Source organism: Rhizobium sp. 3T7 (assembly GCF_020166565.1).
GTDB lineage: Bacteria > Pseudomonadota > Alphaproteobacteria > Rhizobiales > Rhizobiaceae > Rhizobium.
Genome location: NZ_JAIQXS010000010.1, coordinates 115,343 through 213,847 on the forward strand (window position 1 = coordinate 115,343; position 98,505 = coordinate 213,847).

Below are 98,505 nucleotides of genomic sequence, written 5' to 3' on the forward strand. Positions count from 1 at the left end.
CCAGTTGGGCGGCGAAGGCCCCCACGGCGCCGCTGCATCCATTGATGAAAATGTGCGATCCAGCGCGCGCCTGTGCCCTGTCGAGGATGGCCACCCATGCCGTCATCGCCGCAATGGGGAGAGACGCCGCCTCACTGAATGAAAGCTGCGGTGATTTCTTCACCAGGTGATGGGCATCCACGATCACCACTTCGGCGAAGGCGCCTGACTTCTTGAAGTCCACCGTGCCGAAGACCTCATCGCCGACCTGAACGCTCGTTACCTTGCCGCCGATCGCTTCGACGATCCCGGCAAAATCGGTGCCCATCCCTTTTGGAAACCGCCTGCCGGTCACCAGCTTCATCGCTCCTTGGCGGAGCTTCCAATCAAAGGGATTGATTGCGGCGGCCTTGACCGAGACGCGCACCTCGTTATCGCCGACCCACGGCAAATCGTATTCGCCAAAGTACATTTTCTCCGGACCGCCGTAGCGGTCATATTGCACCCGTTTCATGTCATTCCTCAAAAATCGTTGCGTCGGCAAACACATGTATTACACTTAGTGTAATTTTACAATAGGTGCAATTTAGGAGCAAATGCTCCGCCTTCCATCAGGCGGGAATGGATCAGAAGCAAAGCAGGGGACGACGCTTCCGTGCGTTGCCGCCTCAGCGCTCGAACTATTCGCAAGTACGTTCGAGGAGTTATGCAAATCTGACCGGAAGCCAACCGGCGGAGGCGCTATGCTTGGTGGCTATAGCGGCCGCCGGCTTCGACCGCCTCGCCATCGACTGGCGAAAGACCAAAGGTTGAAGCCGTCGTAGCTCGTCCGTTATCGCTCCGTGTGGAATCAAAGAGCCTCGGTGATCCGATCGAAGAGATACTCGGTTGCGGTAGCGTAACCGCCGATTTGGCAATGTTGCTGTGCAGTCGAGGCTTCGTCGAACAGGAGATATTCCTTCGGGCAATCCAGCGCATCATAGAACTGCTTTGCACCGTTGAAGACCTCCCCGGTTCCGTCGAGCACCAGCATCCGGCAGGTGATCCGGTCAAGGATGTCGCTGTTGTCGTAGTTTTTCAGCACCCTGATCACGTCCGAAACGGTATTGGGCACGCCGTGCTTCCAAGCGTAGTCTTTGACGAGATTGGCGACCTCTTCGGGCAAATCCTCGACGCGTGTGTCCTTGGCGCGCTTCAACTGTTCGATGATCGCGCTTCCCCAACTGATGTTGCCCGGATCAACGATGCAAAGCTTGATTCGCTTGTCGAAGGCTGCGGCGCGGGGTGATAGAAAACCGCCGAAGCTCATGCCCATCAGCGCAATTCGCGAGGCGTCGATCTCGGAAAATTTATGCAGCGCGAAATCGATCAGGGGGGAGACGACGTTTTCCCAGTCAGGCCGGAACGTCAGGTCATTCAGCCGCAACGCAAAGCCTTGCCCAGGCCCATCATAGGTGATGCAGTGAATGCCGCGGCGAAGCGCACCCTCGCAGACCCAGCGTGTATCCTCAGCCCAAGTATCGCGGCCGGGCGTCAGGATCAGCACCGGCGCCTTGGCTCCCGCGGCAGGTGATCGATAGAAATGCCCTGGAAGAAAGCTACCGTCATAAGGGACTTCGATGTACTCACCGGGATAATCAGAGAGCGCCAGATATCGCTGGTAGCATAGCGAACTGAGCCGAGCGTAGTCCTTGATGCGAGGATCTTCAGACTTGCTGAAATAGAGCAACGAACACCGCCAATAGGTCGAGGCCCGCAAATGGGCAGTAGCGGCGGTAACGGGGTTCCCTTTGTGCTCAGCCGCCTCAGCTCGATCCTGAATGCGTCTTGCCATGGCACTCCAAGCGTTGATCCAGACTTCCTCATCGCTGTCCTTTAATTGGCAGACGACCTCCAGAACTTCTCCCAGATCGGTCATGCCATAGGGCATCAGGTTCAGTATGTGCTTAGTCAGCGCATCGATCAGCACATTGGGGCTGAAAAAATTGCGGTCGGCCCAGTGCTTGCCTGCGAAATTCAGATCGTTCATGTTTCGATGCCTTCTCGCTTGTTGGCCATTGCGACCATGGTTTTGTTGGCTTCCGAACCGGCTCCGAAGAGAAGCTCTACACCGTGATCACGTTGCAGTGTCCATGTCGCCAAAGCTCATGCGGCTATCATATAATTTAGCACTTAGTGTAATTATACCATTGATGACTTTTTACATCTAGTGAAATTTTTTAACTGCTTTGATCGTAGGCGAGAGCACGATCCACCGCGTCGATTGACAGATGTTCAGCTCACATACTCAATCCCCTCTGCTTTCCCAACTGCCACGATATCGAACCTCCCTGCACGACACCCGCAACTTCTCGGCCGAGCTGGCGGTCGATGACCGGCCGCCACGGGACAAGGGTGAACTCGTGGCTCTGCTCGACCATGGCGAACTTGCCGCTCGATAGCTGGACGGTTCCGGTGAACTTGCCAATGACGGTCTCGCCGTCGGCTGCGGCGCGGAACGGCAGGCCCTTCGTCGCGGCCAGCTCGCCGCCGACGCTGGCAACCTCGCGCTCGCGCAGCGTGGCGAGAAGATTGCGACGATAGGCGATACCGCCGTTCGGCTGAAGGGCTGCGTCGCCCCGGTCGATATGACGCTCGCGACGGCGGTCCATCGCGTCACTCACCTCCCGTCCGAAGCCGGCGGGCGCGAGATCCGATGCTTCAGCCGAGACCAGCCGCCGGTCGAGCCAGGTCGCGCCTGTCGCGCCGATCTGCTTTTCGAGATCGAAGGTCGAGAGGACACGGATATTGGCCTGCCGGTTGCGGCCCGCGTCATAGGCGGCGGCGCGGGTCTCGAAGTCTTGCGGGATGCGCCATTGGTCGGCGTCGATCCGCTCGGCGATCCCGGCGCGGCGCAGCACCTCCAGCCGGCGCACATGCGCATCGACATAGCCGTCATAGTCGCCGCCGGGCACGCGGCCCTCGAACTTCGCCTGTTCGAGATGCTGGGTCGGCCGATAGATGCCGCCCTCGGCGATCGTCGCGATGGTGCGGTCGGACGGGCGGCTCGCGGTGTCGGGCGGGCCGATCTCGACAACGCTGCCGATCCGGGCATCGGCGACACGGACGGTGTCGATGCCGGCGACATGGTGCGTGCGACCGTCGATGCCATCGACCACGACGGTCAGGTTCTCGCCCAGCTCGTCGGTCAGATATTTGTCGACGACGCGGCCGACGATCGGGACTTCCGGCGCAGCGTCGTGAATCTGGAAGGTCATGGGATCGCGCTCCAGCCCATCGGCCTTCAGCGCCTTGTGCATGTTGCGGATGATGTCGCCGCGCTCGCCCAGCTCGCGCAACGTCGGTTCCATCTTCTCGCCGAGTTCCCAGACGCCCGCCGCGTGCTCGGTGGCGAGGCCCATCTTCTCCAGCTTGGCGAGACGGCGCAGGCGCAGCGTCCGGTTGAACTGGCGCTTGGGATCAGCGGGCTCGTGACGCAGGTCGAGGAAGCGGTCCTCAGCTTCCTCGGTCATGGCGCGGTCGATGCGGGTGAAGCGATCCTGATCGATTTCGGCCGAGAGCTTGCGGGTCTGCTCAATCTCGGTGACAGGGCCAAGCTCCAGCGTGGTCAGCTCGCTCGCCCGTTCGCGGATGCCGTTGGCGAGATAGTCGCCGTTGATGATGAGGTTCTCGCCCAGCTCGTCCTTACCGCGCACAATGACATGCACATGGGGATGGCCGGTGTTGTGGTGATTGACCGCGACCCAATCGAGCTTCGTGCCGACATCGGTCTCGACCTGGCGCATGAGGTCGCGGGTATAGGCCGTGAGGTCGGACAAGTCCGCGCCGTCCTCGGGCGAGACGATGAAGCGAAACTGGTGGCGGTCGTTCGCACCGCGCTCGACGAAGGCCGCGCCGTCGGCGCGCTCCTTGGTCGCGGAATAGAGCTGGCCGCACTCGCCGTCGCGCGAGGTGCCGTCGCGCTGGATATAGCGCAGATGGGCGGCGGATTTTCCGTTCTTGCCGGCGCCCTGAACGTAGCGGGTTTTGACGACGACACGGCGCTGGCCGGGCGTACTGTGCTTCCAGCCGCCCGACAAGGTTCGGGCGCGCACGAAGGCAGCGCCGCTTCCACGCTTGAGGCCAGGCGCGCTCGTCCGCGAAGCCTTGCTGCCCTTAGCCGGCGACGACGATCGGGAGCGCGATGACGGTGATGCCGAGGACCGCGACGGGCTGTTGCTCTGCTGGCGCGCGATCTTCTTCGCTTGGGTGAGAAAGCTCTTGGCCTTGCCGAGCTTCTGCGTGTCGGCGCGGATGCGGCCGGGCTTCGGCCGGAAGCGAAATTCGTCATCGCCGGTCATGGGCGCGCCACCGGGCAAAAAACGGAAAACCGCCCTGTTCCGGGCTATGGTGCCGGTCGAAACCCAGCAAAGCCAAGGCTTTGCGCCGAGGCGCGGCACGCGGGGGTGAAAAGCAAGGTGCCGGAAACGGCGCTCCAAAACAGTGTGCAGACAAGGGCTTGCCCAGAAACCGCCGCCCCGTGGTGCCGGTTTCCTTTATCTTGCCCTCCGCCTTTTCTAACCTTTCCGCCCTTCCAACCGGGAATGCAGCCAGGCGCAACCTTGCCTCACTGCACACCGGAACAAGCGCAAGCGGACGGGAAAACGCCATCCTCATTGTGCTCTCCCATCGTCCGCGCGCGCCACGAACATGCTGCCGTCACGCGGCTCCGCATCGCGGCGCTTACGCACCGGAACGGTTGAACGAGCGTCGCCTGATGTGCCGATAGTCTGCACCGGATCAGCGCTCCGCCTGTTGCCTAGACGCATGACGAAGAGCGGTGCATCCCGCCAATCGGGCGGCGGTGCGGACTGCTTCTCCGGCGTTCCGGCCGCGACCGCGCCACCGAGTCCCGGCGCGAGCGCGGCGACATAGGCGCGGGTTTCGGGGGGCAGCGGACGGCCCGTCGCGCGATGCTCGTCATAGCGGCCGGGACCGGCATTGTAGGCGGCGAGCATCGCCATGACATTGCGGTAGCGATCCCACATCTCGCGCAGATAGGCCGTGCCGGCGAGGATGTTGTCACGCGGATCGTAGGGATCGCGGCCTAGACGATAGCGGACACGCAGGCCCGCCCAGGTATCTGGCATGACCTGCATGAGCCCGATCGCGCCGGCCGACGAGATCGCGCGCACGTCGCCCGCGCTCTCGGCGCGCAGCACGGCGCGAATCCAGTACTCGGGAATGCCGAACCGCTGCGACGCCTCGGCAATGTGGCCGCCATGCGGATCGGCGGCGACCGTGCGCGCGACCGGCGTTGATTGCGCCAAGGTCGCCGCCGGTCCCGCGCCGAGCACAAGCCCGCAAGCGAGCAGGATAACGGCATAGCGCCGTGACGACCTTTCTCCGCCGAACCGCCAGCCTGCCAGCGTGCTCGCTGCGGTCAAGGGTGCGCGCGAAGCGCCGGCCGATGGCCGCCCTTGACCTACGCTGCGCGCGCCGGCCGACTTGTGGTCGAGCGGGACGAAGGAATGAGACGGCTTTCCCGCGAACAAAGGAATAGAGGCTCTGAGCGCGATAATGACACAGGACCGCATGGCTTCAGTCCCGCTCTTCGCGCGGCTTCGGGCGCGTCCAGTGCAGCGACCATGACGAGCCTGCATCGTCGTCGCGGAAGAGGTTTGCGCGGATTGGCTGAGGCAGGGCCGGATCGTCAAGCAGGACGGAGAGATATTCGCCGGCCTTCTCGCCGGTGCGTTTCCACGCCGCGCCGATCTCCGGGCCGTCGTCGGCTCCGTGATGGACACGGTAGTCCGGCACATTCTCCGAGTCCGAAGGATCGGCGGGAACCATGGTGAGTTCGCGATAGAGCGTGAGGGTGTGAACGCGGCCGCTGAAGCCGGAACCTTCGCGCGTGAATTGACCGATTTGCGGCATGACTGTCTCCATGCGGTGGAGTTGGAAAAGCCATCGGCAGACACCGCTTCCGCCGATGGGGAAGCGGTCAGTGGGTCGGCGCGTGCCAGACGAAGCGGCCGTCGCCGTCCTCATCGGTCCAGAGCGGCAGCGCGCGTCCGATGACGGAGCTTGTGGGGATCGGCCCGAAGTAGCGGCCGTCGAGGCTGTCAGGGACGTCCCAATTCATGAGGAAAAGCTGGCCGTCGGCTATGACGCGGCAGCCCTGCCAGATGGGCAGAGCGAGGCCGATCCGGTCGCGGTCGAGCGCATCGCCCAACTCCACGCCGTCAACCGTGATGGCGCGGCCGGTGCGGCAAGCCCGTTGGCCGGGAAGACCGACGACGCGCTTCAGGAGCGGCATGTCGCGCCCGATATAGCCGCGACCGACCATGAATCCGGCGAGCGGTTCGGGCGGCATGACGGCGACCAGCTCCGGCACTTCGATCCGGTCGGCCGGCTCGATGATGTAAAACCCGACCGGCGCGCTCGCCGTGGCGTTCCACACGAGTTTTGTCGGCATATCGGCCGCGCTGGTGGCGGCGATGCCGATGATGGCGAGCAACGTCGCCCCGAGGATGTGGCAGCGGCTCATGGGTCGATCCTCCGGCGACCGATCCACGCGGCATGACGCACGGGCGTGTAGGCGCTCGGCTCCAGACCGGCGGAAAGCCGGTTATGGACGTGTCGCCAGTGGTCGGGTGAGGCTTCGGTCGGATCGAGGCCGAGCGCTTCCACCGCGTCGATCGCTGCAAGCGCACGCTGGACCTTGGGCCAGCCGTCGAGCCGCAAGAGGATGTCGCCACCAGGCCGAACGAAGGGCAGCGTCTGGAACGGCTCGCCGCGGCGGATGGCGCGCACGATGTTGATGCGCGAGATGATCGTGCCATGCTCACCCGCCGCCCAGCGGACGAAGGCGAAGATGCTGTCGGGCGCGAAGCCGACGACGCTGCGGCGACGGTCGAGGATCTGTTCGTAGCTCTTGCGCCCGAACCTGATCCAATGCTCGACCTTGCGCTTCTCGAAGGTCAGCTCGACCAGGGTGGTGAACGGTGCTGGCCCGTCCGTCAGCGGACGGCCATGCGCGCGATGGGAAGCCTTGTCGCTCATGACCGGCCTCCATGGCGGTCATCGGCGGCGAGCATGTCGCGCAGCACGTCGGCAATGGAGCGGGCGGCACCGGCACCACGCCTCGCATGCGCGTGCGCGTGCGACAAAGAAGAAGAGTTAGATTCTCTGTTAGACTCTAAGTTAGCGGTCGGATTCCGCGTTTCCGGCCATAGGCTTAACTGGGGTCCACGCGCCTGATGTGCCGATATGGCTGCGCCCGATGTGCCGATACTGCGTACGCCTGATGTGCCGATGGTATCCACACCCTTTTCAACAGGCACTGTGGACAGGATTTCGGGGCGGATGCGCAGCAGTTCGCGGCCATGCTCCCGCTCGATCTCAAGGCGATAGCCGGGGAGAGGCTGGCGAGCCGCGATACGGCGCAGGTCGAGCGCGAAGTCGGAGACGCGGGCGAGACTGCCGGACTTCACATGGAGATGCGCGACCTCGAACAGCCAACCGTGGCGCTGGTGGCCGGCGTGCTTGCGGGCGACACGATAGAGCCACCGTTCGATGCCGCCGGTCAGCCGGAAATAGGCCGGGTCGATGGTAAGGACGAGCGAGCGATCGACGACGCTGTTATAGAACCATTCGGGCAGGACGAATTCCATGCCCTCGACGCGGCCGGTGTGCGTCGTCATCTCTTCCCATTCGTTGATCCAGGAGAATTGCCGACGCCGCCAATGCGGGCCGTTGCGAATCGTGGTGGCGATGACAGTCGATTGCAGGCGCGCGAGCGCGGCCTTCAGCAGCACGTATTGGCGGTTGCCGGTCGGCCGCCCGATGGCACGCAGCAGGTGATAGGGCGTGAAGCGGAAGAAGCGCGAGGTGCGCAGGCCGTCATTCTCGGCCGCCACGATCTGCGAGGCGGCCCATATTAGCACGTCGGCGTCCCAGATGGTCGCCATGCCGTGTTCGGGCATGGCGAGCACCTGCACCTCGACATCGGCCGCCTTGTAGAGAATGGGCTTGGTCCGCGGCGTCTTCGCCAGCGAGAAGAAGGGCCGTTCCATGAGATCGCGCTGATCGCGCGGGCTGGCGTCGCCCGTCGCGACCACGAAGGGGGCCAGGTGATTGCGCTCGCTCGTGTCGGCCGGCTGCGCGGGGCTGTGATCGTCGTGCAGCATTCAGAACTTGCCCCGCTCTTCGGACGTCAGCGGACGCGCGGGAAAGACCGTGCCGGCGGTGATGTCGCGGGTAGATTTGCGGGAGCCGATTTCGGTCCAGGCTTCGAGATCGTGGACCGTGTAAAGGACGCGGCCGCCGATTTTTCGATAGGTCGGGCCGGTGCCGTAGGTCCGGTGCTTCTCAAGGGTACGGATGGAAATGCCGAGGAAGCGGGCGGCTTCCTGCGTGCGCAGGAGTCGTGGCGGCAGGCCCGCCAATGGATTGGCCATGGAGTCACCTCTGGTTAGTCGTGATGCGCGCTGCCTTCGTGGCAGCGGGCTACGGCGAACCATGGCGAGGGATCGGCGGCGGGTAGCGTGCCGCATTTGCGCTCATGCGCTGGCGGCACCCCTCCGGCTATTGTGGTTGGGATGGTGGTTTACGGCTGCGCGGCAGGCCAAGCGGCAGCATTCGGCTCAGGAAAAGGCCGGCTACTTCGGCGCGCCGACCTTCTTCAGTAATTCGCCGGGCTCGATCTCAAGGGCATCGGCAATCTGGCCAAGGACGGTGACGCTGGCGGATACGTCGCCACGCTCGATCGCACCGATATAGCGCATACTCAGGCCCGCCCGATCGGCGAGTTCTTCTTGCGTCAGCTTCTTATCATGACGTGCCCGACGCAGATTCCTCGCCATGACCTCCTTGAGATCCATGACAAGAGGGGAACCAGCATAGGAACGATCATTCTAGGAACGATCATTCCTATTCGTATCAAGCCATGCTATTCGTCGGTTGTCCTGAACTTACTTCATTATGTCCGCGTTCCCGATGCAAAAGGGCAGAATTCATGCGTGAACGGCCTCAGCTTGATCCAGCTGTTGAAGATGAGGCTCCCAGCGGGCCAGATATCACGACCTATGACGAACAGCACTACGTCACCTATCTGCGGCTATTGGATGCCAACCGAGATGGCGCGGACTGGCAGGAGGTCGCGCGCATCGTCCTGCACCGCGACCCCATCGCTGAGAAAGCGCGCAGCCGCCGTTGCTGGGAAAGCCATATTGCCCGCGCGCAATGGCTCTCAGGCTCAGGCTATCGGCGCATTTTGGAACAAGCGGTCGCACTAGCTGCGCGCGGTGGCAGGCAGGCGTAGGCTTATTTGCTCAAAGCCTTGATGGGATAATGCAGGAGCAGCCGATAGCCGCCGCGCATCATCTTGATCCCGTGAGCGACGAGGCGACGGGCCTTGTTCTTGCGCGGGTCGCCCTCGAAATCCTCTTTAGTGCCGCTGAAACCAAGCAAGACTTCGGCGACGGTGCGGTAGCTTTCGCCGCGCAAGCGCGCGTCGAGCGCGCGCAGGGATAGAATGTGCCATTGCCGAAGCTGCTCCGGCAGCGCGCGAAAATCAGGACCGGGCGGTCGGCCTTTGAGGGAGCGCCAAAGCCTCCGGGCGGCGTGAGCGCGCAGATCGTAGAGGTCGTCCATCGGCAGGACTGTTCCATAGAAAGTCGCGGCGTCAGGAACGGCGTGGGGCAACCAGAATTGATGCGTTATGCCGTCGACCAGCCAGATGCCATGCCAGCCATCTGCGGCCTGGCGCAGATCGAGGCCGTCGAGATGCGCCAGCGTTATGATCGGCTCCGTTTCGCTGTCGTGATGCTGCAGGGGAGAGAGCCATATGGCTTGCGGCTGAAGGCTTGGGCTCCAGAACAAGGATTGCCGATCCGATGGGGTTTCAGGATCGGTCGGAAAATCGCAGCCCCCAGCGTTGCATGAAGGCTTCCAACCGCCCCGGGTCTGGCTCGTGCGACGCAGTTATGGTTTGAAACTCGCGACGATACTCGTCATCGCGGCGAAGATATTCCCAGGCGAAACCGGCGGCGGGGATGCTCTTGGCAAATCTGTATGCCGCCGGAGAACGCCAGTCGATGCTCAGCATGGCGCTACCTCTCTACACCGGACACACGCAAGGAAACGCCCGGATAGAGACCTTCAAGTATCGGTTGAAAAAACTGTAGCTGCGCTATCGAGATAACTAGATCGGCTAACGCGATCAATCTCTTGGTTATTTTCTTCTTAACAGTGCTTACGTGTTTCTGCGAGCCGGGCGTAGCCCGGCGAGCGCGGACATGTTCTCGGGTATGGCCGCGCCGCCGATCCGCAACGCCGGATCGGCGCGATTTTTTCCGCTCTTGTGATCGCCGGGAGAGGCAGGGCCGCCGGGGCGGCAGCCCTGTCGCGCTCGGGGTCAAAGACCCTTCAAGCGCTGCATACCCTCCGCCAGCGTCCAGAGCGCGCGATTGAGGCCGACATTCTGGTCGATGCCGTTAATGGCGCGGGTCTGGGTACGACGAATGCGGCCGTCTGACGTCTGGCGGCGTCCCCGCAATCCGCCCCGGATGAGATTTTCCTGAATGACGTTGAACGTGCTCCAGACGCTTTGCCCCGCATCCTCGTGCCGGCGGGGCATGATGATCTGGTCCGGCTGAACCGGGCTTTCCTCTTCACCATAGCGGGCGACAAGGCTGGCCTCGGCCAAAACCCGCTGCTCGTCTCGCGAAAGCCGCGTTTCCTTCATGGTCTCCGTCGCATCAATGAGGCGCGGGAAATCCTCCGCTACGGTGTAAACGCCCTCGATGATCTGATCCTGAATGCCGCCCTTGTGGGGAACGCGGATTTCCTCGAAGCGCTCGCCTGCAATCATGCTGTTGGTGCAGACGAAACGCAGCATCCCGGCGAACATCTGATACGCTGACGTGCCATCGTGACTATTCACGATGATAACTTCCGCCGCCTCCGGCTTGCCGATCCCGCCATCCCGGCGCAGACGCAGCATATGTTTGGCGTGGCCGTGGCGGCTCCCGTCGCGCGGCACGGACTGCACGGCGAAGAACGGAAACCATCCTTCCCGGCGCAACCCCTCCACGATGTCGATGGTGGGGACATAGACGTAACGCTCGGAACGGCTGTCATGTGCCTCGCGCGCGAATATGGACGGGACGTGCCGATACAGGGCTTCATTGTCGAGCGGTTCGCGTCCGCTGATCTGGTGGGCATTGCGGCCGAACCGAGTGGCGAGCTGGTGATACATGGTCTTTCCTTCCGTAGGTCTGGGTTGGAGCGCAGCGCTGCGCTGCAACCCTGGCCGTCGCCGAGACCGGGGTAGAAAGGTGCAAGGGCGGCCGGGCCGGAGGGGGATCGCCCGGCCTGCACGGAACGGAGGAACGACGTGGAGGAAGGTCGGGGACGCCGGCCGGGCCGAGCGTCAGCGGTCCCTTGCGCCGCGCGAGGGCAGCGCCCTTAGCCAAACTGCCGGCTGAAGCGTAGGCGCAAGCCGGAGAGAATATCCGATCGGGATGCCGAAAATCTGAAAACAGAAAATTCGTGAATCCCGATCTCCGTATTCCTTGACGGCGGCGGACATGAGCATAGAGAAGCCCCGCTCGCGGCGGGGCTTCTGGAAGGCTGGCCTCAGTCGCCGTTGCGGCGGGACCAGATGAGGTTGTGGCCGCTGCCGTCTTCGGCTTCGACCAGGCTGGCGTAGATCGGGGCCGGGAAGCTCGGATCGTCCAGCTTGACGGAGAGGTATTCGCGGCTGCTGTCGCGGGCGGTCTTCTTCCAGGCTGCGCCGAACTCAGTCGAGCCAGCGAATATGCGGAAGTCGGGGCCGCGCTCGCTGTCGCCTTCGGAGGGGACGAACTTGGCCTTGACGTTGAGGGTCAGGGTCTTGACCGCGCCGGTGAAGCCCGCGCCGTTTTCGTTCTTGGTGAAGGTGCCGATGGTCGCCATTGTCGTATTCCTTTTCTTGTCGGGCCGCACCATTGCGACCTCGATGGGGGTCGTGAGACCGGGGACGATCGACCCTGCACCCGAAGGTGCTGGAACAAAGTGGAAGGCGGCCGGCGACGGCTTTTTTGCTTCGCGATGCAAGCCGAAGGCGGCGGAAAAAAGTTGGCGACGGACGTTGCGGGAGACGAGCGAGGCGAAGCCGGTCCTCGGTCAGACCCATGCCAATCGAGATCGCGGATGGGACGCCCGTTTCAGGAAATCGAGGGAATACGACAATGGCGACCTTCCCTGCGCCCTCAACGCTCGAGACCGAAAACGGGCGGGGTTCGCTGGCCTACGCTCCACCGTCTGACCTTTATCCTCATGGCCCGATAATCGGCTCCGGTGAGCGTGACCGACGCTCAGCCTTGCTTTCGCTCCCCAGCGGCTTTGATCGAGCTCAGCGTCGTAGAGGGAGCCTGCCCGCGAGATGCAAAGCGAACACCTTGGCTGGCCATGCCGACCCGAGTTTTCGGCTCTGCTGCGTTCCCTGCCGTGTGATCGACCAGGCGAAGCCGCCTCATCTCGCTGGTTTCGATGCGATGGTGATTGGGGCCAGCCTTTCGGGGGCTCGCCGATACGGCGCGCTCGCGAAATGACCGCCGCCGCGCCCTTGCGTTATGGGATTGAAGCCGAATGGCGGAAAGGTGCCATGGCGCGGTTCCGGCGTAGCCGAAAGCCCGGCCCGAAGGGCAACGCCCTATCCCCTTGGTCAAGATTCCCCGATCAAGATTGGCTCTGCTTCCCGGCTATCGGGCCGGTTGCCCCGTGCCGCCTGCCAATCGCAACAGAGCCGAGACCCCGACCAGCGCACCGCCAATGATGCAGAAGATTTGCCGCCAGATTTCGGACGGCACCGATTCCTTGATGACGCCGTGAACAAGCGCATATCCGGCAACAGCGGCGGGCGCGGCGAAGACCAGCGCAACGATCAAACGCAGAATCAGCGGGCGCAGCGTGTAGAACGGCAGCGCCAGAATGCCGAAAGCTGCAGCACCTGCGAGCAGCCAGACAAGGCCCGCGCCGATGAGGCCGGAGCCGGTCTGATAGGCGAGCTGCGCGGCGGCAATACCAAGCATGAACGGGAGCGCATAGACAGCGAGCGTATAGGCCAGGACACAAAGCATCGCGATCAGAGCAACGCTCATGAACATGACGGCGACCATGGTTCTTCTCCTTCACATCTGGCGCGGCTTGCCGCTCAATCGCTCCCTGCTTCGAGGATGATGCAATATTGGTGATCCGTGACTGTCTGTCGATACTGAACGGGATAAGTTGTTGCTGTCGTCGCCGTGATCCGGCCGCGCGGGAGAACCGCGCGGCCGCGATTTTTACAGCAAGAAGCCGGCACCGCTCCTGCGGTCCCGGCTCCCCGATCATTCCGCCGCAACGGCGAAATGGTCGTCGTTCTGCACTTCCGGCGCGATCTCGGCGCTGCCGCTGGCGAAAGCGTCATGCTGTTCGTCTGCGAACCATGCGGGTCGCTCGGTGTGCAGCATGGGCGGAAGCCAGCCGGTCCCGGCCAGAAGCTGCTCGGCGGCTTCGGCCATCTCCACCTTCTTCTTGTCCGCGATCCGCTCCGCCGCTTCGTCGCCAAGAGCCTCGCGCACGGCGGCAAGGATATGGGCCTTGGTGACGCGCCCGAGATAGGTCCGCACGGTGGGCGTCCAGTGTGCCGTCATGTCGAGCGTCACCGCCGTCGCCAGCTTCTCGGCCGTTTCATGAGTGCGGCGCTTATTGCTTTCCCACGGCAGCTTCACCGCATTGACGGTGAGCGAGGCGCAATGCGCGAGCAAGGCCATCAGGCTCGCATGGTCCAGACCGGCGACGAAGCCCCAGAGGTCAGCAACATCGCGCGGCATGTCCGCCGCCCATCCGGCATGGCGCTCATTCAGCATCTTCGCCGCTGCCGTGTCCTCGATGCCGTCCGCGTGGGCCGCAAGATAGTTGCTGGTCGGGCGGATTTCGAGGCAATGGGCCTCGCTGCCGCCGCGATAGAAGGTCTGCGCCGCCAGCGTGTGGATGACGGCGACAAGCGCCATATCCGGCTGCTCGCCAAGGGCAAGACGCAGCCCAAGGGTGCGATGTGCGGTCAGGTCGCGGATAAGCGAATCCGACAGCGGCTTTCCGTCTTCCCCGGCATCTTCTTCCGGCTCCGGCACGCTCGCGGAACCGTCATCGCCTTCGCCGTCCTGTTCGTCGCCGTCGATGATCTCGCCATCGTCATTGACGCGCACCCCGTCGATGACGGTTTCGCCATCCTCGGCAGCTTCCAGCTTCGGGGCCTCGTCCTCGGCCCGGATGAAACCACGTTCGATACGGGCTTCGCCGTTATGGGCCACCACCACGAACACGCCGCCGCGCGCGATCTCTTCGGGGTCGTAGGCATGGCGCAGCGCGTCGATGCGCTCGATCTCGGCTTCAAGCTCCGCGAACCGCGCATCCACTTCGGGCGGGAGGTCAATATCGGCGTTCTCCCATTCCGCTGTCAGGCGCTCAAGCTCGTCCTGCGCGGCGGCGTATGCAGCGGCGTCCGCTTCCGAAAGCTCCACCGAATGCGGATAGACGCGGCGCATCCCATGGGCATGGGGAAAATCGAGATAGGCGGCAGTCCACTTCCAGCCCTCGGCCTCCTGCACCTCGGCGGCGATCCGTTCCAGCTTCTCGACGGCAAGCCGGCCCAGCAGCGCCGGGTCTTCGAAGAAGCCGCCGCGATCCTCGGTAAACAGATCGCGAAGGATGTTGCCGCCTGCCTCGGTATAGGCTTGCGCACCGACGAAGACCGCGCAGCGATCCGTCGCCACTACATTCATCTTGGTCAAGTCGCGCCGGATGATCGACGGATCGCGGTTATAGGACAGGTTCTCATAGACGTATTCCTGCCGCGTGTGATCGTCGGTGATGGCGAAGGCCATCAACTGATCCAAGGTCAAACCGCCATCGCGATAGACCTGCAGCAGCTTGGGGCTGACAGCGCCGAGACGCATCCGCTGCTTCACGACATGCGCGGTCACGCCGAAGCGGGCGGCAATTTCTTCTGCGCCCCATCCGCGATTTTCCGAAAGCTCGCGGAAGCGCTCGAACTGGTCGGCAGGATGCAGGTCTTCGCGGGTCACGTTCTCGTCAAGGCTGATTTCCGCCGCGTCGTTCGCCGTGTCGATGACGCAGCGGATGGGCTCGGTCTTCTTGATCTCCTTGCGCTTCACACGCAGCATCTGCGCGAGCCTGCGGCCTTCACCGATGCTGACGAGATAGAAGCCGGTCGGTTCGCCGCCCGCATCAAGCTCCGGCTCCACCACCAGATTTTGCAGGATGCCCTTGGCGGCGATGCTCGCCGCCTTCGCCTCGATAGACGCCTCGCTGTGCGGGGTCTTGCGAGCATTCTTCGGGTGCTTCCTGAGCTTGTTGAGCGGGATGAAAACCGTCGCGCCGTTTTCGACGGTCGGCGCGGTGTTAGCATTCGTGGTCATGGTCTTTCTCCTAATGGGCTTGGGTTGGAGCGCAGCGCTGCGCTGCAACCTTGCCCGTCGGCGAGACCGGGGGGTGCAAGGTGCAAGGGCGCCCGGGGCGGAGGGGGATCACCCGGCCTGCACAAGCGGATCGAAGCCATGGGCGAGAGTGAGAAACACGCATCCGCGCGGAAGGCTGGGGAGACCGTCCCGGTCGAGCGCCAGCGATCCCTTGCGCCGCGCCAGGGGGCAGCGCCCCCAAGCAACTCGCCCGGCGTGAGCGCCAGCGGGAGCCGGGCACGAGGACCGGATCACGAAGTGCAAAGCAGCCGAACTTGAAAATCGTGCACCCTGGTCGCCGTTGTTTCTGGAACGTCCTCTCTAGGCAGATGTGTATCCATTGGGTACACTTCCGGCATGACCAAAAAAGATGTCGGGTTGCGCATCAGGTTGGACCGGGATCTGCGGGACGAATTCGTCGCGGCGTGCCAGGCCCATGATCGTCCCGCGGCACAAGTGCTTCGGGAGTTCATGCGCGAGTACGTCCGCGAAAGCGTTGCGTCCTCCGCCATCAGAGCTCCCCAACGAGAATCGAGAGGAAACGAAGAATGACATCGGCGAGCCCGTGCAGAGACAAGGCTGATGACGGCCCGACCGATGTGAGGGAGTTGGCATGAGCAATGTCAACGTCAGGCGGCTGGTCGAGAACATCCGATCCGGGACCAACGTCTATACGCCGCTGGTGGAGCTAGTGGTAAACGCCATTCAGGCCATCGACCAAAAGGGCGTCAAGAATGGCCTGATCCAGATCGAAATCCTGCGAAGCGGACAGGCGGACATCATTGACCGCCTTGAGGATATTGATGGATTCATCGTTAAGGACAACGGGGTCGGCTTCACGAAAAGCAACCGCGATTCGTTCGATACCCTCTATACCGAACAGAAAATCTCCGATGGCGGTAAAGGGTTCGGCCGGTTCACCTGCCTCAAGTATTTCAACCATGTGAAGGTCGCGAGCACCTTCGCCGTCGGCGATGCGTTCCACGATCGATCCTTCAGGATGGGCCTAGACAAAGACATCATCGTTGACGAGAAAACGTCCGCTTCGGAAAAGCGGGAGACGGGTACGGCAGTCGAGATTTCCGGCATCAAGTCGGTCAAGTTCCCGGACAAGCGCCTCGATACCGTCAGCCGCGTTATCGTCGAACGGCTGCTACCATATTTCGTAGACAAGGATCGGGCGTGTCCGCGTATTGTGATCCGGGAAGCGAAGGAGCCTTCCGGTGGCGTCTCTCTCAACGATTATCTGGGCAAGGAGAACAGCCAGATTGTCGAGATGCGGGTTGAACAGGGAAAGTTCACACTCACAGCCAACGAAGAGGCCAAGGACTTTCAGGTCCGCATCTTCAAATTCTATGCGCCGAGGTCGGCCAAGAGCAAAGTCAGTCTCGTCGCGCATCGGCGCGAAGTGACCGACAACCCGCTTCAGGCCTATATACCTGAATTCGCCGAGGAGTTTTATGAGGCCGGCCCCGACCAGGATCTGTCCAAGGGGCGCAATTTCGTCGTCAAATCTTATGTTTTCGGCGACTACCTTAATGACAACGTGTCGCTCGAAAGAGGCGAATTCCGCTTCCAGACCGACAACGACCTGCTGAGCGGCATCTCCCAAAGCGAGATCGAGCAGAAGGCCGCCGAAATCGCGCAGTCGACGGTGGGCTCGGAAATTACCGAGCGAAAGAGGCGCAAGCAGGCGCGCATCGCCGACTATGTGTCGGCCGATGCGCCTTGGCACCGAACGCTCGCAAATGAGGTAGATTTCGACGCCTTGCCCATGCGGCCGTCCAACCAGGATATCGAGCTTCATCTTCAAAAGAAGAAGTACGAAAAGGAAATTCAGACACGATCACAGGTAGCCGCGCTGCTGAAATCAGAAAACCCTGATGAGTTGGGTGAGAAAATCACTCAGCTTATGGACAGCATTTCCGACACCAGCAAGAATGATCTCATCCACTACGTTTCCATGCGAAAGTGTGTTCTCGACCTATTTTCGAAATCTCTAGAAATCGATTCCGACGGAAAGCATAAATCGGAAGGCGATGTGCATGATATCATCATGCGACGTAAGAAAGATTCAGAAGGCCTTGATTACGAATCGCACAACCTCTGGATACTGGACGAGCGGCTGAATTTTTCCTCCTACGTCTCATCCGATAAGCCGCTGAACAAGCCAAACGGAGACCGGACGGATATTACGATCTTCAACCGGCGTGTTGCCTTTCGCGGTGAGAACGAGGCGAGCAATCCCATCACCATCTTCGAGTTCAAGAAGCCACAACGAGACAATTTCACCGATCCTTCATCGAAGGAAGACCCGGTTCAGCAGATCGTCCGCTACGTCAATCAGATCAGAGAAGGCAAGTTCAAAACGCCCACTGGCCGCGACATTATCGTCAACGGCACGACGCCATTCTACGGGTACGTGGTTTGCGATTTGACTGCGAAAGTAAGAAAGTGGCTTGAATTCGAGAAGGAATTCACACCCATGCCGGATGGGCTTGGGTGGTTCCGATGGTTTGGCAACAACAGTCTCTACATGGAAATTTTGAGTTGGACCAAACTGCTTCGGGACGCCGAAATGCGCAACAAGATATTTTTCAATAAACTTGGAATAGATTGACATCCGTGGCTAGGGGGATGCCGCCGAATAAGCAGACTTGGATACGCTATATTTAGGGCGCGTAGGCTGGCCACGCCCTCGCCATAGATATTTAGACAGGTGGAAACTCCATGCATCCACCAATGAAAAAAGCCGATAGCTATTGGGGGGCTGGCCAGAATGCACATATCGCGTGTTCAGTTGGTGAACTATCGCAACTTCGCCAACGCGACCTTTCAGTTCAATGCCGGCATCAACACCGTCATCGGGGAAAATGGTTCGGGGAAGACGAACTTCTTCCGCGCCATTCGTTTGATGCTCGACGACGACATGCTGCGATGGGCACATAAGCTTGACGATGGCGATTTTCATCGTGGACTTGGAAACTGGCGCGGTCACTGGATTATCATCAGCCTCGAATTTGCGGAGGTCTCCCAGGATGAAGCGATTCAGGCCCTTTTTCTGCATGGCACCGGTGTGGTCGAGGATGAACGGATTGGCACTGCTACCTACAATCTGATATTCCGACCCAATGCCGCGATACGCGCCAAACTTAGTGAACTGGTCGCCGGCGATCAGGCAGGTCTCGACGCTCTCCTGAAAACCATCACGATTGACGACTACGAGTCCCTCTTTACCGGCAAGAGCACCGCCGATTTTTCTGATCCGGCGGTTTACCGATCCTTGGTCGGCAATTTCGAGACCGTCGAATTTCCCCAAGAGCTAAGTCCGCCTGAAATTGGTGGGCGTATGCCGGCAGTTCTCTCGGTCAGCAAAGAGGTTTGCTTCACGTTCGTTCAAGCGTTGCGTGATGTTGTGAGTGAATTTCAGGGCCAGCGAACCAATCCGCTCCTCACCTTGCTGCGAGGCAAGAGTGGCGAGTTGGATTCCGATAAGTTGGACCCGATCACGCAACGAGTAAATGACCTGAACGATGCCATCGAGGAGCTGTCAGACGTTACCGAAATCCGGACACATATTCGGCAGACCATTCGCGACGCGGCCGGCGAGGCATATTCCCCGGCCAGGCTGTCGATCCGCTCAGGCGTGCCGACCGAAGCCGACAAGCTATTTCAATCGCTCAAGCTCTTTGTGGGCGAAACCGACGAGGAATATGAAGGCGCCATTCATGAGCTAAGCCTCGGCGGCGCGAACCTTATTTTCCTGACGCTCAAGCTGCTGGAGTTCAAATATCAGCAATCCAAGCGGGCCTGCGCCAACTTTCTTCTCATCGAGGAACCCGAAGCGCACATCCATACGCACATTCAGAAGACGCTGTTTGACAAGCTGACCTACCCCGACACGCAGGTCATTTACTCGACCCACTCGACGCAGATTTCGGAAGTCAGCAATGTGGAGAACGTCAACATTCTGGGCCGTCAAGGTGTCCGCTGCGAAGCGTATCAACCTGCCGCCGGCCTAACGCCATCCGTCATTCGCAGCATTCAGCGTTATCTCGACGCTGTCCGCAGCAATCTCCTGTTTGCGAAGAGCGTCATTCTTGTAGAAGGTGATGCCGAGGAGATCTTGGTTCCAGCGCTCATTAAGGAGGTCTATGGGGTCAGCCTCGACGAGCTTGGCATCAGCCTCGTTAATATACGCAGTACCGGGTTCGAGAACGTCGCGGTACTGTTCCATGACCAGCGCGTTCGGAAACGCTGTGCAATCATCACCGATCTAGACACCGCATATTTCGATATCACTCCCGATCCGCTCGATAGCGACAGCGAAACTAAGGCCAAGGAGAAGGCTGCCGGGTCACAAAGTGCCGGACGGGCAAGACGTGCTCGCCTGACCGCCTTGATAGACGGTAACAACTGGCTGTCGCTCCACCTTGCCCCCCACACGTTCGAGGTGGATTTTATCGCCGCCGGCAACGCTGAGATCGCAGTGGCGGCGCTGCCTTCGCTTTATGTCGATCCGCCAACTATCGCCACGGCGACTACGGAGCTGCGCTCAACCGATCCTGCGTCCTATGGAACGCGCATCATCACGATGGCTACGGGTGCCGGAAAAGGCTGGTTCGCCATTCAGCTCGCCAAGCTAGTCACCCATAATGCCCGAATCCCGAGCTATATTACGGATGCTGTGTTCGCGGCACACGGCCGAATCTCGCACGCGGTAGCGGCCAATATGGTCGAATACCGTATGGGCAAGAGTGCTCTGCCTGATCTCCTCGGCGAAGATTATTTCGATGAGCTGCGGGAGGTAGTGCGTCAGTTTCGCACTGGTCAGGCTGACGTGCAGGCATTGATCGATGGTGTCGCTGCCACGTTGCCGGGTGACGCGATCCTTGACGTGCTGGGTTATGTCTAGTGGTCTTCGTGTGGGGCAAAGATGACCTGAATGAAGAGCAGGTTGATGCCATCGAGCATCTAGGCAGCGTTTTCCTGAGCGCGTGCCCCGGCAGCGGCAAAACACGGGCGCTCACCTACAAGATTGCCCTCGAACTATCCCGGTTGGAGTCCGAGAAGGAATGGGTCGTCGCGATCACCTACACCCATCGAGCAGCGGAAGAAATCGAAGAGCGCATTGAGCGGCTGGGCGTCGACACCAGCCGACTTTGGATCGGGACCATCCATTCCTTCTGCCTCGATTGGATTCTACGGCCCTACGGCATCCTTCACGAGCAGTTGAGGCACGGATTCCGCGTCGTAGATCAACACGAGAGCGAGCGCCGCTTGGACGAACTTGGGTCGCAGATGATCCCGAGGATCGGGTCACAAATCTGTGGCTACTACTTCACTACCACCGACGTGGTGCTGGCAGCTCCACCTAATCGACGGGCTTCCGTGCGCTCCATGCTGGAGACATTTTGGGCGCAACTACGCGAAGAGCGCCGCGTCGATTTCGAGATGATCCTTCGCTACGCATGGGAATTGGTGAGGGACAATCCCCCAATCTCTACCCTCCTCAGCGGCATATTCAAATTCATCCTCATGGATGAAGTTCAGGACACTAAGGAAATCCAGTACGCTGTCGTCGCATCAATTCTGAAGGCCGGTTCTGGCCGGACGCAGGCCTTCCTGGTCGGTGATCCGAACCAATCCATTTTCACCTCGCTAGGTGGTTATGCGATGCCGCGAAACGATTTCGAGCAGCTATCCGGGCTCGCGATGGAGCCGAAAAGCCTTTCCATCAATTACCGGTCCTCCGAGCGTATCGTTCAGTATTACGCCAATTACCATGTTATCCCTGCCGTGGTGACTGCGGAGGGTGAGTTCAAGGACTATCCGAGCAAGATCAGCTTCGATCAGGAGGTCGCGCACCAGGGTTTTGAGAACGAAATCGTCCGTCTTATCCGGTATAATATCGAGCACCTGCAAATTCCGCCGAACGAGATATGCATCGTCGGCCCTTGGTGGATCTCGCTCGCGGCATTGACCCGACGCCTCATGGGAGCAATGCCGGATCAATCGTTCGACGGGCCAGGGATGGCGCCGTTTGCCCGCGATCAGGACAATTTCTGGTACAAGGTGGCACGCTTGGCGCTTACAGAGCCATCGCCACGATTGTTCGTCCGGCGCCTGAGATGGGCGGGCGAAGTGCTTGCCGACCTGCACCATGCCGGGGTGGTACTACCGGACATCTCCCGGCGCGACGTGCTTCGGATTTGCAACTCCATCGAGATCGAATCTCAGGATGGGCTGGAATTCCTGCGCCTATTTTTCGATGAATTCAGCACGGCGATGGGTCTTGATCCAGCAGAGTACGTCCTTCTTGCCGAACACCACGAAGCCTTCTTCGCTCGGTCCAAGCGACAGATCGAGCGGCTGCAAGCAAACGGCGTTCAAGGAGTTAACGACATTGGCATGTTCCGTCGCACGTTTGCCAGTCGGAGCGGCATCACGATCTCTACGATCCATGGTGTCAAGGGATTGGAATTCGACACCGTCATAGCCTTCGCGCTCTTGGAGGGAATGGTTCCCCATTTTGCCGACGAGAACAAGGAAGAGAGCGCGAAAAAACTTCTTTACGTAATCTGTTCGCGCTCACGAAAGAATTTACACCTGATCTCGGAGGTAGGGCGCCTTGATGGTCGCGGCGATCCGTATGTCTGCACTACAGTGCTTGCGGATTGTCAGTTTTCATACAACAATATTCCCGTTAGTGAGCAGCAATAGCTCTCACCGAATATGTTTATTGAGTATGAGGGCCGGCGACTTTACGCTAGCTTGTTGGACGACGGCATTGAAGCGAACGGCGCCGGATTGCCCCTTAGGAAACCTTACGCCTGGGGCAAATCATACTTGCCGCCAAGAGCAGGCGCGGCCGGAAAGTCCACTCCTGAGAGGTAGAGCTGAACTGCATCGCCTTCGACGAAAATGCAGTCGCCATCGTTGGTGATGAAACCGGTCAAAGGGTTACGGCTTCCCCGAAAGCGGCCATGAGCGGTGTTGAAGGTCACGGCTTCGCAGATAGAGTAGCCGTACCGGACGTAATCCGAGCCATACAGGCCGTCGGCACCCTTTGGGTAATTCTTGAATAACTGGACGTTGTATTCAGGCTTGAGCAGGCTGACGAAGGCTTTCTCGGCATCGGCAACGATGGGCTTTTGTTCATAGGCGCCCGAAAAATCATCGTTCTCGAAATCATGGGTGGGCTCGAACGTCGTCATAATTACAGGCTGAACGTGGAAAAGGAACAGGAAGATTTCATCACTGACGCGGGCGCCGGGATATCGCTGTGGCTCGTTGCTGAGGATTTCCATACGGGCCTTGTGACCACGGCTGATGAGCCGGTCGAAGCTGTCGCCGACCTTGGCGATCCCAACGTAAAGCAGGTCATAGGTGGCCGCATCACGATATCGGTCGAGGCCATGGATGCCGCTGCGCCCGCGTGAGCGGTCCCAGATGAGCTTCTCAGTGGTGAACCACTCAAGGACATTCGATCCCTTCCCATTCACGGGACCGTCCCAGATGCGAATGCCCTTGTCGCCGGCTTCGATCCAGAAGCTGTCCGCCCCGGAGTCTGCAATCTCTGGAAGTTCGCGAATGTGTATAGCAACCGGATCGCGGAAATCGTCGGCAATCGCGAAATTGAACGTGACGATATCCGTTTCAGAGTCAAATGCGAGATCGAGATACTTGGCCTCGGCGCGGCCACCGATCATGTAGAAGTCGCTGCGCCGGAGCAACGCCTCGACTTCAGGATCGCTCTGGAACCAGACAGCCTCCTGATTGGAGATAGGCGGATAGACGGTTTCCAGAAAAGTGACTTTCGATTTCGTGCTTGTGCTTCCAATAGGCATCGATCACCTGAGTAATGAAAAGCGTCCGTTTGTCGCCGGAAGGCCAGCGTTCAACAGGAAGTGGTTTATCTCAGCGAACATTACATGCAATTCAGGCCTAAACAACAACCGTCCCATTTGCACGCCACAGTATCCGAATTGCCGCACACAGTGGCTGAAGCTCTGTTCTTTCTTCACAAAGCGGGTCTTCGCTGATCCATACCTCTTTAGGATATTGGATTGTGGGAGACGATGGCGGTAAAACGGGACAGGATCGGCATCGAGGTTATACCCGCCTCGGCCCAGACGGGGGCGGACCAGACCGATCCTTCGCGCGCTAATGCCGCTATCCTCTCGCTCGCCCGCCTAATCGGCCGCCAGATCGCCCGCGAGCAGTTCGAGCGGAAGATCGCGCAGGGGCGCAAGGCGCAAAGGTAGCAATCGGAGCAGCCTTCTCGGGCGCTTTGATTTCGGGCAATTTGGACGTCCAGAGAAGAAGCTAGGCAATTTCACCCCATGCGAGCTTCTGTGTTGGGCTTGTACATTTTTCCCTTGAGACCATTTTGGTCTCATGCTATAGGTGTCTCATGAGAATTATTGCCCGCCGCACTTTGCGAGTATTTGTCGAAAACCTCGCGGGGCAAAAGGAGCAGCCGGCCGTTAAGGCAGCTCTCGATGCTTGGTTCGACGAAGTGAGCAAGGCGGAATGGGCAAGCACCGCTGATGTGAAGCGGCTTTATGCGACGGCGAGTATCGTCAGCGCCGAGCGGATCGTCTTCAACATCAAAGGCAATGACTACCGCCTTGTCGTGTCGACGGACTTCGAGAAAGGCATCGTCTGGATCAAGTGGCTCGGAACACACAACGCTTACGATAGGATCAACGTGAAGGAGATCGAGCATGGCAACTGACCTGAAGCCGATCCGCACGGAAGCGGATTATGAAGACGCGCTGACCGAGGTTGAACGGCTGTGGGGCGCCAAGAGCGGCACGCCGGAAGGTGACCGGCTCGATGTCCTGGCGACGCTGATCGACGTCTACGAGACGAAGCACTATCCGATGGACCCACCCGATCCGGTGGAGGCGATCCGCTTCCGCATGGAACAGCAGGGGCTCACCCGCAAGGATCTGGAGCCGATGATCGGCCCACGGAATCGGGTGGCAGATGTGCTGAACCGCAAGCGCAGCCTGTCGATCGATATGATCCGGCAATTGCACAACCGCCTCGGCATTTCGGCCGAAGTGCTGATCCGACCGAGCCGGGTGAACAAGGTTGCGTAGGAAAGATTGCCGATGACCCGCGTTGCGCTGTACGCCCGCTATTCTTCCGACAATCAGCGCGAGGCGTCGATCGACGACCAGTTCCGTATCTGCCGCGAGCAGGCGAAGCGCGAGAAGTGGAAGATCGTCGGAACCTATAAGGACGCGGGCATCTCCGGCGCAAGTATGGTCCTCCGGCCCGGCATTCAGGCGCTTCTGCAGGATGCGCAGGCGGGACAGTTCGATATCGTTCTGGCTGAAGCGTTGGACCGGATCAGCCGCGACCAGGCCGATGTCGCCACCTTCTACAAGCATCTGAAGTTCGCCGGAGTGCGGATCATGACGCTGGCCGAAGGCGAGATCAGCGAGCTTCATGTCGGCCTCAAGGGCACGATGAACGCGCTGTTCTTGAAAGACCTCGCCGCCAAGACGCATCGCGGCATCCGTGGACGTGTCGAAGACGGCAAGTCTGGCGGCGGGCTTTGTTACGGCTACAAGGTAGTGAAGCAACTCGATTCCCATGGCGAACCGATCCGCGGCGACCGCGAGATCAACGATGCCGAAGCGATTGTCGTGCGGCGTGTGTTTCGTGATTTCGCCGCCGGCATCGCGCCGCGCACCATTGCCCGCACCCTGAACGAGGAAGGCGTGCCAGGGCCCGGAGGCAAACCATGGGGCGACACGACGATCCGTGGTCATGTGAAGCGCGGAACCGGTCTTGTGAACAACGAGCTTTATGTTGGCCGTCTGATCTGGAACCGGCTGCGCTACATCAAGGATCCTTCGTCCGGGAAGCGCGTGTCGCGCCTGAACCCGGAATCGGAATGGATCACCAAAGACGTCCCCAACCTGCGCATTGTCGACGATGAACTCTGGCAGGCTGTACGCGAGCGGCAAGGCGAGATCACTGCGAAGTTCGTCAACGTGACCGAAGGCGTGCACAAACACCACAAGAAGAACCGTCTCAACGGCGCGCGCCGGCCGCGCACCCTTCTGTCCGGCCTGATCTTCTGCGGTTGCTGCGAAGGCCCCTACTCCCTTCGCGGCCCGCAGCGTTACGCCTGCTCGAACCACATCAGCAAGGGCATCTGCGACAACAGCCGAACTATCCGTCAGGATGAGTTGGAGAGCCGTGTACTTACCGGCCTGAAGGACAGACTGATGGCCCCAGCGATCGTTGAAGAGGCGATGCGCGCCTATGCTGAAGAGACGAACCGGCTGAACCGGGAGCGTCGCTCAAACGGCGATGCTTGGAAGACCGAGTTCGGGAAGGTGGAGAAGCAGATTGAGCAGATCGTCGAGGCAATTGCCGACGGTATGTACCATCCATCAATGAAGGAGAAGATGGCGGGATTGGAGAGGCGCAAGGGAGAACTGACCGTCCTCCTCGCGGCCACGTCGGCGGATACGCCGGACATTCTGCCAAGCGCCGCGGCGATCTACGCGAAGAAGGTCACCGCGCTGGCGAACGCCCTCAACCGCGCCGATGAGCGACAGGAAGCGGCCGAGACCCTGCGCGCCCTGATCGAGAAGATTGTACTCTTGCCCGGTCCGGAACGAGGGGACATTTTCGCGACGCTGCACGGCGAACTGAGCACAATCCTCAACTGGGTGGAGCACCAAGCTATTGGAAAGACTACAAAAACAACAAAACCCGTCGATGGCTCGACGGGTTTGTTAGTATCGGTGGTTGCGGGGGCAGGATTTGAACCTGCGGCTCACGCCGCCTCCCCTTCGGGCTGCAGATGGTGCAGGTAGCTGACAGCGCGCTGGGCGTGGCTGGCGGCGGCAAAGATCGCACGCTTGTCGCTTGAGAGAACCTTGAGCCAGGAGGCGAGATAGCTCGCATGGTCGGGCCGTGGTTCGAGTTCTGGAACAATGCCGAGATCAGCGCAGAGGAAGCAACTGCCGAGCTCAGCGATCAGTTCCTCGCGGGCGCGTTCGCTGTTGTCCTTGGCGTAACGGCTGAGATTGCGATCGAGACGATGCGGGGCTGCCGTCCAGTGGGTCAGCTCATGACTGAGGATGGCGACGTAGGATTGAGCATCCCGGAAGGCTTCGAAGGCCGGCATCTGGATGTAATCGCGGGCCGGCGCGTAGTATGCCGACGATCCGCCGTGGCGGACCAGGGCGCCGGTGTGGGCGAAGAAGCGGTCGGCATGTCCGATCCGGCTGATCGGATCTGGAACCGCTGTGACTTCCCGGAAGCGCTCGCCCAATCCTGCGATCTGGTCGGTGTTGAAGACCGTGTAAGCTTTCAGAAACGGGATGTCGTGCTCGACCGCCTCGCCGGTCTCACTGGTTTCAGCCCGGAGGAAGGAGCTGGCGAAGACGACCGTCGTGCCGGTCTCGCCCTTGCGAACGGCAGCACCGAGTTCGAGGGCCTGACGAAATGTCATCCAGGTCGGCGAGGTAAAGCCGCGGGCAATGGCTTCGGACCAGAGGATGAGGACGTTGATGCCGGAATAGGGTTGGCCGTTGTGACGCAGGGGCCGGGTGATGCGGTCGCTCGCCTGTGCCGTGTTCCAGGGCTGCATCCAGGGTCTGACGCCCTGTTCAAGTTCGGCGACGATCTTGTCGGTGATGCGGCTGTAGAGATCGGATCGTTGCTTTGTTGGCTTGCTGCTCATCTTCGAACCTCCGTTTAAGGTCGCGACCATCGCGACCGGCTACGGCGGTCCTAAAGCCGGGCTCAAAGCGCTGGCCCGCACCCGATAGGGCCGCAACGAAAGTGGAGGACGGCAAAGCCGTTGCGGGGCAGCGCGGGCCCGGCAGGACCTCAAGCCGGAGCAGGACGCGAGGCGCGGGCGGTAACGGGGATGTTCGACGCAGGCAGGCCAACCAAAGATCGGCGGAAGGGCGGCGCAACAGTGAGGGTTAGCCGAACACGACCGCCCTCACCGCCCTGCCCTCGCCAACGACCGGGCGAAATCGACGATGTCGTCGCGTGACATGGTTGGATCTTCGTCGCTCCAGGCAATCGTCGGCCTGATCCTCAACAGGGCAGCCATGGAAGCACCAGCATAGCGGTCGGGAACCGAGTGCGGGGACCGGGTGCCACCGCTCGCTGCGTTCCGTTTCGGCGCAGATGTATCACGACGACATCACATCCCTGGATTGTTCATATGGAGGAAATCCCGTAAAAGGATTTGGTGTGCAATCACGATGGAACCGCTACGATGGATGCGATTCTGACCGAAGGCTTTGACGCGGCTTTGACCCTGACCGACCATATCGAACATCTGCCGGACAGGAAGCGGCGCGAACTGGCGCGCATTCTCGAGATCCTGTTTGCCGAGGTCGAACGCTTCCAGGCCAGCAAGCTGTCGGCGAAGCGCCACGCCGGCAGGATCCTGAAAGTCATTCTTTATGGATCCTATAGCCGCGGTAACTGGGTCGAGGATCACTTGAGCGGTTATCGCTCCGACTATGATCTGTTGATCGTCGTCAACAGCAAGTCGTTTGCCGAGGAGCAGGAGCTCTGGGACGGCATCGAGGAGCGGCTGTTGACGGAGCAGATCGCGCACCGCATCGAAACACCGGTGGTACCGATCATCCACACGCTGGCCGATGTCAACGACCAGCTGTCCCGCGGCCGACCGTTCTTCGTCGATATCGCCAGGGACGGCATTCCCCTCTACGCGGAGCCCGGCCATCCGCTGGCGCAACCGAAGCCGCTGACGGCGGAGGAGCGGGATGCTGAAGCGAAAAAGCATTTTGAGCGCTGGTTCGCCAACGCATCCTACTGCGTCACTCAGGCGCAGAACGCAATTTCAGACGGCATGGCCAATCATGCGGCATTCGATCTTCATCAAGCAACAGAACGGCTCTACCACTGTGTTCTCCTGACGCTAAGCCTTTACAGCCCCAAATCTCATCGCCTGAAGGTTCTTCGTTCTCAAGCCGAAGGGCTCGATGTCAGGCTAGTCGAGGCATGGCCGCGTGACAGCCGGTTTTCACGACGCTGCTTCGAGTTGCTTTCGCGCGCCTATGTAGAGGCACGATATTCCGCGAAATACACAATCACAAACGACGAGTTGATTTGGTTGGTTGAGCGGGTGAAGACTTTGCAAGATCTTGTGAACGTGGTTTGCACAGAGCGGCTGTCTGCTCGGTCGCCTTGAAGGGCTGAACCAATGACCTCGCGCGTTTGCCTTGAGGCGTAAACGGCCAGTTTCTACAAGCCAACGTTGACCAGATTGCCCGGCACCCACGGAGAGGTCTATCTCAATCGGCCGGCCGTTCATCGAAAAGACCGAGAAGCTGACGCCGGCGCTCCGATAAATAGCGCTAAGGCCGATCTCCGCTATGCCTGGCCGTCGGTTCGCGGCGTGCGGAAGGCGAAGCCGCTTGATCTGTGGAAATCAGAACAAACCATGAATTTATTCTGGTGCTGTGCAACCGAACGCTTTACGAAAGGCGTTTACTGGGAGGTCAGCGTTGACTTTTCGATTCGTGCACACCGCAGATATTCATCTTGACTCGCCCCTCAAGACGCTTGCGTTGCGTAACCCGGACCTGTCGGAGCTGATTGGACTGGCAACCCGGCGTGCGTTCGTCCGGATCATTGATCTCTGCGTCGACGAGCATGTTGACGCGCTTGTCCTTGCGGGCGACCTCTACGACGGCGACCAGACGTCTATGAAAACTGCGCGCTTTCTCGCAGAGCAGCTTCGTCGCCTTGATGAGGCAGGCATCAAGACCTTTATCATCCGCGGTAACCACGACGCCCTGTCGCGGATAACAGCCGAGCTGATAATGCCCGACAGCGTGAAGGTCTTCGGCGCTACGGCTGATGTTGTTCACGTCGAACGGAAGCCGGGCCAGTTCCCGGTTGCTGTGCACGGCCTCAGCTTTGCCAAACCGCACGCATCTGAGAGCCTTCTGCGGCACTACGCGCTCCCGGTACCCGACGCCGCCAACATAGGGATCATGCATACAAGCCTGGGAGGCTCGGCGGGACACGACCTCTACGCTCCTTGCCCTGTCGCCGATCTTCAGCAGAGCGGCTTCCAATACTGGGCGCTCGGACACATTCACCGCCGATCCGCCGTGGAGGCGGAATCATCGGCCATCGTGATGCCGGGAATGCCGCAAGGTCGTGACATCAACGAGGACGGTGCGAAGTCGGTATCGCTGGTGACGATCAGGGACGACCGTTCGATCGTCGTCGAGGAGCGGCGCACGAGCGTGGCACAGTTCGAACGGCTTGCCATAGACATTTCGGGAGCGACCGACTGGAAGCAACTGATCGTTGACGTATCGGCGAAGCTCGACGCGCTGCGGTCCTCGATTTCGGCCGACCACCTTGTCGCCCGCATCCAGGTCACCGGTTCTACCGAGCTGGCTTGGCGCATCAGACGGGACATCGACGTTCTGTGCACGGAACTGGAGGCTCGCGGCTCTATCGCCGGCAACGTCTGGATCGACAAGGTGCATAGCGCGTGCACGCCTTCTGAAACCTCGAGCAAAGGTTCGGGCGCCTTGGAGGAGCTGACATCTATCATCGAGAACGAGGTGGGTCTCGCGGCGGAATATCAGCAGGAGCTCAGGTCGATCGCCGACGAACTGCGCGCGCAGCTTCCTGCCGAACTGCGCGACATCTTCGGCACGGATGAGGCGACATTTCGAGAAACCCTGGCAAGCTTCGCTCGCGAAGGATCGGCAGAGGTGATGGCCCGCCTTCGCGGGGGCGAGGTCGCATAAATGCGCATCAATCGCCTCGACCTGACACGCTACGGAAAATTCACAGACGGAGTGATCGATTTCGGATCGACCGCTCCAGGATCGCCCGACCTGCATGTCATCTACGGCCCGAACGAGGCCGGGAAGTCCACCACATTCGACGCGGTGCTCGACCTGATATTCGGTATCGGTACAACGAGCAGATATGGTTTTCTTCATCCGTATTCGTCCATGCGGATCGGGGGCAGCATCAAGATCGCTGGTGAGGATCGCGAATTCGTCCGGATAAAGAGGCCGCAGAACAGTCTGCTCGACGCCAACGGGCGTGTGGTGCCCGACGCGCTTATCAGGACGGACCTCGGTGGCATCGACCGCGACGCGTTCACCACGATGTTCTCCCTTGACGAGAAGACCCTCGAGAAGGGCGGCGAAGGCATTCTGGCGAGCAAGGGCGATCTCGGTGAGCTTCTGTTTTCGGCGAGTGCCGGCCTCTCTGACGTGAGCCGACATCTTTCGGCGATCCGGGCCGACGCCGACGTCTTCTATCGGTACAAAGCGCGAAGCGGCCTGCTTGTCGACTTCAAGAAAAGGCTGGCCGACCTGAAGGCACAGCGGGACGAACTCGACTTGCAGGTGACCGAGTTTCAGCGGCTGACAACCGACCGGAAAAATCTCGGTCGCGCGCACGACGAGGCGCTGGAGCAGCGCGCAGCGACGCAGCGCAGGATGGACGAGGTGAAGCGCATACTCGCCGGGCTTGGACCGATGGCCAGACTCTCGGCAGCGCGTCACGAGCTAGCCCAGACCGAAGACGTTCCTTATCCTCCGGCATCCTGGCGCGGAGAACTTGCGGATCTGCGAGCCGAGGAAGTCGAAGGCCGCGTGAGGCTCGAACAGGTCAGAAAGTCGATCGCAAGGACTGAACAGGAACTCGAGGACACTCCTGCGGACCAAAGGGCGCTCGACCTGGCGTCCCGCGTCGCGGAGCTGTCGGATTTCCAGCCGCGCTACATCACGGCAGAAAACGACATTCCGAAGCTTTCCGCACGAGTGGCCGAACTCTCGATCGAGAACATCCTCGTTCAGTTGGGTCGTAGCGGGGAAATCGAGCCCGCTCGGCTTCTTCTTGACGCGCAGACCGTCGGTACTCTCCGGGCCTTGATCGAAGCCAAGTCCGGCGTCGATACACGAACGGCTAGCGCTAAGGACGAGCTGAAAAAGGTTGAGCGCGCGATCGCGGCGGAAGAAGAGAATGGGGGTGTTCGGGCCGAAGTGTCACCCGATACGGCTAGGGCGTTCGAGCACCTTGCCGCGACGCTCAAGGCCATACCTCGGTCGGACGAGGAGGTTGCATTCCGAGCTCTGAGCCGCCGTCGCGACGCAGCTTCAGTGGCTCAGGCCGAGGCTCTTTCGAGGCTGTTGCCATGGCGTGGCGCAATCGCGGAGCTGTCGTCCATGGTCACTCCCTCCGCTGCAAGGATCGATCAATGGAAGGCGGCATCCAAGGACGCTCAGGATAAGGCAAGGACGGCAAGAGCGGATCTGGACAGGCTTGAGCCCGAGGCAAAAAGGATTGCCGCGGAGCTCGCCGCCGTGCGTAGTCAGGTCGGCGAGATCGAAGAGGCACGCGCGATCGCCAGCCGCGCTAGTCGGGACGAGGCTTGGGCCGCTCATCGTCGTATGATGGACGCGACGTCCGCCGACGCCTTCGAGGATGCGATGAAGTCGGACGATCGCCTGGTTTCTCAGCGCCTCCTCCATTTCGCCGAAATTGGAAGAATGGGCCAGCTTCTCCAGCGGGACGCCGCGCTTCGCACCGACATCGAGACCGCGAGCGAATCTTACAGAGACGCGCTAGACAATCAAAATTCGCTGCGGCTACAAATCTCCAACAAGCTAGCTGCGTTTGCCTCGGATGGCGGGATGGACGCCGACCCCTTCGAGGTCGAGGACTGGCTCCGAAAGAGAGATGTGGCTCTCAGGGCAAGGGAAGAACTCGCCGGAGTCGACCAGGAGATCGCGGATCTCCGCGACAGGGTCGCCCGGTCGAAAAAGCTCCTCGTAGATGCGATGAGCGCGGTGAATGCAATGTATCACCCGGACGCCGACATTGCGGCGCTATTCGCTGCCGCCGAGGATGCACTCAGTGATTTCACTATCGCAGCGAGCCGGGCGAAGGAAATCGTGCGATTGCACAAGGAGCTGAAGGAGCGCCAGCAGGCGTTCACGGACGCTTCGCGGATCGCTGACGAGTGGGAGTTGGAGTGGAAACGCGCATGTGACGGATGCTGGCTCGCGGAACTTGGCGCGGCGCAAAGAACGGGTGCAGTGGCCGAGATCCTGGCCGCGCTCGAAAAGCTTGCTTCCGCGATCGAGAGTCGAGACAGCCTTATCGATCGAGTTCAGAAGATGGAGAAGGATAGAGCCCTTTTCGAAGGCAAGGTTTTTGAGCTGTGCAAACAGCTTTCCATTCCGCTCGAAGGTTCGACGCGAGAACTCGCGGCCTTTGTCTATGAGCGCTTGAGCATTGCCGAGGACGGTCGGGACCGGCGGAAGAAACTCGCTCAAGAGCTCGGGGATCTTAGAAAGGACGAAGTCGGCCTGACGTCCGCGCGGGAAGTTCTCGACGCCCGGCTTGCGGAAATGTTCGAGTTCTTTGGCGCGACGACGCTGGGCGAGGTCGAGGCCCGGATCGAAGTCTCCGGCCGGCGTCGGATGCTTCAGCGCTCCATCTCAGCACTCGAACAGGAGCTGCTGGAGGGCAGCGGCAAGGACGACATGTCCAAGCTAGAAGACATGATCGCATCGGCGGACCGGGAGCTCCTTGAGGATGAGCTTGCCAGGCTCATGCCCGTGCTTGCGGATCAGGACGGGCGTTGCAGCGAGATTTTTCATCTGAAATCAAAGGCGCAGGATGCGCTCGATATCATCGGCGGCGACGAGAGAGTGGCGGAAATCGAAGAGCAGCGCCGTACGACTCTACTCGAAATCGAAGAGTCCGCTCGGCGCTACATGGAACTGCGGGCCGGGGTCGCCGCGGCCGAGCAGGGTTTGCGTCTGTACAGGGAGCGGCACCGCAGTGGCATGATGGCGCGCGCGTCGAGCGCATTCAACACCATCAGCCGCGGAGCTTACAAAGGCGTCGCCGCTCAGCCCGGCAAGGAAGGCGAGGTGCTGATTGCAGTATCCGCGAGCGGCGGATCCAATGCGGCCAACGAGCTTTCGAAAGGGGCGCGGTTCCAGCTGTACCTAGCACTGCGCGTAGCAGGCTATCACGAGGTGCTCGGCAACCGGCCGCCGGTTCCATTCGTCGCGGACGACATCATGGAATCATTTGACGATTTTCGCGCAGAGGAGACGTTCAGGCTGTTTGCCGAGATGGCACAACGCGGACAGGTCGTCTATCTAACTCATCATCGGCACTTGATCGACATTGCGCGATCCGTCTGCCCAAGCGTCAGAGTTCATGATCTTGACGCGATCAGCGTGTCGCGCCGTCCCGATGCGGTCGCCGCAGAATAGTGATCGGCAGATCAAGTTTTTGACGTCGGTCCGGTGCCCGATAGGCCGCCGAAAATTTCCGGGTAGGAGCGGGCAGGCTATCTGAAATCTGTTTTGCATCAACAAAACTAAAAACGTCTTCGCGAGCTGCGATGGCTTCACCATATCCGCCTCCCCGATCGCGGGCGACGATCGCTATCGACGGATGCTCGGCGAGCCATGCCCGAGACGTGTCCAGCGCGCGATCCGGTAGCAGGGTGACAGGTCTCCGCCGCTCCAGGTCGCAACAATCGTTCCGTATGTTTGGCCGCGCCGAAAGGCTAAATCATCGATGCATATGACAGAGAGTTGGTCATCCTGTTGGACCACGCCGACGGACTACCCGCAACAGCGCGTCGTTACTCACCGGCATCATGGGACGATTGGCAAAAGCCGCAGCCGGTCTGCCACCCAACGCTAGACCTAGATGATGTACAATCGTCTCGAGCCGGTGGGTGCGCCGCAATTTTGCCTTGGCTTTATCTGCCGCAGACATCTCGCTCAAGGCCATGGTAGTGCTGCGAGGAATGCTACCCGCCCCCACACCGCTCGTGCCCGCGGCGCCTTCCGAAGGCATTCCGGCGGTAGTAGGTTCGACAAGAGCGATTTCCGAGACGCCAAGCCTTGCAGAGGCCGTGGCCAGGCGCGAGCCTCCCACGGTCGCGTCGACATTGACGCCTTTCGATCCGCCGATGCTGGCGGCGGTGCTTGCGTCGAGGGCGGGGCTGCGACGGCTCTCGGATGTGTTGCTGTTGATCCCGTTCGAGCCTCCAACTGAGGCATCCACTCCGAGGCCGCCCCCGAACTGCGGCCTACGCTGGCGTTAACCCCGTTGGAGCCTCCGACAGATGCGCTCAGACCACCTTTGCCACCACTGACGCTGATTGCAAAATCAAGGCGGCGTTTCACTAAGAAGCCCCCTCGGGTAACGTCCGGCGAGGTTTTGAAACGCCCGATGGGAGTCAGAGAGGTGTCCGGCAAGCGCGAGAAATCATAGACTTGCAGAAACGGGGGACAATTTTTTCGTCAACGAAACTATTATACTTTTGGTTCCGAATGTCCCACAATTTGCGCCATGCCGCACTGGAATTAAGGGCTTCATTTAGGCCCATAGGAGCCACCAGAAGCCTCGGGTTTGATATCGTGCTGTGGAAGTTTCCTCACGTCAATTGCTACTGATCGCGAAGAAGGCGGTATAAGGCCAGAGCGTCGCTCCATGCCGCGGTAGACGGAGCCAGGAGAAAATTGACGTGCAAGATCGCCTCGGCGGAGCGTCAAGGTTTTCCACGAACTGTTTGAAAGATCAGCCGACTAACCGGGTCGTTGAAAAGACCGACAGGAATTCAGCTTTTCACAAAGTCCGCCGCGCTGAGGGGAACAGGTCTGTAGCCGTCGACGTCGGCAATGTCATACTCCCGACCCAGCTCTGCCGCGACCAGGACACGCCCGGATTTCGACATCAGCGCAGGGTCCCGCCAAAGTCCGGCGATGACATGGCCGATGAACCTCGGGGACTCGGAGTTGGACAAGTCGAAATATTCGGCGTTCTGCATGACGGCTTCGGTGCGTACCAGCCCGGGATAGAGTGCGACGGCGGCGACTTTATGTGGACGCAATTCATGTGCGAAGTCCGCGGCCATCTTGTCGGCGGCGGCTTTGGCCATGCCGTAGATCGCGTTGCCGTCGTAGAATTGAGCTGCCCAGAATGAAATATTGACGATCAGACCGCGCTGCGTCGAGATCATCGTCGGCGCCACTGCGCGCGACATCATGAAAGCCGCCCTCAGGGCGGTGCCGATCATTGCGTCCCACCGCCAGACGGGCTGCTCCCAGAAAGGGCGCGGCCAGGTAAAATCGCCATCCTCGACCATGTTTTCGTAGCCGGGCCATGCATTGTTCACCAGAATGTCCAGCCTGTTGGCCGCCCTGATCTCTTCAGCCACGCGCTCGGTTTCGGCGTCGTTGCTGTGGTCGCAATGATGAACGACTAGTCGTCCGGATAATGCCGCAGCCTCAAGCGCAAGCCCCTCCAGCGATCCCGCGCCTTTACCTCCCAGGCTTGCTTCCGCTTCGGAACGGGTCCTGCCGGTAACGTGGACCGTGGCTCCCTCGGCGAGCAGCGACAGCGCAATCCCGCGGCCGACACCGCGGCTTGCGCCCGTAACCAACGCGACGACATCTTTCATACTGGTTAGCCTCCCATACGATGGCTGTTGCAGGCAGGGGACATCGGAATTTTGCTGCAGGCAGAAAACGGATGCTTGCCGCATGAAACCCCAGGGAGCAGTCAAATACAACTCGCGTAGGCTGCCCGATTAGGGCCGACTGCCGCCATGGCACAGATGCGCCAATTGTGGTTATTGGTTCGGCTTGGATGAAAGACCGAATTGGGCCCGTTATCGGAAGTTCGCTTGACTCCCGAATTGCGCCAATTGCGCGCACAACATACGTCGGGCAACGCGGCTGACAGAGACGCCAATTCGCTGCGTTCGAAAACGTGATCACGCCGCGCAGGATCGTGTTTGCGAGAACGTTGATGGGACCGGTGCAGAACGATCGGAACTTCGTCCACCACGCGATGCTCGGGCAGCCACAAAGAAGCATGCGTAAATCAACCGGTCCGTGGTACGTTTCACGCCGGAGAGGCGTCGCGATGATCGGACAGAGGAAGCTTGCCGCTATCCTTGCCGCTGATGTGGTGGGGTTCAGTCGACTCGCTGGTGCGGACGAGGACCGTACCCTGGCGCGCCTGCGCGCGTTGCACAGCGATCTGATTGATCCGACGATTGCAGTTCATGGCGGACGCGTTGTGAAGCGGACCGGCGACGGTGTTCTTGTCGATTTCCGCAGCGTCGTCGATGCTGTTCGCTGCGCGATCGAGATCCAAGAATCGATGGTCGAGCGCAACGCAGGTGTACCGGCCGACCGGCAGATCGTGTTCCGCGTTGGAGTCCACCTGGGCGACGTCGTTGAGGAACGCGATGGCGATCTCATGGGTGACGGCGTGAATATAGCGGCCCGTTTGGAGGCCGCCGCCGCACCTGGCGCAATATGCCTGTCGGAAGACGCCTATCGCCAGGTGAAAGGACGGGTTGGGCTTCCTGTGCGGGATTTGGGCTATGTTAAACTCAAGAACATCGCCGACCCGGTTCGAATCTACTCACTAGATGCTGCAGCGGTAACGACGTCGCCGACGCCCGCAATTGGCCTGAAAGCCACCGACTCGCTTCCGACGTTGCCCGACAAGCCCTCGATCGCGGTATTGCCCTTTGCGAACATGTCGGGCGATCCCGAACAGGACTATTTTGCCGACGGCATGGTTGAAGAGATTACGACGGCTCTGTCGAGGTTCAACCAGCTTTTCGTCATCGCCCGGAATTCGAGCTTTGTCTATAAGGGCCGAGCCATCGATGTACGGCAGGCTGCCGCCGAGCTTGGCGTGCGCTACGTCCTTGAAGGGAGTGTGCGTAGATCGGGGCCACGCTTGCGCATCACGGGACAATTGATTGACGCTGTGACGGGAGGCCACCTCTGGGCCGACCGCTTTGACGGCAGCCTGGAGGATGTCTTCGATGTTCAAGACAAGATCACGGAGCGCGTTGTTGGCGCAATCGAGCCCACCATCCGCAAAGCTGAAATCGAACGCGTCCGGCGCAAGCGCATCGAAAACCTAAACGCCTACGACCACTACATTCGCGCACTGTCCCATGTCGATGCCTTTAAGCCCGATGAAAATCTCGAGGCATTGATGCTGCTGCTGAAGGCAATCGATCTCGATCCGTCGTTCGCGCTGGCAGTTGCCTTTGCCGCCTGGTGCCTTGAGCAAAGGGCGACACGGGGCTGGCCACCGGCGGGAAAGGATGATGCCGGACGGGCTATCGCGCTTGCCCGACAGGCGCTTAACATCGGTGGTGATGATGCCACGGTCCTTGCCATCTCCGGAATTGTTCTCGTCAGGGTCGCGGGGGATTATAACGCTGGCCTCGATGCGGCAAAGAGAGCACTCCGTCTCAATCCGGGTTCGGGGTTCGTTGCGCTTCAGTCCAGCGTCGTGTTGATGCTGGCCGGTGACCCTGAGGAAGCGTTGGTCCATGCCGAGCGGGCAATGGCGTTGAATCCTTTGGACCCGAGCTTCTACCTCTATTTGACCAATGCAGGATTCGGTCACTTGTTGAGCGGTCGCCCTTTACAAGCCATCGAAATGGGCAGGCGATCCGCTAGCCTTTACGCGGACTGGGACACCACATATTGGCTTCTCGTTCCCGCCTTTGTTCAAGTCGGCCGCCTCGAAGACGCGAGGGCAGCCGTTGCCAAAATGACGGAACTGTCGCCCGGGATTACCGTCTCTAAGCTGCAGAAAGTACTTGCATTCAAAGACCCGGCGGCGGTGGCCATGATCCTTGAGGGATTTAGAACGGCGGGCCTTCCCGAATGAGACGAGCATGGCGCGAACTTCCGTGTTCGCATCCGCCGCCGCCCGTTTGGGGCCTGATAACTGACGACCCCTCGGCAGCTTCCATAAGCGGCGGCATCAATCAGGCGATCTTGCACGGAATATTCGAAACGCCAGCCAAGCGGTAGCGACCGCGAGCATAAGGCTGACGGGTGATGCCCACGCCCCGACCCACCGCTCGATGCTGACCTACCAGCCCTTCATTGGGGGCTCTTCGCCTCTCTTCCCCGACTATGCAAGCACGGTGCAGCAGCTCAAGGCCGGGTTTTCAAAGGAATGGACCTCTGAGGGACTAATGGTGCGTTTGAGCATCCCAACAGATAGCCTGCTGCCACCTGACATCAGATAGGGCAGCAACCAATTCTCACCTTCCAGACCGTCCAGCGATTACGGCATCGGTGATTTCCACAAACCCGGCCCCGCCAGGAGACCAGGCGCAGGTCGCCGCAACAGCGAGCAGGATGGGCAGTTCCATCCCCTTCGTCCCAACTACTGTCTAGAACCGCTCAAGCTCGACGCCCTCCCCCAGTTGGAGGAGGAGAATTACGGGCAGGAGGCCTATGAATAGGGTGCGCGAAGCTGCATTCACGAGCGGCCGCGTCTAGAGGGGTTGACGCGTGGTTTTTGCCCGGTTGAGGAAATCTCGTCGTCCATTGTGGATCGGCGTGGCGGTCGTCGGCGTGGCGGCTCTCGTTGTGTCCTTGAGGCTTGGAGCGGCGGGGCCATGGTCACAGTCGGAGATGATCCTGAGCGGTCTCTGGACGCCCGCCACGCCGGGTGACGCTCCCGCCGAGATAGTGTTGCCGAAATCGTGGACGAGAATGCTGCGCGATCTCTACGCCCTCCAGCGGAGCACCGACAGGGAGCATGCGGCATGCCTCGACGTCGTGGTCGGCTCCCCGATGCCGTACAAGGTGCAAGGAGCATGGAACGTCGCCGACGACCCCACCGTCGGCAGGGAATGGACGACCGGAGAGATCCAGGAGGGCGAGAAGTCTTTCGTGATGCTGAAGAACGAAGAGACCGGGTGCGGGGCCGCGCACGTGGCTCTTGCCCATAGTCACTCCGCAGACGACTCTTACGACGCGCCGTCGGATATCGACCTCGAGACGCTGTTGTCGACCGCGGCGCTCAAGGCCAGCTTGACGATCAGCTTCGACAGGGTCTGCGCGATCGTCAAGACCGGGGCCTCGTCGGAAAAGTTCGTGCCCAAGGTCAGAGCGGACTACGCCGTCGCGATGTCCTCCGAGTATTTTCCAACGCTCCGTTCCGGGAAGTCCTGGAGTTGGTACGACGCGCTGGCGGCGGCCCGATCGGCGGCCGCCTATGCCGCCGAGCGGGCTGCAACCGTTCTATATTGCGGCAAGATAGACGCTCCCCTTGCCCGTGTGGCTGCGGCGAACCCGGACCTCGGCGACCCGCTCTTCATTCTGGAGACGAAGGCGCTCCTGGTCGCGGGTCAGCACATGAGCGCTGGGCCGGAACTTAACTTCGACTTCGTTCCGGAGCGCGACGATACCTATGTGAGATTTGTGCGCGACATCCCGTGGCTCGCCTCCGCAGACGCGGAGGCTGTCGCCGCCGGCCCGCCCGGCCAGGGGTACGCGGCGATGGTCGGCGCAATGGGGCGGTCGGCGGTGATGCCTATGTTCTACGGCTTCGCGGGGCCGGATCCGCGGTTTCAGGAGGGCCGCTACTTCGAGCTGGCGTGCCTGCACGACGACGAGGCGTCGTCATGGTCGTGCATCGTCGCCGACGTCCAGGGTCGGGGGAAACGCGCCCTGCGGACCTTCGCCGCCTTCTACGATCCAAAGATCCCGGAATGGGAGATCGTCTCCGCCGACAAGGGGGGCTATCGGACGAGGAGCCTGGAAGCGGATGGGACGACATATACCGGAAGCTGCGACTACGGCTTTGCGATCCGCTGCATGGCGAGCGGCCGGGGAACATTAGAGACGCGGCTCTACCGTTTCGAGGGGGAGTTTTCCGAAGGCAAGCCCTTTGGGCGGGGCGTCTACACGCAGTTGCAGACGGGGGAAAGCTGGAACGTCGTCAAGAAGCAGGACTCTGGCTTCGAGCGTGTAGTGGGAGGTGATCCGGACGAGAAGTCGGTCGATGCGGTCGTGGCGAAGCCGTAAAGACTTTCGGGCAGGAGACGTTGCCGGGGCTAATCTCTAGTCGCGGAACCGCACAAGCTGCGGGAAATCCTCCGCCCATAGCGAGTGGCCGTCGCGCATTTCATACTCCGTCGATGTCGGCGCGCCCGTGCGGTCGGTCACGTTCAGCGTCACCTTGTCATTGTCGCGGGTCCCCTCCACTCTCAAGTCGAAGTCGGACATCGCCCTGTGTCCTTCCATAAGTTCCGGCCATACGCCCGTCGACGATCCGAACCCGGTGATCTTTCCATCCCGTTCGGTCAGGTTGAACCGTAGCTTCCGGTCGAGAGTATCCCAAAGACCGTTGACCGGTTCCGGGCGGTTGGCGAGCTTCACGGACGGGTTCCTGGCGTAGACGACATGGCCGCTCGCACCCGGTTTCTTCACCCTTTCCATTGTGTTCGCGTCCTTGAGAACAAAGCCGAAGGTCGAAGGTTCGTCGGAGATGTAGGCGGTGAGCGTGAGCTTCTTGCCCTGTCGCGTTCCGGCTATACGATAGTATCCAGGGGTGTCCCCTTGGAAATTCAGCATCTCCATTCCGGCGATCTTGCCGTCCTTCTCAAAGAGTTCGAACATCATCTCGTCGCTCTCCCTCCAAAGGCCCGTCACGTTGAACGGATCCGACGGCATGCTTGCGGCCGTCGTCGACGCGTTGGCCTTGACATCGCCCGCGTAGGTCGCGCACTCGACGATCTTCGTGGTGTCATCGCGCACGGCGTTCGGCGTCTGGATCGTCCCAGTCTGCCTTCCGCCGGATCGGATGAAGAATGTCCACGGCGTGTTCGCGAACACGACCGACACCTTCGAGCAGGCCTGTGCCGAACTGGTCACGTCGACTTTGGCGGTAAACTTAGGTTTCTCGCCGCCCGCCTCCAGGATTCTTATCGTGGCGGTGCACTGCCCGACGGCCTTCTCGAAATCGCACGCGGCGGCGGACGTCTCGACCGCCAAGCAATAGACGACGGCCGTCAGGACTTGCGCAGGTCGTGAACATCTGGAGATCCTCATGTGGGCCGCGTTAAACATGGATAATGGCCGAGCAGGCACGTGCCCGGCCATTAGGATTTCGAAGGATCATGGTCACCCGCAAAATGAGGCCTCCATGTCCTTCGCCTGTTGCAGCAGCCCCTGCAGCGTGGTCTTGTATTCGCGCAGCGACTGAATGGTCAGGCACTTGTTCACGAGCTTGATGCTCTTCGAATAGAACTTGATGCCGGCCCTTGCGATCTGGCATTCTCCAGCTCCGTTCAAGGCGTTCATCTTGTCCGCTTCGGGCTGTATCTGCTGCGCAAGGTAGCTGTCGGAGCATACGTCCTGGGAGAAGGCCTGCGTTGCCGAAAGGCCGATAGCCGCCGCCAGGACGACTATTCGAATAGTTTTTGCGTTCTTCATGGTAACCCCCTTTTCAGATCCGCGTTGGCGCGCTGACGCCAGCGGAGACCAAGCAATCGCAGAAAACGCTGGCGACCTCCTGCTCCAATTGGAGGAGGCCGCCCGCCGGGCGCTCAACTATGCTGACTTCGGTTTCAGAATGGGGGTTCCGCTTGACGCGGGAAAGCAGAGGCATCGTTCTTCTTGTAGGGTTGGCCGTCGCTCTCGCGACCGCTGCGGCTGCCGACGATGTGTTCGCACAGGAAACGACGGACAGCCTCTTTGCGGCCGTCTCCTCGCGGGACGCTGGGGCCGTCGACGCGGCGCTCGAGGCCGGGGCAGACCCAAACGCGAGGGGCGCACAGGGGAGCACGCCGCTCCTCCTGGCGGTTGCGGGGAACGACGTGAAGGCGGCGGAATCCTTGCTCGCCATGGGCGCGGACGCCTGCGGAATGGACGCGGACGACAAGCTCCCGCTGCAGGTCTCCTCGAATGGCGCGATGTTCGACCTGCTGAAGGCGGCGACCCTCCGCAAGATGAACGCCTGCGTCACGCGATGCGACGAACTCGCCGCCGGCGGTGGAAGCGACGACAACCCTAAGGGCGTGTGGGGTGTACATGACGTCGATCTGAAAAAGAACGCAACCGAGGCAGTTGCCGAGTGTCAAGCGATGGCCGATCTGTTTCCGCAGGAGCGACGGCTCATCTATCAGCTCGGGCGGTCCCTGCATTGGGCAAGGCGCTACGACGAGTCGACCAGAAGGCTCAAGCAGGCCGTGGCTCTCGGAAGCAGGAGCGCGATCTTGGACCTCGCCGAGCACTACAGAGTCGGAGTGGGGGCCGACCATGAGCCGGCCTACCGGACGGACTTTGGAAAAGCTTTGTCCCTGCTCCGAGGGGTCCTGAAAAATAACCCCGAAGACACCTTCAGTCTGATCTCGATCGGAGCGATGTACGAACACGGCAACGGCGTTCCGGCGGACCGCAAGAAGGCGCGCCGCTACTACGAACAGGCTCGCGCGCTCGGTGACGGGATAGGGGACTTCTTTATCGCTTACATGGAGGCTGACGCGCCCGCGGCGCAGCGGATCTTGAACGTACTGAAGCGCGGGCGGCACCGGGAGTCAGGATGGTTCCAGCTTAGTGGCGGCACCTATCCCACGGGCGTTATTTCGCGCGTTCAGGCTGCGCTTGCGCGCAACGGGTTTCCGACCGGGGGCGAGAACGGTGTGTTCGGCCCGAAGTCGGTCGCCGCGCTGGAGGCGTACGAGGCATCGCTCAGATAGATCGCAGTTGTTTCGCCGTCGCCGCGGCCGAAATTTCGAACAAAAAGTCTGATCTTAGGTTGGCGCCTCCTCCAATTGGAGCAGGTTTTCCGTCTTCCGGCCCGTTAGGCTCCGTTCCATAGCGCTGCTGGTCGTCGGACCGACGTCCGGCGCGGCGGGATGGAGTTCGGATGGCAAGGATGGGGAACGTGCATTTCGTCAGGTCCACGCAGGTGGGCGCCGACGAGGTGCTTCATGTGGACGGGCTGTCCGTCTGGGAGAACTGCGCCGTCCTTTTTCGGCGCATCGAGGCCATTTGCGGCGAAGGGGCTTCGTCCGTCTTTGCCGAACCCAACGTCAAGCCGCAGGGATCGGGCGGCTTGGTCGTCGCCTGGTTCGGCGGATATGACGACGATCCAAAGCCTCTCGACGCCCTCGACCGCGCGATGAACGCACGCGTCGAGGCCGACCTCTCTTCCAGACTGGCGGCGCTCCGTCCGGCGTTGGCGGACGCCGACATCGGCGAGACAGTCGCGGCGATGATCAACATCTACGACGCATCGGCGATCATGGCGGTCGGCGAGCACGCGATCCTGACCAACTGGGGCGTCCTGCCCCGCGGCGTGGTCGCCTCACAGGCGGGATTCGCGCGACACAGCGAGGCGACCATCGGGCCATATCTCAAGTCCGGAGTCTCGCCCGCCGTTCCCGGGCAGTCTTGGAGAATCACGGGCGGCATGGAGGCCGTTGGCGCCTCGCCGCCGTCGCAGCCTCGCGCCCCGGCCGCAGCTCCGGCCCCCATGCAGACGGTGGTCGTCGAACGGACGGGCGGCGTCCGGCTGCTGCCTCCCCTTCTCCTCTCCGCCATCTTCGCGTCGGCGCTTGCCTACGTCGCCTGGCCGGGCAGCCTCATCTATGAGCGGAACGTACCGCCAGACCAGGCCGCGCAGGCGGGCTGGGACAAAATCCGCGACGACCTCGCAAAGCGCGCGAGCGCGTTCGAGACGGCGCTCTCCAAGCCGGCGTGCGAAGCGAAGGACGCTTGGGTGGAGGCCTCCCTGGGCATTCCCGCTCCCGCGGCCGCCGCGGCACCCGATGCCGCCCAGAAGTCCCAGCAGGCGGCCGAGGACGCGGCAAAAAAACCTGCCGGAGACGGTAAATGAGCCAGTTTGTCGCTACGACGACGCTGACGAGCATGAGGCCGGTCGGGACGCAGGCGGAGCGGTCCCTCCAGCGCCTTCAGGCGATGCTCGACAAGGAGTTCAAAGGGCGGCTCTGCTTCTCGCTCGCCGAGCCCGTGCAGCGCAAGGACGGTGCGGGGATCGACTGGTACGCCGAGACGGACGAGCCTCTGACGTGGCTGACGTCGCTGCAGCCCGAGCTTGCGGACTACTACCGCAAGCGCATGGCGGCCGATGCGGAGAAGATCCGAGCCTCGGCGGAGACCCTGGAGGCGCGTGGCGACGCGAGTTCACGGGCGGCGGCCACCGCCCTGCGCAATACCGTGACCTATCCGGGAGACGAGCATCTCTGGGTGGCGGGCGACGTCTCTTCCAACGACGCGACCATCGTCGTCACCGGGTGGGGCTACGAGTCGCACGCGTCCGAGGGGGGAAGAAACCAGATCGGCAAGAAGGTCTGGATGCCCCCGAAATTGCCGGATCGACCGCCCGTCGAGACCTCCGCCTACGAGCCGGACGCAACTGCGCCCGTCGCCGTGATCGGCCCCACTCCCGGACGAGCGGTTCCATGGCGCTGGCTGATGGCGGAGCTTCTTTGGCTTCTGGCCCTTGCCCTCGGGCTCGCCCTTGCATGGCTTCTGATACCGGCCTGCGGCGTGCGGCTGCCATTCGGCGGCCCCGTCGTCTATGGCTGGGGCGGCGGCACGTACTGTCGAGAAGTCGGCGCGGGAGGCGGCGACGAAGGTTTCTCCGCGGCCCCGGAAAAGGTCGCCTCCCTCGAGGAGAAGCTCCGGAAGCTCGTCTCGGAGTGCGTTCCGCCATCGGTCGTCGCTCCGAAGGACGCGGTCCGGCAGGCCCTCATCGACCACGGACTGACCCCGGACGACACCGCGACCTCCGTCACGCTGTTCTGGGACAACAAGAACGATCTGGATCTCTATCTGGTCTGCGGCGCGGAGAAGGCGGGAGCCGGCGTCGACGCGTGCGGCGCCAAGGCCTCCCTCGACGCGAACTTTTTGAAGGGGGCGAAGCCGCTCGTCGACAACCCGGTCGAACACATAACGGCGGCCAAGGGAAAGCTCGAGCCGGGACACTACAAGGTGAATGTGAAGTACTACGAGGCTCACAAGCCGGCGCCTGACCGGGTGGAGTTCAAAGTGATCGTCCAGCAGGGGGACAAGTACAAGCTCTACCCCGGCTCGATCGTCCAGGAAGCCGGCCAGGGCGAAAACACGCAGACGGTGGCGGTAATCGATGTTCCATGAGCGTGGCCGATCACGGCAGGGGAAACGACAGGGCGAAAAGATGCTGACGAACATCGCCGATTTCAGTGAAGGCTTCACGCTGGTTCCCGAAAGCGGAATTCAGTTCGTGGAGTTCGGCTTCAACTTCGAGGCGACGCCGAGGCTGTCGCGCTCCTTTATCGAGCGGAAGCTTCCTGGGGAGACCGATGACAACGGTAGAACCCTCGTCCGCCTCCTCACCAATTGGAAGGACGACGAGCCGGACGGCGAGCGCCCCTATGTGGCGAGCGCAGACGACGTCGACGAATACGAGATCAACAAGTCGCTCGCGCTTCAGACGTTTCTCGACCGCTGGGTGCCAGTTCCCTGCCTGAAGATCGAGCCGGGACGCGATCCGCTCGGCAACGAGATCTACGCGCAGGGGCCGAACGACTGGGTGCGGGTTAGGGTCACGGAGACCCGCAACGCCCACGGCGACAAGGAGTTCAGCCACCGTGCGATCTTCGCGTTCGACACGACGCTCGCCCCCCGCAAGCAGGGGCGGGCCTACCTCGCCCCCTCGCCGGAGGATGCGATGCGCACCGAGAGCTTCCGGTTCGTCAGCCGCATGTCGGAGGTTGTCCCCTTCCTGTCGCACAAGATCGACATGCCGGGGCATGGCGAGGTCGACGTGCAGCAGTGGGTCGACGACTGGCTGCGCGACGTGCTCAAGGAAGCGAAAAAGGCGCAGAAGAAGGGGCGAGAGCTGCGTCCCGACGACTTTCCGTATCAATTCGAGCACCTCGCGCGCTACATCACCTTCGTGCAGTTCCTCGGCATGATCGTGAAGTCGGTGAAAGTGACCCTCGTCGACACGCTAAGCGACGCGAAGCCCGTCCAACCGATCGACGTCGATCTCGTCCTCGACATCGGCAACTCCCGTTCATGCGGACTTCTCATCCAGTCGTTCCCGGACGACGTCAGCGTCGACCTGAACAACTCCCTCGTGCTCGAGTTGCGCGACCTGTCGAAACCGGAGCTCGTCTATCGCGACCCGTTCGAGAGCCAGTGCGAGCTGATCGCCGCCGAGTTCGGATCGGAGGACATCGCCCGGCGCTCGGGGCGGCCGCGGGCCTTCTTCTGGCCGAGCCTGCTGCGGATCGGTCCGGAGGCGTCGCGCCTGCGCGGGGAGTCCGAAGGAACGGAGGCCGCGACCGGCATCTCGTCGCCGAAGCGCTACCTCTGGAGTTCGGACTCGGTGCTTCAGGAGTGGCGGTTCCGCAATTCGGACAGCTCCGACGCCGTTCCGCTGATCGAGCGGTCCATGTACCGGTTCGTCAACGACCGCGGCGACGTGCTCGAGCAGCTAGAAAGCGACAGGAAGCAGTTCAAGCTGAAGATCAAGGAATCCGACCTCGAGACCGCCAGCCGCTTCTGCTTCTCCAAGTCGTCCTTCTTCACGTTCATGCTCGTCGAGATCATCGCGCAGGCCATGTCGATGATGAACAATCCGGGCGTGCGGCGCGAGCGCCGCCTCAAGGACGCGCCGAGAAGACTGAGGCGCATAATTCTGACCATCCCCTCGGCGACGCCCGTGCAGGAACAGCGCATCCTGAGGTCGCGAGCGGAGGCGGCCGTGAAGCTGCTGTGGTCGCTTGCCGGCTGGAACGAGCGCGACAGCGGCATCAACAGCAAGCGCCCGGACGTACACTGCTCGTGGGACGAGGCAAGCTCCGTCCATCTGGTCTACCTCTACGGCGAGGCGGTGCAGAAGCTCGGCGGCTCGATCCGAAGCCTCTTCGAGATGGCGGGCAAGGAACGTCCGCGCCCCGCCAGCCTCCCGGCCGCGAAAACCGCGAGCGGTCCTGCGGGCGAACGGTGCCTGCGGGTCGCGAGCGTAGACGTCGGCGGCGGGACGACCGACCTGATGGTGACGACCTACTACCAGACCGACAACGTCGCGATCTATCCGGACCAGAACTTCCGCGAAGGCTTCCGCATCGCGGGCGACGACCTCCTCAAGACCGTGATCGAGCGCCTCGTCGTCCCCCGCTTCGAGGAATACCTCTCGGCGGCCGGCGTCGACGACGCGAGGAACTTCCTGAAGGCGCGCTTCGCCGGGGACAATCCGAACATGGCGGAGCAGGAAAAGCATCTTCGCCGCCAGTTCGTCCTGCAGGTGCTCCAGCCCGTCGCCATCGGCATTCTTTCCGAGTGCGAGGAGATGAGGCCAACGAGCCGGGCGAGCGTGGTGCGCAACGTCTTCAGCTTCTTCAAGGCGGACGACGCCGCGAAGGTCGGGCGGGACATCCCGGTGGACGCCCGTATCCTCGACTATCTGAAGGACGCGGCGCCGCGGCTGAAAATCGGCGACTGCGACATCGTCATCGATCCGGTCGCGGTCGAGGACTGCGTGCTCTCCACCTTCGACAGCGTGTTCGACAACATCTCCGAGGCGGTCAGTCACCTCGATGTCGACGTCGTGCTCCTCACCGGCAGGCCGATGCGGCTTCCGCAGATGATAGGGCTTTTCGTGAACAAGCTCGCCGTCCGCAGCGACGCCGTCGTCCCAATCCGGGACTATCGCGTCGGCACCTGGTATCCCTTCCGCGGGGTGAGCAACACGCACATCGAGGATCCGAAGACCACCGCGGTCGTGGGGGCGATGCTCTGCGCCCTTTCGGCGAGCCAGATCACCAACTTCACTCTCTATTCGAACCTCCTGCGGATGAAGTCGACGGCCCGGTACATCGGAATGATGGAGACGAGCTCGACCTTGCCGAGCGAGAAGCTGCTGTTTTCCGACATCGACCTGGACGCAAGGTCTGGCACGTCCGACGAGGAGGCCGAGTTCGATTTCCACAGCCCGGTCCGTATCGGCTACCGGCAGCTACCGCTCGAGCGCTGGGTGGCGACGCCGCTCTACAAGCTGGCCGCCGGGCAGTCGCGGTCCGCGCAGACAATCCCGCGGCCGGTGCGCGTGACCATCGCCAGGAACACGCAGACCCCGGACGAAGGAGAGACGAACGAGACAGCCCTGCTCTCCAGCGAACTGACCCGAGAGGAGTTCGTGATCGCGGAGGCCGAGGACGTCAACGGCGCGCCGGTCAAGCGGCTCATGGAGCTGAAGCTCGACACGCTCGCGAGCGAGAGCGTCGACGGATACTGGCTCGATACCGGCATACTTTCGATCCAATGAGATGAACGCGACGATGAAGACAGAATTGAAGAAGCTTTGCGGGGACGCGCTGGAGGGGGCGAGGCAGGGGCTGGCGTGGATCGGCGACCCGGCGAACGCCGAGCGCGTGGGGGTCGGCCAGAAAAGCGTGACGCAGCAGCTTCGGAAGTCCGTGGTCTCCGCGCGAAAGGCGCTCGCGGCGATCGACAGGCCCATGTGCGTCAGCGTCTTCGGTCCGAGCCAGGCGGGGAAATCCTACCTCGTCTCGGTGCTGGCGCGACATGGCAACTCGCCGCTGATGGCGAAGTTCGGCGATCTCGGTCGCGAGGTCGACTTCATCCGCGAGATCAATCCGGGCGGAGACCGCGAATCCACCGGCCTTGTGACGCGCTTTTCGATCCGTCCGGAGCCTTCGCCGCCGGGTGCGCCCGTCGTCATCCGGATGCTGAGCGAAGGCGATGTCGCCAAGATCCTTGGCAACAGCTTCTATCTCGACAGCGACCCGAAGAAGCGCCCGCCGCTTCTGTCGGAAACCGTGCTCGAGGCGCTCAATCAGGCCCGTTCGCGAGCGGGCTCCCAGGGGCGGGGCGACGGCATGAGCGAGGAGGACGTCTGGGAAATCCAGGAGTACTTCGAAAAGCAGTTCGCGGGCCTTGGGAATCTCGAGCTGCTGAGCGCCTACTGGGAGGAGGCCGCGACGCTTGCGCCAAGACTGTCGGTGTCCGACCGGGCCGACCTCTTCTCGGTCCTCTGGGGGTCGATCCCGAAGTTCACGGAGCTTTACCGGGAGCTTGCGTCGTCGCTCGAGAGGATCGGCTTTCCCAAGGACGCCTATTGCCCGATCGAGTCGCTGGTTCCCCGCGACAAGAGCATCATCGACGTCGAGACCCTCGCCGGACTTGGCATGCCCGGACAGGAGGAGCTACCAATCCGGTCGATGAACGGCCCCCTCGTCCCATTGCCGCGGCCGGTGGTGACGGCGCTCGCGGCTGAGCTGCGCATCACCATATCCGACTCGCCGTGGCCGTTTTTCGAGCACACCGACCTCCTCGATTTTCCGGGCGCGCGAAGCCGCCAGAAGGTCGAGCTGGCCGCCTTCGTCGAAGATAACCCGGAGATGGTCAAGGAGATGTTCCGCCGCGGCAAGGTCGCCTATCTTTTCGACCGCTATGTCGCCGAGCAGGAGCTGTCGAGCATGCTGCTCTGCATCAAGCCCTCGAACCAGGAAGTTGTCGAGCTTCCGGACATGATCGACGGCTGGATCCAGACGTCGCATGGCGCGACCCCGGCCGACCGCGCCAAGGTGGAGACCGCCCTCTTCCTCGTGCTGACCATGATGGACGCCCATTTCACGGAAAAGGCGGGCCAGGAGGGCCAGAGCCTGTCCGACCGTTTCCAGGCGCGCATGGGGTCGTCGCTGACCTCGTTCTTCGGAAAGGCGCACCGCTGGCCGTTCGAATGGACGCCGGGCCGCCCGTTCGACAACACCTACTGGCTTCGCAATCCCAACTTCAAGTCGGAGTTCATGATCCGGTACGACCGCGACCGCGAGGTCGAGATCCTGCCGGACAAGCTCGAACGGGTGGCGGCGCTTCGCTCCGCCTGCCTTGACGTCGGGGAGGTGCAAAGCCATTTCCGCGATCCGGGACGGGCCTTCGACGAGGCGATGAAGCTCAACGACGGCGGCGTGAACTACCTCGCCGAGAACCTCGCCAAGGTGTGCCGTCCAGAGATGAAGTGCGCGCAGATCCGAGAGCGGGTGCACGGCATCATGGCGGAGATCCGCCGTCTGGTGTCACCCTACTTCGTCGACAGCGATATCGACAAGCGCCTGGAGGAAAGGCAGGTGGTCTCGGGCGAGATCCTCTCGGGGCTGTCTGAATGCTGGGGCAGAAACCAGTTCGGCAGCGCGCTCCGGATGCTGCAGATCTCCCAGAACGCGATCGCCGAGCACCTACACGTCGACTACGGCAACCGCCTGAAGCGACAGAAGGACACGGATTCCGCTCCCGCTTCAAAACCTGAAAGTGGCGCGCCGCCGCGCCCTGCGCTTCCTGGAGGGCCGCCCATTCCGGGGACGCAGAAGGCGCCCTCCGCGGTGGCCGCCAGAGCGCCCACGCCCTCGGTCTCCGCGCCAGCCCCGAAAAGCGCGCCGCGGGGCGCCTACTTGGCGAAGTCGGCGATGCGGCATTGGACGGAATGCCTCTTCTCCCTCGTCAGGAACGACGAGGCGCTGCAGGCGATCGGCCTCACTCAGGCGCTCGCGGGCGAACTCGTCGCCGAGCTGATCCTGGGTGCGCGACGCACGGGACTCGAGGAGGCGATCGCACGTGACTTCGCCACGATCTCCACCAGTTCCGTGGAGAGTGCCGGAACCCTGCTCGAGAAGGCTGGCTTCTTCGCAACCACGAACATCAACCGATTCGTCAGCACGCTGGGCTTCGACAAAGTTCTCGAAGAGAAGCGTCCGAAGGCTCCCGACGGAACCGACGACGGCCTCGTCACGGTCTTCGCGCGACGGGGCGTCAACGCAAACTGCGACGCGCTGCCGGTGGAGCGGAAGAACTTCGCCTATCTTGCCTTGTCGGAATGGATGTACGCCTTCCACCATCTCGTCATCGACAACGTGATGGCCGGCGAAGGCTTTGTCGTCAACGTCGAGCAGAACGAGAAGCTGAGGGCGATACTCGCTATGGTCGAGCCAGCGGGGGTCGCCAGATGACGCAGTTCCAGATCGAGGTCGTGGAAGACGACGACAACGTAGGCTCGGCGTTGATCACCTTCCGAGGAAAGCCTCCGCAACTCGCCGGAGCGTACATCGGGATTTCCAGGAGATCGCCGGACCTTCCGTGGCTGGGCGAAAACGGCTGGCAGGCTCCAGCCGCCGCTCTTCCGGTCACGGTCGTCTCACAGGCCGACGGCTGGATCGTCTTTCGAGCAGGTCCCGAGGTCTGCGCATACGTGCAGGTCGACGCCAAGGTGCGGATAGACATCAACGGTACGTCCGCATTCGGCCACGCCTTCTGGCCATCCATCACGCATGTCGGCGGCAATCGTCGACAGAGCCCCGTCATCGACAGGGTCTCGTCGCAGCCCGCGGTCGCGTCCCTCCCCGCGCCCGAGGCTCTCCAACCGGCCGTCGAAACGATTCAGCCGCCGCCACCGCGGATCCTCACGGAGACGGCCGTTGCGGCCGCCGTACAGCAGCGCCAGTCCAGAAGAGGCCTTTGGCTGGCCCTCTCGGTCGTCGTGCTTGCGGCCGTGGCGGCTGCGGCCATTGTCGAGCGCCGACCGCTCGGCGCGCTCGTCGCCGGACTGACGCATTCCGAGACGCTTGCGGAACGCTTCGAGAAGCTTAAGCGCGGCGACGCTGCGGGGGACGGCCTTCTACAGCTAAGCCGGGACGCCTACGAACAGGGCGACAAGACGATCGGCATGGAGGCGATGGCGCTGTCGGTCGAGCGCGGCAACGCCATCGCCAAGATCGAGATGGCGAAGTGGTACGACCCACGGACCGCCGCCCTCGACAAGGTCGCCGGTATCGACGCAAACAAGGCGGCGCGCGCGTTCTTCGAGCTTGCCATGAACGGAAACCACGACGCCTCGTCGCTGCTAGCGTCGCTCTGCCAGGAGAGCGGGAACGCCGGGTCGGCCTATGCGCGATCGTTCTCGGACTTTCTCGGAACGACGTATTGCGAGGGGTCGCTGGGCGAATGAACCGGACGATGTGGAGATCGAGCATGGGGATGAAGTGGATCCGAAACCGGACCCGGTGCGGGCCGGTGGCGTTGCTCGCCACGGCGGCGATCTGCCTGGCGGCCGGATCGGCGTTTGGGGCGGACCCGACGTCGCAGCAGCTTTTCAACTACCGGGAGACGTTGCTCAAGGGTTCGGTCAGCGCGTCGATCACGAAGTCGGAAGATGACTGCCGCAAGATTTGCGCCGCGCGGTCTGGGTGCGCGGGATTCGACCATGCGACGAAGGAGAACGAGTGCCGGCTGTTCGAAAGCATCGTCTCCGGGCGGGCCGATCCGGGTTCCGTCGCGGCCACTAGGGCGTTGATCACCGGGTACAAGGATCCCGAGAACCCGCCGCTCGACATGCGGCTGTCGAAGCTGAAGGACGCCGACCCCAAAGGAGACGGTCTCCTGCAGCTAAGCCGCGACGCCTATTTGGCAGGCAACCGCGGGGTTGGATTCGAGGCCGTCAATCTCTCCATGCAGCGCGGTAACCCGGAGGCCAAGCTCGAGATCGCCCAGTGGTACGATCCGCGCACCTTCGCCAAGGACCGCGTCGACGCGCTCGACGCCAACAAGGCGGCGAGGTCGTACTTCGAGCTGGCGCTGGGTGGCAACGAAAAGGCGAAACGGCTGCTCACGTCGATCTGCGAGGAGAGCGGCAATTCGCAGTCGACCTACGCGAGTTCGTTCGAAAGTTTTCTGGGAACAACGTATTGCGAGGGGTCGGTCGATCCATGAGCAGGCCTCCCTTGCGGCCGCTCAAGGTGACAGAGGCGCCGGAACAGCAGAGTCAGGAGGAATGGCATGAGGTTTGACAGGATCGCGAAGGGGTCGGGGGGCTTGGGGAGAGGCCTGATCTTCCGTAGATCGTCGCCCCTCGCCTTCGTCCTGCTTCTGTTCGGCGTCTCTGCCGCGGCAGCGCAGGACCGCAGCTTCTACGACTATCCGTCCACGGCGCTGACGGGGCATGTCGCGGCGGAGTTTTCGTACCGGGAGGACGGGTGTCGCAAGGTCTGCGCCGAGCGGTCGGGCTGCAAGGGGTTCGAGTTCGCCCAATCGAACGGAATGTGCCGCATATACTCGTCGGTCTCCGGCGCGCGCCAGGACGCGGGCTCCGCCGCCGGCGCACGCGCCTTGATCGGCGGCTACGCCCAACCCTCGAACCCGCCGGTCGCGGAGCGGCTGAGCGCTCCGCCTCAGACACAGGAAGCGGATGCCCCCTCGAGGCGCGACGGCAAGGACGTCGCCTCGCTCGAGAATGGACAGGATCGGGACGACGTGCCGGACGAACCGATCGACAACGGACAGGACCGTTCGGCGCTCCAGTTCCAGCAGTTCCAGCACTACGACCTCAGCGGAGCTGAGGACATCGGCCGCCAGACCGCGCAGTCCAGATCGGAATGCGAGAACATCTGCCGCGGCACGGACGACTGCCAGGCCTACACCTTCAACGCCTGGAACCGCGCATGCTTCCTGAAGGGCGGAACAGGTATCTTGAGGATGGATCCCCGTTCGACGTCCGGGGTTATGGACGCCCTCGGAACGCCGGAACGGAGCAGCGCGGAGCTGGTCATGGAGTACTACAACAATTCGGTGATGTCGGGCACGCCGATCTCTAGCAGCCAGGCTTCGAGCCGGGGCGAGTGCGAGCAGCAGTGCTGGGGCGACGACCGCTGCGCGGCCTTCAGCCTGCGGCGGGGCGGAATGTGCCAGCTCTTCGACAATCCACCGAACAGAAGCCCGCAGAACGGAACGATGAGCGGCGGCAAGATACAGAAGGCGCTTTGATCATCATCAGCGGACTTTTAGGTTTCAAGGCGGAGGTGGCAGTCGACTGGAAACGAAAGGAAATCATGCGCTTTGGTCGAACTCCTCCAGTTGACGGAAGCGGCTACGAGCGACACCGGATAGAGCTGACTATGCCGCTTCACCGGCGTCGACGAAGCGGCAGTCCCAGGCGGTTGCCGGCCCCAACCGGCCGCCGCCTGGACTGCCGCTCGCAAGCGTCGAGGCGGTCGCTACGGAACGTCGAACTCCGCCACAGTCGGGGCGATTTCATAGCCGTGCGGGTTGTCGGTTGGGCGGGAGGTCGTCTTGCTGTACCTCTCGTACTCCGAGCCCCGCTGGACGATCACCTCGTAATCGGTCTTCACTGGCGTGGCTCTCCTGTTGTGGAAGTAGTTCACCCGCACCTGATAGCGTCCGCGCTTGAGTGCACCCTTCGCGGCCGTGATGTATTCCACCGGGTGATCCACGGGATTTGGCGTCTCGGTCCAATTTTCGTCAATCTTGTTTTTTGAGCCGGCACAGTTGTTCCCTTTGCCGATCCCCGGCCCTGTGGCGGATCCGTCCGGACACACCAGGTAGAGATCCAAGTCGTTCCAATTGTTCCAGAGAAGAGTGATCGACGTTCCCGTCTCGTCGGGTCTGAGGCCGCGGTCCTCTAGGACCTGTCGAAGCTCGTCGCGTGGGTCTGGCTCAGGCGGGTCCGCTCGAGGAGGTGGCGGAAGTACGCAGGTCGCGGCGTAGTTCCTTAGCTTCTCCTCGAGCGGCGCCATTTTGCCGATCTCCATGGCCAGCGCTTGAACGCCCTGCGCGATCCTAGGATCGGCCACGCCCTTGCAGTAGCTTCCTCTTCCGAGAACGTATTCGCCGAACGGCACACGCACGCCGCAGGCTGGAACGAGCATCCAGCCGATAGCGACAGCGAGTGCGCCGGCGACCGACCACAGCGTGGCCTCGACGAGTCGTGCCTGGCTTTGTGACGGCGCCGCGCCCGTGGAACCACCCGGCATCGTCATCGGTGTTCGACGCTTTGTATCGCTCAATACAGGCACCCCGCTTGCTTCGAAGCTGGAACCTACACCGGTCGGCACGACCACGCCTCCTCCAATTGGGAGATGCATGATATCGCAGGTGGACCATGGCGGCTCTCGGTCAAATTCCGCAAGGTATCAACCGCCAAGAGTTCGAAGCTTTGTCGTTCGCTCGCATGATCACCACGCGGGAGGCGCGCATGGGTCTCGTACCGTTCAGCACTTTGTTCAGACCGCTCTGAGCGGGACAACGCGGCGAGCACCTCGTCCCGTGGCCCGATAAGCTTCACCTCGCCGTCCTGAAGGAGCGCAACCTTGTTGACGGCGGCGAGCCCAGAACGGCCGGTGGGTTACGACCACCGCCATGCCTTGGCGTTTCCGCACGCTTTCGATTGCGTCCGTGAGGAAACTGGGCGGCGAGCGCCGCGGCGAGAGCACCACGATAACGGCGGCAGCAACGCCATGCCTATCTTTTTCATTCCGGCGCCTTCCAATGCATCCGTCATTTATGTCGTCGGGCGCGTTCGAGCGCCCGCCGTGAGAGGCTAGCCGCAGAAGGAACCCACCCGGCTCTCGCCTTCGGCGATCCCTATGATCTTTCAATCGCAGAAACCGGACGGCGCCGCATGATCCAATTGGGGGAGGCGGGCGGCACGAAATCAGCGATCGCTGCAAGTCTGCGGGGCGTTGTTCGCAAGTGCTGGATCAGTCGTGGGTGGACGGACTATGGAATTCAGCTTGCTGACCGAGGAAGTCACAGAACTTCCCGTCGAGCCTCGCTTGCAGGCATGCCTTCCGAGCCTCGCGCTCAAGTCCCGCGAGCGCCCGACGATCCTCGCGGTCAACGTCCGGATTCTGACCCCATTCCTTTCCCTTTCGAAGGGCGATCTCCTTCTCGCGAAGCGGCGCCAGAATTTCGTCGAGGTAGCGTTGGACGTCGTAGCTTGGAGAACTGCCGTACGCCGACCGTACGGTCGATATGAACGCCGCCCTCGACAGTTTCTTCGGACCGATGTTGGTGTAGGGGCCGACCCTCGAGAAATTGTTGCTGTACCAGCTCTCGCAGAGGTACGCCTTGAGGGCGAGGTCGCGGTCGCCCTTGGATTCAGTCTGGAAAAGGGTCGTATCGTACGAGAAGTTGATCGCGTATCCGACCAGAGAAAAGCTGATTCGAGGACATGTGTCCCGGTCGTTCAAGCGTGCGCTCGACTGCTTGTACGTTTCGAGCAAGATCCTGACTTTTTCGAAATCGCCGTGGTGATAGTGGTAGATCGCGCTCATGGCGAGATACAATCGGCAACTGCTTTCGTCCTCCCTGGACGCGGATCCGCAGCCGAGTTTCTTCAACTCCCCGTCGACGTTCCACATGCCCTTGTCGATGATGATCTTCCGGGCGTCGTATGGAGTTTTCGTTATCAGCTCCGCCGATCGGGCTCCGTAGGTGGCAACTAATGCGACGACCACGGCTGCCGCAGGAAACAGAAGCAGCCGCAAGAGTGATCTCTTTATCATGTTTGTCCCCCATCCCTTCTTCTAGTTCAGGTCAGTCCGGTCGTCCCACAGCCAACAATCATTGCGCATTGTGCAGTCACCCGATTGGATTTCACGTTGCTGAAGGCGGCCGTCTCGATCTCGGATGAGTACTTGGAGCAAGTGAGCGCAGAGCTTGTGACCTTGATCTTCGCGACCCCCAATGTCATGACAACCGGCTTCATTTCGATCCGCCGATCTTCTTCAATCGGCCATCCCCCCATTCGGCCTGTGTCTTCATTTTCCAGGTGAGACTGCCGTCAGCCTGCATCGTGAAGGTTTCGTCGTCGGAAACGAGCTTGTTGCCGTTGCGAGCATAGTGCGATTGTGAGCCAAGGTGGCTGACGGTGGCGTCGTCGCCATTCATCCTGATGTCGTAGATCTGATCATCGAACGTCGTTCCGTCGATGTTGATGGAACCGATCCAACGGCCTTCGAACCGCTGCGCCGCTTGGTCCAACGCCGTGGCATCGGGCGCTTTTCCCGCACCGATCCCCGTCGTCGCCGTATCCTCGCCCGTGTCGGAGTAGGTCTTGCAGTCGACCACCTTCGTATTGTCTTCGCGGACGGCATTCGGCGTCTTGACGTTTCCCGTCTGCTCTCCGCCTGACTTGATACGGAAGGACCATGGCGTGTTCACGATGGTGATCGAGACGATCGAGCACTTCTCAACGGAGCTGAGGACGTCAACCTTCGCGTTGAAGTTCGGCTTGTCGCCACCCCGCTCAAGTATCCGGATCGAGCCCATGCACACCCCGATCGGCGGCTTGTCGAAATCGCACGCGGCGGCGCCCTGGGCCGAAAGACATGCGCGCGTCGCGGTGACGAGGATGGCTGCTGTCTTAGTCATTCGGTGTCGTCCAACGGATCAAACACTTCTAACGAGAAACGGAGAATGCCGCCTACTCCAACTGGGGGATGCGTGGCCGCATCGACCGGGAAACTCCGCTGGAAAAATGGCAGGTAGGGAACTTTGATGAAGTCGGGTCCCGATCCTCGCACGCGGCTCGCGAGTTAACCTCTACGCTCCGGTCGCCCGGCAGGTAGGCCCTGGTGCTCGGAATTCGTCCGGAAGACATCGCGCTCGGCGGTGAAGACGGCGCCGATGCGGCCGTGAAGGTAGTCGAACCCGACGGGTTCCGAGACGCATGTTGCCGTGGAAGTAGAGGGCAAGGTGCTGACATGGGTGGTCCGCGAATGGGCGACTCTAGATAACCAGCTTGAACCCTTTGTCGCCGGCGGTTGGGGCCTTGCCTCGCTCAAGGATTGGCGGCGGTCGCAACGCATCAGTAGCGCTCCTCACATCGAGGAATAGCCGCACCGGATTCCGGTCCGGGAGTGCCGCTAGGGATATCTCCCTCCAATTGGAGGAGGCGGAGGATTGTGGGATCGGGCAGTCTCCTGACTACGTAAGCACTCAGATGGAGCCTCAAGATGAAGATTGCCATAGCCGCCGCGACGATGGCGGCCATCCTTTCGGGGGCGACCGCACAGGCGTCGCCGCGTTCCATATGCGACGACATGTTCGCGGAGGAGCTGAGGACATGCGACATAGACTTCTCGACCGAGGAGGATGTCACGCAGTGCAAAGTTGACGTGCAAGCCGCGATCAAGCAATGCGTCTACGGCCGGCAGAAGAATTGCTCGAACAACAAGAAGCAGAACTGCATGCCGCAGTGACTGATGAAGGGATCAGACGGCGAGACGGGGCAGACGGGCGCCGTCCCGTCAGCTTCGATCCATCGCTCTCAATGGTGGACCGTTGGCCGAACAATGAATGCGCGACGTGATGTCAGGCTAACTGGGGTGAAGTTTTTTGGCGCTAGTCGGCAGCCATGCTCCCGCCCTCAGTCAGTTACAAAGTAGTTCGGGCCAAATTATGCGGGCCGCTTGCAGCGGAATGCGCCGAGCCCAAATGGCGTGTGGCATCTGGACGAGGTGGTCGTGAGGATCGGCGGGCGGAAACACTGGCTCTGGCGCACCGTCGACCGGGATGGCTACGTTCTCGACGAAATAGTCCAGGCTCGCCGCGCCTGCTGATCCGGCTGATGAAGAAGCACGAATGCCTCCCGAAGCGCATCGTCACGTGACAAGCTTCCAATCGAGCACCGGCTGAATAACGCGCCGAAAACTCGCATCTTCCGCTGCGAAAACGGGAGCAGTGATGCAGCGGTTCCGCTCACCGGGGTGCGCTGCAACGTTTCGTCAGCGTCTTCTCCGTGGTCCGAAATCTCTTCGTCCCAACCCACCTGAAACAGACAGCCATCGACGTCCATCTGCATCGCCTCAGGGCGATCGCGCAGTGGAGAGGCATGGCCGGGATAGCCGTATGATCACTCCGAACATGCACTCCTCCCGATTAACCTGCCATCACCCTCAGGAGAAACACAATGGAATGCTCTGAGTGTTGCAAGACAGCTATGAAAAGGCGCACCCAGTGGCATGATATCCGGCGTCCTCAGTTGAGTTTGTTGAGCAACGCAATCAACTGTCCCTGCCTGGACGTATCGGTTTTCGCAAAGATCGCTCGAAGATGTGTCCTTGCAGTCTCATAGGTAACATTGCAAATGTCTGCGACATGACTAAGTTCCTTACCTGTAGCAAGGAGGCTTGCAATTCTGGCTTCGGTCCCTGTCAGGCCAAATAAGGCACGCGCAACGCGCAAGTCATCTGGACGTTGGTTTTCATCGGGATCGACCAGAATTCCAAGCGCCCATCCTGTATTAAAGATATCCAGCAGGTTGCCACGCAGCCTGTGGATCTTCAAAACAAGATCACGCCTGTCATCACGCGCCAACCTGATGAGGCCATCACCATTGGCAGTTCCGCTTGGGCTGAGAATGGCGTTACAGGCAGCAGTTTTCACACGGGCGCCGTCTCCGTTGCGCGGAGTCGAAATCTGCCCTTGCCTGAGGCTGATACCATGTGTGAACATGGTTTCAGCCTTGGCATTGACCCGGATGATGTTGCCCGCCCGGTCGAAAAACATTCCTGCGACATCCACCAAATCGAACACGTCGCGCATCGCGTCTATTTTCGTGTTCGCAAGTTTCCGGGCCACCGTTCCGGCGACCGACATCTGATTGCGAAAGCGGCGCAGGACTGCCTGCTCCTCATCGGAGAAGGGGACATGGTTAAGTCCCCGATTGAGAAGAACGGCGTATAGATCGTTGTCTATATTGAAGCCGACATAAGCGCCCCAAAAGAAACCGTGGGGCCGCAAAAACTCCTGATAGTAAGGATCGGACCGATATTCTTCTTCCGTGGCACAATCCTTGTCAGTCATGGTTCCCTTGCGTTCCAGGGCAGGAATGCCTCTGGAACGAATACAGGTTTTGTAGAGTTCGTTTCTGAGATAGAACTCCGTCATTTCCCTGGCATTGTGGGTGGCTTCGATGGAACCGGGAACCTGCGCACGAATGGGCAGGACGTTCGCTCCAGTTGCACCTCCCCCTTGTGCAAAAACATCCAGCGCATCGTGCCAGGGCGTGATTCCGATAGACGCCTCGAAGAGCAAATCACTAGCTTTTCCCAATAGTTCTATATCCACGTCCACTCGCCTTAGGTTGGAAATCCGCAACATGACAAACTTGACTCACAATTCACGTCATTTGTAAACGGTGCTTCCATAGCGCGCCCTTTTGCCATTGACGGAGCGTGATGAACTTCCTGTCGCGAAGCCCGCCAGTGGCGGGTTTCGCCTGCAAATAGAGGATGGAGGTGTCGCTAGGCTGTTCGCGAACAAGCACAAAGTCTCGGACATACATCGCAGCTATGGCCATTTCCTTCCGGACGGCAAGGTTTGCTGGATGATCGAAGACGAGCCGTCCACCACAGGGTAGCCAGAACGCTCGCCCGCGATCTTTTCCAGGGATTGCCGATGAGCCGACAACGGCGCTCGACACCACCGTGCAAAAGCAAATCCTCGATCTCCTGGCCGAGCGCCGGAAGGCCGGACATATGCTGCTGCTGATCAGCCACGATCTCGCCGTCGCGTCGCGCCTGCCCGACCGTGTGCTGGTGATGCGGAATGGCAGGATCGTCGAGGAAGAGCCGCCGGGCAGTATCCTGAGCAATCCGGAACATCCCTACACGAGGCAACTCCTCGATGCGGTGCTACATTTTCCGTCAACGACGTGTCGTTCGACCTCGCCCCCAGCGAGGCGCTGGGGATCGTCAGCGAATCCGGCTCCGGCAAGACCACCGTTGTGATAATCGTCCTCGGCCTGGTCGAGCCGGACGACGGCACGGTGTTCATCGACAGCGAGCAGTGGAGCAATATTCCCGAGGCACGACGCCGCTCGCGGCGCGCCAGCATGTTGATCGCCCATACCTTCGACCCGCGCTACACGGTCGAAAAGATCATCAGCTAGAGCCTCGACTCCGTCGGCATCTCCGGCACGTCCCGCCGCGAGCGCCTGCTCGAAGCGCTGGATGCCGTCACCCTGGGGTCGGCCTATCTCCACCGTCATCCGCGGGAGCTTTCCGGCGGCAGCGCCAGCGGGTGGCAATCGCCCGCGCCTTCGCGCCGCGGCCGCGGCTTCTGGTGGCGGACGAACCGGTCAGCGCGCTCGACGGTTTCTGTGCAGGGACAGGTTCTCGATCCTGCTTGCCGAACTGCAGGCCGCCTTCGGTACGGCGCTTCTCTTCATCTCCCATGATCTCGGCGTCATCAACCACCTCACCGATCGCGTGCTGGTGATGAAGGACGGACGGATCGTCGAGGCGGGTGGCGCCGAGCACGTCTTTTCCGCGCCGCAGCACAGCTACGCACGCGCCTGCTGGATGCGGTTCCGGCGTTCGCCTGATCGGCGCTTGCAACAACGCCCGGCAGGAGTTTGCCGGAGACATGAAATTTCATCTGCGAGAAATCCGTCATGACCCCTACCCGCAAACGTCGCCTGAAGACCCTGACCGGCGCCAGCAGCGTCATCTCCGCGTCGAATGACACCACGCCTTCGGTCGGTGCAAAGCGTACCGTCGAGCTCGCCCGCAAAGCCGAAGCCGAGAAGATCACCGGCCTGTTCACCGCCGATCTTCTGCATATCGACCCAGCCGGCCTTGCCGGCACGGCCGGCACCCAGAAGCCGATCATCGCACTTGCGGCGCTCAACCAGGCGACGTCGGAGATCGGCCTGATCGCCACCGTCTCGACCACCTTCCATCATCCCTACAATCTGGCACGCCAGATCGGCACGCTGGATCACGCCAGCGGCGGCCGCACCGGTTGGAACGCGGTCACCTCCTCGGTCGGCGAAGAGAATTTCGGCGAGACGCTGCCGAGCCCGGAGGAACGTTATGAGCGCGCCGCCGAATTCATCGAGATCGTCAACGCGCTTTATGATGCCAATGAACGGGACGCGGCCCAGCGCAAGGGGTTCCGGAGCCGTCGGCATCGATCCGGCCAAGTTCCATCGCATCGACTATCGCGGCAAGCATTTCAGTGTCGCAGGCCCATTGAACGTGTGGTGATGCCGTTGTTGGGGCCCCCCGCCGCTACTCCCCATGCCCCGGCGATGGGGCCACCGGATTTCTGCTGTTGCCCGCCGGCTTCCTTTTCACTTTTAGCCGATCCGGGCGGGGTGTCCTCGTAGGTGATGCACCTATAGACCTCGAAATTTTTGGGCGAGATGGGGTTGGTCCCGAAGAGCAAGAGACTATGTGGCCTGCCGCCGGTTTTTCAATATCCTGCCAAGTGTGGGATCGGCGCGGCCGACGCCGTGAGGAAGCGTGTCCTCTCCTCCAATTGGAGCATGTTCCTTCGCGTCGTCGCGAGTATCCATATCGCATCGCGTACCTTCAAGGAGAGACACAATGAAAAAGGTGCTTGCTGTAATGGCGGCGACTATGCTCGTGCAGCCGCTTCTTCTTACGCCGACCTTGTCCGTCGCTTCGGGCGGAGCCCAGATGCTGGCCTGGTCCGGAACCTGCGGCCGGTTCGGCAATGGAACTAACAACCGCGCCAGCGTTATCAACCGCTGTAGCTATCCGATTTCCGCCTGCTGGATGACGTCAGAAACGCGGAAGGGCTACGTCGGGCCGATCGCTCCAGGAAACGTGGTCGTCATACCCGTTGACGTCTTCAGGGATGCGACGCAGGTCATCGGCTGGTTCGCTCCGGCAGGGACGCCACTCGACAGTTATTGCGGGTGATGGTCGTGGCCCGCCATGCGACGCCGCCGCGCCGGTTGCAGCATCAGCCACCTGCCTGACTGTCGACAATTTTATCAGTAACCTCTCCAGTTACTGGAATCCCGTCATCGCGGAAGTAGCGTCAGCCGACCGACACGGCAGTGCGCAAGCCGGAGATCAGGTCGACCAGTTCCGACTGCCGACGAACCCCGGTTTTGCTGAAGATGGATCTGAGGTGGCTTCTCGCCGTCTCATAGCTCATCTTGCGCAGCTCCGAGGCCTCTCGGAGCTGGGCGCCGCTTGCAAGCGTCGATGCCAGTGTCGACTCGGTTATCGTGAGTCCGAAGGTAAGCGCGATCTGCTTCGGATCGATCGCCGCTCTTTTCTCGAGATCGTCGATGATGCAGACACCGATCGAGCTTGAGAACAGGTCGTTCAAGTTCCGGCCCAGGCGCTGTAGACGAAGCAGGATGGGCCTGCCCTCCTCCCTGCGGATCAGGATAGGCGCGTTGGAACCGGGTACAAGCCACTCTTCGGAGAGCGTCGCCTTCATTCGGTTCTGGATTTGGATCGTCTCCGAATGCCGTCTGCCCTGCAGGATACGTTCATGCGACACCTTGAGGTCACTGCCGAGTATCTTTTCGGCCGCCGCGTTGAGCGTCGTGACCTTGCCGAACCGGTCGAAGAAGACGGCGGCGAGGTTTTCCACCTCAAAGGCGGCTTTCATACCTTCGAGGCGCTGCGAGGCGGAGAGCTGCATGATCCTTACCGCAACCATCAGGCGGTCGCGCATTAAGCGGATGACCTGCTCGTCTTCCTCGTTGAAGGGGTCCTGGTCGAGACGGCGATGCAGCGCCAGCACGTAGAGGTCATCCTCTGGTGTGAGCGCTACCGCGCACGTACGGCCGAGGCCGTATTTCGACTGGGCGCGATAATATTCCTGACGCTCGAAGTCGTCGCGGCTCGTGTAGTGCTGTTCGAGAGCCGTACCCTGTCGCATGAGTAGCGGCATGCCTCGCATTCGCCATTCACGGTGCTGCCAGCCACCATCGAAATAGGCTTCGAGCGCTGGCATCAGACTCTCGGTCGCGACCAGACCACCTGGAAAGTTGCCCTTCAATGGAAGTATGTTGACCCCGAACGCAGTGGTCGCGTCCGAAATTTGCTGCAGAATCCCTGGCCACAGGGAATGGTCGAATGCCGCCTCGATTACCCGGTCAAGTGCGGCGTTCAGCTTCGTGATATCGATCTTCATGACAAGTGGAAATGCCAGCCCCCAAACCACCATTTCACTAAAAACCCGCGGAGTCGACGCATTCTCAGTAGATGCAATCTAGGCAGCTCCAGCATCTTCATGCAACCAATTTCAACAGCCGCCATGCGAAAGATTTATCTATAGTAAACCTGCCTTATCAACGTCTTGCGCAATACACCGCGGCGCCCTGTAAAGACTGCGCAGCTCTTTGGCGGCGCCAGATGGCCACGCAAAACCGGATCGCGCAATTGCTGCGACGTCCTCCAATTTGAGGCCTCCGTCCGCGAGGCCGGCTAGGGTCGATCAATGGATGTTGGACGGTAAAATCATGACAGGGCGGCGACGAGACTGCGACAGCGTATTTCGGTCACTCCTGGCAGCGGTCCTGGGCCAATTCGGGCTACATGCGACGGATAATCACGTATCCGGTCGGAGACTGGGACCCAGTATGCCAGAGGGTATACGAGCAGGCTTTTGATTCAGGCGACGCGGCCCGAGAGGCACCTGGTCCGCCCGGTAGTGCACGTTCCCGAAAGTCTCAATCCCGACATCGATGCGAGATCGGCCGTGGACGCACTCGTCAGAAAAGCATCTATGCGATTTCGGCTCCTAAGGGTGTTCCCCGTCAAGGAGTTCTTCGACACGACGTGCAATCAACGTGGGGACCTGCTTGAAGACCTGTTGGTCGCGTTACAGGATGATGGCAGGCCACTGCCTAGCGCGTACAAGGATAGACTGATGAGAGAGGTCGAGGAAATCGAAGACGACATGTCAGTCGACGTCAACCTGGCTCCAGCAAGAACGTCACTGGGAACCTAATGTCGGCCGGCCGATAAAGGCTATTAGCTATTATCGGCCCGCCGTTTCGCCTAGTGAATGCGGACGTCATGAGAGCCTACAACAGCCAGACGCCAAGACATGTCAGAAGCCCTGGCTCTTTAGCCAGCGGTAGGCAGGCTCCGAATACACGGACTGAGGACCGAGCCCGACCGAATTTACGCCCGCGATAATGATCTTGCCCTTTTCCTCATAGGGTCTGCCTTTGCGCAGGAAGAACGAGGGGCCACCGGAGTTGCCAGCGCATGCGGCGGAGGTCCTGAGGGACCACACCCATGGAAGGTGCATCCCGAAATACCCGGTGTTGTTCCTTTTGAGAACAAGGCTTTTATCCGGATTCCTCAACGAACACGACTTCAGGCCACCGTTGACAGCCTGGCCGACGTTTTGACCGTAGCTGCCACGACCATACGTTTCGAAAAGAATAGCCTCGGTTTTCATCATTGGATCGGGCCATCTGTCGTGATCCAACAGGTCGCTGAATTTGTCTGCCGCCTTCCAACTCTCGCCCATGGTCTTGCTCGGTGCGACATACTTCTGATAGCGACTAAACAGTTCGTCGCTGAACCCGAAAACAGTTGTTCCCGCTGGGACATCCTTCGACAATGTCAACAGCGCCAAGTCACAACATTTGTCCGGATCAGGCCTCGGGTAGGTCACCAGGTCCTCCGACAGTATCACCTGCCTTCCGCTTTTGGACATGAACGTAACCGGGAGGCCGCTGCCGTTCCGTTGGGTCCTGAAGCAATGTTCGGCTGTGAGGATGGTCCGCCGACCTATCACGGACCCAGAGCAATAGTTGCCGCCAATTTGAATATGGATGATACCGCTGCTGAATTTGGTCTCCGGGGACAGTGTCGAGTCGGTATAGTCCAAGATTTCAGACCAAGCAGGCGAGCATATTGCGACAAGAATGGCGATCACTACCGATTGTACGGCTGCCCTAAACATTCACATTTACCTCCATTTTGTGACCGCTCACGATCAGCGTGAGGTGGCCATGCGATGGAATGGTCTAACACCCGACGAAAGCGAGGTTCCTCCTCCAATTGGAGGGGCTTTCAAAATATGAGGAGACGGTTCAGCCCGAACACGGACGTCGACGTTTGGCCCAGCGGCTTAGCGTAAGCCGCCGAGCTGCTGGAATTGTTAGGTGAAGCCGTAGTGCAGGCAATCACCAACCAGGTTCGCCGACTGGTTCCCACTTCGCGTTGCGCGGCAGCACTTCGGCAAGTCGGGACCGTATTTGTATTGGATCGCCCGCGAGCGAAAACTTTAACTTCCGGCAACCTGGCAACCAGGAGAGACACAAGGAAATGTTAAAACCCCATGCGATACATCCATAGGCATTGCAACCTGAGTGAGAATCAATCCTTGGAAGAAATCTCTTCGGCTTGGCCGAATTGAAAATATTTCAATCCAGATTCATGCGCCCATTATCGCTCCCGCAGGCAATCGCGAGCGTGGTCTGCGCAAGCACGTCGCAGCCGATGATGGCATGGGCCCGTTCGAGATACTCGGCCTCGTTGTGGCTGAGCCCATCGCGGCACGGAACGAAGATCATCGCGGCCGGCGCGACGCGATTGACGAACAGCGCATCATGAAAGGCGCCTGACAGCATCCGCGTACTTTTGACCTTGCGCGCAGCTGCTGCCTGCTCGATCGTCTGCTGCAACGCGTCGGAAAAAACGCAGGGTGCCATATCGAAGGATCGGGCCAGCTCGGCGTTGCAACCCTGCCGCTTCGCTTCCTCCGTCATGCGCGATGTCACGAACCGTTCGATCTCGTCCAGCCGCGATGGTTCGGGATGACGCATATCGACCGTGCAGTGGACCTGATCCGGGATCGCATTGACCGAGCCGGGCTCGGCCGAAATCCGCCCGACGGTGAAACGGGCGTCCGGATCGGCCGGCATCACCGCCTCGTAGAGGCCTGACAGGGCGGAGGTCAGCGCGCGCAGCGGATCGCGGCGGTAGGACAGTCCGGTCGTGCCGGCATGGGCGGTCTGGCCCTTAACCGCCACATCCAGCCAACGCGTGCCCTGGATGCCCTTCACTACGCCGATCGGAATATCGTTCGCCTCGAGCGAGGGCCCCTGCTCGATATGGACTTCTATATAGGCGTGAACCGGAAAACCGAGCGGCAACATCTCCGCCTCCGGCAGGCTTGCGATCGTCTGCGCCAGCTCCTCGGCAAAGCTTGCGCCATCAGTGGCAACCTTACCTTGCCAGGCGGCCGGGATCTCGCCCGCCGAAAACGCCATGGATCCCATGCATCCCGGCGCAAAGCGGCACCCCTCCTCGTTGGTCCAGGAGACCACGACAACGGGACGCACCGTCTCGGTCCCCGCATCCTCCAGGCTTTCCAGCACCTCGAAGGCGGAGAGGGTGCCGAGCGCGCCGTCGAACCGGCCGCCGGCCGGCTGGCTGTCGAGATGACTGCCGATGACCACCGGCGCGAGCGTATCGTTCAGGCCCTTGCGTCGGATGAAGAGGTTGGCCATCGGATCCTGGAAGACGAGGAATCCCCTCGCCTGGGCAAGCTCGGCCAGAAGCCGCCGCGCGCGGCGATCGCCTTCTGTCAGCGCCTGACGATTGACGCCGCCCTTCGCCGTGCCGCCGATGGCAGCAAAAACTTCGAGCCGGGCATTGAGACGATCGCCGTCGATATCGAGCATGGCTTTACCTCAGAGATAGGGAGCGTCGTGGAAGGCGATCTCGAGCGCCTGCGCGCGACCGAAGATGCCGCTGAGGCGTGAGCGTTCCTCCACGCTCATGCCCTCGCCGGCGGCATCCAGTTCCACCTTCAGCCACAGCGCTTGGGCGGCGAAGTCCTCGTGCGCGTGCAGGTCCACCCACTCCTTGAGCAGCGGATCGCTCATCTCGTGGCGGGCGGCGTCCTTCGACCAGGTCCAGTACATCCACTCGGCGGCGAACATGGCCGCCACCGTGTCGAGATAGCCGCCATCGCGGGAGATCGCCAGCATTCCGTCGCGGAAAGCCGCTACTTCTGGGATCGTCGTGTCATAGGCCGCGGGATCAATGCCGCGCTCAGTGAAGGTCTTTTCAAAATAGGCGATCTGCTGGTTGGCCAGCGCATCCAGAACGCCGATCAGCCAGCGCTTCTGGGCGATCGTCTCAGCCTTGGCGGCGGCAAAGGCAAAGATCGAGATCGCCGTATCGACGAAGGCGCCTTCGTAGATGAGGTAGCGTTCGAAGACCTCCTTCGAAAGCTTGTTCGCCTTGATGTCCTCGACGAAGCGATGGGTCACCATCGCATCGAAGACGGCGGCATTTTCACGCAGGATCTGCTCGGACAGTGTCTCGGTCATATCAGCCTTCCAGACCCGGACGCGCGGCTTCCACGAAGGCCTTAACGCGAGAGAGTTCCACCGGATTCCACCAGACGCCGCCTTCCTTGAGCGAGGACGCGACGATGACGCCGTTCGTCCGCTTCAGGATCTCTACGATGTTGTCCTTGGTAACACCCGAGCCAACGAGCAGCGGCAGATGTGTCGCGGCGCCGATTGTCTCGATCTCCTCCACGGTCGCCGAATTGCCGGTGCGTTGACCGGTGGCAATCACCACATCGGCGTCGAAGAAGGCGAGATCGCGGGTCAATTCCTCGATCGTCCGGTCGGCGGTGATCGCGTGGGCGCCATGCTTCACATGGCTGTCGGCGAAGACCTTGATGTGCTCGGCGCGCAGAGCCGAGCGGTAGCGCATCGCTTCGGCAGCGCGGCCTTCCATGAAGCCCTCGTTGGCGACATAGGCGTTGGCCCACTGGTTGACACGGATGAACTTGGCGCCGCCGGCCATGGCGATGGCGAAGGCGGGGATGGGGGCGTTTGCGAGCACGTTGATGCCCATCGGAATGCCGGTCGCCCGTCCGATCCTATCGGTAACGACGGACATGAAGGCGGATGTCTCAGGGCCGATATCCTCCGGCTTGGAGAAGGGAATGTCGCCGTGGTTCTCGATGATCAGACCGTGGAGCCCGCCTTCGATCAACGCTTCGGCATCGCGCATCGCCACGTCGTAGATCGCGTCCACAGTCGCGCCGCGGTAGCGCGGGGCACCAGGAAAGGGCGAGCAATGGATCATCCCGATCAGTGCCTTGTCAGTGCCGAATATTTCCCTTATGGCGCTTGAATTATTATCCGAAATCGTCTGCATTTTCATTTCCTTTCGAAGGCCAGCCATGCCTGCCAATGTTCGTGCTCATGTCATCGGTAACGTCGCTGTCGACGAAACCATATCCGTCTCGACCATGCCGGAAGCCGGGGCTTCGATCCTGGGCCGCGAAGAAACGCGCGACCTTGGCGGCAAAGGTGCGAACCAGGCCGTGGTCATGGCGCGCACCGGCCTCCCCACCACCCTCGTCGCGGCCGTGGGCGAGGATTTCCGCGCCCAGACCATTCGCGATCAACTGGCGCCGGAACCGGTCGAGACCAAGCTGATCACGCTTGCCGGCCGTTCCAGCGACTTCTCCATCATCTTCACCACGCCTGATGGCGAAAACGCCATCGTCACCACCACCGATTCAGCCGGTTCGCTGATGCCGGAAGAAGCCATCGCCGCGCTTCACACCGCCGCTGCCGGCGACCTCATGGTCCTGCAAGGCAATCTCAGCGAGGCAACCACCCTCGGCCTGCTCCAGGAAGGCCGCCGCCGCAGCCTCGTCACTGCCTTCAATCCCTCGCCTCTCAGGCCCTATTTCGGCGACTTTTGGCCGCTGATCGACATCGCATTCCTGAACCGGGGCGAGGCAGAGAGCCTCACCGGTTCGTCCGACACGGCAGCCCCCGAAAAGCTGCTGCAATCCGGCGTGCGCCACGTCGTTCTGACGCTCGGCGGCGACGGCGCGCTGCTGGCGAGCCGCGGGGCAGGCATTGCCACCATTCCGTCCGTGGCCACCAAGGCGATCGATACCACTGGCGCCGGCGACACCTTCATGGCGGTGGCGCTGGCTTCGGCCGCCTTGCGCGGCGTCGAGCTCGACACCCGCGCCATCGGCCACGCCGCATCCGCCTCGGCGCTAACCGTCAGCCGTCGCGGCACCCGCTCGGCCTTCCCGAACAGCAGCGAACTTCAGGCGATCCTGGCGCGCTGAGGCGCCGGATGCCATCGACGCCTCAGCGCTTGTCGCTCAACCAGCCGAGGATGTTCTTCCAAAGGCGGCCGTAGCCTTCCCATTCGCAGAAGGCGGGCGACAGCCAGTGCGGGCCGATATCGGATGTCCAGACAGCGCTTCGTCCCTTGCCGAACGTGCCTGTGACGAGAAGCGGATGACCGCCCTGATCATCCGGCAGACGGGCGACGACCTCGACATCGGCGCGCTCGCGCACTTCCACCTCGTTGACGCCGAGCAGCAGCGGCCATTCACCGCCCATGCCGGCGATCGCCGGGTGGTCCGCCTTGGTGATCACCGGCCCCGTGCCTTCCGGAATCTCGACGCGGTCGTCATAAGGCAGGCAGGTGACGGGCAGCACATCCTCGACCGCGGTGCGACGCCAGCGCGCCTTGCCGTCGATGCCCTGAAACGAGAAATAACCGCCGACCATAAGCAGGCCGCCGCCCTTTTCCACCCAGGCCTTGATGAGCTTCAGCCGGTTCGGCACGGTCTTGGAATGCAGCCAGACGGCTGGCGGCAGCAGCAGCGAGTTCGCGCCGATATCCGACAGGATGATCACGTCATAGGCGTCGAGCCCCGCCATATCGAAGGGGAATTTTTCGACCGCCTCATGGGCCGGCATGTAGGTCAGCTCGTACTCGCTGCCTTCGAGCGCTTTCACCAGGGGCTCGGCACCGAGATGGAAGGTGACGCTGCCGAACTGGTCGAAGCCTTTGTAATGGGTGGCGGAGCTGATCCAGCTCTCGCCGACGAGAAGGACTTTCTTGGTCATGGTCTTTCCATTCTATCATCGTTCTGCGATCAGGCCTTGGCCTCGAATACCGATCTCGGATTGTCGCGCATGAGAATGTCGAGCTGTTGATCGGTCAGCCCATGGCGCTTCAGTCGCGGCAGGAAGTGCTTGAGGATGTAGGCGTAGCCATTGCCTCCGTAACGCGTCAGCATCATCTTCAGGAAGACGTCGTGGGAGAGCAGGATACGATCGATATGCCCCTGCTCCACCAGCTTGACGATGGCTCGCGCCGCTTCCTCGTCGCTCGGGCTCTGCACCTGCTGGTCGGCGTAAAAGAAATCCATGCCGATCATGTCGTATTCCAGGAAGGCGCCGCGCGAGGCGAGCTCGCCCTGATAGGCGAGATCGTCATGCGACGGGTTCATGTGGCAGAGCACAGTGTGGTGAAGGTCCGCCCCCTCTGCCGCCGCGATATCAAGCACGCTGTGGCCGAGCCGGAACCAGCCGGGCAGATGCACCATCAGCGGAAGACCGGTGCGCGCCTGCGCCCGCGCCGCCGCCCTCAGCGACTTTTCTTCCTGATCGGTGAAATCCGACGACACTCCGATCTCGCCGATCAATCCGACCTTGATGTCGGTGCCATCGACGCCGACGGTCGCCTCCTGAACGATCTCGTCGGCGATCTGGTCGATCGTCATGCCCGCGACCTTGGCCGGATGCGACGAGCCGAGATAGTAGCCGGCGCCCATGATGATATTGAGCCCGGAAGCCTGCGATATCCGCTTCAGCGCCCGAGGATCACGCCCGATACCCTGGCAGGTCGGCTCGACGACCGTGTGGCCGCCATGTGCCGCGAAATCCTTGAGCTCGGTGATGGCCAGCGGCTCATCATCAAGCGTGATGTTGTGCTTGTTGACGAAGGGATCCTGGTGCAGTTCGCTCAGGATCTCGATGCAGACGAAACTGTCGGCGAGATACTGGCGTTCCGGCGTCTTCGGTGCATGCCACCAGCAGCGGCAGTCGTTGAGGATATGCTCGTGCATGAGCGTGGTGCCGAGAGCGGAAGCGGGGATTGCCCCCGCTACCGTCATCACCTTGCCCGAGCGCACATGCGCTTCTGAAAGTTCGCTCATGCCGCCCTCACTTCTTCTTTCCGCCGAAGCGGAAGTTGGTGGTGAAGATCTTCGTGTTAAGCCAGATCGCCACGAGGATGATGGCGCCCGTCACGATCTGCGTGAAGAAGGGCGAGATGTGCATCAGGATCAGCCCGTTGCCGATGACGGCGATGGTGAGCGTCCCGAGCACCGTGCCGAGAATGCTGCCGCGTCCGCCCATCAGCGATGTGCCGCCGAGCACCACGGCCGCGATAACCTGCAGTTCGAAGCCCACCGCGGCATTGGACGAGCCGGAGCCTAGGCGGGCGGCGATCAGAAGTCCGGCCAATGCGCAGGCAACGCCCGACACCATGTAGACCGAGGCAACGATCCATTTCGCCGGCATGCCGACGCGTCGTGCCGCTTCGAGATTGGAACCGACCGCGACGACCTGCCGGCCGTATTTCGTGTAGGCGATGACGACGTAGCCGATCACGGCCACAAATACGGCGATCAGCGCCGGAACCGGGAACCCGAGAAACTCACCCCGGCCGAGCCAGAAGAAGCCGGGCGCATCCTTGATCGGAATCGAATATCCCTGCGTCAGCCACAGCGCAAAACCTCGCAGAATGGAGAGGCCCGCGAGCGTGACGATGAAGGCCGGGATGCCCTGATAGGCAACGAACCAGCCCTGGGCGATGCCCATCAGAGCGCCAAAGGCGATCATGCCGATCACTACAGTCGGCCATGGATAGCCCATGGCCATGATGATCGCCGCCACGGCGTTGACCAGCGCCACCTGCGAACCGACGGAAAGGTCGATGCCACCGGTTATGATGACAAGCGTCATCGCAACCGCGACAACCAGGATGGGCGCCGCCTGGCGCACGACGTTGAGGATATTGCCGAGCGTCAGGAACGTGTCCGTGGTGGCCGAGAAGAAGACAAGGCAAGCGAGGAAGAACACTGTGATCGACAGCACCTGCGCGTGTTCGGAAAGGACGTCGGCGACCGGCGATCCGGCCGCACGTTCGGTATAGGCGCTCAATGCTTCTGCCCTCCGACGATGAGCTGCACAAGATCCTGCAGGTCGGTCTTGGCGATATCGCGTTCGGCGACCTTGGTGCCTTCGTACATGACGGCGATACGGTCGCAGACGCGGAAGAGATCCTGCAGACGGTGGGTGATCAGGATGACCGAGACCCCTTTTGCCTTGAGCCGGTTGATCAGGTTGAGCACGGCTTCGACTTCCGCCACGGCGAGAGCCGATGTCGGCTCGTCCATGATCAGCACCTTCGGATTGAAGGACGCGGCGCGCGCGATCGCGATCGCCTGCCGCTGACCGCCCGACAGTTTCTCCACCTTGGCTCCAAGTCGTGGGATGCGGATCTCGAGCGCATCAAGCATGGCGCGGGCCTCGGTCAGCATGCGCGCGCGGTCGAGGAACGGCCCCCTGGTCAGTTCGCGGCCGAGAAACAGGTTGCCGACCACATCGACATGGTCGCACAGGCTGAGGTCCTGGAACACCATTTCGATATTGCGATGGCGGGCGTCGGCCGGTCCGCTGAAGCGAACCTCCTGTCCGTCGACGGCGATCGTGCCGTCATCGGGGATATAGGTGCCGGAGATGACCTTGGTCAGCGTCGACTTGCCGGCTGCGTTATCGCCGACCAGTCCCAGGCATTCGCCGGGATAGATGTCGAGATCGACGCCGCGCAGCGCCTGATGCGAGCCGAAATTCTTGCGAATTCCCTTCAAGGAAATGCGGGGCTGGCGAATGCCGCCTTCGCCGGACTGCCGGGGGAGGATTTCTCCGCCCCCGGATCCTGCGACAGCGGTTGGGTGCTGTCCGTCAGAGATCATTTGAAAACGGCCCGGTAGGGTTCGACGTTCTCCTTGGTGACGATAGTGATCGGCACCGAGATCGTCTTCTCGACGCTGCCGCCGTCCGAGATCTTCTTCAGGGCATCGACGGCCGCCGCACCCATGGCGGAAGGATCCTGCTGGATCACGGCGGTGACATAGCCCGCGTCGATGCCGGCAATTGCCTGGGCGGTCAGATCCCAGCCGAAGATCTTGACACCAGACTGCTTGCCCTGGCTTTCGACAGCGGCGATGGCGCCCATCAGCGCCGGCTCTCCGGTGGCGTAGACGGCGTTCATGTCGGGGTTGCCGGTGATGAGGTTTTCAGCGGCGGCAAGCGCGTTGTCCTGGATGTTCTGGCCATCGACGACGCCGGCGGTGGTGACGCCTTCGACACCCTTGACGGTCTTTTCGAAGCCTTCCTGGCGGACATTCTGGATGAAGGAATTCAGTGCGCCGACAACGCCATACTTGGCCTTGCCGTCCATGTTACTCTTCACGTACTCGAGGAAGAATTTGCCCATGTCGGCACCGGCCTTGGCATTGTCGACGCCGATCTGCGCCTTCTGCGGGCCTTCGGGGAGTATAGCATCGATGGCAACGACGGGAATGCCCGCGGCAGCAGCCTGCTGCACGGCCGGCATGATTCCGTTAACGTCGATGGCAACGACCGCGAGGCCGTCGACCTTCTGCTGGATATAGGTTTCGATGGCGCTGTTTTGCGCGGCCGGGTCGTTGTTGGCGTTGAAGATCACGAGCTTGGCGCCGGCCGCGTCGGCGGCCTTTTGCGCGCCTTCGTTCATCTGGTTGAAGAACAGCGCCTGCTGGTTGATCTGCACAAGCGCGAAGGTCTTTTCAGCGGCAAAGGCACTCCCGAACGAGATACCGGCAAAGACCGTGGTTGCGAGTGCGCTCGTAAACATCCTGCGTGTCAGAATAGTCATGTCTTGTTCCTCTGGTTAGGTTCATCTTTGTTGCTTTTTTATTGTTTCGACGGCGGTGCAACGGAGTTCCGCACGACGATTTCGACCGGCAGCAGTTCCTCGGAGCGCAAGGTTTCCGGCTCCTGCCAGTTTGTTTCAAGAAGCAGCGCGAGCGCCCGCTCGCCAAGCGCCCGGACAGGCTGGCGTATGGCGGTCAGCGGCGGTGCGAAGAGATGCAGGGGGCTCACATCGTCGAAGCCGATCACCGAGACCTCGCCGGGAATCGCGACGCCCTCGGCGCGAAACACTTCGATCAACCCGATCGCAATCTCGTCGGAACTGGCGAAAATGCCGGTTGCCGGCTTGCCCTCGTCGATAAAACGGCGCGCCGCCTGCCGGCCGAACTCCACCGTGAAACTACCCTCGTGGCGTGTCAACTGGAATGGCTCCCCCCGCTCCATGAGCGCACGCTCAAGGCCCCGGGAGCGACGGCGCGTGCTGATCATTTGCTGCGGGCCGCCAATATAGACCACACGCCGATGGCCATGCTCGGCAAGATGCCGGCCCGCGAGATATCCGCCTTCCTCGTTGTCGCAGAAGAGCTTTGGCACCATTGCGTCCGGCACGTCTTCGTCGACGATGACCACTTTTCCGGTCTGATTTATCAATGCGCCCAGTTCGCCGTCGTCAGGGTGATTGGTAACGAAGATGAGACCGTCGACATGATTGCGGGCAAGAGCCGTCACGTACGAGATTTCACGGCCGGGACGGTTGAGCGTCGCATGCAGCGACAGCGCGAGCCCGCGCTTGTCCGCCTCCTGCTCGACCGCGGCGACGAGCGTGGCGAAGAAGGGATTGGCGATGTCGGGCACGACGAGACCGATCGTATCCGATCGGCCGCGGCTCAGACGACGGGCATGCGGGTTCGGCTCGTAACGAAGATCCAGGATCGCCTTGTCAATACGCTCTTTGGTTTCCGGAGGGAGCTGGAGCGAACCGTTCAGAAGCCGTGACACGGTCGCCACCGATACGCCAGCGGCGTCGGCAACATCTTTCAGGCTTGTAGCACGCTTGCTCGCCATAACGTCTCGATGCCCAGGTGTGCGTCCGCGCATTGTAAAGCGATTTACTAAACCGCTTTACAATGGCATCGACAAGCTGCGTGTCAAGCGCAATATTTAGGCATGAAGAGAAATTAGGCGAGAGCGAGGACTCCGCGACATTGGCCACGACTACTGAGATTATTTCCCTCGAAACAGAATACACCGGTCTTGAAGGGATGTGAACCACGGCCTCAACGGCTACGCGAAACCAAGACCCTGAAAATATGTAATAATTTCCTCAGTCGGTGGGAGTAGGTGCAATGGAGTGAAATGAATTTTTGGCTCGCAGTGCCGCACGGTCGTTGTGGCGGCAAATAGGCCGCCGATCTGGTGCGCTTACGGCGCATCACGTCCGCCATTGCGAAAACCGTGTTGACGTCTGCTTCGCTTGCCCACACATATCCCCCTATACAGGGAGACGGTTGTGCGCGTTGCCGCGCCGCCCTTATTCCTGTGCGAAAGTCCCGCATAAGCTTTCGTAACCAAATTCCGCTATGTAAGAATTGACCTTGACCGCAGGCTTAGTACCGCATGACCGTTGCAATGATCAATGAGAAGGTTCTGGCTTGGGCGGTTGACCGCGCCGAGATTCCCCTCGACGTTGTCGCCAAGAAGGTCAACGTGAAGCGGGAGCGGCTCGCCACCCGGCTCGAAGGCGAGGAGCGCCCGACCTTTCGCCAGGCCCAGAATCTGTCCAGCATCCTGCACATTCCCTTCGGATATCTGTTTCTGAAAGAGCCGCCGGAAGAAAAGCTGGCGATCCCGGATCTGCGCACAGTTGGCAGCGACCCGGCCCGCCGGCTGGACCTGAACTTCCGCGATCTTTTGAGCGACGTCCTGTTCAAGCGAGACTGGTTTCGCGACTTCATTCAAGATCATGCCGGCCATCAGCTCGGCTTCGTCGGTAAATATCAGGCAAGCGACAGTACCCGCGTGATCGCCGCCGACATGCGTCAGGTGCTTTATGGCGAGGAGGGACCGCTCAGGACCGGCAATTGGGAAGAGCATCTGCGCATGCTGATCGACAAGGCTGAAGGTGCAGGGATCTGGGTGATGCGCAACGGTATCGTCGGCTCCAACACCCACCGTCCTCTCTCCGTCAGCCAATTTCGCGGCTTTGCTATCGCCGACAAGGTTGTGCCGCTAATCTTCATCAACGGCAAGGACGCTAAGGCGGCGCAGATCTTCACCTTCGCGCATGAGCTTGCGCATCTGTGGCTTGGCGAAAGCGGCGTTTCCAACGTGCAGCTGGGCGACGCCGATTACGGCGTTCACCAGCAGATCGAGCGCAAGTGCAACGAGATCGCTGCGGAGTTCTTGATCCCGGCCGCTGGTTTCCCGTCGCAGTGGCGGGCCGCCGACACGCTGTCCGACAATGCCGATCGCCTGTCCCGTGTCTATAAGGTGAGCCGGATCGTCATCGTGCGCCGCGCGCTCGATCTCGGCCTGATCGATCATGCAGCCTATGGGCGTTTTTATGCGATCGAAGCTGCGCGCTGGAACGACACGGCGGCAGGTGATGGCGGTAGCTTTCACAATAACCTGCCCCTCCGCAATGGCCAGCGTTTCACAAGAGCGGTGGTCAATCAGGCGGTCAGCGGCGCCATGCTATTGCGCCACGCCGCCTCCTTGCTCAATGCGCAGCCAACAACGATCCTCAGCTATTATAAGCAGGGTCGCACGGCACAATGAAGTTTCTGCTCGATACCAACGTTTTCATCGAGGCGAAGAACCGCTATTACGCCTTCGACATCTGCCCGGGCTTCTGGGAATGGATGCACAGCGTGTGCGAGACCGATGTCGCTTCGATCGTCAGCGTTCGCGACGAGCTGGTCGTCTACAAGGACGAGCTGGCGGAATGGGCCAAGGAACGCAAGGATGCGGCGTGGTTTCTCGCTGTCGACGATGAGGACACTCAGGGCAATTTCACCGAGATCGTCCAGCATGTGGCGTCCGCCCATTACACCGATCCGGCCGTCGCGAAATTTCTAGACAGCGCCGATTCTCTCCTGATCGCCAAGGCCAGCGCAACCGGTGCGACCGTTGTCACGCACGAACTACCGAACCCGGAAGCGAAAAAGCGGGTCCTGATCCCCGACGTCTGCAATGTCTTCGATGTTCCCTATATGAACACATTCGAAGCGCTGCGGCAGTTTTCGGCCAAGTTCGTCTGGTCGCCGTAAGGGTCACAGCCAGTGGTCATGTCGACACGCTGAGTCGGTCGACGGGCCATCGGATGGGCCTCGATCTTGTCACGATTTAAGTGAGTTAAAATACATCGTCATCAGCATCTATTTCGGACAAATCCCCTTCAAGGATCGACAATCCCAACTCCTCGATACGACTGGAGCCGTCATAGCGCCTATCGAAGCGCGCGATAGGATGATTGAAGTAGTGCTCGTCCAGGACCTTCAAAATTCCGGATCCCGGCAAAGCGGACGCGTATTGGCGCGCTGAACCGCAGAAAATTGCACACTTGCAATCAATGCCATATATCCAATCGATGGAGGCGCTTATGGCCAGCATGACGATTCGCAACATTGATGATACGCTAAACCAGCGCCTGCGCGTGCGCGCGGCCAGTCACGGGCGATCCATGGAAGACGAAGCGCGCGATATTCTTCGATCAGCGCTCGCCGTGAGCGAGAGGCCAGCCCGCAATCTGGCAGAGGCGATCCGTTCGCGTATAGTGCCCACCGGCGGTGTCGCACTCGATCTTCCCGCACGCGACCTGATCCGTGAAGCGCCGGACTTTGGCCCGTGATCATCCTGGATACCAACGTCCTTTCGGAACTGCTTGCACCCTCTCCCAGTTCCGCCGTCATCGAATGGCTTGCTGCACAGCCCTCGCCTTCTGTGTTCACAACTGCGATTACTGAGTCTGAGATCCTCTATGGTCTAAGGCTCCTGCCGGAGGGCCATCGCCGTCGCGAGCTGGAAGCGGCAATCCTGTCGATTTTTAGCGACGATCTGTCTGGTCGCGTCCTGCCGTTTGACCGCGATGCCGCCGATGTCTACGCCACCGTCGCTACCAAACGACGTGCTGCCGGCCGCCGAATCAGCCAGTTTGATGCATAGATTGCGGCTGTAGCCCTGTCTCGCGGTGCCTCGCTTGCGACCCGCAATGTTTCTAATTTCGACGGACTTGATCTGGTGATCGTCAACCCTTGGCGGATCGGCTAAATTTGCGCGATTCCGAGAGGAAAAGCCTTACCGTGGGGACGGCCTGCCCGAGCTGGAGGAGTATCACTGTTTGGCCCACGCCAGAACGATGATTGAGTCTGCAGATGGGATCCAATCGCGTGCCGAAACGCTGGATGCGCTCGACGCCATCCTGCCCTTCGATCGTCGCGACCAGCTGGCCGCCCCGCCCTTTTGACCAACGAGGACGTCGCGACGCTCAAGCATCTAGCGCGCAGGGCATTGCGGGTCGAGGACCTGGTCGACGAGGAACCGGTGCGCACCGACCCGGCCGACGCGATCTCCGCTCCCCTGCCCTGCCTGACGATCTATCTCGGCCGCACCAAGACGACGACGGCAAGGCCGCCAACCGCGGCATTCCGCTCCTCGAAGCGATGCAGCAGTCGCTGCACAAGTCGGTGACGCAGGCGGCGAGTTACTACAACAACGTCGAACGGAAGAACGGTCGTGCGGCGCGACTGGTGCTCTGAGCGCGTCTAACTAGACGTCAGCAAAGGGCAGAGTGTCGGACGGTTCCTCCTGTTCCGCACTTCTCCCGGAGCGTGTGGTCCCGCCGGCGGCAAGCTCTGCCTTGCCCCAGGCCTCGGCGCGTTGCATCAGCGACACCATCTCGCCTTTCAACCGGTGCGATCGTTGCAGGTCGCCGGCGTGGTCCAAGTTGCGGCGCGGATCATAGAAAACGGCGATCGCCTGGCCCTGCGCCTGTCGCGCTGCTTCCAACCGCGACTTGACGCTTTCCAGCTCGACCTTTGCCGCGAAGTACCGTCTCATCACCGCGATCAGTTCGCGGTCGCCGGCGCCGATATCCATGTTGCCTCCCTGGCATGTCGCAGTCAGGTCGTGATCGACAACCATGGCAAAATCGCGATGCGCCTGCCCTGGCAATCGTCCGCTGCCCAACAAAAAACCCGGCGCGGAGGAGGTGCGCCGGGTTTCGATAGAGACTGACAGCTTGGGAGGAGGTGAATCGCGTCGGCCTCCCGACTGTCGCATCAAAATTGGGTTCAGGCCTGCAGGTTGTCCGCCGACATCTTCCCGGACTTGCGATCCTTAACCAGCTCATAGGTAATCTTCTGGCCGTCGTTCAGTCCACGCATTCCAGCCCGCTCCACCGCGGAGATGTGCACGAAGACATCGGCGCTGCCGTCGTCAGGCTGGATAAAACCAAAGCCTTTTGTTGCATTGAACCACTTCACGGTACCGGTCGCCATAATGTCTTCCTTTGATCATTGTCTTGCCGAGCCTCGGAGCTCGGCGAACGCTCTTCTTTGCGCCAGCATTGATAGACGCTTCTGGCCTCACGTGAAAGCCATACAATCTGTCACTGCGTCTCGGCACCCTCCGTCCTCCCAATCGCGCCGGCGTTGCCCTACTTACTGTTTTGTTGTTTCACGCGGATGCTGATGGGACCGCTCTCGGCTTGGCGAATCTCGAACTGATTTGTCTTACGGATAAGATCGCTAAGTTTTCGGAAGCCGAACGTGCGTGGGTCGAAGTCCGGCGCCAGGTTCAACAGTTGCTTGCCGACGGTACCCAGATTGACCCAGCCATCTTCGGTGTCCTCTTGCGACAGCACCTTTTTGATCAACGGCACGGCGGTGCTTGCCGGTTGCAGCGGCTTTTCGGCAGACGCGGTGTTTTGCTCATCCTTGATCGCTCCGGGAAGTAGGTTTTCGGTATAGACGAACCGGCGGCAGGCTTGACGAAAACTCTCCGGCGTCTTCTGCTCGCCGAAGCCGAACACGTCGACGCCCTGCTCGCGAATCCGGGCGGCAAGTCGCGTGAAATCACTGTCCGACGACACGAGGCAGAAACCGTCGAAACGGCCACTGTGTAACAAATCCATTGCATCGATCACCAAGGTGATGTCCGAGGCATTCTTTCCCGTCGTATAGGCAAACTGCTGCTGGGGAATGATGGCGTGTTTGGCGAGCACATCCGCCCATCCCTTCGAGCGCGTGCCGGAGAAATCGCCATAGATCCGGCGGACACTCGCCTCGCCGATCTTGGCGACCTCTTCAAACAGCCCGTCGGAGATTTTGGCCGACGTATTGTCGGCATCGATGAGGACGGCCAGGCGCGGGGACCGAGTTTCAGACGGCATAGGGTTTCCTTCCCTTCCCGAGGTCAAATGCCTCTCACCAACTTTGCGACCCACCTGGCCTTGTAACTGGGTCTAGGTCAGGCAGAGCCGGCGTTTGATTGACGCGACGGCAGTAAAAAGTCCCGCGGCAAAGCCGCGGGACCTCTTGTGGCCGTGACCGGGAGAGAGATGGTCAGGCGGCCTGAACCTTGCGGCCGGTGCGCGCCCATGCGGGCAGCCAGTCGCCGTGGGCGGCGAGCAGATCATCGACCATGGACCAGATCTGGTCGAGGTCGAGTTCCGCAGCCGTATGGGGGTCCATCATCGCGGCGTGGTAGATATGCTCGCGATTTTCCGTCATCAGCGCCTGGACCGTCAGTTCCTGGACGTTGATGTTGGTGCGGATCAGCGCCGTCAGTTGCGGCGGCAGGTCGCCGATGAAGGTCGGCTGGATGCCCGAGGCGTCGACCAGGCACGGCACTTCGGCGGCGCAATTGTTAGGCAGCGAGGTGATGCAGCCATTATTGCGGACGTTGCCGTAGATCACTGAGGGTTCGCCAGTCCATACCGAATTGATGATCGAGGACGCGTACTCCTTCGACTGTTGAACTTCGATCTTGTCGGCCGAACGGTAGGCTTCCGCCTGTCCCTTCCAGCGCTCGATCTGCTCGATGCAACGCTTCGGATATTCGTCGAGCGGAATACCGAACTTCTCGATCAGGTCCTCGCGACCTTCCTTGATGAAGTAGGGCGTGTACTCGGCAAAATGCTCCGAGCTCTCGGTGACGAAGTAGCCGAGCCGCGTCAGCATTTCATAGCGCACCTTGTTCGGGCAGCGCGGATTCCAGCCGGGCTTGGGTGCGCGTCCTTCCCGATAGGCGCGCACCAGATCCGGATAGAGATCCTTGTAGGAACCGTCCGGCTGGCGATGCTCGAACTTCAGATAGAAGGCCATGTGGTTGATGCCGGCCGAGCGGTAGCGGATCTCTTCGTAGGGAATATCGAGGTCGTGGGCGAGTTCCATCGCCGTGCCCTGCACCGAGTGGCAGAGGCCCACCTGCTTGATCGTGGGATACTTTTCCGCAATCGCCCAGGTGTTGATCGCCATCGGGTTGACGTATTGCAGCATGATCGCCTCGGGGCACACGGCAAGCATGTCCTCGCAGATCTTCCACAGATGCGGCACGGTGCGGAGGCCGCGCATGATGCCGCCGACGCCGAGCGTATCGGCGATCGTCTGGCGCAGCCCGTATTTCTTCGGGATTTCGAAGTCGGTGACGGTGCAGGGCTCGTAGCCGCCGATCTGGAAGGCGACGACAACGAAGTCGGCGCCCGTCAGCGCCTCGCGCTGGTCGGAATAAGTCTCTGCCTTTGCCTTGACCCCAAGCGTTGAGATCAGCTTGTTGACGACAATGGCGCTTTCTTCGAGGCGCTGCGGATTGATATCCATCAATGCGATGGTGGCGCCAGACAGAGACGGCCGCTGCAGCACGTCGCCGATGATGTTCTTCATGAAGACGGTGGAGCCAGCTCCGATAAACGTGATCTTGGGATTTCTTGCCATTATAACCTCCGGCATGTGCAATCAGGCTACCTCGAAAGCGGCTTTGACGAGCCGTTCCGTGTAGGCGGTCTTGGGATTGGTGAGAACTTCGTTGACGGGTCCCTCTTCCATGATCTTGCCATGCTGCATGACGATCACCCGGTGGCAGAGGGCGCGCACGACCTTGAGGTCGTGCGAGATGAAGAGATAGCTGAGGCCGCGCTCGTCCTGCAGCTTGCGCAGCAATTCGATGATCTGGGCCTGGACGGACAGGTCAAGCGCTGATGTCGGTTCGTCGAGCAGGATGAACTCCGGTTCGAGCGCGACGGCGCGAGCGATTGCGATGCGTTGGCGCTGACCGCCGGAAAACTCGTGGGGAAAGCGCGACAGGATATTGCCGGGCATGCCCGCCGCAGTCAGTGCCTCGCGAACGCGGTCGAGCCGTTCAGCCCTGGTCGCGCCGAGTTCGTTGACAATCAACCCCTCCTCGATGATCTGGCCGATCGTCATGCGCGGATTGAGCGACGAGAACGGATCTTGAAAGACGACCTGCATGCGCGAACGCAGCGGCCGCATCTCGGCCCGTGACTTGCCGTGGATAGGCAGCTTGTCGAAAAAGATCTCGCCACCATCAGGATCATTCAGTCGAAGCAGAGCCTGTCCGAACGTCGTCTTGCCGGAGCCGGATTCGCCGACCAAGCCCAGCGTCTCATGGCGGCGAAGCGTCAGGTTCAGGCTATCGACCGCAACCAGTTCCTTCAGCTGTGGTTTGAAGAAGCTGCCGTGGCGCATCATGAAGGAGACGCGTACGTCCCTGGCCTCCAGGATAACATCCGATCCTTCCGGTAGCGGATTGGCCTGACCGCGCGGCTCGGAGCCGAGAAGATGCTTGGTGTAGGCATGCTGCGGGTTGGCAAACAGCCGCCCCGTCGTGTTGTGCTCGCGCATTTCACCATGCTGCATGACGTAGACATAGTCGGAGAACTTGCGCACGACCGTCAGGTCGTGGGTAATGAGGATCACCGCCATTCGCAGTTCCGTCTGGAGATTGCGAATGAGATTGAGAATCTGCGCTTGCACCGTCACGTCTAGCGCCGTCGTGGGCTCGTCTGCAATCAGCACATCGGGATCGTTGGCAAGGGCCATGGCGATCATCACACGCTGGCGCTGTCCGCCCGAAAGCTGATGTGGATACTGCTTCAGGCGTGCTTCCGGATCGGGAATCTGAACATGCTTCAAGAGTTCCAACGCCCGCGCCTCGGCTTGCTTGCGGCTGACCTTGCGGTGGACGCGGATCGCTTCGACGATCTGGCTGCCGACGGTGTAGATCGGGTTCAGCGAACTCATCGGTTCCTGGAAGATCATCGAGATCCGATCGCCTCGCAGTTTGCGGCGCTGACGCTCCGAAAATGTCAGGATATTGGTGCCGTCATATTCCACGCTTGAGTTGTCGGAGACGGTGGCACGCTTCGACAGAAGCCCCATGACTGTGCGGGCCGTCACGGATTTGCCGGAACCGGACTCGCCGACAATGGCAATGGTTTCTCCACGGTAGAGCTGAAAGGAAATATCCTTCACCGCATCGACGATGCCGTGCTCGACCTTGAATTTGACGCCGATATTGCGGGCGTCGATGATCGGGCTTTCAGTGCGCCCCTCGTGATCGAGGCGAACGGGCGGGGCGAAGGAGTTGACGAGTGCAAGGGCCATGTTCTTCACCTCAATAAGGATCGACTGCATCGCGCAGACCGTCGCCCAGCGCATTGAACGCAAAGACGGTAATCAGGACGAAACCGACGGGCGCCAGGATCCAGGGATAGGTGCCGATCACCGAGTAATTCGCGGTGTCCTGCAGCATCAGGCCCCAGGAAATCAGCGGCGGCTTCACGGCAAAACCGAGGAAGCCGAGGAAGGATTCCAAGAGCACGACGCTCGGGATATGCAGGGTGACCGCAACGATGACGTGGCTCATCACGTTCGGGAAGATGTGCTGGAAGATGATGCGCCGGTCGGTGGCACCAACAGCCATGGCGGCACGCACATAGTCGATGCGGGCGAGCGCCAGCGTCTTGCCGCGCACTTCGCGCGACATCTGTGCCCAGCCGAGCGCCGACATGACGATGATCACGAAACCGAGGAAGACATTGGTCGGCGCCGTCACCGGGATCAGCGAGGTCAGGGCGAGATAAAGAGGCAGCTGCGGGAAGGCGAGCACCACTTCGACGAAGCGCTGAATCCAGGTGTCGAAGGTGCCGCCGAAATAGCCCGATACCATGCCGACCGTCGTACCGATCATCGTCACGATGAGGACGACGGTGAGTGCGATCGTCAGCGAAATCCGCGAACCGATGATGGCGCGTGAAAGGACGTCACGGCCGAACTTGTCGGTTCCGAGAAAGTGCACCGGCTGGCCGTCCACCGAACCGAAGAAGTGCCGGCTCGCCGGGATGAGACCAAAGAGCTTGTATTCGGCACCGCTCACGAAAAAGCCGAGGAGGCGCGGATTGTCGTAATCAGGGCCGACAATCGGCTGGAAGGTCACGGGATCGAGCTCTTCGGATTCACCGAGCGCATAGACACGCGGCGGATAGGCGAAGTTGCCGTCTTTGTCGCGAAAGCTGATAACCTGCGGCGGGGCAAAGCCGACATCGGTCGCCTTGGGATCCATCGGCGCGAAGAAATCCGCAAAGACTGCCATGAGAAGCAGCAGGCCGACGAGGATGAGACCCATCATGCCGGTCCAGGAGCGCCTCAGTCGGCGCCAGACGAGCGAAAGGTAGCTTTCATTGCCATGCGGTGCATTCTTGACAGATTCTTCGTGCGGTGGCGGGGGAGCGGAATCGAAGGCGAGCATATCAGGCTCCTCCGTACTGGCGGACGCGCGGGTCCAGCATGGCAAGCAGCATATCAGCAATGATGTTGCCGACGATCAGCGTGGCAGAGAGCACCATCATGAAGGTGGCCGTGACGTAGACGTCGCCGATCGCCATGGAACCGACGATGGCAGGACCGACGGTGGGAAGCGAGAAGATGATCGCAGTCTCGATCTCGCCGGTCAGCATGTAGGGAAGCACGACACCCTGATACATCACGAGCGGGTGCAGCGCGTTAGGTACGGCATGGCGCATGACGACCGCCCGGCCTGACAGTCCCTTGGCGCGAGCGGTTTCGACATACTGCGCGTTCAGCGTATCGAGGAGGTTGCCGCGCATGACGCGCATGTTGTAGGCGAGACCGCCGAAGGTGGCGATGGCCACGACCGGCCAGACATGGCTGACGAGATCGACGAACTTCGCCCAGGACCACGGCGCTCCACCAAATTGCGGTGAGAAGAAGCTGCCGATCTCCGAGACGTTGAACTGGAAGACAAGCAGGTAGACGATGATCAGTGCCATCAGGAAGCGCGGTACCGTCATGCCGAGGAAAGAGACGCCCGAAAGCAGGCTGTCGATCCAGGTATACTGACGGGTGGCCGCCCAGATGCCGAAGCCGATGCCGAGCACGGATGCGAAGATGTGGCAGACCAAGGCAAGCGCCAGAGTGCGCGGCAGGCGCTCGGCCACGACATCGGCAACCGGCTTGTTGTAAAACATGCTGTAGCCGAAATCGCCTTGGGTAATGATGCCCTTGATCCAGTTGAAGTACTGGATGACCATCGGCTGATCGAGGCCATGGGCAATGCGGTAGGCCTGAGCCTGCTCGTCCGCCTGAGCAAAGGAGGCCCCACTTTGATTGATCAGCTGCGAACGGATGTAGTCGGCATAGTCACCAGGCGGCGCCTGGATGATCGCGAACGTCACGATGCTCAAAATGATGAGGACGGGTATCGCAGAGGCTATGCGCACGAGCAGGAATCGTAACATCGGACGGTTCGCTTCTCCTTGCCGCCAGTCGTGCCTGTCGGTACGGCCGGCTTGTTGATCTTTCCCGGCCGCGCTTCACGCGCGACCGGAGTCCTCGGTTGGGAGGGAACTTTTAGTTGACCGGGCCCTTGTCACCGGGCTTGCCGGGCAGCTGCTCGGGGAACAGCTCGTACTTGCCCTGCTTGTCGGCAGCCACCCACAGACGTTCGCGGATGACGGAGTCTTCAGCCCAGTTGAACATGAAGATCGGGGTACCTTCGGGAACGTTCGAGAAGCGCTTGTTGACGATCAGCGCACCCGGATATTCCGTGAGCCCGACCGTATCGACATTCTCGGTCGCGACCTTCTGGTACTGCTTCATGAGTTCGACGCGCTCGTTGTTGTCCTGGCTGGCCTGAAACTTCGTGACAATACCCACCAGCTTCTCTTCGTAGGGCATCAGGTCAACCTTGCCGTCCTTGCCAGCGCGATGCTGCCAGCTCGTGCGTGGGCCGACGGGCGCCAGCTGCTCGGTGTTCTGGACCACAGACGCGAGCTCCGGCGAGCTGCGCTGGATCAACCAGTCGAACCGGCCGCTATAATGAGCATCGTCACGCTTTGGACCGTCCAAAGCATTGAGAATGACCTTTATGCCAAGCTTTTCCATCTGTCCGATGACGCCTTCGGCAAGGCTCTTGTCGGTCGCGTAGCCATTGTTGACGAGAAGCACGATCTCAACGTTCTTGCCGCCTTCTGTGCCGGCGGGGAAGTTGACAAAGCCGTCACCATCCGTGTCTTTCAAGCCAACCTTGGCAAGCAATTCCTTGGCGCCCTTCAGATCGAAGGGATAATAGACGACGGAGTTGCGATCGTAGAAGCTTGTGCCCGACGAGAGGCCACCGGGATAGATCGCCGTGAACGGACCCTTGACGAGAGAGTCGCCGATCGCCTTGCGGTCGAGACCCATGGTGATCGCCTTGCGGAAGTCTTCGTTGCGGTTGAGTTCGCGGATCGCCTGACCACGGGCATCGGGATCGCCCCAGCCGTTGGCGGACAGGTTCATGCGCATGTTGTAGCCGATCAGGCGCGGGCCGAAGGCAAGGCGCGCCGGCGCGGTCTTCTCGGCAGCGCGCTTCAGCGACGCCACGAAGTTTTCCGGTTGTTCCAGGTTGGAAAAATCGCCGGAACCGGCCACGGCCTGCACGTCGCGGTCGGCCCAGGTCGACAGCTTGTAGTGCAGCTCATTGAGGTAGGGCAGCTGGTTGCCCTTCTCGTCGACCTTCCAGTAGTAGGGGTTGCGGCGCAACACGATGATGTCGTCGGGACGATATTCCACCGGCACCCAGGCCCCCATGACCGGGATGTTCATGTATTCCGGCGGGAAGGCATTCTTGAACTGGTCGTAGGTGTTCTTCGAGTATTTCGGATGCTGCGGCTTCAGGATATGCGACGGGCCTGGGCAGAAACTCGGGTAGGCCATCGTATAGAGATACTGCTTCGGGAAAGCATCCTTGAAGGTCCATTCGACGGTGTAATCGTCGATCTTCTTCAGCGTTGTTCCTTCGCCGAAAGCCTCCGGCGATGCGCCACCGCCAAGCGGCGAGACGTTGGGATCGATGACTTCGTCGTCCCAGTAGAACATGATGTCGTCAGCGTTGAAGGGCACGCCGTCGGACCACTTTGCGCCTTCGACCAGGTGCATGGTCAGCTTATGGCCGTCCTCAGACCACTCCCAGCTCTTCGCAAGGTTCGGAAGCGGTTCGGTGTCCTTGGCCTGAACCTGGAAGAGAGGTGCGGTGCGCGTCAGGCATTCCGACATGCCGATATCGATGCCGCCCCAGCCCTGCGTCTGGCCGGCACCGTAATTCCATCCTTCTGGACGGCCGCCGATGACATGGCGCATGGTGTCGCCGTAGACACCGATACCATCGACCATGTTCTCGGTCTTGAAGACCAGAGGCTCCTTGGGGAGGCGATCCTTGACCGGTGGCAGCTTGCCAGAAGCGACGAAGTTCTTCGTCACCCAGTCCGGCTCATGATATTCAGGCAGCGCCTTGAACTCTTCGATCGTATCTCTCGAGACGTATTTGATTTTGCCCTCCGCCGGGAATTGCGGCGGAGCGGGCGGTGCCGTCGGCTCGGAAGCGTAGGCGTTCAAGGCCGAAACCGAGACGCTGAGCGCCAGTCCGGCAAGAATGCCAAGGTTACGGAAATTTTTCATCGTTTCTCCCTCTTGTTTCAGGGGGCACTTGGCCGCCCTGTTTCTCCTCACACGATCCGGGGGACAGGCTTGCGTCGATGGGCTCCCTCCCGGAGCCCCATCGCCACCCGTCCTCCGGGAAACTTAGACGGCCTGCTTCAGTGCCGCCTTTTCGGCACGTAACTCTTCGATCGAGCGGACGTTGCGGCGGGCTGCGCCTTCCCAGTCGCGGGTCTTGACCGTCGACTTTGCCAGCCGCTCCTTGGCGGCTGGAACAACATTGGCATACTGCGGCAGCCAGCGTGCCTGGGCGACGACCATCTCGTCGACCATCTGCCAGACCTCTTCCGGAGTCGCGACAGCCCCGACCAGAGGGTCGTGCAGTACGGCAAGCTTCAGAAGGTCGATATCGCCGCTGATCGCCGCATGTACCGACATGCGCTGCACGTTGATCGACGCCATACAGGTGGCAGCGCAGGCTTCCGGAATGGTGATGCCTGAAACCATGTTGATGCCGAAACGATCGACGAAGCCGGGCGACTCGATGATCGCATCGGACGGCAGGTTGGTGATGACCCCATTGTTCTTGAGGTTGAAGTGGCCGCGGTAGACGCGCCCCGTTTCCAGGGCCTCGAGGATATGGCTCGCATGCTCGTTCGAACGCTTGGCCGGATCAATCGGCTTGGATGCCGATTCCAGAAATTGCGGGAACTCGGTCTCGAACCAGTTGCGGGTCTCGGTGGAGTGCCGGAGGTAGCCGCCGGTTTCGCCATGGATCCAGTCGGACATGTCGATCCACTTGGTGATCTCGTCCGGGCGCTTGCGATACCAGGGGAGGTATTCCGACAGATGGCCGTTGCTTTCCGTGGAGTAGACGCCGAAGCGCTTCAGGACGTCGATACGTAGCTTTTCCTGCTGCGAGAAGACCGGATGCGCCTCGAAGGCTGCGACGAGCTCGTCCTTGCCGATCTTGCGCCCGTTGAGACGCAGGTCCACAAACCAGGTCTGGTGGTTGATGCCCGAGCAGATATAGTCGAGTTCGGAAGGCGACTTTGCGCCAAGCACTTCGGCGATCTGTTCGGCGCCATGCTGGACACCATGGCAAAGCCCGACCGTGTCGACCTTGCCGTATTCGATCGCAGCCCAGGTGTTCATCGCCATCGGATTGGCATAGTTCAGGAACTTGGCACCCGGCTCAGCAACTTCACGGATATCCTTGCAGAAGTCGAGAATGACCGGAATATTGCGCTGGCCATAGAGAATGCCGCCAGCGCAAATCGTATCGCCGACGCACTGGTCGATGCCGTATTTCAACGGAATGCGGATGTCGTCCGCATAAGCCTCCAGACCGCCGACTCGCACGCAACTGATGATGTAGCGCGCCCCCGTCAGCGCCTCGCGGCGGTTGGTCGTCGCCGTCACCTTGGTCGGAAGCTTGTTGGAAGAAACGATCGTGTCGAGGATCTGCTTGATCATCTGCAGATTGTGTTCGCTCACGTCGGTGAGAGCGAACTCAACATCCTGGAATTCCGGCACGCAGAGGATGTCGGTGAACAGTTTTTTCGTGAAGCCGACGCTGCCCGCGCCGATGATAGCGATTTTGAAACTCATGATCCTTGCCTCAATGCAATCAATTTGCCGGCGCTGAAGGATGAGAAGAAGAATTGGAGGCGGGCTTGCGCTCGACGCCAAAAAAGGCCAGAAATCCGGCTTATTCTCCTCCCCGCCGCTCCTCGGTTCTGGCGGTGTTCTCTCTCTTGAGAGCCGATTATGCGCATATTCGGCGAGGCCGCCAGAGAAGGATTATGCTTTCATGGGTAATTCTGTGCTGCAAAAACTGATTGATAATGGTCCTGTCATGCGGACAGTATCGCTGCCACGCGGCCGCCAGAGCCTGCACACGATGCCCACCAGCACGGGCTACGAGATCCGCGAGAATGCGACCTACGACTGGGATGGCCGAAAGCGCGGGCAAACACCTTTTACCGTCCTGCAGCATACGATCAAAGGCGCGGGAAACCTGCGCTACGAGAATCGCCAGCTGCGGGTGAAGGAGGGAGAGACGCTGCTGGTCCTCGTTCCGCACAATCATCGTTATTGGCTCGAGGATGGAGACCGCTGGGAGTTCTTCTGGATTTCAATGAACGGAGAAGAGGCGCTGCGTATCCATCGCTCGATCCTCGCCGTGACCGGCCCGATCCTGAAGCTGCAACCGCAGACAATCGAGCATCTGGCCGACTGCAGCCTGCGGCTGATCAATGATGCGGAGACGCCGGGACTGGCCTCCGCAATCGCTTATGAGGCGGCCATGGCGCTATATGACGACGTCTTCGGCTCGCATCCTGTCTTCAGTGAAGAATACCGGACGATGCAACACGTCATCGACCACATCATGGCCAATCTGGAGCGACCGCTGCCCGTCGAGGATCTTGCGCGGGTCGCGGGTCTCAGCCGGGCACATTTCTCGCGAATGTTCGCAGCCAACGAGGGCCTGCCGCCGGCCGAATTCGTTCTTCAGAAGCGGTTGAAGCGAGCCGTGACGCTGTTGACCAAGACCGCCAACATGCCTGTGAAGGAAGTGGCGATCCGCTCGGGCTTCGAGGATGCCAATTATTTCTCCAAAGTATTCCGGCGCGTCTATGGCACCAATCCGACCGAGTTCCGCACGACCGGCATGTATGCGAGCGTCGGCAAAGGCCGCTGACGCCCGCGTTGAGCCTCAGTGCTATTGTGCGATGTCGTAGTCGAGTTTCGGATACCAGGTCGGCGGGCGGCCTTCAGGCGTGGTGTCAAGCACGGTCCAGAGCGGCATGAAGTCAGGCGCACCGCGTGGATCCTGGCCGGGATCTGCGGTTTGAGGCCCCATCTCCGGGTTCCAGAAATGGCGGATCACACCATCCTTGATCGTGAAGACGTTATAGGCGGCGTCATCACTGCCATCAGGCCCAATGGCGTGGTAGTCGCGGCTAAATTCGTCGGTCGTGTCGCAGTAGAGTGGCAAGTGATGCCAGCCGCGCTCTTTCTTGAACGCCAGCAACCGCTCGATGGGCGAGCGCGCAACAACGGCGAAAGCGACCCGCTGGCTGATATCAGGAACCTCGCCATCGAGTGCCGACAGCATCGATGTACACATCGGGCATGGTCGCTCTCGCTGCGGCCCGTACATGTAATTGTAAATGACGAGTGTGGATTTATTTCCGAACAGGTCCTTTAGCGTTACTTCGCCGTCCGGCCCTTGAAAGCGGTAGTCCTTCATTACCTGGCCGCCGGGCGGCAACGCACGGCGCTGCTCAGCCACGCGCTCGATATGCCGGCGCAACTCGATTTCTTCGGCGAGCAGTTCATCGCGAGCCTGCCGATATTCGGGACTTTCGTTCGGAAAACTGAGGCCGTTTCTTCTTGCCAGCTCCCTCGCAGAAACAAGGTTATTTGCATCCATCACGTGAACCTCCTTCAGTTTTTGACAGGACGATGCAGCGGATTTCGCGGACGCGTTCCGCTGTCCAAACAAGGAACGTTTAACGACTGCGAAATTCGACAGAAGGGTACGATTTTTTTGATGCAGTCGATCGGATGCACTTTGTAGGAGCTTGAATTTGCAGCGATACTATCCGCCGTTGCAGCTAGCTGCACATTCGTTTGTCTCAGACTTTTATCCACTTTCCCACGCCGATTTGAGACCTATGTCCCCTTCATCCTTTATCTCCTGGAAGGACGAGGGAGGCTTCAATGCATCGTGGCAACCGGTGTCGAAGTCTCCCTCTATGGAGAGAACAATGCGATCCTTCATATCCCTGATCGAGGCAGCCGTTGTCGCGGCCGGTTCCCCAGTCGCATCTGATGACGGCACGGGCATCGAGCGTGCTCAGGCCGTGTGCTCGTTTCTCGAAAATACCGGCTTGAATGGCAATTGTGCCGTCGATGCCAAGGAAACGCTCATCGAGGTTTCGCTAGCAGGGCGATACGACAGCCCGGCTGACTGCTCCAAGGTCGTTGACATGTTGCGGGCACATGGTTTTCAACTGGGGCCGAACTGGGAGCTTCGGATCAAGGCGAGCATCAAGGACGAGCCAGAGGTCACCGAGTGCGGTCTGGCGCCTGCTCGACAATAAAAGCCAAGCTAGCAGAGCAACGTGCGTTAGCAGCCGACGGTCAAAGAGCTATGGCGTCGAGTTCGGCGTGATCGTCAACACGGATCCATGAGCTTCCCGCCACTCATTATCGCCAACCTGGCGGTCGGTTGCCTTGTGCAGCAGGATTGAGCTGTAGCCCTTTAGACGCGTCCCTTCGATCAATGTCACGTCGGAATTTCCTGGATTGTCGGAGCGCTCGAACCAGTCGACCGCGTGGCGGAGAAAGTTCATCTCGAACGCTCGATTTGTGACACCGTGGCCAACGATGACGATGTCGTTGCCTCCATCGGATGCATCATCGATCACGGTTTGCATGAAAAGACGAAGCCGCTGCGCCACATCCGCCCTGCTCTCGCCATCCGGTGCCCTTGCATAGAACTTCCCACTGTTGTTTCGCAGCCTGGCCCATTTCTCGAACTCATCTGGAAACTTCTGTCGCCGCTCCGCATGGTCGTAGATTTCGGTGAAGAGGCCAAAATCCTGCTCGCGCAAGAGGTAGTCCTCCCGAACATCCCTTACCCATTCCGGCCGCAGGGCCTCCAGCAGCGCATCCTTGCTTTGTCGCGTCCGCAGATACGGCGAGTACCATATATCCAGTCTCTGGTTTTCGCCCTCGGGCAATTCGGCAAGATAGGCCGCAACCGCTCGGCCGGCCCCGAGCGCTTGTCGATAGCCCCATTGTGTCAGCGGGACGTTGTGATCGCCAAACCGCCCATAGGCTTTCTCATTGATGTTGCCTAGGGATTCGCCGTGTCGGACGAGAAAGATGCGCATTGGTCGCCGTATGTTTCAAGATCAGTTGGCGCCATGATGAAGGCATAGGAGGCGCAGTGCAACTTGGGCGGCGTCGGCCGGGCGGTACCTGCAATGCGCGCGGCATCCGGCAAAAAGCAAAAGCAGCAATTGAGTTAAATATTAGCGCGTGCTTTATTGCCTCTCGCGTTCACTACCGGAGGTATCTATGACCCAAGATATCTGGAAGGCATGCGTGGCTCGTCGCGCGACGGTGATCATGCTGGGTTTCGCCGGGTTCTTCGGCGTTATCGGCCCTGTGCAGAGCGCGACAATCAACGTTGCGCCAAAAAGCGGGGGTCGTGACGAAGGGCTCACGATCCAGGCGGCGGTTGCGCTCGCGCAGCCAGGCGATACGATCATGCTGGCGCCCGGAACCTATATGCAGGATTTTCGATCGGTGCGGGATGGTGAGCTTGGAAAGCCGATCACGATCGAGGGCTCGCTTGGATCTGTCGTTAAAGGCGGCGGCCAGCCCCGGGTGATTGAAATCAATCACAGCTATGTTGAGCTCAGGAATTTCACCATCGATGGCCGATTCGAGAAGCCGAACACGAAGAAGAGCTATCGCGACAAGCTGCTCTACGTGATCGGAAACAAGCCTGGAAAGGAATTGACGGGGCTTCGCGTGCTCGGGATGGATATTCGCAACGCGGGCGGCGAGTGCGTGCGCCTGCGCTATCAGGCGAGGCAGAATGAAATTGCTTATTCCAGAATAAGTTCGTGCGGCCGCTTCGACTTCTTGTTTAACGATGGCGGAAAGAATGGCGAGGGCATCTATATCGGAACCGCGCCGGAACAGTTAGGCGGGCGTGGCGCGCCGGACAAGGCGATCGATCATTCTGATCGGAACCGTATCCACGACAACGTCATCGCTACCGGAGGCAATGAATGCGTCGACATCAAAGAGGGCTCGAGTGGCAATATTGTCGAGAAGAATAGTTGCACTGGGCAGAAGGACCCCAACTCCGGTGGCTTTGACTCGCGCGGCAACGGCAATGTCTTCCGCTACAATCTGGTCTATGACGTCGTGGGGACCGGCGTGCGCCTTGGCGGCGACGAAGAGGCCGATGGCATCAATAACGACGTCTACGGGAATACCTTTCGCAATGTGGGTGTCGGGCTGATCCGGGCGCAACGGGCGCCTCAGGGAAAGATCTGCGAGAATATTTCTCAGAACAATAAGGTCGTCAGCACCAATTCGATCGGCAAGACACTTGATCCGACCGGGCCATGCGACGGACCGAAGGCAACGGCAGATCTGCGAACCCAATCGGCGGCTGCATCAAACCGATCCGAGGTGGCGAAGAAAATCGAGAAGGGTGGCAAGCCGCTAAGCTGTGGACCCTCCGTTGCCGGCTGTGTGATCGGGCGCCTGGAAGGCGACGATCGCAACAGAATCAAGATCGTCGATGCCAGCGACGTCGTTCTGCGCGGCCACCACCTGATTCTGACGGATGCCGTTGGACCTGACGGGAAAGCGATGCCACTAAAGCCGCTCGCGGGAAAGCTGATCAGGATGGAATACACCAGTATTCAGAAGAAGCGGTTTGCCGGCGCCAAGATCATCGAGGTGGTCAACTAACCCGGTGTGGGCGCAACTTGGCCGTCAAAAACAGTGAACGATGGATCTGCGCGCCGGCCGAGGCGCCATCGGCCACCGCCAGCGAAACCGAATGCGGGATACGTGCAACGTGATCGCATGCAAAGGCACCCTCGGGTCTACAAGATTGTCCCGACCACGCGGTTATCAAACGAGACGAAGGCGAGGCTTCCTTTGCGGCCGGGAGTCGAACATGGTTCTGGCTTCGCACTCTTCGATGAGCCAATCACGGTCGGTTCCCAACATCCAACGATCCCGAGACTCTTTCTGAAACCAGTTAGCGCGATTGCCGACGACATAGAGCCGCCTACGAGCTCTCGTCACTGCAACGTTCATGATGTTGGGTTGGGAAAGTGCCCATTCGATGCTATCAACGCGCTTCGCTCCGAGCACAAGTAGGACTGTTTCAGCCTCCCTCCCTTGGAAGCTGTGGACCGTGCCGATGGAGTGATCGATCCATTCCTCTACAATGGCCGGCGGCAAATCTCCGAATAATTCGGTAGCGTTTTGCAAGAGATGCAGCTTGAGGCCGACAGCGACCTTCCTGAAAGGCGTGATAACGAAGAGATCAGGTAGCTCACGATCTGAGTGACGGTTAGCGATGTGGCGGGAAATGACGTGCGCGGCAACTGCGCCTTCTTCCGGAATGTAAAAGTCGTTTGCAGTCTCGGCGGTTCCGACCACGTTGATCCAAGCGCTTGGCCCAAAGGTTGGTCGTCTCTCGTTCTGCCGCGCCTCGTGATTCACTGTCTCGTCCGCCAGCACCATGGAGTGCTCATAAGCCATGCCGTTGGAGATCGAGAACATCGGCTCGACACATCGCCGATGAACGCGCAAGGGAGCGCCGATCCATCTGCCGTTTCGGACTGCGCCGAACGGATTGATCCGGTCAGCTAACGTTTGCAGCGAGCTGGACTTGCAACGAAACTCGGAGCCAACGTCGAATTTCGCCGCGAGCGCCCGATCCACGGAGTTGCTGATGGTGGAGATCGGCTCAAGCTGAAATGGATCGCCGACGATGATCGCGCGCTTCGCCCGTGATACCGCATCGATTGCGTGGTGGCTGCATGCCTGTCCCGCCTCATCGACGATCAGCCAGGGTATCGTTCCGCGCTCGAAGCTTCCAAACACGTTCGCAAACGAACAGAATGTCGATGAGACGACCGGAACCAGAAGACTGAATGTGCTCCACAGATGTCCTGCAAGCGCTTCCAGCTCAGTGCTCGCTTTTCCCGAGTTAAGCTTAACCCAACCTATGAGGTTCGCTTGGATGCTGTTCCTTGCATGAAACACAAAGGATTCGTGAAGCTTCATGGCGGCAACGAAGAGTTCCGCACGAGCCCGCTCAAGAGCGGATGATGTGCCAACGAGCATCTGGGCCTTGCACCGTGGCTCAGCATTTATGTATTCGGCCGCAGTGACGACGCCGCCAAGTTCTTCCAATGCACACTCAATCTGCTCACCTGCTCTAGCCAGGATGGGGTGCGGCAGAATGGTGGCGGTGGCGGATTCTTGAATCGCAAGCGCACCTGAACTCAGCGGCGACGCAACTGATGCGCGCGCCGGCCCTGACCAAGGGCCAACTTCGGTATATTTCGAACCGAAGGTTTCGGTTGCATGCATGAGTTGGTTCAGCCAGCGATGAGTTGCTTTCAACGCCCCGACGGCCTGTTTCGCTGCGGCGTATCTATCTCGTGCAACGTTCCAAGCAGTCGCATTGCAGCTATCGAACAGCGTACCATCGTCGAGCGCGTCGATCACAGATGCTGCGCATAGATCGCGATTGCGTCTGTTTCCAAGTGGGACTGAGATCGCGCCCCAGGCTTCGGCCGCAACGTGATGCTGCGCCATCAGGCTCTCGGCCAGTTTCGGCAGGTAGCTCAGTGAAGTCCTGTAGCTCTCGCCAAGCTTCTCTTGCCTGGGTAGTTCGAGTGTCAGGTTGGCTACTGCGTTATTGTTGGTACTTGCGATCACAACCAGGAAGTCGTGCAGCGGTTTGTCGATCCTGTATTGAGGGCTGTTGCCATTGGCCGCCACGGGGGCGAAAGCAGACTGTGGATCCTCGTAGGAATGCAAGACATCGGCGCGACGAGTGATAACCTCGGCAATGACATCCATCAACAGAGTCGTTTTGCCGGTGCCCGGTGGCCCGTTGATCGAGAACGTCCCACCTTCAGCGACACGCGAGAAGGTCTCGTTGACTGCGACTTGCTGCTGTGGCGAGAGAGAAAAGTCAGAGGGCCATCGAGCGGACGGATACTTGTCCGTTTGCAAGCACTCCAGGATCGTTTCATCGCTGCTTGCATCGAAATCCGACATGGCGACCGGCTTCGTGAGCAGATCCCAAGCTGCGCCCATGACGACGCCATTTTCAAGGTCACTTGCCATCTGACGCAGTAGATTGGGATAGACACTTGGAAACACCCGCGCGTCCTGGATCTTCCTCGGACGGTTCCCATCGATGAACGCCTTTGAGCGGGTTACGACAATGCATTTAACCGTTGCTTTAATGTCGGCGGGCAGTTGCAAGGCCGAGTATGCGCAGTGAGTAAGGGCCTCGGCAATTGCCAAGGGCTTGGATCGAGGCTTCGCCCTGGTTTTGAATTCAGTTGCCAAAATCTCGGCATAGTCAGAGAAAGTGATTGTCGTACATTCGAGAGTGACGGCTAGATCGTAGAGAAACCGATTGACGACCAGAGAACCTTTCTCCACCGCTCGCTTGTCGGAGACGGCGAAAGTACCGGCAAAGGTATACTGGCCGTCTTCGTCAGGATCGCGACCGTGCGCGCCCTGCTCGGGTGACCAACGACGGATCAATAGCCTGTCGCATTCTCTGAGTGGCGCGATGCCAAACCGGACAAAGTGTCGGTACAGTCTGCTCGTATCCGCCGTCGACGGCCAGGGATCTTTGTCATCGACAATGTGGGACACCGCTACGTCGCCACTTCTTTCACCATCGTCCTCGGCAATTGGGGCACTGTAGCGCTCGACATGCTCCCAATACTTTAGGGTTCGAAGGACCTCCTCGCGGGAATGCTGAGCACGGCCGGGGACACGCAAATTGGGATGGGTACCCCCCAAGCTCGTTGTCGTGTCTTCCATGCATCGCCCCGGTCAGCCTTCGACAGGCCAAGCCCGACGAAAACGCACGGGGCCGCTTGCCCAGGCGGAATCGTCGAATAGCCCTTCTAAAACCAGATGCGGCCATAATGGTTAACAAAGTGTTAACGCCAGAGAGGCAGTGGTCTGGCAAGTCCCAGGTTTGCCGGGCTTGTCGTCCTGGCGAGAAGGCCCGCGTCATCTTAATAGCTGCCACTGTCACCAAACTGGGAACCGGCCGA

At 60.7% G+C, this 98,505-nt stretch carries 82 protein-coding genes and 6 pseudogenes (1 of these 88 running past the window's edge); 37 read left to right on the top strand and 51 right to left on the bottom strand.

What is annotated here, in order from left to right:
• From K9B32_RS16220 to K9B32_RS16265, 10 genes are all read right to left on the bottom strand, one after another.
• Positions 1-493, bottom strand: partial view of an NAD(P)-dependent alcohol dehydrogenase gene (locus K9B32_RS16220; RefSeq protein ID WP_224563840.1) — the 5' portion only. It extends 440 nt beyond the left edge of the window; the window shows 493 of its 933 coding nt (coding positions 1-493); its start codon is at positions 491-493; its stop codon lies off the left edge, out of view.
• A 336-nt stretch (positions 494-829) separates the two neighbouring features.
• Positions 830-2,008, bottom strand: coding sequence for an alpha/beta hydrolase family protein (locus tag K9B32_RS16225; RefSeq protein ID WP_224563843.1), 1,179 nt, complete (start codon positions 2,006-2,008; stop codon positions 830-832).
• A 250-nt stretch (positions 2,009-2,258) separates the two neighbouring features.
• Positions 2,259-4,319: a relaxase/mobilization nuclease domain-containing protein gene (locus K9B32_RS16230; protein ID WP_224563846.1), complete on the bottom strand. Its 2,061-nt coding sequence runs from the start codon at positions 4,317-4,319 to the stop codon at positions 2,259-2,261.
• 312 nt (positions 4,320-4,631) lie between these two features.
• Positions 4,632-5,555, bottom strand: coding sequence for a lytic transglycosylase domain-containing protein (locus K9B32_RS16235; RefSeq protein ID WP_224563849.1), 924 nt, complete (start codon positions 5,553-5,555; stop codon positions 4,632-4,634).
• Positions 5,556-5,559: 4 nt separating this feature from the next.
• Positions 5,560-5,895, bottom strand: coding sequence for a DUF736 domain-containing protein (locus K9B32_RS16240; RefSeq protein ID WP_224563852.1), 336 nt, complete (start codon positions 5,893-5,895; stop codon positions 5,560-5,562).
• A gap of 67 nt (positions 5,896-5,962) precedes the next feature.
• A complete protein-coding gene (locus tag K9B32_RS16245) occupies positions 5,963-6,508 on the bottom strand; it encodes a S26 family signal peptidase (protein ID WP_224563855.1) in 546 nt (181 codons plus the stop codon).
• Positions 6,505-7,023: a DUF2840 domain-containing protein gene (locus K9B32_RS16250; RefSeq protein ID WP_224563858.1), complete on the bottom strand. Its 519-nt coding sequence runs from the start codon at positions 7,021-7,023 to the stop codon at positions 6,505-6,507. Before K9B32_RS16250 ends, K9B32_RS16245 begins: the two co-directional genes overlap by 4 nt.
• Positions 7,020-8,150 (bottom strand): replication initiator protein A, encoded by a 1,131-nt coding sequence (locus K9B32_RS16255; RefSeq protein ID WP_224563861.1) that lies wholly within the window; start codon positions 8,148-8,150, stop codon positions 7,020-7,022. Before K9B32_RS16255 ends, K9B32_RS16250 begins: the two co-directional genes overlap by 4 nt.
• Positions 8,151-8,420: a helix-turn-helix transcriptional regulator gene (locus tag K9B32_RS16260; RefSeq protein ID WP_224563864.1), complete on the bottom strand. Its 270-nt coding sequence runs from the start codon at positions 8,418-8,420 to the stop codon at positions 8,151-8,153.
• A 201-nt stretch (positions 8,421-8,621) separates the two neighbouring features.
• Positions 8,622-8,843: a helix-turn-helix domain-containing protein gene (locus K9B32_RS16265; RefSeq protein WP_224563867.1), complete on the bottom strand. Its 222-nt coding sequence runs from the start codon at positions 8,841-8,843 to the stop codon at positions 8,622-8,624.
• Between the two features lie 134 nt (positions 8,844-8,977).
• On the opposite strand from K9B32_RS16265, the gene K9B32_RS16270 reads away from it, so the two are divergent.
• On the top strand, positions 8,978-9,283 hold the full coding sequence (locus K9B32_RS16270; protein WP_224563870.1) for a DNA -binding domain-containing protein: 306 nt from the start codon (positions 8,978-8,980) through the stop codon (positions 9,281-9,283).
• Positions 9,284-9,285: 2 nt separating this feature from the next.
• On the opposite strand, the gene K9B32_RS16275 is transcribed toward K9B32_RS16270, so the two are convergent.
• The 4 genes from K9B32_RS16275 to K9B32_RS16290 all read right to left on the bottom strand — a co-directional run bounded on the left by K9B32_RS16275 (position 9,286) and on the right by K9B32_RS16290 (position 11,919).
• Positions 9,286-9,795: a DUF2285 domain-containing protein gene (locus K9B32_RS16275; protein ID WP_224564055.1), complete on the bottom strand. Its 510-nt coding sequence runs from the start codon at positions 9,793-9,795 to the stop codon at positions 9,286-9,288.
• A 70-nt stretch (positions 9,796-9,865) separates the two neighbouring features.
• Complete coding sequence (locus K9B32_RS16280; RefSeq protein ID WP_224563873.1) at positions 9,866-10,069, bottom strand: transcriptional regulator domain-containing protein; 204 nt, start codon at positions 10,067-10,069, stop codon at positions 9,866-9,868.
• Positions 10,070-10,378: 309 nt separating this feature from the next.
• The gene (locus K9B32_RS16285; protein WP_224563876.1) at positions 10,379-11,221 is read right to left on the bottom strand and encodes a DUF932 domain-containing protein; all 843 of its coding nucleotides are present in this window, start codon (positions 11,219-11,221) and stop codon (positions 10,379-10,381) included.
• Positions 11,222-11,601: 380 nt separating this feature from the next.
• Entirely contained in the window at positions 11,602-11,919 is a 318-nt protein-coding gene (locus K9B32_RS16290; protein WP_224563879.1) for a DUF736 domain-containing protein, read from the bottom strand.
• Here K9B32_RS16290 and K9B32_RS16295 point away from each other — a divergent pair.
• Complete coding sequence (locus K9B32_RS16295; protein ID WP_224563881.1) at positions 11,909-12,271, top strand: hypothetical protein; 363 nt, start codon at positions 11,909-11,911, stop codon at positions 12,269-12,271. The genes K9B32_RS16290 and K9B32_RS16295 overlap by 11 nt on opposite strands.
• Before the next feature lie 436 nt (positions 12,272-12,707).
• Here K9B32_RS16295 and K9B32_RS16300 read toward each other — a convergent pair whose 3' ends face one another.
• A complete protein-coding gene (locus K9B32_RS16300; RefSeq protein WP_224563884.1) occupies positions 12,708-13,124 on the bottom strand; it encodes a hypothetical protein in 417 nt (138 codons plus the stop codon).
• A gap of 210 nt (positions 13,125-13,334) precedes the next feature.
• Positions 13,335-15,428: a ParB/RepB/Spo0J family partition protein gene (locus K9B32_RS16305; RefSeq protein ID WP_224564058.1), complete on the bottom strand. Its 2,094-nt coding sequence runs from the start codon at positions 15,426-15,428 to the stop codon at positions 13,335-13,337.
• 652 nt (positions 15,429-16,080) lie between these two features.
• On the opposite strand from K9B32_RS16305, the gene K9B32_RS16310 reads away from it, so the two are divergent.
• The 3 genes from K9B32_RS16310 to K9B32_RS16320 all read left to right on the top strand — a co-directional run bounded on the left by K9B32_RS16310 (position 16,081) and on the right by K9B32_RS16320 (position 22,190).
• Complete coding sequence (locus K9B32_RS16310) at positions 16,081-18,087, top strand: ATP-binding protein (RefSeq protein WP_224563886.1); 2,007 nt, start codon at positions 16,081-16,083, stop codon at positions 18,085-18,087.
• Positions 18,088-18,246: 159 nt separating this feature from the next.
• Positions 18,247-20,382 carry an AAA family ATPase gene (locus K9B32_RS16315; protein ID WP_224563888.1) on the top strand — a complete coding sequence of 712 codons (2,136 nt, stop codon included), beginning with the start codon at positions 18,247-18,249 and terminating at the stop codon, positions 20,380-20,382.
• 8 nt (positions 20,383-20,390) lie between these two features.
• Positions 20,391-22,190, top strand: coding sequence for a UvrD-helicase domain-containing protein (locus K9B32_RS16320; protein WP_224563891.1), 1,800 nt, complete (start codon positions 20,391-20,393; stop codon positions 22,188-22,190).
• A 104-nt stretch (positions 22,191-22,294) separates the two neighbouring features.
• Here the strand turns inward: K9B32_RS16320 and K9B32_RS16325 are convergent, their stop codons facing one another.
• Entirely contained in the window at positions 22,295-23,317 is a 1,023-nt protein-coding gene (locus tag K9B32_RS16325; RefSeq protein ID WP_224563894.1) for a hypothetical protein, read from the bottom strand.
• A gap of 231 nt (positions 23,318-23,548) precedes the next feature.
• Here K9B32_RS16325 and K9B32_RS16330 point away from each other — a divergent pair, with 231 nt between their 5' ends.
• The 4 genes from K9B32_RS16330 to K9B32_RS16345 all read left to right on the top strand — a co-directional run bounded on the left by K9B32_RS16330 (position 23,549) and on the right by K9B32_RS16345 (position 26,314).
• Positions 23,549-23,734 (top strand): hypothetical protein, encoded by a 186-nt coding sequence (locus K9B32_RS16330; RefSeq protein ID WP_224563897.1) that lies wholly within the window; start codon positions 23,549-23,551, stop codon positions 23,732-23,734.
• Positions 23,735-23,883: 149 nt separating this feature from the next.
• Positions 23,884-24,207: a type II toxin-antitoxin system HigB family toxin gene (locus K9B32_RS16335; RefSeq protein WP_224563899.1), complete on the top strand. Its 324-nt coding sequence runs from the start codon at positions 23,884-23,886 to the stop codon at positions 24,205-24,207.
• The gene (locus tag K9B32_RS16340; protein ID WP_224563901.1) at positions 24,197-24,577 is read left to right on the top strand and encodes a type II toxin-antitoxin system HigA family antitoxin; all 381 of its coding nucleotides are present in this window, start codon (positions 24,197-24,199) and stop codon (positions 24,575-24,577) included. The genes K9B32_RS16335 and K9B32_RS16340 overlap by 11 nt, the downstream gene beginning before the upstream one ends.
• Positions 24,578-24,589: 12 nt before the next feature.
• The gene (locus tag K9B32_RS16345; protein WP_224563903.1) at positions 24,590-26,314 is read left to right on the top strand and encodes a recombinase family protein; all 1,725 of its coding nucleotides are present in this window, start codon (positions 24,590-24,592) and stop codon (positions 26,312-26,314) included.
• Here the strand turns inward: K9B32_RS16345 and K9B32_RS16350 are convergent.
• Positions 26,275-27,186 (bottom strand): ArdC family protein, encoded by a 912-nt coding sequence (locus K9B32_RS16350; protein WP_224563905.1) that lies wholly within the window; start codon positions 27,184-27,186, stop codon positions 26,275-26,277. The two genes, K9B32_RS16345 and K9B32_RS16350, sit on opposite strands and share 40 nt — an antisense overlap.
• Positions 27,187-27,735: 549 nt before the next feature.
• Here K9B32_RS16350 and K9B32_RS16355 point away from each other — a divergent pair.
• The 3 genes from K9B32_RS16355 to K9B32_RS16365 all read left to right on the top strand — a co-directional run bounded on the left by K9B32_RS16355 (position 27,736) and on the right by K9B32_RS16365 (position 33,763).
• Positions 27,736-28,680 (top strand): HEPN domain-containing protein, encoded by a 945-nt coding sequence (locus tag K9B32_RS16355; protein WP_224563907.1) that lies wholly within the window; start codon positions 27,736-27,738, stop codon positions 28,678-28,680.
• A 316-nt stretch (positions 28,681-28,996) separates the two neighbouring features.
• Positions 28,997-30,262, top strand: coding sequence for an exonuclease SbcCD subunit D (locus K9B32_RS16360; RefSeq protein ID WP_224563909.1), 1,266 nt, complete (start codon positions 28,997-28,999; stop codon positions 30,260-30,262).
• Positions 30,263-33,763, top strand: coding sequence for an AAA family ATPase (locus K9B32_RS16365; RefSeq protein ID WP_224563911.1), 3,501 nt, complete (start codon positions 30,263-30,265; stop codon positions 33,761-33,763).
• A gap of 127 nt (positions 33,764-33,890) precedes the next feature.
• Here the strand turns inward: K9B32_RS16365 and K9B32_RS16370 are convergent.
• A pseudogene (locus K9B32_RS16370) lies at positions 33,891-34,265 on the bottom strand (transposase); the annotation flags it as partial.
• 859 nt (positions 34,266-35,124) lie between these two features.
• A complete protein-coding gene (locus tag K9B32_RS16375) occupies positions 35,125-35,967 on the bottom strand; it encodes an SDR family NAD(P)-dependent oxidoreductase (RefSeq protein WP_224563914.1) in 843 nt (280 codons plus the stop codon).
• Positions 35,968-36,434: 467 nt separating this feature from the next.
• On the opposite strand from K9B32_RS16375, the gene K9B32_RS16380 reads away from it, so the two are divergent.
• On the top strand, positions 36,435-38,216 hold the full coding sequence (locus K9B32_RS16380) for an adenylate/guanylate cyclase domain-containing protein (protein WP_224563917.1): 1,782 nt from the start codon (positions 36,435-36,437) through the stop codon (positions 38,214-38,216).
• A 635-nt stretch (positions 38,217-38,851) separates the two neighbouring features.
• Positions 38,852-40,372 (top strand): hypothetical protein, encoded by a 1,521-nt coding sequence (locus K9B32_RS16385; RefSeq protein ID WP_224563920.1) that lies wholly within the window; start codon positions 38,852-38,854, stop codon positions 40,370-40,372.
• 36 nt (positions 40,373-40,408) lie between these two features.
• Here K9B32_RS16385 and K9B32_RS16390 read toward each other — a convergent pair whose 3' ends face one another.
• Both K9B32_RS16390 and K9B32_RS16395 read right to left on the bottom strand, forming a co-directional pair.
• Positions 40,409-41,398, bottom strand: coding sequence for a hypothetical protein (locus K9B32_RS16390; protein WP_224563923.1), 990 nt, complete (start codon positions 41,396-41,398; stop codon positions 40,409-40,411).
• Positions 41,399-41,470: 72 nt separating this feature from the next.
• Positions 41,471-41,782, bottom strand: coding sequence for a hypothetical protein (locus K9B32_RS16395; protein WP_224563926.1), 312 nt, complete (start codon positions 41,780-41,782; stop codon positions 41,471-41,473).
• A 152-nt stretch (positions 41,783-41,934) separates the two neighbouring features.
• On the opposite strand from K9B32_RS16395, the gene K9B32_RS16400 reads away from it, so the two are divergent.
• The 8 genes from K9B32_RS16400 to K9B32_RS16435 all read left to right on the top strand — a co-directional run bounded on the left by K9B32_RS16400 (position 41,935) and on the right by K9B32_RS16435 (position 54,136).
• Positions 41,935-43,047 (top strand): ankyrin repeat domain-containing protein, encoded by a 1,113-nt coding sequence (locus tag K9B32_RS16400; RefSeq protein ID WP_224563929.1) that lies wholly within the window; start codon positions 41,935-41,937, stop codon positions 43,045-43,047.
• A 179-nt stretch (positions 43,048-43,226) separates the two neighbouring features.
• On the top strand, positions 43,227-44,189 hold the full coding sequence (locus K9B32_RS16405; RefSeq protein WP_224563932.1) for a hypothetical protein: 963 nt from the start codon (positions 43,227-43,229) through the stop codon (positions 44,187-44,189).
• Entirely contained in the window at positions 44,186-45,472 is a 1,287-nt protein-coding gene (locus K9B32_RS16410) for a hypothetical protein (RefSeq protein WP_224563934.1), read from the top strand. Before K9B32_RS16405 ends, K9B32_RS16410 begins: the two co-directional genes overlap by 4 nt.
• Before the next feature lie 40 nt (positions 45,473-45,512).
• A complete protein-coding gene (locus tag K9B32_RS16415) occupies positions 45,513-48,629 on the top strand; it encodes a virulence factor SrfB (RefSeq protein WP_224563937.1) in 3,117 nt (1,038 codons plus the stop codon).
• Positions 48,630-48,642: 13 nt separating this feature from the next.
• Positions 48,643-51,330, top strand: a complete 2,688-nt coding sequence (locus K9B32_RS16420; RefSeq protein ID WP_224563940.1) for a virulence factor SrfC family protein — start codon at positions 48,643-48,645, stop codon at positions 51,328-51,330.
• Positions 51,327-52,325 (top strand): hypothetical protein, encoded by a 999-nt coding sequence (locus tag K9B32_RS16425; protein ID WP_224563943.1) that lies wholly within the window; start codon positions 51,327-51,329, stop codon positions 52,323-52,325. Before K9B32_RS16420 ends, K9B32_RS16425 begins: the two co-directional genes overlap by 4 nt.
• A gap of 23 nt (positions 52,326-52,348) precedes the next feature.
• Positions 52,349-53,086 carry a PAN domain-containing protein gene (locus K9B32_RS16430; RefSeq protein ID WP_224563946.1) on the top strand — a complete coding sequence of 246 codons (738 nt, stop codon included), beginning with the start codon at positions 52,349-52,351 and terminating at the stop codon, positions 53,084-53,086.
• 66 nt (positions 53,087-53,152) lie between these two features.
• The gene (locus K9B32_RS16435) at positions 53,153-54,136 is read left to right on the top strand and encodes a PAN domain-containing protein (RefSeq protein ID WP_224563949.1); all 984 of its coding nucleotides are present in this window, start codon (positions 53,153-53,155) and stop codon (positions 54,134-54,136) included.
• Positions 54,137-54,366: 230 nt separating this feature from the next.
• On the opposite strand, the gene K9B32_RS16440 is transcribed toward K9B32_RS16435, so the two are convergent.
• From K9B32_RS16440 to K9B32_RS16450, 3 genes are all read right to left on the bottom strand, one after another.
• Positions 54,367-55,224 (bottom strand): hypothetical protein, encoded by an 858-nt coding sequence (locus K9B32_RS16440; RefSeq protein ID WP_224563952.1) that lies wholly within the window; start codon positions 55,222-55,224, stop codon positions 54,367-54,369.
• Between the two features lie 645 nt (positions 55,225-55,869).
• A complete protein-coding gene (locus tag K9B32_RS16445) occupies positions 55,870-56,676 on the bottom strand; it encodes a hypothetical protein (protein ID WP_224563955.1) in 807 nt (268 codons plus the stop codon).
• Positions 56,677-56,875: 199 nt separating this feature from the next.
• A complete protein-coding gene (locus K9B32_RS16450) occupies positions 56,876-57,544 on the bottom strand; it encodes a hypothetical protein (protein ID WP_224563958.1) in 669 nt (222 codons plus the stop codon).
• Between the two features lie 200 nt (positions 57,545-57,744).
• Here K9B32_RS16450 and K9B32_RS16455 point away from each other — a divergent pair.
• The 3 genes and pseudogenes from K9B32_RS16455 to K9B32_RS16465 all read left to right on the top strand — a co-directional run.
• Positions 57,745-57,892, top strand: a pseudogene (locus tag K9B32_RS16455) (TOBE domain-containing protein); the annotation flags it as partial.
• Positions 57,893-58,128: 236 nt separating this feature from the next.
• On the top strand, positions 58,129-58,374 hold the full coding sequence (locus tag K9B32_RS16460; RefSeq protein ID WP_224563961.1) for a hypothetical protein: 246 nt from the start codon (positions 58,129-58,131) through the stop codon (positions 58,372-58,374).
• Positions 58,375-58,560: 186 nt separating this feature from the next.
• Positions 58,561-59,027, top strand: a pseudogene (locus tag K9B32_RS16465) (IS6 family transposase); the annotation flags it as partial.
• 125 nt (positions 59,028-59,152) lie between these two features.
• Here the strand turns inward: K9B32_RS16465 and K9B32_RS29050 are convergent.
• The gene (locus tag K9B32_RS29050; RefSeq protein ID WP_224563964.1) at positions 59,153-60,244 is read right to left on the bottom strand and encodes a helix-turn-helix transcriptional regulator; all 1,092 of its coding nucleotides are present in this window, start codon (positions 60,242-60,244) and stop codon (positions 59,153-59,155) included.
• 586 nt (positions 60,245-60,830) lie between these two features.
• On the opposite strand from K9B32_RS29050, the gene K9B32_RS16475 reads away from it, so the two are divergent.
• Complete coding sequence (locus K9B32_RS16475; RefSeq protein ID WP_224563967.1) at positions 60,831-61,067, top strand: ATP-binding cassette domain-containing protein; 237 nt, start codon at positions 60,831-60,833, stop codon at positions 61,065-61,067.
• Between the two features lie 67 nt (positions 61,068-61,134).
• On the opposite strand, the gene K9B32_RS29055 is transcribed toward K9B32_RS16475, so the two are convergent.
• Entirely contained in the window at positions 61,135-61,437 is a 303-nt protein-coding gene (locus tag K9B32_RS29055) for a hypothetical protein (protein ID WP_318013347.1), read from the bottom strand.
• A 134-nt stretch (positions 61,438-61,571) separates the two neighbouring features.
• On the opposite strand from K9B32_RS29055, the gene K9B32_RS16485 reads away from it, so the two are divergent.
• On the top strand, positions 61,572-62,288 hold the full coding sequence (locus tag K9B32_RS16485; RefSeq protein WP_224563970.1) for an LLM class flavin-dependent oxidoreductase: 717 nt from the start codon (positions 61,572-61,574) through the stop codon (positions 62,286-62,288).
• Positions 62,289-62,508: 220 nt separating this feature from the next.
• Positions 62,509-62,847, top strand: coding sequence for a hypothetical protein (locus tag K9B32_RS16490; protein ID WP_224563973.1), 339 nt, complete (start codon positions 62,509-62,511; stop codon positions 62,845-62,847).
• A gap of 121 nt (positions 62,848-62,968) precedes the next feature.
• On the opposite strand, the gene K9B32_RS16495 is transcribed toward K9B32_RS16490, so the two are convergent.
• The 5 genes from K9B32_RS16495 to K9B32_RS16515 form a co-directional block, all read right to left on the bottom strand.
• Positions 62,969-64,081, bottom strand: a complete 1,113-nt coding sequence (locus K9B32_RS16495) for a helix-turn-helix transcriptional regulator (RefSeq protein ID WP_224563976.1) — start codon at positions 64,079-64,081, stop codon at positions 62,969-62,971.
• 921 nt (positions 64,082-65,002) lie between these two features.
• Positions 65,003-65,869: a trypsin-like serine protease gene (locus K9B32_RS16500; RefSeq protein WP_224563979.1), complete on the bottom strand. Its 867-nt coding sequence runs from the start codon at positions 65,867-65,869 to the stop codon at positions 65,003-65,005.
• Between the two features lie 463 nt (positions 65,870-66,332).
• Complete coding sequence (locus K9B32_RS16505; protein ID WP_224563982.1) at positions 66,333-67,595, bottom strand: Zn-dependent hydrolase; 1,263 nt, start codon at positions 67,593-67,595, stop codon at positions 66,333-66,335.
• A gap of 9 nt (positions 67,596-67,604) precedes the next feature.
• Positions 67,605-68,249 (bottom strand): TenA family protein, encoded by a 645-nt coding sequence (locus K9B32_RS16510; protein WP_224563983.1) that lies wholly within the window; start codon positions 68,247-68,249, stop codon positions 67,605-67,607.
• 1 nt (position 68,250) lies between these two features.
• The gene (locus K9B32_RS16515; RefSeq protein WP_037124860.1) at positions 68,251-69,093 is read right to left on the bottom strand and encodes a BtpA/SgcQ family protein; all 843 of its coding nucleotides are present in this window, start codon (positions 69,091-69,093) and stop codon (positions 68,251-68,253) included.
• 25 nt (positions 69,094-69,118) lie between these two features.
• Here K9B32_RS16515 and K9B32_RS16520 point away from each other — a divergent pair, with 25 nt between their 5' ends.
• Positions 69,119-70,030, top strand: a complete 912-nt coding sequence (locus K9B32_RS16520) for a ribokinase (RefSeq protein ID WP_224563985.1) — start codon at positions 69,119-69,121, stop codon at positions 70,028-70,030.
• 22 nt (positions 70,031-70,052) lie between these two features.
• Here the strand turns inward: K9B32_RS16520 and K9B32_RS16525 are convergent, their stop codons facing one another.
• The 6 genes from K9B32_RS16525 to K9B32_RS16550 are packed head-to-tail and all read right to left on the bottom strand — an operon-like array spanning position 70,053 to position 75,746.
• Positions 70,053-70,823, bottom strand: coding sequence for a glutamine amidotransferase (locus K9B32_RS16525; protein WP_224563987.1), 771 nt, complete (start codon positions 70,821-70,823; stop codon positions 70,053-70,055).
• Positions 70,824-70,852: 29 nt separating this feature from the next.
• A complete protein-coding gene (locus K9B32_RS16530; protein ID WP_224563989.1) occupies positions 70,853-71,917 on the bottom strand; it encodes a phosphotriesterase in 1,065 nt (354 codons plus the stop codon).
• Between the two features lie 7 nt (positions 71,918-71,924).
• Positions 71,925-72,926: an ABC transporter permease gene (locus K9B32_RS16535; protein ID WP_224563991.1), complete on the bottom strand. Its 1,002-nt coding sequence runs from the start codon at positions 72,924-72,926 to the stop codon at positions 71,925-71,927.
• Positions 72,923-73,741, bottom strand: a complete 819-nt coding sequence (locus K9B32_RS16540; protein ID WP_224563993.1) for an ATP-binding cassette domain-containing protein — start codon at positions 73,739-73,741, stop codon at positions 72,923-72,925. Before K9B32_RS16540 ends, K9B32_RS16535 begins: the two co-directional genes overlap by 4 nt.
• A complete protein-coding gene (locus K9B32_RS16545; protein ID WP_224563994.1) occupies positions 73,738-74,685 on the bottom strand; it encodes a substrate-binding domain-containing protein in 948 nt (315 codons plus the stop codon). Before K9B32_RS16545 ends, K9B32_RS16540 begins: the two co-directional genes overlap by 4 nt.
• Before the next feature lie 38 nt (positions 74,686-74,723).
• A complete protein-coding gene (locus K9B32_RS16550) occupies positions 74,724-75,746 on the bottom strand; it encodes a LacI family DNA-binding transcriptional regulator (protein WP_224563996.1) in 1,023 nt (340 codons plus the stop codon).
• 552 nt (positions 75,747-76,298) lie between these two features.
• Between K9B32_RS16550 and K9B32_RS16555 the strand changes: the two genes are divergently transcribed.
• From K9B32_RS16555 to K9B32_RS16575, 5 genes and pseudogenes are all read left to right on the top strand, one after another.
• Complete coding sequence (locus tag K9B32_RS16555) at positions 76,299-77,459, top strand: ImmA/IrrE family metallo-endopeptidase (protein WP_224563999.1); 1,161 nt, start codon at positions 76,299-76,301, stop codon at positions 77,457-77,459.
• Positions 77,456-77,950 carry a DUF4411 family protein gene (locus K9B32_RS16560; RefSeq protein ID WP_224564002.1) on the top strand — a complete coding sequence of 165 codons (495 nt, stop codon included), beginning with the start codon at positions 77,456-77,458 and terminating at the stop codon, positions 77,948-77,950. The genes K9B32_RS16555 and K9B32_RS16560 overlap by 4 nt, the downstream gene beginning before the upstream one ends.
• A 332-nt stretch (positions 77,951-78,282) precedes the next feature.
• Positions 78,283-78,531, top strand: a complete 249-nt coding sequence (locus K9B32_RS16565; RefSeq protein WP_224564005.1) for a FitA-like ribbon-helix-helix domain-containing protein — start codon at positions 78,283-78,285, stop codon at positions 78,529-78,531.
• A pseudogene (locus tag K9B32_RS16570) lies at positions 78,528-78,950 on the top strand (type II toxin-antitoxin system VapC family toxin). Before K9B32_RS16565 ends, K9B32_RS16570 begins: the two are co-directional and overlap by 4 nt.
• A 237-nt stretch (positions 78,951-79,187) precedes the next feature.
• Positions 79,188-79,438, top strand: a pseudogene (locus K9B32_RS16575) (hypothetical protein); the annotation flags it as partial.
• A gap of 10 nt (positions 79,439-79,448) precedes the next feature.
• Here the strand turns inward: K9B32_RS16575 and K9B32_RS16580 are convergent.
• The 9 genes from K9B32_RS16580 to K9B32_RS16620 form a co-directional block, all read right to left on the bottom strand.
• Positions 79,449-79,823, bottom strand: coding sequence for a hypothetical protein (locus K9B32_RS16580; RefSeq protein WP_411969713.1), 375 nt, complete (start codon positions 79,821-79,823; stop codon positions 79,449-79,451).
• Positions 79,824-79,972: 149 nt separating this feature from the next.
• Positions 79,973-80,179 (bottom strand): cold-shock protein, encoded by a 207-nt coding sequence (locus K9B32_RS16585; RefSeq protein ID WP_027511051.1) that lies wholly within the window; start codon positions 80,177-80,179, stop codon positions 79,973-79,975.
• 158 nt (positions 80,180-80,337) lie between these two features.
• Positions 80,338-81,072: an NYN domain-containing protein gene (locus K9B32_RS16590; protein ID WP_224564064.1), complete on the bottom strand. Its 735-nt coding sequence runs from the start codon at positions 81,070-81,072 to the stop codon at positions 80,338-80,340.
• 172 nt (positions 81,073-81,244) lie between these two features.
• Entirely contained in the window at positions 81,245-82,615 is a 1,371-nt protein-coding gene (locus K9B32_RS16595) for an alpha-glucosidase/alpha-galactosidase (RefSeq protein ID WP_224564008.1), read from the bottom strand.
• Between the two features lie 21 nt (positions 82,616-82,636).
• A complete protein-coding gene (locus tag K9B32_RS16600) occupies positions 82,637-84,304 on the bottom strand; it encodes an ABC transporter ATP-binding protein (RefSeq protein WP_224564011.1) in 1,668 nt (555 codons plus the stop codon).
• 10 nt (positions 84,305-84,314) lie between these two features.
• Positions 84,315-85,448, bottom strand: coding sequence for an ABC transporter permease (locus K9B32_RS16605; RefSeq protein ID WP_224564013.1), 1,134 nt, complete (start codon positions 85,446-85,448; stop codon positions 84,315-84,317).
• 1 nt (position 85,449) lies between these two features.
• Complete coding sequence (locus tag K9B32_RS16610; protein WP_224564015.1) at positions 85,450-86,457, bottom strand: ABC transporter permease; 1,008 nt, start codon at positions 86,455-86,457, stop codon at positions 85,450-85,452.
• A gap of 112 nt (positions 86,458-86,569) precedes the next feature.
• On the bottom strand, positions 86,570-88,657 hold the full coding sequence (locus K9B32_RS16615) for an ABC transporter substrate-binding protein (RefSeq protein WP_224564017.1): 2,088 nt from the start codon (positions 88,655-88,657) through the stop codon (positions 86,570-86,572).
• Between the two features lie 123 nt (positions 88,658-88,780).
• A complete protein-coding gene (locus tag K9B32_RS16620) occupies positions 88,781-90,247 on the bottom strand; it encodes an alpha-glucosidase/alpha-galactosidase (RefSeq protein ID WP_224564019.1) in 1,467 nt (488 codons plus the stop codon).
• Positions 90,248-90,449: 202 nt separating this feature from the next.
• Between K9B32_RS16620 and K9B32_RS16625 the strand changes: the two genes are divergently transcribed.
• Positions 90,450-91,340, top strand: coding sequence for an AraC family transcriptional regulator (locus tag K9B32_RS16625; RefSeq protein WP_224564021.1), 891 nt, complete (start codon positions 90,450-90,452; stop codon positions 91,338-91,340).
• Positions 91,341-91,361: 21 nt separating this feature from the next.
• On the opposite strand, the gene K9B32_RS16630 is transcribed toward K9B32_RS16625, so the two are convergent.
• A complete protein-coding gene (locus K9B32_RS16630; RefSeq protein ID WP_224564066.1) occupies positions 91,362-92,075 on the bottom strand; it encodes a DUF899 family protein in 714 nt (237 codons plus the stop codon).
• Positions 92,076-92,412: 337 nt separating this feature from the next.
• Here K9B32_RS16630 and K9B32_RS16635 point away from each other — a divergent pair, with 337 nt between their 5' ends.
• Positions 92,413-92,748 carry a hypothetical protein gene (locus tag K9B32_RS16635; protein WP_224564023.1) on the top strand — a complete coding sequence of 112 codons (336 nt, stop codon included), beginning with the start codon at positions 92,413-92,415 and terminating at the stop codon, positions 92,746-92,748.
• A 48-nt stretch (positions 92,749-92,796) separates the two neighbouring features.
• Here K9B32_RS16635 and K9B32_RS16640 read toward each other — a convergent pair whose 3' ends face one another.
• The gene (locus K9B32_RS16640; RefSeq protein WP_224564025.1) at positions 92,797-93,543 is read right to left on the bottom strand and encodes a histidine phosphatase family protein; all 747 of its coding nucleotides are present in this window, start codon (positions 93,541-93,543) and stop codon (positions 92,797-92,799) included.
• Between the two features lie 187 nt (positions 93,544-93,730).
• Between K9B32_RS16640 and K9B32_RS16645 the strand changes: the two genes are divergently transcribed.
• Positions 93,731-95,146, top strand: a complete 1,416-nt coding sequence (locus K9B32_RS16645; protein WP_224564030.1) for a hypothetical protein — start codon at positions 93,731-93,733, stop codon at positions 95,144-95,146.
• Here K9B32_RS16645 and K9B32_RS16650 read toward each other — a convergent pair.
• Positions 95,139-95,276, bottom strand: a pseudogene (locus tag K9B32_RS16650) (thioredoxin reductase); the annotation flags it as partial. The gene K9B32_RS16645 and the pseudogene K9B32_RS16650 sit on opposite strands and share 8 nt — an antisense overlap.
• A gap of 35 nt (positions 95,277-95,311) precedes the next feature.
• Positions 95,312-98,266, bottom strand: a complete 2,955-nt coding sequence (locus K9B32_RS16655; RefSeq protein ID WP_224564033.1) for a DEAD/DEAH box helicase — start codon at positions 98,264-98,266, stop codon at positions 95,312-95,314.
• Between the last annotated feature and the right edge of the window lie 239 nt (positions 98,267-98,505).

Excerpts from the sequence above, each read along its gene's own strand:
- K9B32_RS16225 (WP_224563843.1), bottom strand. The coding sequence starts at position 2,008 with ATGAACGATCTGAATTTCGCAGGCAAGCACTGGGCCGACCGCAATTTT.
- K9B32_RS16230 (WP_224563846.1), bottom strand. The coding sequence starts at position 4,319 with ATGACCGGCGATGACGAATTTCGCTTCCGGCCGAAGCCCGGCCGCATC.
- K9B32_RS16235 (WP_224563849.1), bottom strand. The coding sequence starts at position 5,555 with ATGCGGTCCTGTGTCATTATCGCGCTCAGAGCCTCTATTCCTTTGTTC.
- K9B32_RS16240 (WP_224563852.1), bottom strand. The coding sequence starts at position 5,895 with ATGCCGCAAATCGGTCAATTCACGCGCGAAGGTTCCGGCTTCAGCGGC.
- K9B32_RS16245 (WP_224563855.1), bottom strand. The coding sequence starts at position 6,508 with ATGAGCCGCTGCCACATCCTCGGGGCGACGTTGCTCGCCATCATCGGC.
- K9B32_RS16250 (WP_224563858.1), bottom strand. The coding sequence starts at position 7,023 with ATGAGCGACAAGGCTTCCCATCGCGCGCATGGCCGTCCGCTGACGGAC.
- K9B32_RS16255 (WP_224563861.1), bottom strand. The coding sequence starts at position 8,150 with ATGCTGCACGACGATCACAGCCCCGCGCAGCCGGCCGACACGAGCGAG.
- K9B32_RS16260 (WP_224563864.1), bottom strand. The coding sequence starts at position 8,420 with ATGGCCAATCCATTGGCGGGCCTGCCGCCACGACTCCTGCGCACGCAG.
- K9B32_RS16265 (WP_224563867.1), bottom strand. The coding sequence starts at position 8,843 with ATGGATCTCAAGGAGGTCATGGCGAGGAATCTGCGTCGGGCACGTCAT.
- K9B32_RS16270 (WP_224563870.1), top strand. The coding sequence starts at position 8,978 with ATGCGTGAACGGCCTCAGCTTGATCCAGCTGTTGAAGATGAGGCTCCC.
- K9B32_RS16280 (WP_224563873.1), bottom strand. The coding sequence starts at position 10,069 with ATGCTGAGCATCGACTGGCGTTCTCCGGCGGCATACAGATTTGCCAAG.
- K9B32_RS16285 (WP_224563876.1), bottom strand. The coding sequence starts at position 11,221 with ATGTATCACCAGCTCGCCACTCGGTTCGGCCGCAATGCCCACCAGATC.
- K9B32_RS16295 (WP_224563881.1), top strand. The coding sequence starts at position 11,909 with ATGGTCGCCATTGTCGTATTCCTTTTCTTGTCGGGCCGCACCATTGCG.
- K9B32_RS16290 (WP_224563879.1), bottom strand. The coding sequence starts at position 11,919 with ATGGCGACCATCGGCACCTTCACCAAGAACGAAAACGGCGCGGGCTTC.
- K9B32_RS16300 (WP_224563884.1), bottom strand. The coding sequence starts at position 13,124 with ATGGTCGCCGTCATGTTCATGAGCGTTGCTCTGATCGCGATGCTTTGT.
- K9B32_RS16305 (WP_224564058.1), bottom strand. The coding sequence starts at position 15,428 with ATGACCACGAATGCTAACACCGCGCCGACCGTCGAAAACGGCGCGACG.
- K9B32_RS16310 (WP_224563886.1), top strand. The coding sequence starts at position 16,081 with ATGAGCAATGTCAACGTCAGGCGGCTGGTCGAGAACATCCGATCCGGG.
- K9B32_RS16315 (WP_224563888.1), top strand. The coding sequence starts at position 18,247 with ATGCACATATCGCGTGTTCAGTTGGTGAACTATCGCAACTTCGCCAAC.
- K9B32_RS16325 (WP_224563894.1), bottom strand. The coding sequence starts at position 23,317 with ATGCCTATTGGAAGCACAAGCACGAAATCGAAAGTCACTTTTCTGGAA.
- K9B32_RS16330 (WP_224563897.1), top strand. The coding sequence starts at position 23,549 with ATGGCGGTAAAACGGGACAGGATCGGCATCGAGGTTATACCCGCCTCG.
- K9B32_RS16335 (WP_224563899.1), top strand. The coding sequence starts at position 23,884 with ATGAGAATTATTGCCCGCCGCACTTTGCGAGTATTTGTCGAAAACCTC.
- K9B32_RS16340 (WP_224563901.1), top strand. The coding sequence starts at position 24,197 with ATGGCAACTGACCTGAAGCCGATCCGCACGGAAGCGGATTATGAAGAC.
- K9B32_RS16345 (WP_224563903.1), top strand. The coding sequence starts at position 24,590 with ATGACCCGCGTTGCGCTGTACGCCCGCTATTCTTCCGACAATCAGCGC.
- K9B32_RS16350 (WP_224563905.1), bottom strand. The coding sequence starts at position 27,186 with ATGAGCAGCAAGCCAACAAAGCAACGATCCGATCTCTACAGCCGCATC.
- K9B32_RS16355 (WP_224563907.1), top strand. The coding sequence starts at position 27,736 with ATGGATGCGATTCTGACCGAAGGCTTTGACGCGGCTTTGACCCTGACC.
- K9B32_RS16365 (WP_224563911.1), top strand. The coding sequence starts at position 30,263 with ATGCGCATCAATCGCCTCGACCTGACACGCTACGGAAAATTCACAGAC.
- K9B32_RS16375 (WP_224563914.1), bottom strand. The coding sequence starts at position 35,967 with ATGAAAGATGTCGTCGCGTTGGTTACGGGCGCAAGCCGCGGTGTCGGC.
- K9B32_RS16380 (WP_224563917.1), top strand. The coding sequence starts at position 36,435 with ATGATCGGACAGAGGAAGCTTGCCGCTATCCTTGCCGCTGATGTGGTG.
- K9B32_RS16390 (WP_224563923.1), bottom strand. The coding sequence starts at position 41,398 with ATGAGGATCTCCAGATGTTCACGACCTGCGCAAGTCCTGACGGCCGTC.
- K9B32_RS16395 (WP_224563926.1), bottom strand. The coding sequence starts at position 41,782 with ATGAAGAACGCAAAAACTATTCGAATAGTCGTCCTGGCGGCGGCTATC.
- K9B32_RS16405 (WP_224563932.1), top strand. The coding sequence starts at position 43,227 with ATGGGGAACGTGCATTTCGTCAGGTCCACGCAGGTGGGCGCCGACGAG.
- K9B32_RS16410 (WP_224563934.1), top strand. The coding sequence starts at position 44,186 with ATGAGCCAGTTTGTCGCTACGACGACGCTGACGAGCATGAGGCCGGTC.
- K9B32_RS16415 (WP_224563937.1), top strand. The coding sequence starts at position 45,513 with ATGCTGACGAACATCGCCGATTTCAGTGAAGGCTTCACGCTGGTTCCC.
- K9B32_RS16420 (WP_224563940.1), top strand. The coding sequence starts at position 48,643 with ATGAAGACAGAATTGAAGAAGCTTTGCGGGGACGCGCTGGAGGGGGCG.
- K9B32_RS16425 (WP_224563943.1), top strand. The coding sequence starts at position 51,327 with ATGACGCAGTTCCAGATCGAGGTCGTGGAAGACGACGACAACGTAGGC.
- K9B32_RS16430 (WP_224563946.1), top strand. The coding sequence starts at position 52,349 with ATGGGGATGAAGTGGATCCGAAACCGGACCCGGTGCGGGCCGGTGGCG.
- K9B32_RS16435 (WP_224563949.1), top strand. The coding sequence starts at position 53,153 with ATGAGGTTTGACAGGATCGCGAAGGGGTCGGGGGGCTTGGGGAGAGGC.
- K9B32_RS16445 (WP_224563955.1), bottom strand. The coding sequence starts at position 56,676 with ATGATAAAGAGATCACTCTTGCGGCTGCTTCTGTTTCCTGCGGCAGCC.
- K9B32_RS16450 (WP_224563958.1), bottom strand. The coding sequence starts at position 57,544 with ATGACTAAGACAGCAGCCATCCTCGTCACCGCGACGCGCGCATGTCTT.
- K9B32_RS16460 (WP_224563961.1), top strand. The coding sequence starts at position 58,129 with ATGAAGATTGCCATAGCCGCCGCGACGATGGCGGCCATCCTTTCGGGG.
- K9B32_RS16485 (WP_224563970.1), top strand. The coding sequence starts at position 61,572 with ATGACCCCTACCCGCAAACGTCGCCTGAAGACCCTGACCGGCGCCAGC.
- K9B32_RS16490 (WP_224563973.1), top strand. The coding sequence starts at position 62,509 with ATGAAAAAGGTGCTTGCTGTAATGGCGGCGACTATGCTCGTGCAGCCG.
- K9B32_RS16495 (WP_224563976.1), bottom strand. The coding sequence starts at position 64,081 with ATGAAGATCGATATCACGAAGCTGAACGCCGCACTTGACCGGGTAATC.
- K9B32_RS16500 (WP_224563979.1), bottom strand. The coding sequence starts at position 65,869 with ATGTTTAGGGCAGCCGTACAATCGGTAGTGATCGCCATTCTTGTCGCA.
- K9B32_RS16505 (WP_224563982.1), bottom strand. The coding sequence starts at position 67,595 with ATGCTCGATATCGACGGCGATCGTCTCAATGCCCGGCTCGAAGTTTTT.
- K9B32_RS16510 (WP_224563983.1), bottom strand. The coding sequence starts at position 68,249 with ATGACCGAGACACTGTCCGAGCAGATCCTGCGTGAAAATGCCGCCGTC.
- K9B32_RS16515 (WP_037124860.1), bottom strand. The coding sequence starts at position 69,093 with ATGCAGACGATTTCGGATAATAATTCAAGCGCCATAAGGGAAATATTC.
- K9B32_RS16520 (WP_224563985.1), top strand. The coding sequence starts at position 69,119 with ATGCCTGCCAATGTTCGTGCTCATGTCATCGGTAACGTCGCTGTCGAC.
- K9B32_RS16525 (WP_224563987.1), bottom strand. The coding sequence starts at position 70,823 with ATGACCAAGAAAGTCCTTCTCGTCGGCGAGAGCTGGATCAGCTCCGCC.
- K9B32_RS16530 (WP_224563989.1), bottom strand. The coding sequence starts at position 71,917 with ATGAGCGAACTTTCAGAAGCGCATGTGCGCTCGGGCAAGGTGATGACG.
- K9B32_RS16540 (WP_224563993.1), bottom strand. The coding sequence starts at position 73,741 with ATGATCTCTGACGGACAGCACCCAACCGCTGTCGCAGGATCCGGGGGC.
- K9B32_RS16545 (WP_224563994.1), bottom strand. The coding sequence starts at position 74,685 with ATGACTATTCTGACACGCAGGATGTTTACGAGCGCACTCGCAACCACG.
- K9B32_RS16550 (WP_224563996.1), bottom strand. The coding sequence starts at position 75,746 with ATGGCGAGCAAGCGTGCTACAAGCCTGAAAGATGTTGCCGACGCCGCT.
- K9B32_RS16555 (WP_224563999.1), top strand. The coding sequence starts at position 76,299 with ATGACCGTTGCAATGATCAATGAGAAGGTTCTGGCTTGGGCGGTTGAC.
- K9B32_RS16560 (WP_224564002.1), top strand. The coding sequence starts at position 77,456 with ATGAAGTTTCTGCTCGATACCAACGTTTTCATCGAGGCGAAGAACCGC.
- K9B32_RS16565 (WP_224564005.1), top strand. The coding sequence starts at position 78,283 with ATGGCCAGCATGACGATTCGCAACATTGATGATACGCTAAACCAGCGC.
- K9B32_RS16580 (WP_411969713.1), bottom strand. The coding sequence starts at position 79,823 with ATGGTTGTCGATCACGACCTGACTGCGACATGCCAGGGAGGCAACATG.
- K9B32_RS16585 (WP_027511051.1), bottom strand. The coding sequence starts at position 80,179 with ATGGCGACCGGTACCGTGAAGTGGTTCAATGCAACAAAAGGCTTTGGT.
- K9B32_RS16590 (WP_224564064.1), bottom strand. The coding sequence starts at position 81,072 with ATGCCGTCTGAAACTCGGTCCCCGCGCCTGGCCGTCCTCATCGATGCC.
- K9B32_RS16595 (WP_224564008.1), bottom strand. The coding sequence starts at position 82,615 with ATGGCAAGAAATCCCAAGATCACGTTTATCGGAGCTGGCTCCACCGTC.
- K9B32_RS16600 (WP_224564011.1), bottom strand. The coding sequence starts at position 84,304 with ATGGCCCTTGCACTCGTCAACTCCTTCGCCCCGCCCGTTCGCCTCGAT.
- K9B32_RS16605 (WP_224564013.1), bottom strand. The coding sequence starts at position 85,448 with ATGCTCGCCTTCGATTCCGCTCCCCCGCCACCGCACGAAGAATCTGTC.
- K9B32_RS16610 (WP_224564015.1), bottom strand. The coding sequence starts at position 86,457 with ATGTTACGATTCCTGCTCGTGCGCATAGCCTCTGCGATACCCGTCCTC.
- K9B32_RS16615 (WP_224564017.1), bottom strand. The coding sequence starts at position 88,657 with ATGAAAAATTTCCGTAACCTTGGCATTCTTGCCGGACTGGCGCTCAGC.
- K9B32_RS16620 (WP_224564019.1), bottom strand. The coding sequence starts at position 90,247 with ATGAGTTTCAAAATCGCTATCATCGGCGCGGGCAGCGTCGGCTTCACG.
- K9B32_RS16625 (WP_224564021.1), top strand. The coding sequence starts at position 90,450 with ATGGGTAATTCTGTGCTGCAAAAACTGATTGATAATGGTCCTGTCATG.
- K9B32_RS16630 (WP_224564066.1), bottom strand. The coding sequence starts at position 92,075 with ATGGATGCAAATAACCTTGTTTCTGCGAGGGAGCTGGCAAGAAGAAAC.
- K9B32_RS16635 (WP_224564023.1), top strand. The coding sequence starts at position 92,413 with ATGCGATCCTTCATATCCCTGATCGAGGCAGCCGTTGTCGCGGCCGGT.
- K9B32_RS16640 (WP_224564025.1), bottom strand. The coding sequence starts at position 93,543 with ATGCGCATCTTTCTCGTCCGACACGGCGAATCCCTAGGCAACATCAAT.
- K9B32_RS16645 (WP_224564030.1), top strand. The coding sequence starts at position 93,731 with ATGACCCAAGATATCTGGAAGGCATGCGTGGCTCGTCGCGCGACGGTG.
- K9B32_RS16655 (WP_224564033.1), bottom strand. The coding sequence starts at position 98,266 with ATGGAAGACACGACAACGAGCTTGGGGGGTACCCATCCCAATTTGCGT.